Source organism: Paenibacillus sp. B2(2019) (assembly GCF_008370385.1).
Lineage (GTDB): Bacteria > Bacillota > Bacilli > Paenibacillales > Paenibacillaceae > Paenibacillus_AQ.
Map to the genome: position 1 here is coordinate 115343 of NZ_VTZR01000032.1, position 86136 is coordinate 201478.

The window sequence follows — 86136 nt, forward strand, 5'->3', positions numbered from 1 at the left end:
GAGATGCCGTAGATTATGAGAAGGATAATATCCGTGGCTCGATAAATATATCGATCGGGCGGTTAGCCTATGTCTGGCAACATTGTCTATCTACTGACGATTCGGTTCTAATCCTTGCTGATAGTTACTATAAAAGAAACAAAGCTGCGAGAATTCTGTATAAGCAGGGCTTTCGAAAGTTATATGCAGTAAATGGTGATTTTTTAGGAAGTAAAAGAACACTCTCCGACATTTCGGTGAAAGGTTGTTGTGAAGGATAATGGATTTAAGCTCATTAATGTCCCGTCTCGGATTTGGTAAAAGCGCAAGTGTAAGTGTAAGAACGCTAAAGGTGTCAGAGTTTCGGAGAGAAATGGAGCAATCCAAAAATAGGCTGCTGATCGATGTCCGCGAACCGGATGAATACAAGAGTGGATTTATTCCGGGGGCGAAAAACATCCCGCTGTCTCAGTTGGAAAAGCGGCTCGGTGAAATCCCTAAGGATCGGGATGTGTTGCTCTACTGCCGCAGCGGTATGCGAAGCAAAAGTGCAGCGCGGATTCTGAGTAAGCAGGGGTATACTCGGCTTGCACATTTGCAGGGCGGGGTAAGTAGCTGGAATGGGAAGTTGAGTCGACGGTAACTGAACTAATTCCGCTGAACAAACTCTAACAGAGCTAACTCCAACAGAGCTAACTAAAGCTGGCCTTGCTTTAACGAAACGTACTTAAACCAACTAGCATTTTTGATGGATTAGTTATATTTGGCAGGATCTAGCATTGAATGTAGAGTGTTTATTGACAGCATCAGAAAGCGAACACTATACTTTTGAGTAATAGGACGAAGCACGTCCCGTACCCATATTGGGTGCGGGATTTTTTTATGCCAAGAAGGAGGGTGACGTATGGGATTTACGGAGGAGCATCGTAAGTGGGTAGAGGATCATATTAGTCGAAGAACGGAGAACGGCGGGGGAGATTGGAACGTGGACATGGCCATGGTGAGCGGATGTTTTTGGAGAAGGTATGGTGGCCTATGATGGGGCATTTCAATGACCTTCATCCTGAATATGAAGTGTTGGATTGGCGTAGCAAGCCCTACTTTGTTGATTTTGTGTGGAAGCCTGGCCAGGTTAAGTTTGCGTTTGAAGTTAAAGGCTACGGCCCACATGTGCAAAATACAGACCGAACGCGCTACAGGCAGGAGCTGAATCGAGAGACCTATCTGCAAATCGCGGGTTATCGGGTCGTGGCGATTCCTTATGATGATCTGGATGCGAGTCCTGATCTTACGATTACTTTGTTAAGACCATTGCTGATGCCTTACCTCGCTGTGAAGATGGAGGAGCAGGGGGAGTTTAGCCGACTGGAGCGTGATATTTTGCGGATTGCGGTTCGCACGAATGAGTGCATTCGACCGGTTGATTTGGTGAGGGAGCTTGGGATTGATAAGCGTACGGCTCGAAAAGGACTGAGTGCTCTCAGCGAAAAAGGAAAGTTTTCCCCCATAGTTTCTCAGGAGAGCGGTAGAGTCTGCAAATATGAATATATCCATTCCTTAAAGGATATTCAGTTATGGTAAGGCAATTAAAATACCCCGGATCCCACCCAAAAGGCTGGAATTGAGCAAAAGAGGGGTAGAAATACCCCAGATGCGACCCAAAAGGCTGGAATTGAGCAAAAGAGGGGTAAAAATACCTCAGATCCGACCCAAAAGGCTAGAAGTGAGCAAAAGAGGGGTAAAAATACCCCAGATCAGCCTCTCCAATCCACCTCGCCCCGTTATCATCCGCATCTCACTTCACCAAGGGAGACGGGCGAGCGAAGCACCCGATAAATCTCTAATTTTGACCTGATTTTCACTTAGATTGTTAAGGTGTTACTTATCGAGCTAATCTTCTATGATTATGTTGATAGACCAGATTTGTGTTAGACACAGACAACTACCTCGAGAACATATGAAACCGCTATCAACTTGAATCGAAGGAGCGATTATGATGGAAACAGTGACATCTAAATATCCATTTCAACAGATTGATTTACCCTTAAATGACCGAGTGCAGGATTTGATCTCCAGATTAACGCTTGATGAAAAAGTAAGCCTGATCCCTCAGTATCAAGCGGCCATAGAGCGTTTGGGCGTTGGAGCCTATAAGCATGGTACAGAAGCGGCGCACGGAATTTCCTGGCTTGGAAAAGCGACCTCTTTTCCTCAGCCAAGCGGACTGGCTTGTACTTGGAACCCAGAGCTAATGAAGGAAATCGGCTCGGCCATTGGAGATGAAGCAAGAGCATTTTACAAAAAGAATCCAACGGTGAATGGCCTGACGTTATGGGCACCAACGGTGGATATGGAGCGTGACCCACGTTGGGGTAGAACGGAAGAAGCCTACGGTGAAGATCCAGAGTTAACTGGACAACTCAGCACATCACTTGTGCAAGGAATCCAAGGTGATCACCCGGTCTATTTGAAAGCGGTCGCAACGCTTAAACACTTCCTAGGGAACAACAACGAGATCGAACGCGGAAACTGTTCCGCCAGCATCGATCCGAGAAATATGCGTGAGTATTATCTGGAAGCATTCAAGCCTGCTTTTCAAGAAGGTGGCGCGCAGTCTATGATGACCGCCTATAACTCGGTGAATGGCGTGCCTGTTATTCTTCATCCGGCAGTGATGGATGTTGTCAAAGGCGAATGGGACATGGACGGTTTTATCGTCAGTGATGCTGGTGATTTATTTGGGATTGTGAAGGATCATAAGTATTATGAATCTTTTGCACAGTCGATGGCGGAATCTATCAAAAACGGAATTGACAGCGTAACAGAAGAAACTGAAGAGACGATCAAGGTTCTTCATGAAGCACTAGACCAAGGCCTACTATCAGAGCAAGATCTGGATCGTGCACTAACTAACACATTTAGAGTTCGTTTCCGTCTGGGAGAGTTTGACCCCGCTGAAGGTAATCCATACGCAGCAATCGACGATTCCGTAATTCTTAGCAAAAAACATGCCGCACTTTCCTTGGAAGCTGCCAAACAATCCATTGTGCTGCTGAAGAATGATCAGGCAACATTGCCACTGAGCAAGACTGAATTAAACAAAGTGGCGATTATTGGTCCACTTGGCGATGAAGCTTTCAGAGACTGGTATTCCGGCACATTACCTTATGGAGTGACCCCGCTGCAGGGTGTTAGTAAGAAACTGCCTGGTAAACACGTTACTTTTGAGAGCGGCGCAGATCAAATCATTCTTACCTCAGCTGCAAACGGCCATGCCATCGGAATTACGGGGGAGGACGGAAGACTGGCTGTACAACATGACATAGCAGAGCACGGAGAATTGTTCCAACATACCGCTTGGGGCTGGACTAGCAATACTCTGAAGGCGACAAGTCGTGGACAGTATGTAACTTTAAGCGAAGCGGAGACACTTACAGCATCTGCTGATGAAATCTACGGCTGGTTTGTAAAAGAATCCCTGAACATCGTCCCGGAAGCTGAGGGTAAAGTCTCTTTGCGGACTTGGAATGACAAATTGATCTCTGTGAATGCTGAGGATGGCACGCTGCAGGTTGCTGATCAGGTCGCAAGTGCGGACGCTCGTCTTTTCAAAAAGAACATCGTTACAAACGGACTGGATGCTGCGGTAGAAGCTGCCAAAGCAGCTGAGGTAGCAGTGGTTTTTGTCGGTAATCATCCACTTCTTAACGGAAAAGAAGAAATCGACAGACCTGATATTGTACTTCCGGAAGAGCAGGAACGTTTGGTCAAAGCAGTCTATGAAGCGAATCCGAATACAGTGGTAGTTATTGTCGGCAGTTATCCGATTTCATCCACTTGGATTGACGAGAATATCCCGGCAGTATTGTATACATCCCACAGTGGACAAGAGCTTGGCAATGCGGTTGCAGAAGTGTTGTTCGGAGATTACAGTCCTTCTGGCAAGCTGAATATGACTTGGTTCCGTTCTGTGGAGCAGCTGCCTGAGCTGATGGATTATGATATTATCAAAGGTAAAAGAACCTATATGTACTTTGACGGTAAGCCATTGTATCCTTTTGGTCACGGCCTAAGTTATGCTGAAGTGAATTACAAGAATCTAAATTTGAGCACAAAGGAACTGCAGCAAGACGATACGCTTAACATTTCCGTTCAAGTGGATAATACTGGAGCAGTCGATGGGGACGAGGTTGTTCAGTTATATGTGCAAGCTTTGAATTCCCGGGTCAAACGTCCGATTAAACAGTTGAAGGGTTTTGAAAAAGTGAGCATCGTCGCAGGTCAATCGCATACAGTAGAGTTTGTTCTACCAGTCTCCGAGCTGGCATTCTGGGATGTCACACGTGAGCAATATTGCGTCGAAAATGGAGAATACACGATTCTGATCGGCCGTTCTTCTGCTGATATTAAATTATCTTCAGTAGTAACGGTGAAAGGGGACATCATTCCTTCCCGTAATTTATATAACAACACCAAAGCAGAGAACTATGATGACTACGAAGGCGTATATCTGGACGAATGCAAAGCAGGCGGGGCTTCGGTACATCCGGTAAAAGAGGGCGCTTGGATCGCTTTTAATGACGTATTGTTCGATCATGGAGCAGTAGCAATTGAAGCTCTGGTCTCCTCTGCAAAAGGTGGCAGCATTGAGATCAGAACAGGAAGCGCAGCTGGGAAAATGGTTGGAACCGTGACCGTCCCTTCTGGTGGAGTTCTGCAACAGTGGAGCACATTGAAAGGCGAAGTATCCGTGGAGACGGGTACTAGCGATGTTTATGTAGTTTTTAACGGTGAGGTGCTTCTCAGCCGGTTTCAATTTAATCAATAATAGAGATGACCTTTGATTATGGGATGGAGTGTGCTATATGGAGTGTTTGGGATGTCGGATTGCTAACGGAATTGAACCTAACGTAAAAGTAGTATATGAGAATGAATTTATTACTTGTGTGCTAGATATCGCTCCGTTTAACGAAGGACATCTCCTGATCCTTCCTAAAAAGCATTACTGGGATCTCGAAGACATCGACTCAGAGACTTCCTATGCGATAATGGACGCATCAAAGAAGCTGTCAATCGTCTTGAAGGATCTATTCAAACCAGATGGCATAAGCATATGCCAAAATGGCGGAAAGTTTAACGATTTGACCCACTACCATATGCACCTCATCCCTAGGTACGAAGGAGACGGATTTGTTTGGAGTGAACCACTACACCCGCACGGTGCTGAGAATTTTTTAAGTCACACGCAAGCAAAGATTATTGGTGTTTTAAAAAAGTAAAAATTATAAAAAGGGCATTCCTGAAGCAATATCAGGGATGCCCTTTTCCTTTTGTTATAGAGTAACGCTCTAATCACATCCGCCACCGCCACCAGCATCTCCGCCACCGAAATCTCCCCCGCTGCTGTGCCCGCTATCCCCGCCCCAGCTATGACCGCTGTCATGTCCAGAATGGTGATGGGAGTCACTCCCGTGATGGTGTTGATGGTGATGTTGGTGATTAGAATGATTCGGGTTATTTGTATCCAGCAGATCTGGATGGCTAGCTGCCATAAAAGACATGCTGGCGGCGTCATCTCGTCTATTTCTTTCAAATCGGTTGCTGTTCGAGCTTGAACCATTACGAACTACGGACTGTACGATTATAAATACAATAACACCAATAAACAGTATCCCAAAGACCATTATCGATCGCCCTCCCAGTTGTTCATTATAAGCTGTATTCTCTTAAATTGTACCATAATATTGAATAAATGGATTTAAGGAAATGAAATCTACGCTTATCTTTAATCTCTCTTCATAATATTGCTATGAGTTTGTCTTTTTTATTTAGAAAAGGTTGATTTTATCACCCTGATTTGCTACCATACGATGTAACTTAATAGTTATTGTTTTCTAGGGTTCCGCAGCTGGTGCACAGCTGGTCTGGTCCGAGGGAAAACGCACGAACAGCATCGTTCGTGTCTACACGGAGGGATAAAAGCCCGGGAGGTATCGTTATAAATGACGATGACCTTCCGGGCTTATTTGTTTGTTTCGTGGGCAATTATAAAGTTAGTGAATTGAAGGAGGGCTTGGAATGAAGAACAATTCAGAGTGGTTAAAGGTAGTTGGGGCAGCTGTTTTCGAGGTCATGTGGGTCATCGGCTTAAAACATGCCTCCACGATGTGGGAGTGGCTGATAACTGTGGTAGCTATAATAATAAGCTTCTATGTGATGATTTCAGCGAGTACCAAATTGCCGGTCGGCACGGTATATTCCGTGTTTGTTGGTCTAGGAACTGCAGGTACAGTAGTTGCGGACATGGTTTTATTCGGAGAACCGTTCAAGTTAATGAAGCTGGTTCTAGTGGTTATTTTGCTGGCAGGCGTTATAGGATTGAAAATGGTGACCAAAGAAGCCGAAGTAAAGGGGGAGTCTTAAATGGCATGGGTATTTCTGGTCGTTGCTGGTTTGTTTGAAATGTTTGGAGTAGCTATGATTAATAGGTTGAATAAACACCGGAATTTCCTGTCGTTCGCGCTGCTCTTTCTTGGTTTTGGAGCAAGCTTTCTGTTCCTGTCTTTAGCTATGAAGAGTCTGCCGATGGGAACAGCTTATGCTGTATGGACGGGGATAGGCGCATCCGGCGGAGCGATTCTGGGGATGATATTGTATGGAGAGGCCAAAGACTGGCGCCGGATCGTCTGTATTATTATGATTCTGGGGGCCGCTGTGGGACTAAAGCTGATAGCTTAGTTAGGTATTCATTCTTTACTTTTTCTCTTCAAAAGAGAGATTAGTTATAAATTGGACACGATTCAGATGTTTAGAAAGGTTCTTATAGGTCGTATAAAGTAAGTATACAATACTTCAATAAGGGGATTTTTAATATGACTAAGGATTCAATCGAACATTTGGCTGAAATCGCAAGAATGAACCAATCTAACCGCATGCTGCTTCCAGATGGAACGTCACTTCCCAGAATTGGGCAGGGAACTTGGAATATGGGTGACGACAATTCCAGTAGGGAGGAAGAGATTGCTGCCCTGCGATTAGGCGTGGAGCTAGGCATGGATTTAATAGATACGGCTGAGATGTATGGGGACGGACGCTCGGAGCTTTTAGTAGGTGAGGCTATTCAAGGTATTCGGGATCAAGTTTTCTTGGTGTCAAAAGTCTATCCACATAATGCCGGGAATGAGCACCTTATCCGCAGCTGTGAAGAAAGCTTGAAACGCTTGAATACGGATCATCTGGATCTTTATTTGCTGCATTGGCGGGGAGATATTCCACTAGAAGAGACTGTTGTAGGTATGGAGAAACTAGTCTCTCAAGGAAAAATAGCAAGATGGGGTGTATCCAATTTCGATGTCGACGATATGAAAGAACTGCTTGGTATTGCTGGGGGAACTCATTGTGCAACCAATCAGATTCTATATCATTTAGGGTCCAGAGGAATTGAAACTGAACTGCTGCCATGGCAGAGAAGTCACAAGATCCCGGTAATGGCTTACTCACCGCTTGCTCAAGCTGGTTCACTCCGAAAAGGAGTAATCGAGAGTGAAGTCGTTCAGGAAATCGCCAGTGCACATCAGGCAACTCCGCTTCAGATTATGTTAGCTTGGACGATGCGTGAAGAGGATGTTATTTCTATCCCAAAAGCTTCTTCTCGTAAGCACGTCATTGAGAATGCTGCTGCAGGCTTGATTACGCTAAGTAACGATGAAATTTGGAAGCTGGACGAAGCTTTCCCAATACCTTCTTGGAAAGTACCGCTAGATATGATTTAAATCAGTTCTATTCACATAAAGAGAAGCCCTCAATCACTGTAAAAGTGTTTGAGGGCTTCTTCTGTCATTTCTTGTGCGATTAGCTGTTCTCAATAATTGTCTGTAGTGTAGTCCGGTCAAGGCCTTCTACCAGTTTGATCAGAAGCTCTTTAGCAGCATCGTAGTCATCACTGTGAATCACTGATGAAGCTGTGTGTATGTAGCGGGAGCATATTCCGATTACTGCGGAAGGAACGCCAATTCCACTAACATGAACCTGACCTGCATCTGTTCCGCCTTGGGATACAAAATACTGATATTTGATCCGGTGGGTATCCGCTGTATCTTGTACATATTCAATCAGACCGCGATGTGTAACCATCGTAGGATCAAAAATACGCAAGAGAGCTCCTTTGCCCAGATGGCCAAATGCCTGACTGTCACCAGTCATATCGGCAGCAGCGCTCGCGTCCAGACCGAAGAAGATGTCTGGTGACAGGAGATTAGCCGCAGTACGCGCACCCCGAAGACCTACTTCCTCTTGTACAGTGGCACCAGCGAAAACGGTATTCGGCAGCTTTTTACCGTGCAATGCTTTAACTAGTTCAATGGCGAGACCTACGCCGTAACGGTTGTCCCAAGCTTTCGCCAAGATTTTTTTGGGATTAGCAAGGGGAGTAAAAGGACAAATCGGCAGAACTTGTTGGCCTGGTCTAACGCCAAAGCTTTCTGCTTCTTCACGGCTGTCTGCACCGATATCAATATACATTTTGCTGATTTCGCCAGTCTTACCACGTTCTTCGTTGCTTAGCAAATGAATAGGCGTACTGCCAACAACTCCGGTCAGCGTTCCTTTAGGTGTAATGATATGTAGGCGCTGGGATGCAACAGCAGAGGCAAGCCAGCCGCCAAGTGGTTGAAAACGGATCATACCGGTGTTAGTAATTCCAGTTACCATGAAACCTACTTCGTCAAAATGCCCAGCGACCATAATCTTTGGCCCGTTCTCTTCGCCGCGCAGTACGCCGAACAAACTACCGAGACGATCCTGTACGAACTCTTCAGTATAAGGAGTCATAGCATCCTTGACGTAAGCGCGGAGTTCGCGCTCAAATCCTGGGGCTGAGGGAAATTCGGTAAGTGTTTTGAACATGTCCAATGTTTCTTGATTCATATGAATTCACTCCTTTATTAAAATATAAGAACTCATTTATACATCATTCTTATATTTCTACGAGAAACGGATGTTAACCATAATGGACCACATCGTTATTTCTTCCTGCAACCTAGTATGAACATTCTGGGCTCACTTGTCCATGACAAGAGACAATGAACACCGGGCACGAGCTCCACGAATACTATGCATTAGAGGCTTTAGTGGCAGGAGCCTTAGAAAGGATGCGAAGATGAATGAGGGTAGCGGGCAGCGTACCCCCAAGAAGGGTGCAGGGAGGATTATCAAGTAGGAGCCTACAAGGAAACGGAACGCGCAGACGATACTGGCGCCACAATCCAAGGGAAAGAGAAGCAGTACTTATTTTTGTGCTCTTTTTATTGCTGATTGTTGTGTTACTGTATTTTTCCTGAACTGGAGGGACATAACGAAGCGGAGGATGGCAAACAATAAGGAAAACTTCTAAGCGAAGAACAACTTAAGGGGCTTAAAAGTGAGTACTATGATGCTTGTCAGCCCCCTTCGCCTAACTTTCAGGAGGTGCCTCAATGCCGGCGAAAACTAAGAAATCGGGTGTCAAGCTGAAGCTTGACACCCTGACTCCACAAGATTACGAGAAATTGTCCAAGCCCTTTGTTCCTGCCAGGCCCGTATTCAAAAACTGCATACGAGCGTTTATTGCTGGCGGCATAATCTGTGTTATTGGACAAGGTGTTCAGGAGGCTTTTATGGCAATTTTCGATATGAGCTCCAAGGAAGCCGCCAGTCCGACAGTCGCGGTGATGATCCTACTCTCTGTAATTCTGACCAGCTTTGGCGTGTACGACAAAATGGCTCAATGGGCTGGTGCAGGAACTGCAGTCCCAGTGACCGGGTTCGCAAACAGTATGTGCTCTGCAGCTCTAGAGCACCGCGCTGAGGGCCTTGTACTTGGTGTAGGCGGCAATATGTTTAAGCTTGCAGGTTCGGTTATCGTATTTGGTGCCGTAGCTGCTTTCATTATTGGTATCGTCTATCTCTTTTTGGGCGTAGACGGGGGTGCACATACATGAAACAGCTTGGTAGTCAGACCTGGGAGTTCACGAACCGTCCCGTTATTTTGGGTTCTTCCGCTGTAGTAGGGCCAGAAGAGGGAGAAGGTCCTTTAGCTTCAGACTTTGATTTTATATTTGATTCGCTGGAAATGGACGAGAAGACATGGGAGAAGGCTGAGCGTGCTCTTTTCGAGAAAGCCTCCCTGCTGGCTCTGATTAATGCAAATATCGATAAAGAAAAGCTGGAGTTTTTTGTCGGCGGAGATTTGATGAACCAGATTATCAGCAGCTCCTTCGCGGCAAGAAAATTAGGTGTGCCTTATCTCGGAGTATTTGGTGCTTGCTCTACTTCTATGGAGAGCCTTGCGATTGCCTCAATGATCGTTGATTCTGGAGGCGGTAAGTATGCGCTAGCGGGAACATCAAGTCATAACTGTACGGTGGAGAAGCAGTTTCGTTATCCAACGGAATATGGTTCGCAGAAACCCCCAACGGCGCAATATACAGTTACAGGTTCGGGTTGTGCTGTAGTGGGTCAGAATGACGGTTCGGGTAACTATCCAGTCGTGGTTTCGGCCACGCTTGGACGTATTATGGATCTTGGTTTGACAGATCCTTTTAATATGGGGACGGCTATGGCACCTGCGGCGGCGGATACCATTACTGCGCATTTTCGGGATACAGGTCTATCGCCCGGGCACTATGATTTAATTGTTACCGGCGACCTGGCATCCGTAGGGTTACCTATAGCCAAGACCCTATTGGCTAAAGAAGGAATTCCTATGGAGCAAACAACCTTTGACGATTGTGGTTTGCTTATCTACGACTTGGAGAAACAGAAATATGTGATCGCTGGAGGAAGCGGCTGCGGGTGCTCAGCGGTTGTAACCTATGGTCATATCCTTAAGCGGTTAAAAAAAGGTGAACTTAAACGGGTGCTTATAGTGGCAACGGGCGCACTTTTATCACCTTTGTCTTATCAGCAGGGAGAGAGTATTCCATGTGTTGCTCATGCCGTAGCCATAGAGAGCGGAGGTGAAGCATAATGATGATTTACTTATGGGCTTTTCTGATTGGAGGAGCCATTTGCGTTATAGGACAGCTGATGTTCGATGTATTGAAGCTGACACCTGCACATACGATGAGTACCTTAGTTGTAGCCGGAGCGATTGCTGATGCTTTTGGTATCTACGACCCACTTGTGAAATTTGCGGGTGCTGGGGCAACCATTCCGATCACAAGCTTTGGGAACTCCTTGGTTCATGGGGCATTAACGGAGCTGGAGCGGGATGGCTGGATCGGTGTAGTTACGGGTATTTTTGATATTACAAGTGCGGGCATCTCGTCAGCTATTGTGTTCTCCTTTTTGGCAGCTTTAGTTGTACGGCCGAAGGGGTAAAGTTGATGCTACATGAAAAGGTTGTCGTCAGAAAAAGACGGCAATCTTTTTTTGTTATTTTTGAATTGTAGGATGTTTCATCTTATGGTTTTTTTTGTATTATCACTTCGTGATCTTCAACAATGTACTTTGGGTCCTCTAATCATGTAAAATATAAATAATACTGCTTATTCTGGCTAGGAGGATTATATATGCCCGTACGTCAAGAATCGATGCACACCATGAATGCTGTACGCACTAATTTGGAATCCTGCATACTTGGAAAATCATTTGAAATACAATTATTGTTAACCGCTCTGCTTGCTGGTGGTCATGTATTGATCGAGGATGTACCGGGAACAGGAAAAACCCAGCTAATACGCGCACTTTCAAGATCAATGTCCGGTGAATATCGCAGGATTCAGTGTAATCCAGATATACTTCCGAGTGATATTACAGGTGTATCTGTCTATCATCCTAGGGATGAGATGTTTCATTTCCGGCCTGGTCCGGTGATGACGAATATTTTGCTAGCCGATGAAATTAACCGTGCCACTACGAAGACACAATCCGCACTTCTGGAAGTGATGGAGGAACGAAACGTTACCGTAGATGGAGAGACGTATCCACTTCCTCATCCTTTCATGTTATGCGCTACCCAGAATCCGATAGACTTTGAGGGAACCTATACACTGCCTGAAGCCCAATTAGATCGATTCATGCTGAGAATTAGCCTCGGATATCCTGATGCAGCGACGGAGAAAAATTTATTGCTTAGCCATCAGGAAGGCCAACCGGTGGACAGGCTTTCGCCAGTAACAAGCATGGAACAAATTGCAGGGATTCAGGAAGAAATTCGCGACATCTTCATGAGTGATCCTGTGCTGAATTACTTGTTAGATATTGTGCGGCAGACAAGAGAACATCCACTTGTAATGCTGGGTGCAAGTCCACGTGCCTCACTATCCTTTATGATGGCTTGTAAAGCTTATGCCTTTTTGCAAGGACGAGATTACGTTCTGCCTGATGACGTGAAGATCCTTACTCCATTTGCCTTGGGTCATCGGATATTGCTGCGTCCAGAGTCGCGCCTAGATAATATTAGCGTAGAATCTTTGCTTCAAAAGCTTCTGCAGAGCATTCATGTGCCTGTTACGATGAGGCAATGATATGAGACGTTATTTGTCGTCGGTTGCAGCCATCATTCAGCCCTCTAAGCTTGCAAGCATCCTTGTAATTTGGAGTATTACACTCTTATATGTACTTTTTCAGGGCGGGAAAACAGCATTTATGTTGTTTATCATGGTCTCTGTACTTATTGCATATTTGATTGCTGGAGGTTTAGGAGGCGTTCGGCGAGCGAAGGGCACTCGCAGTCTTTATTCTGAACAAGACAAGGGAGATTTGCTCTCTGCCGGAGGGCATCTTCGTGTAAAACTAAAGGTTACAATCCCCGGGATTTTGCCCTTGCCTTACGTTGTTGTAAGGGAAGTTCTTAAGAGGCATAATGGAGAATCGTGGGTATTTGAAGAAAGTGTGATCCCAAGCCTCAGAGGCATTGGGGAACTAAAGTTTCAGACACCAGCCTTAGAGCGTGGAACATACACATTCGCTAATACGGATATTATCAGCCAAGATATATTTGGGCTTGTCGAGCATAAGGGAACATTTTTATCGGAAGGACAATTTCAGGTTTTGCCTCGTGCGATCTACGTTCCGCGCTGGCAGTTATATGAGAGAAAATCTCGGCTATCTGGACCGCAGACATCCGTTGTTCAATCTCGGCGTGAAACCACACAGATTAATGGCGTCCGTGACTATGTATATGGTGATCGCTTGACGCGAATTCACTGGAACGCTACTGCTAAGACAGGCTCTTGGAAATCCAAAGAATTTGAGCATGAGTCGATTCCCAAAACCATTATAGTCCTTGATGGAAGCACATCAGCTTATATGAATACGAATCAATTCGAACTAGCAGTTTCGGTGACGGCATCATTACTCGGCTTCGGCATTCGGGAGAGAATTGGAATTGGACTGTGTTGTTTGGATAAGACGACGAAGGTGTTCGCACCAGTTGAAGGTGCTGCTGAGCGTCAGAAGATGATTCAATATTTAATCGATCTAAACGCTGAGGGACGCGGTCCGCTTATCTCCCGATTGGAAAAAGGATACCGTATGTTTCCTAAAGGCTCTTACTTCGTGTTAATCAGTCCACAGCGTGGACAGCCTGTACTTGATGCACTACGCTGGGCTGACAGCAGAGGAATGACTGCTTCTCACATTCATGTGCGAAATTCGGCAGAGATAAATAGTGGTAACGATTGGATAGACGTCCTTAGGACTCGCGGAATAACCGGTTATGGTATTAGCTCGCTTCAAGAGCTTCCCTCAGTGTTAGGAGGGGAAGGATGATATGAGAACCTGGTGGAATCAGCTAAAATTCTCTTGGCACCGTTCCGTCGGCCTATTTTGGCTATTGATTATTGCACAGCAGTGGATTTCTTATACGGAACCCATCTGGTTAAATCAAACCACTGCTTCTGTATGGGCTGCCCTATTAACGATCACCGTCATTGAGATTTTTATCCCTGTTAAAGTTCAATTCAGACTGATTATGGAAGCAGTAGCTATTATCTATATCGTTTATCGCATCATTTCTAATTACGGAATTTATGTTCCTGATCCATGGGCCACAACCCTTCTTGATAAGCTCCAGGATATTAGTGTGTATATGGTGCCGTATATCTGGTTTGCTCTTGGTGCCTCTGCCTTGCTGTTGCTATCGTCTTGGTGGGTATCCTCGAAGAAGCGTATTTTATGGTTTATAGGAATGAACATTGTAGCACTGGCAGCTCTTGATTCCTTTACATCTATTGTATTGTGGCAGGAAGTGGCTTGGACGGTATTTGCGGGTATGGGATGGCTTGTCAGCCAGCACCTGAGAAGTTTTCAGCTACATTATCCGCGTGGATGGGTACATTTGCTGGAATATCCCTCGAAAATAGTCATGAATATCGCAATCGTCTTCTCTCTGGTTATTTTAATCGGTGTGAATATGCCGGATGTAAGGCCTACTTTGACGGATCCTTATACAGCGTGGCAAGAGTGGAATGGAATTGGGAAATCTTCTGGTAAGAGCACAACTGGAACAACGAATTCCAATACGGGCTCAGGTTCCTCTGTTAACAATACTTCGTCTGGCTATAGTCTGAATGATGACAACCTGGGCGGGGGCTTTAACTTCGATTATACCCCGGTGATGACAGTGGTTTCAGATTTGCGTGTTTATATGCGAGGAGAAACACGCAGAATCTATTCTGGAAGTGGATGGTCGGATAAGGATCGATTGAAGCGAGGACCTATAGAAGAGGTGGAGACGGGGAAATCCTTGGAGCAAAGTGTGGCTTCTAAGGTCACTACCCGCACACTGAAACAGACGGTTAAAGTGCTTAACAATAATGAATTTCCGGTGTTATTCGGTGCTTATTCTGTAACTTCGGTGGATTCATTAAATGGTGAGGCAGCCGGGAAAGGTCTTTTCTGGAGAGACCGTGATAGTGAGCTTCTATGGGATATGGATAAGAAGAAACTAGACTATCCTTCGACCTTCGAGCTGACTTCTGAAGTTCCCGTCATTCCTGTTCAGGAATTGACAGCAAAGACCTATGAGGAGCTATACAAAGGTAATGATCTGGAGGAAAGCTTCCTTCAGCTGCCTGATGACTTCCCTCAACGGGTTAAAGATCTGGCCGAGGAAATTACCGCCCAAGGAAGAACACCGTATGAAAAAACAGCACTTTTGCAACAATACTTACAACAAACCTTTCCATATACCAACAAGCCGGATATAACACGTGTTTCAAGTGAGGATTTTGTAGATGGATTTTTGTTCGAGCTGAAGGAAGGTTACTGTGATTATTATTCTACGGCACTAGTCACTATGGCACGTTCCCTAAACATCCCTGCAAGATGGGTTAAGGGTTATGCACCTGGAGAACAGCCAGAAATGCCTATGAATCTGGCGCAGCAGGTGGGTGCGGCAAATAATAATTACACGATTACCAATGCAGATGCCCATTCCTGGGCTGAGGTCTATTTTGGTGAGTATGGTTGGATTCCTGTTGAAGCTACACCGGGGTTTAATGCTCCTCTCCTGACTAAGAATGAGCAAATACCTGAGACAGACCCGGAAGATCAAGATGAAATGGCAGAACCAACACCTGCACCTGTGACTAATGCACAAGCAGATCAAGGCTTCCATGTGGGTTTATGGGTAATTTTGGCGGCAGTGGTTGTATTATTATCCTGGACTATTTTTAAAGTTTGGCATATTCGCTTTAAGCTTCGCTTCTTCGTTCAACAGATGCGAATGGGCCGACCTTTAACGCCTGATCAGAAAGTTGTGGCTGAAACTGAGCGTTGGGTAAGGTATTTGCTTCGTAAGGGAATGATGAAGGAAGAGCATGAAACATTGCGTGAAGCCGTAGTCCGCTGGAGTCAGGAACGACCTGCTGTGGCCAATCATCTTTCTTCACTGCTAACGATGTTTGAACAAGCGAAGTATAGCCCTGATGTTATTGAAGACAAAGACTGGCAGAGCGTGTATACTGAAGCTTTGCGGCTGCGGAGAACGATAAGATCCAAGAAATAGCGTTTATGCAGTAAATCATTGCTATAGATTTATTTGCGTAGCGCATGGAGTATGTTATAGTTTTTTGTATGAAATCGAGGTGAACGTATTGTTTGAAATGTTAGTTCCCAAACTCCGGGTGAATACGGTATTCGATATTTCTCTAGAAGAGCTGTATCGACAGGGATACCGTGGAATCATTACGGATCTGGATAACACACTGGTCGGTGCCAAAGCGCCTGTGGCTACTCCGGAGCTGTTGTTATGGTTTGAGAAGGTGAAGGAAGTGGGCTTTAAGCTCATCATCGTATCCAATAACAACATGGAACGGGTGTCACGCTTTGCTACACCGCTTAATATTGAATTTGTGCATCAGGCTCGTAAACCGAGTAATGCTCCTTTTCTCAAAGCGATGAAGCAGATGGAGTTGCCACCGGAGCAGACGATTGTGGTGGGAGACCAAATGCTTACAGATGTATACGGCGGCAATCGGCTTGGCCTGTATACCGTATTGGTGCTGCCAATCTCCGTTAAGGATGAAGGGTTCGGCACAAGATTTAATCGTCGGGTAGAGCGAGTTGCTCTGACACGGCTTCGTAAAAAAGGATTGTGGCACGAGGAGGAAAAATAGTAATGAACGAACAAAGTGAAACACAGCGTACTGAGAAGTGTAGCGGTTGTGGTATCAAGCTTCAGACGGAGCATAAGGATCAACCAGGATACCTTCCGGAAGTCGCACTAGATCGGGACCCTGTGATTTGCCAACGCTGTTTCCGGATTAAGAATTATAACGAGGCTTCATCTGTTTCTGTGAACCAGGATGAATTTCTTCGCTTGCTGAGTGGAGTAGGGGAGAAGAATGCACTTGTTATTCATATTGTTGACATTTTCGATTTTGAAGGCAGTTTGATTTCCGGCCTTCAGCGGTTTGTCGGTAATAACCCAGTTATTCTTGCAGTGAATAAATGTGATCTGCTGCCTAAGGTTACGAACTGGAATAAACTGCGTAACTGGATGCAACAACGCTGTAAAGAAGAAGGATTGCGGACAGCTGAAATCGTACTTTGTAGTGCGAAACGTAATCAAGGCTTTGACCGTTTACTGGAAGCAGTAACAGAACTGCGTGGTCAACGTGATGTTTATGTAGTGGGTGCTACGAATGTAGGGAAATCCACGCTTATCAACCGTTTGATTTCGGACTATAGTGATTTGGAGCAGGAGTTAACCACCTCGCGTTACCCTGGTACAACACTCGATACGGTCAAAATTCCACTAGATGATGGCCACTATATTATAGATACGCCAGGGATCGTGTATCCATGGCGTTATAGTGAACTAGTTGAGCGTCAGGATCTGGATGCAGTTATGCCGGCCAATCCGTTGAAGCCTGCTGTCTATCAGTTGAATGAAGGACAGACGCTATTCTTTGGTGGACTGGGACGTTTTGATTTCGTGCAAGGTCCGCATCAATCGTTCACTTGCTTTATTAGTGGTATTTTAAAAATCCATCGCACCAAACTGGAACGTGCAGATTCCCTTTATGCGGACCATCGTGGTGAAATGTTGTCTCCTCCAGGAAGTGACCGGATGGACAAGCTGCCACCATGGCAACGGCATGAGTTCCGAATTAATAAAGGCAGTCGGAGCGATCTATATATTTCAGGTTTGGGCTGGATTAAGGTCAACGGGACAGAAGGCGCAGTCGTGGCTATCCACATTCCGCGTGGTGTGAAGGTGCTTACCCGCCCTTCGATGATCTAACGGGAGGCTATTACAGTGTCTTGGATAACTGCAACCGAGGGCTACAATACCGGGAATATTTTACTGGGCGTAATGGGAGATCCTATTATACAATCCAAATCTCCTATTATGCATGAAGCAGCACTGCAAGCACTGGGAATTCCGGGTGCTTACGTGCCGCTTCATATTCTTCCAGAGAATCTGGAGGATGCGGTGCAAGCGATTCGCACGCTTGGATTCCGTGGGGTAAATGTGACGATTCCGCATAAGGTTGCGGTGATGGCTTATGTGGATCTATTAGATGAAAGTGCGGTAGCCGTTGGTGCAGTCAATACGATTGTTAATAATAACGGGATACTCACCGGATATAATACGGATGGAATCGGTTATGTACGTTCGCTTAAAGCGGAAGCCATTTCTGATTTGTCAGGTACGAAGATTATGGTGATTGGAGCCGGTGGAGCAGCTAGAGGAATTGTTGCCGCACTGCTTCAGGAGAAGCCTTCTTCTATCCTTATCGCTAATCGCAGTGTTGATAAGGCACAGGACTTAGCTGCAGAGTGCCAGAGCAAAGGGAATGTGGTCGGGATTAGCATGAACGAAGTAGCGGAAATGCTAGATGGCGTTGATGTACTGATCAATACAACCTCCGTAGGAATGTATCCTCATATGGATGAGACACCTATAGATCCTGAACTCCTTCGTGCAGGGATGGTCGTAAGTGATCTGATTTATAATCCACTGCGCACGCGTCTATTGTTAGAAGGACTTGAACGAGGCTGTAAGATTCATGGAGGCCTCGGGATGTTTGTCTATCAGGGGGCTTATGCATTGGAGTATTGGACAGGGCAGCCTGCTCCTACGGAAATCATGCGACAGACCATACTCCATTGTCTGGGTGGAAAAGAGTAAGAAATGGATTCATCAATTTAGGGTAATAATATATGTTAATTAAGGAGTTATTCATTTATGTTAACTGGTAAACAAACACGGTATCTTCGTTCATTGGCGCATCACCTCGATCCTATTTTTCAAGTGGGCAAAGGTGGAGTAAACGATCACCTCGTACGCCACATTGAAGAAGCTATTGAGAAGCGTGAACTTATGAAGATTAGTATACTGAGCAACAATATTGAGAATCCCAAGGAAATCGGTGCTCAACTTGCCGAACAGTCGGGCTCTGAGCTTGTACAAGTGATCGGAAAGACCATTGTCTTGTACAAAGAATCGCGTGATAACAAAACCATTGAGCTGCCCCGCTAATACCTGAAAGCATACTACCAAGGAGGTCGTCCTCTTGAAAGTTGGAATTATGGGAGGTACCTTTGATCCTCTTCATATTGGTCATATGATGGCAGCGGAAGCAGCTAGAGAAACTTATGGACTTCAAGAAGTATGGTTTATGCCTTCACATATTCCGCCTCATAAACATGAGGCAGGGGTATCTGGAGCAGATCGGCTGGCAATGGTGCAGGAAGCGATACACAATCATGAAGCTTTTCGCACATTAGATTGGGAAGTTGTCAGAGGTGGCGTTTCCTATACGTATGAGACCATAAGACGGCTGCAAGAGGCGTATCCGCATTTCGATCTTTATTTCATCATCGGAGCGGATATGGTCCAGTATTTACCGAAATGGAACGAGATTGAAGAGCTTGTGCAGCGGCTTACATTTATCGGCGTAGGTCGTCCGGGAACACCTCTTGATCTAGACGCATTGCCAACTTATATAGCAGAAAAGGTACTATTAGCAGATATGCCTCTGGTTGATATTTCGTCAACGATGTTAAGAGAACGGGCTGCAACTGGAAAATCCATTCGTTATATGGTACCTGAGGCAGTGTTCGATTATGTTCAAAGGAGTGGATTGTATGGCATACAGCCGCGAAGCTCTGATTGAGGCGGTCTCGACACAAATGCCTGCTAAGCGCTGGAAGCATACACTGGGTGTCATGGAGTCATCCATTCAACTAGCGGAGCAATATGGCGCTGATCCTGAGCGTGCGGAGACAGCGGCAATTCTGCATGATGTGGCCAAGTATTGGCCTGTGGAGAGAATGAAGGAGATTATCGAGCAGAATCATCTGAACTTGAATCTTCTGAAGCATGACAAGCAGCTGTGGCATTCAGAAGTAGGTGCCTTTGTAGCAGAGCAAGATTATGGGATCACAGATCCGGATATTCTTAATGCGATCCGTTTTCATACCTCAGGTCGTGAAGACATGAGTTTACTTGAGAAAATCGTCTGTCTCGCCGACTATATCGAGCCTGGCCGCGATTTTCCAGGGGTTGATAAGATACGTAAGCTGGCAAAAGTAAGTTTGGAAGAAGGACTAGTCGCTGGATTTGATTCTACGATTAGTTTGTTACTGGAAAAACGCCGAGTGATCTTTCCGTTAACGGTACTGGCGCGTAATGATTTAGTTAGAATATTGGAGGATAAAATATGAGTGTACAACCAAGCAAGCTGTTAGAATTGGCCCTTAAGGCTGTGGAAGATAAAAAAGCAATGAACGTAGTGGCATTAGATCTGCGTACTGTTTCACCGATTAGTGATTACTTTGTTGTATGTCACGGTAATTCAGATACCCAAGTTCAGTCCATCGCTACCGAAGTCCGCAAAGTGGTTCATGAAGCAGGCGGCACGATCAAGGGGATCGAAGGAATGGATTCAGCACGCTGGGTGCTGATGGATCTTGGAGATGTTATTGTTCATATTTTCCACCGCGATGAACGTGAATACTACAATATTGAGCGTCTGTGGTCGGATGCGAAGGTAGTGGAGACTGTATGAGCCTGATTGCAGGAACTACAGTTACACTTAATGTAGTAAGAGAGGTATCCCCATACGGATTTTTCCTGAATGCAGGAGATCAGGATGTTATGCTGCATTATACTGAGCTTACCGAGAAGGTTAAGACAGGCGATAAAGTTGAAGTCTTTATCTTCTTCGATACCGAGGATCGTCTAGCAGCAACGATGAAGAAACCGTTTCTGACATTGGGCGAAATGGCCTTATTGGAAGTGGCTGATATCCATCCGCGTCTAGGTTGCTTCTTGGAAATGGGTCTCGGACGGCAGCTGCTGCTGCCCATTCGTGAGCTTCCAGAACTTCCAGAGCTGCGCCCTCAGATCGGCGACTATGTGTATGCGATTATGGAGCATGATAAACAGGGGCGTCTTCGTGCTAAATTAGCTGGAGAACAGGAACTAGCTCCGCTAGCTCTTCCTGCGCCTGAATCCTGGATGGGACAGACTGTGACAGCCCGGGTGTACAAACCGCTGCAGATGGGGACTTTTGTTCTTGTAGATGCTGGGGTTTTAGGCTTTGGTATTATCGGTATGGTCCATTCCTCTGAACGGAGTCGTCTACTACGTCTTGGAGAGCAGTTTGAAGCACGTGTCTCCCATATCCGCGAGGATGGACGTGTTAACCTTTCTATGGGTCTCCGTAAAGAAGTAGGCATGGATGTAGACTCTGCCACGATTTTGGAATTCTTGCATGCCCGTCCGGGTGGAGCGATGCCTTATTCGGATGCTACACCACCGGATATTATCAAGCAGCGTTTCGGAATTAGCAAATCAGCCTTTAAGCGTGCGCTTGGAAAGCTGATGAAGGAAGGCCATATTACCCAAAAAGAGAATTGGACGTATCTTGCTCCTAAGGAAGAGGAAGGTTCAACCGAGGGAAATGAAGAAACAACCGAATAATTAAAAAAATAAGAGACTTTGTGGGGACGCCTAGAGCGTTTAGGCTTGATGGGTCAATAATAGAATCATATTAAATGTTGTAATAGAAAGCGGTGTACTAGTGTCTTCCTATGGGAAATTTGCTTATGTATACGATGAGCTCATGGCAGATATGCCGTATCCTGATTGGATCTCCTTTGCTGAAACCGCATGGAGCAAATACGGTAAGCCTGTAACCGTGGCTGAGCTTGGCTGCGGCACCGGGAGTATCACTATTCCTTTGGCGGGTTCAGGGTATCATATGACCGGAATCGATCTATCTTCAGATATGCTCTCAGTGGCACAGCGCAAAATGGAAGAGCATCCCCAGGGACGGCGTTTCTTGCGCGAAGGTAGTGTTCGTTGGATTAGACAAAACATGAAGGAATGGGAGCTTCCAGAGCTTGTGGATTCTGTGATTTCTTTCTGTGATTGTCTGAATTATGTGCTGGAAGAAGACGATATCAGAGCTGTCTTTGCTAGTACCTTTGCAGGACTAAAGCAAGGCGGCACCTTTTTGTTCGATGTACATCATCCAAACACACTGATCCGTTATGAAGAAGAGCAGCCCTTTATTCTGGACGAACCATCGGTGTCTTATATTTGGACTTGTGAGATGGATGTTCCTCGCCGCGAAATAGAACATCATCTGTCCATTTTCGCTCGCGAAGAGGGACGGAGTGATGTATATCGCCGTTTCGAAGAGACACATATTCAGCGTGCCTACGATCCCCAGTGGATGAAGGATGAACTGCTTAAGGCTGGATTTAGTGATGTGAAGACTTACGCCGATTTCGAGTGGATAGAGGCGGATGATGATGCGGAACGTTTATTTTATATTGCTATAAAATAAATATTCAACATACTAAGAGGGGCTGTCCCAAAAGCTATGAAAATAGCTGGTGAGACAGCCCTTCTTTTTATGAGTTCGGTGTGGTTCCTGCTATTGAAAACGAGAGGCTAAAAATAAGCAAATAACGTCATCTGAGTCCGTATGCTTCATAGAATGTTGGATTCATGATTCATGATTCGTGTATGAAGAAGTAGCTGCAATTGCGCCAATATGTATATCAAAAAAACCGGGTAGTGTTTATGCCACCCGGCATCTTCCAATCCTTACCGATGCTCAAACAGATCAATGGCACCCAATACGACATGAGCCAGACCAAATCCAAGTACGCCTGTTGCTGCCATCTTATACTTGCTTCCAAGAAAAGCGGCGCTAGAAGCGGTTACGACGGTTCCAAGAACAGCGGGAATTAGACCTTCACGCATTCGAAACACTCCTTCTCGGTGGTTTGGGAGACAAGGTTATTATGAGTCAAACTCAAAAAAATATACAAAGAAAAAGAAGACCTTAGACCAGTTATTGCTGGTTCTAAGGTCTTTTTGTTTAGGGAATGTTTTATTCTGATAAGGTAACGGCAGTACGAGAAGCACCAATTTCAACTTCATGAACATCATATAGTACACGCGCCAGTAAGTCCTGGCTATAGTTGCCGAAATGTTTGCCGTAAATGGTGAGCCCGCGTTTGTTTACAGACTTGTCCGTTACGGCTATCCGGAAAGTAAGCTCGCTCTTGTAATCAAGCTGAATATCATCCAGGGTCACGTCAGAAATCCGGCAACCGTCAATAAAGCTACCTTCATTATTAATACGGATCAGTTTGAGCATACCATATTGGTTTAAATGTGGAGGCCACCAGTCTGGATTAAACGTTCCACGCGTGTCTCCGAAATCTCCAGGACTAGTCCAGTAGCCGATTTCAATTCCATTTAAGTAGAAATAAAGATCGGAGGGATAGTTATCGTTAGATCCAGGGGCCTCAGAGCCAATCTCCATCGAGAATTGGATTTCGCGGAACGTTTGATTAGCTTTAAGATAGTTCGGAATTCTATACTCGAGAAAGCCTTCAGCCATCCAAATGATCTCGGATTCAATCCGCTGAGGATCAGCGAAATAACGGGGTTCGTCGAAGTCGCCGATAATGCTGTCTTTGGTAGCAAGTCCGCAGGTCGGAACAGCCTGATAGTTGCTATAATGTCCTACTTGGATTTCTACTTCGTAGAGATTATCAACATCCTTGCTGCGAAGATCAACAATAAGCTTATCCTTATTTAAATAGCAGACCTTCTGAATACCGTGTTTACCCACAGATGTGTTTATCTCGATGAGACCGCTTTCTTCTAACTTTTTAATATGCATCGTGATTGCGCCATTGCTGAGGTTCAGCTTCTTGGCAATTTCATTCAGATTCAGTGCTTGATTGGTAGCTAAAAGTTCGAGTATGAGGATTCTGATTTCAGAACTAAGCGCCTTGAATATTTCAAGACCACTCATTAAATCTTTAATATAGATCATTTTATCAATACCTTCTTCCAAATGGTCATAAATGAATACTGTTTTATGAAATTATAAACTAATATAGCATATAAATAAAGCATCCTTCCTTATTTTGTAGAATGATAAAAATAAGGGGGTTTTTTTCCTTTTTTTGCATTTAATCTAATTTAATTTAAAAATTAATGAAACTAATTCACAATATAAGATGGTTTTACAACGAAATCAGGTTATTTTCACTATTTATTTTATAAAAGTATTAAAAGGTTTAAATAAAAATATTTACAAGTCTTTTTGTCTATGCTATTTTTAAACTGAAAGTCTTAGAAAAGGACGTGAAAATCATTATGTTAGCTGCAACGCCCCCGATGGGCTGGAATAGCTGGGACTGTTACGGAGCTAGTGTTAATGAAGAAGAGGTAAGAGGCAACGCCGAATATATGGCTGCTCATTTGAAGGGATTTGGCTGGGAATATGTTGTTGTGGATATTCAGTGGTATGAGCCTGGAGCGAACTCTTCGCAATATCGTAACTTTGTACCGCTGGTCATGGACGAGTATTCCAGACTTCAACCGGCAGAAAATCGTTTTCCTTCCGCAAAGGGAGGCAAAGGTTTTGCCCCACTCGCTGAATATGTGCATGGATTAGGGTTGAAATTCGGCATCCATATTATGCGTGGAATCCCTCGACAGGCCGTTCATGCGGCAAGTTCCATTCTAGGATCTGAGCAAACTGCACGTGATATCGCACATCCCAATTCTATATGTCCGTGGAATACAGATATGTATGGAGTAGATGCTTCTAAAGAAGGCAGTCAGGCTTACTATGATTCTCTCTTCCAGCTATATGCCAGTTGGGGTGTAGATTATGTGAAGGTGGATGATATTGCCGCTTCACGTATTTATGGATACCACAAAGACGAAGTTGCCATGATCCGTAAGGCTATCGACCGCTGTGGTCGTGAAATGGTGCTTAGTCTTTCACCTGGACCTGCTCCGGTAGAAGAGGCTGAACACTTAGCTGAACATGCTAACCTGTGGAGAATGACCGACGATTATTGGGATCATTGGCATTTGCTGCGTGGAATGTTCGAGCGCTGCGAAAAATGGGCTCCTTACGTTCAGCCTGGACATTGGCCAGACTGCGATATGCTGCCGCTAGGTCATCTTGGGATTCGTTCCGTTGATGGCGGGGGAGACCGATTTACAAGGTTTACTCCTGACGAACAGGTTACCATGATGACGCTCTGGACTATTTTCCGTTCGCCTTTAATGTTCGGGGGAGAGCTTAGAGACAATGATGAGTGGACATTATCTTTGTTAACCAATAGGGAAGTGCTTCATCTGCATCATTTTGGTAAGGGTGGTAGACAAGTAGAGCGGAACGAAGAGTATGCGACCTGGACTTCTGAGGACGAACAAGGTAACCACTATGTAGCGTTGTTTAATCTCAGTGACAAAGAGTCGACACTCCAGGTATCGTTCCAAAAGCTAAATGTTTCAGTTCCAAAAACGATACGTAATCTGTGGCAAAGCCACGACCTGGAAGTTACTAATGAAGGGGTTACGCAGGTTCTTCCACCGCATGGTTCTGCATTGTTAAAGCTTTTTTAGAGGAGAGAGATTATGGATACGAGTAGAGCGTACAACAACCCATTGGTGGAGCAACGTGCTGATCCATGGGTATATAAACATACGGATGGATATTACTATTTCACAGCTTCTGTTCCAGAATACGACCGGATCGAAGTAAGAAGATCGACAACCATCGAAGGATTAACTACTGCAGAACCAGTTGTAGCTTGGCGCAAGTATGAGACGGGGCCGCTTAGTGCTAACATTTGGGCGCCGGAAATTCATTACATAGACGGAAAATGGTACATTTACTTTGCCGCAGCACGGACTACGGAGACGACGGATGGTTTGTTCGATCACCGTATGTTTGCGCTCGAGAATGCATCTGCTAATCCCTTAGAAGGAACATGGGTAGAAAAAGGTCAAGTGAAGACCGCTTGGGAATCGTTCGCTTTGGATGCGACAACGTTTCAGCATAAAGGAAAACTGTACTATGTATGGGCTCAGAAGGACCTGAATATTGAGGGTAATTCTAATCTGTATATTTCTGAAATGAGCAATCCGTGGACACTTACAGGTCCTCAGACTATGATTGCTACTCCTGAGCATGATTGGGAAATTATTGGATACAAAGTAAACGAAGGCGCAGCAGTACTGAAACGAAATGGTCGTATCTTTATCAGCTTTTCGGCGAGTGCTACAGACTTCAATTATTGCATGGGACTATTAGTAGCGGATGAAGACAGCGAACTTCTGGAGGCAGCTTCATGGACTAAACTACCAAATCCTGTATTCCAAACAAATGAAGAAAATGGACAATTCGGTCCAGGCCATAATAGCTTTACGGTCAATGAAAATGGGGAAGATGTGCTCATCTACCACTGCCGCAATTATAAAGAAATTACTGGCGATCCTCTTTATGATCCAAACCGCCATACTCGTGCTCAGGTCTTCCATTGGAATGAAGATGGCACGCCGAATTTTGGAATTCCTGTTAAGGATGCGCAATAAAAATAATCCGTTTTGCAAAAAAAAGAGGGTTACCCATTAGCCACGTAAATGGCCGCTGGGTAACTCTCTTTTTCATATGTTACGTGTTGCTGCTTAAGGTATATATTGTTGCACGATGGAAGTGATTACGCCGTCCTGAATCGTAAGGTGATAAGGGAACTGGCTTAGATCGAAAATATCCGTTTTATTAAATTGATCGATAAATTGCTGTAAGGTAACGGCTTCGTTCCACTGAATGTCTAAGTCCTCAATGTTACCAGTGTGATCAAAGATCTGCATGGTGACTTTTGCGTTATCCGCGATCGGATAGGTTGTCAGTGTATCAACATCATTAACAACATAATATCCGTCTGGAGCTCCGCCAATTTCTGCTGCACCTTCTGGGTCTCTCTCAGCAAAGATTCGGTCAGCATCAGCACCCTGATACCAGTTTATTTCATCGGCTGTAATGGAAAGCTTGCCATTCTCGGATTGAATAGTATGGATATATACCGTCTGTTGCTGAGTCTTGCCACTATCTTGCGCATCTACTCGTGTTCCAACGGTACTAGCAGTAGTAATTAGGGAAAGAAACAATAGAACAACAACCGGTAACACATACGCTGACTTTTTCTTAAACATTAGAAATCTCCCCCTTGAGATATGTAAAAAGGTTGTATATATCTTATTACCCGCTACGTTTTTTCCTAAACGGGCTATATACTTCTATTACGTTAAACGAGCAGGTTTTGTTGCAATTTTTTTAAAATATTTCTGAAAAACGATACCGGTCATGAATCCGCTAAAAATGATAGTAAAAGTTTGTCTCCTCGGGCATATTAAAATGTCAAAACATACAGATTAGGGGGAGCAACGAATGGGTGGAATACTACGGATTTATAGGAACGACTGGCGCAACGTATTTAAGGTTCCTGTGGCCGTGTTCCTGATCGCTGCTTTGGTGGTGTTACCTTCTGTGTATGATTGGTTTAATGTTGCGGCGGTGTGGGATCCCTACAGTAATACCTCTGGCATTAAGATTGCTGTAACCAGTTTGGATGAAGGGACCACTGTGAAGGATAAGAGCTTCAATATCGGCAATGATGTCATGGAAAGTCTTCGGAATAATAAAAGCTTAGGCTGGACCTTCGTAGATGCAGAAGCTGCGCACAACGGTGTGAAGCGTGGAGATTATTATGCGAGTATTGTTATCCCTGCTGATTTCTCCAAAAGAATGACAGGAATCCTCGAAGGCAGGATCGTGAAACCAGAGATTGAATATACCGTCAATGAGAAGATAAATGCGATTGCTCCTAAAATCACAGATAAAGGTGCTTCTTCAATTACAACACAGATCAGTGAGAATTTTACGGAAACCATTAGCGAAACCGTATTTACGGCTTTAAAGCAAATTGATTCAAAATTCCAATCTGAATTGCCTATTATACGCAAGGTTGAAAAAGGGTTGTTTAAGTTAGAGGCAAGTCTCCCCGAGATTGAAACGGCAGGCCAACATGTATTGAAAATTGAGGAGCAATGGCCGCAAATTCATGCATCGGCAACGCGCATCTCTAAGCTGGAGAATAAGCTGCCTGAGGTGGAAAAGGCGGGATTGGCTTTAGAAAAAATAGCTGAACATTGGCCTCAAATTGCCAATGTTGCAGATCATTTAGGGGAGCTGCAGGATAAGCTACCCAAAATTGAACAAGCAGCACAGCTAATCGTTCAACTTGATAATCATTTTGGTGAAGTTGAACAAATCATGGACAAGGCGTCGGAAGGTCTTGCGGAAGCAAATAAAGTTGTTAACACTGCTCTAACTGCGCTACCTAAGGCCGACAAAATTGTAACTGCTGGAAATGATTTTGTTCTAGAGCTTCAACAGTTCTTAGAGAAGAGTAATGCTGCATTTGAAGCGGTACCTGCCGCCCTCAAACAAAATATATACCTGCTGCAAAATACGGAGAACGCAGTAGTTCAGCTTGCTGAACTGCTGCAGGGAGAAGATATTGACCTGCAAGCGGTACGCGAGCAACTTGAGTCAGTTTCCGCTCAGCTGGTGTCGGGAAGTAACGTGATGGATCATACGCTTTCTTTGTTATCGGCACTGAATACATTCTCACCAGGAACAGTAACTAATGCTGAGATTGGCACCTTGAAGGCTGTAAACAATGCCTTGAGCAGACAGACTTCTTTGGTAAACTCACTGGCGACGGATCTACAAAATGAGGGTCAGCCTGATCCGAGTAATGTTAAGCAATTGGGTCTTAAATCTGGCGAAGGAAACGTAGCCATTTCGAAGCTTATTTCCGAATATGAAGCGGCAACTATCCCTGCTATAAAAAATACATTAGAGCAAATATCCACTGCTGCTGAGACTACAGCCACTGCCCTGGAACAAGTTCCGGATCGTCTATCGGCGCTGGGTACCCTTCTTGAGGAGACTATGGCAGCGATTGAGTTCGGACAATCAAGCTTGGCTAGTCTACAGCAAGACTTACCAGCTATTCGTGAAGCGGTACATACAGCAGCTAGCGGTGTCGCAGATAAGACACAGAGCTTTGGTACTTTTGTTCGTGATACACTTCCGCTAATTCAGAGCAGCTTGCCTGTTGCAGGAGAAAAAATACAACAAGCTGCAAATTTCGTCCGTCAGGATCTGCCGGCTGTCGAGGAACGGGTGCACCAGATTTCTGATCTGATACGTACAGGTCTCCCCCGTGCGGATAAGGGAGTAGCGGTCGCAGCGGATATGGTGCGAAATGATCTTCCGATACTGGAAGATTCGATTCGTAAAGCGGCAGCTACCATCCGTCAGATCAAAGATGAGGTGGATCTGGGTGAGATTGCTGAGCTGCTCGGAGGGGATATTAAGAGCAAAAGTGATTTTTTAGCCAATCCGGTAGTATTAAAAGAGAATAAGTTATATCCTATTCCGAATTATGGTTCGGCTATGACTCCTTTTTATGTTGTACTTTCCTTATGGGTAGGTGGCACACTCCTAATCTCACTTCTCCGTACGGGAGTGGACACTGAGGGAATTGTGTACAAGCGGTATCAATTGTATTTTGGACGTTTGCTGACGTTTCTTACGGTTGGGATTCTGCAAGCGTTGGTGGCTGTACTTGGTAATATCTTTATACTGAAATGTTATGTGGTGGACAAGGTGTGGTTTGTCCTTTTTGCAGTATTAATTAGTATCGTATTCGTGACGATTGTATTTACGCTTGTCTCGGTATTCGGCAATGTTGGGAAGGGGATAGCAATCGTATTCATGGTGCTTCAATTCTCAAGCTCTGGCGGTACGTTTCCAATCAGTACAACAGGCCATTTCTTTCAAATGTTGAATCCGTTTATGCCATTTACTTATGCGATTAGTTTGATGCGGGAGGCGGTAGGGGGGATTCTGCCGGAAGTGGCGATTCGCGATTGTCTTTATTTGATCCTATTCGGTGTAATAGCACTCTTACTGGCGCTAACGCTCAAAAAGCCGCTGGAGCGTTATATCGAAAAGGCGGCTGAACAAGCCGAAGAATCCAAATTGATCTCTTAAGAAAAAAGAGGTTGTACCTAAGCCAATTGCTGTGGCTTTTGGTACAACCTCTTTTAGATTATCTCGCTGGAGCGAAATCGGCTACTGGCTTTAGAATCTCTTCAATTCTCTCCAAAGTATCTAGAGATAGAACGGCATCAACAGCTTTGGCGTTCTCTTCCACCTGTGCTGGCTTACTGGCCCCAATAATTGCAGAACTTACACCAGGTTGCCGTAGGGTCCAAGCTAACGCTAGTTGCGACAGCTTCAAATCAAGACTGCTAGCTAGTTCATCCAGCTGTCCGACAACAGTCAGTACATCATCGCGGAAGTAGCTACGAATGACGCCATTTACCGAATCATCAGCTGCGCGTGTTCCTGCCGGAGGCTGTTGTCCAGGTTTGTATTTACCTGTCAGAATACCTTGGGCGAGTGGGGAAAAGACCACTTGTCCGAGACCCTCACGCTGAGATACCTCAAGTACCTCATCTTCAATGTAACGTTCGAACATGTTATAGATAGGCTGATTGGAAATAAGCGGACGCAGATTTAGTCTGCGTGAAATGCCGGTGGCGTCAGAAATTTGAGCTGCGCTCCATTCGCTCACTGCCGAATACAGAATTTTACCTTGTGCAGTTAGGTCGTCCAGCGCTCGTAAAGTTTCCTCCACAGGCGTCTCTCTGTCAAAGCGATGACAAAAATAAACATCAATATAATCGGTTCCTAAACGGCGAAGGCTAGCTTCGCATTGCTCCATGATGTGCTTACGTGACAAACCGCGATTATTCACATCATCCCCCATGGGGAAGAATACCTTTGTACTCAGCACATAAGATGATCTTTCATAGGCGCGAAGAGCAGCGCCCATTGCTTTTTCGCCTTCACCACGGTTATAAGCATTAGCTGTATCAAAGAAATTGATACCGCATTCAAAAGCTTTGCTGATGCAGGCGTCTGCTGCCTTTTGCTCTGCTGCTGTTCCATATGTAAGCCAGCTGCCTAAGCCGATTTCACTGACTTTTAGTCCTGAATTGCCTAGTCTTCTGTATTTCATTATTTTCTTCCCTCCTTGAGTTGTATATGTTAACTTTACTTGTATCCTATGAAACATTCAACTTGAATGTTTCATGTAAAAGACGAGATCAAGGAGATGAATCGTAGTAATGACTATTCCAACTTCTAAAGCTAAAAAAGTGATTTTGTTTCAGGGTGATTCTATTACGGATGGAAACCGTGGTCGTGATGAAGATCCCAATCATATTCTAGGACATAGCTATGCATATATCATTGGCGGCAAGCTAGGCAACGAACGGGCTGAGCAGAATCTCGTGTTCTATAACCGTGGAATTAGTGGGGATCGGATCTCCGATTTATATGCACGCTGGAATGAGGATGCGATTTACCTTCAGCCGAATATCATCAGTATTTTAATTGGTGTTAATGATCTTTGGAGAACAATGAAAGGGGAACCAAGTGGTATAACGGACCGTTTTGAACGTGCGTACCGTCATGTGCTTGAAGAAACTGGGGAAGTACTTCCGCAAACGAAGCTGGTCTTGTGTGAGCCTTTTATTCTAAATACCGGAGCTCCGGCAGAACAATGGGACGAATGGAAAGAGCGGATTACTCATTATCAGGGTGTTGTTAAGCAGCTTGCAGAGGAATTTAATGCTGTGTTTGTTCCTTTACAGGAAGCATTTGATGCAGGTACTCGTAGAATAGATGCAGCCTACTGGCTGTGGGACGGCGTTCACCCGACAGCGGCTGGGCATGATCTGATTGCTGGCGAGTGGCTGAAGATCGTAGAGAAAAGTGGTCTTTTAAACGACTAGTGAAATAAAGATTCCCCCTTATCTTTATTTATGCACCTACTGATTACTCAGCGGGTGCATAGATAAGAGATATATGATAGTTATTCAGAAACTCGATCCATTCCTCAGAAGGCTTCTCGTCTGTAACGATATAATCCACTCGATCGAAACTAAATAATTTAATGAACGCAGTCCTATCGAACTTAGAGTGATCTGCGAGCAAAACTACTTTATTCGCCTGCTGTTGCATCAGAATCTTTAGTTCACTTTCTTCTTCATTCGAATCGCTGAGCCCACCAGTCATAGACAACGCTTTACAGCTGAATATGGCTACGTCCACATTATATTTTTGAATAGTCTGTGAGGCGGTATGTCCAACGAAGGAGCTAGTCTCGGGGCCTAGTATTCCACCAGTAGAAATTAGCTTTTGCCCAGAATGTTGAAATTCGGATAATACAACCAAAGAATTCGTAATAATCGTCAGATTGTTTTTCTCCTCTATAATTCTCCGTAAAGCCTCAAAAACTGTTGAACTCGTATCCGTCACCAAACTATCCCCATCATTAATTAATTGGAGAACATGATCAGCTATCGTACGTTTGGCCTCTATATTTACCTGATGTCTACTCACATAGGGAGGATCCTCATTCGTGTGGGCATTAAGGATTGCACCGCCATAATTTTTCTTGGCAAGTCCTTCCTTGTCCAGTTTATCCAGATCCCGCCGAATGGTCTCTTCCGAGACATTGAATTTTTGCGCCAGCTGAGCGACATGGACTTTCTTTTGTCTATACAGCTCATTAATGATTAGATCCCGCCGTTCAAATGCTTTCATCCGTTCACTCACCTCTATCATCATCTACTTCCTAGTTTACTACATTGTTGTATAAATCAAAGAATTAACCTCATATTCACATAATACCACAGTATAATAATATTAGTACCACATAAAACCACATTATTTATCTATAAATATGTTGTTTTATGTTGACTAAAGCGTTTCCATATTTTATGATGAAGGAGAAATAGGTCCATTACCGATGATACTAAGATGATTTTGAGGAGGAACAGCAGTGATAGAAAACTATCCGAAAATTGGCATCCGCCCGACCATTGATGGCAGAAGAAGAGGGGTTCGCGAATCGTTAGAAGCTCAAACCATGGGTATGGCTCAGCGGGTAGCTAAGTTTATTGAAGAGAACTTATTTTATCCGGATGGCCGCCCCGTAGAGTGCATCATTGCCGATTCTACGATTGGTGGTGTTAAAGAAGCTGCTGCTGCGGCTCAAAAATTTGCTGGGGCTAATGTTGGCGTATCGATTACTGTGACCCCTTGCTGGTGTTATGGTTCTGAAACGATGGATATGGATGCCTCGATCCCACATGCGGTTTGGGGATTTAACGGAACGGAACGCCCAGGTGCGGTATATCTAGCTGCTGTTCTCTCTGCTTATGCACAAAAAGGAATTCCGGCGTTTGGTATCTATGGTGAGGATGTTCAGGAGTCTAGCAGTGAGGAGATTCCAGCGGATGTGCAGACTAAATTGCTGCAGTTCGCCAAAGCTGGGTTGGCTGTCGCTCAAATGAGAGGGAAATCCTACTTATCAATGGGTTCTGTTTCGATGGGGATTGCTGGATCGATTGTGAATGAACAGTTCTTCCAAGAGTATCTGGGAATGCGTAATGAATATATAGATATGTCAGAATATGTACGCCGCTTTGAAGAGGAGATTTATGATAAAGAGGAATATAAGCGAGCACTCGCGTGGACCAAAGAAAACTGCCAAGTTGGTGCCGATAATAATCCGAAGCATCTGCAAATAAGTGATGATGAGAAAGAGAAGCAGTGGGAGACTTGTGTGAAAATGACATTGATCGCCCGTGATCTGATGATCGGCAATCCTGTTCTCGCTGAGCTGGGCTTTGAGGAAGAGGCCAACGGTCATAATGCGATTGTGGGTGGCTTCCAAGGGCAGCGCCAATGGACGGATCATTTTCCTAATGGGGATTTCATGGAGACGATACTGAACTCCTCTTTTGACTGGAATGGCAAACGTACACCTTATATCGTAGCGACAGAGAATGATAGCCTGAACGGAGTAACGATGCTGTTCAATTATTTGCTTACGAATACTGCACAAATTTTTGCGGATGTCCGAACCTTTTGGAGTCCAGATGCAGTTAAGCGAGTAACGGGTCATCAATTGGAAGGTGAGGCAGCACACGGAATACTTCACTTGATCAACTCTGGTTCGGCAGCTCTTGATGGGACGGGTGAGCAGACGAAAGACGGTAAACCTGCGATTAAGCCTTTTTGGGAAATTTCGGAGGATGAGGTAGAAGCTTGTTTGAGCCATACCCAATTCCGCCCGGCTTCTCAAGAATATTTCCGTGGGGGCGGCTTCTCTACGGATTATTTAACCAAAGGCGGGATGCCAGTTACTATGGCACGTATGAACTTGGTTAAAGGGCTTGGACCTGTTCTTCAGCTTGTAGAGGGTCACACAGTAGAGCTGCCTGAAGATGTTCACCATACATTGGATCAAAGAACAGATCCGACTTGGCCAACGACCTGGTTTGCGCCTAAGTTAACCAATAGTGGTTCTTTCCAATCGGTGTATGATGTCATGAATAATTGGGGCGCAAATCATGGGGCCATTAGTTATGGGCATATTGGGGCAGATTTGATTACGCTGGCGTCTATCCTACGCATTCCAGTAAGCATGCATAATGTTGAGGAATCACGTATTTTTAGACCTCGGGTATGGTCGTTATTTGGTACCGAAGATCTGGAGGGAGCAGATTACAGAGCATGTCAGAACTTTGGACCCCTCTACTAAAATCTTCCCGTGAAGCAGGTGTGGTGAACAATGGGTGATACGATTAAGCTCCTAGCCATAGATCTCGGCGCCAGTTCAGGAAGAGTTATGCTGGGGATATATGATGGCGATAAGCTGCAAATGGAAGAAATTCATCGGTTTGAGAATACGCCTGTACAGGTCAACGGGCATTTATATTGGGATACCCTAAGGCTCTTCCATGAAATGAAGCAAGGGGTTCAAAAAGCCTTTAGGCAACATGGAGAACTGACGTCCTTAAGTGTGGATACATGGGGAGTCGACTATGGGTTTATTGATAAAAGAGGAATGATGCTCTATTCCCCCCATCATTACAGGGATCGGAGGATGGAGGCTCACCTTCTTAAATTGGAAGCGTTACTGTCACCGGCAGAGCAATTCCGTATGACCGGTCTTCAGCCAAGTGTCATTAATACACTTTATCAGCTGTTCTCTGATTTTCAGGATAATGATTCTCTTATGGAGACCGCGGATACGATTTTAATGATGCCAGATCTATTTCATTACCTGTTTTCTGGTATAAAAGCAGCAGAAAGCACGATCTGGAGTACAAGCGGCTTAGTGGATGCTGTAACGGGAGAGCTCTCCTCTGAATTATTTAACAGACTTGGGATTCCGAGTAGTCTAGTTCCACAACAGGTTCATGCGGGAACAGTTATTGGATCTATCCTGCCGATTATTCAAGAGGAGCTTAATATAGGCCCGATGAAAGTGATAGCCGGCGCTTCACATGACACGGCTTCAGCAGTAGCTTCAATCCCTTATATTCGTAAGGATGAAGCAGCATTTTTAAGCTGTGGTACGTGGTCGTTGGTTGGTATGGAGACGCCTGAGCCGGTCATTTCAGAGAAAAGCTATGAATATGGTTTCACAAATGAACGTTGCTACGGTAATTCTAATCGTTTGCTAAAAAACACAACGGGACTATGGATTCTACAGGAGCTCCAGAGGAATTGGGCGAAAGCAGGAGAGAATTTTAGTCAAAGTGAAATGGTTGAATTAGCCCAAACGATTAATGGGGCGCCAGCGATCATTGACCCGAATGACCAGCTTTTCAGCACACCTGGTGTGATGATGCAGCGGATTCAGGAATATTGTGAGCGAACGGGGCAACAGTCGCCTAATACGAAAGCTGAGTTTATACGCGTTATCCTTGAGAGCCTTGCGCAATCATACTGTAGAACGATTGAAGAAATGGAAGAGATCACCGGCAAGACAATCACTATCATTCATATGGTTGGCGGTGGGATTCAAAATGAGCTATTATGCCAGCTCACCGCTGATGCTACGGGTAGAGAAGTCGTTGCAGGGCCAGTGGAGGCCAGTGGAATTGGCAATATCATTGTCCAGCTGGCTGCCCTGGGGAAATTGGAAGTTTCTAAGGCGAAAGAGTTCGTGGCACGATCTTTTACCTTTAAGACATACCAGCCTTCTTTGGTGAAAAACTCTAAAAAATAGGATACGAGGAGAGAACTTATGGATAACTTGGAACAAAAACTACGTTCGCAGATTTGTGATATTGGCAGAAATTTGTTTAATAAAGATTTCATTGCCGCCAATGATGGGAATATTTCAGCACGGTTATCAGAGAATGAAATTCTCACTACCCCCAGAGCGGTAAGCAAGGGATATTTAGAGCCACATATGATTGTAAAAGTAAACTTGCAAGGTGAAGTTCTTGAAGCGGCGGAAGGATACAGACCTTCAACGGAAACCAAAATGCATTTGAGAATTTATAATGAGCTACCTGAGATGAATGGTGTGGTTCATGCACATCCCCCGTATGCTACCGCTTTTGCCATTAAAGGTGAGGCGCTCGATAAAATGATGATGCCAGAGTCGGTTATCATGATCGGGGATATTCCTTTGGCGGAATACGGAACACCTTCAACAGAAGAAATCCCGGACTCACTGATGCCTTTCCTTGGCAAAAAAACAGCAGTCCTGCTCGAAAATCACGGAGCACTTACTTGGGGAACGGATGTTATGGAGGCTTATCTGAATATGGAGAGACTCGAATATACAGCCAAGATTACCTTTATTACACGTATGATTGACGGGGAGAGAGAGCTGCCACAGCATCGGATTGATGAGCTGGTTGCTTTGAGATCTTTTTATGGGAAGTAATGAGGTGCTTTGATGTTGAAAAAAATTCCTAAGCTACTATCTCCGGAACTGGTACGTGTGATGATGGAAATGGGTCATGGTGATGAGCTTGTACTGGCAGATGCTAATTATCCCGGACACTCCTTAAACTCAAAAGTACTAAGATATGATGGTATTGGGATACCTGATCTTTTGGATGCAATATTGGAATTGCTGCCCCTAGATCATTATGTTGAACATCAGGTGGCGTTTATGGCTGTGGTTGAGGGAGATCCTACGGTGCCGGTGATCTGGTCCACGTACGAGTCGATAATCGCCAAACATGACGGTGAAGTGACAATTAAATATGAGGAGCGGTTTGATTTCTACAATCGTTCTAAGCAAAGTTATGCTGTTGTAGTCACAGGTGAAGAAGCACTTTATGGAAATATTATTATCAAAAAAGGTGTGATCAAGGCCTGATGATCAGCGATTCTGCTTGCGGTATTGCAGAGGTGAGCATTTCGCGATTTGCTTAAACACCCGCCCAAAGTGGGCGATGCTGTCAAAGCCTGTATTCTCTGCAATGGTAGTGACTTTAGTGTTAGTGCTCTGCAAGAGTCGTTGGGCTTCCTTGATCCGAATGTAGTTTAGATATTCAACAATGGTGAAGCCAGTGGTCTGTTTGAATAAACGGCAAAGATAGGTACTGCTGATGAAAAAAGTTTCGGATAGCTGCTCTAATGTAAGCTTTTCAACATAATGTGCCTGTAAATAATCGATCATTTCGTAGACTTTAAGCTGCTTCTCACTGCTCTCAGGAGCGATGGGCTCGCGGCTTATTTCTTGTACTCTGTTCATTTCAATAAATAACTGGATGAGAAGTGTCTGAATATAAGGGATTTGCTGTGATCGATGCTCCTCTTGTTCTTTTAGCATAGAGAAAAGGATAGATTCGATGGCTCCTTGTTCATGTACTCCGGGACGCAGAAGTAAGCTTTGTGTAGTTAAAAAAGGAATACTTAGGTCGTAGTTCGCCAATGTTTTTTGCAGAAAGTCCTCCTCAAAGTTAATCAATATTCGCTCATGGCGTGCTGAGCCCTTAGAAGTGGTGCGATGGAGTTCATTTTTGTTAATAAATATCAAATCACCTTTGCGTAAGGTATAAATCAGATTGTTGATATAATAGCTGCGCTCACCTGCGAGTAAATAATAAATTTCATATGTATCGTGATAATGGTCGGAATCCATGCTGAATGGGCCGGCTCTTTTGATTTGTTCAATGATAAATGGAGGTTCTAGCTCCTGTTCCATTGTAGATTTGCCCCTTTCAGATAATGAAGCTAATATATGCAAAGTTTTCGCTATTTTTGCTAATAATCGCTTAGATTTGAATGTATTTTATACTATAAACTATAAGAAGAAACGGCATCAAAATCAATAGCGATGGAGTGATCCTTGTGTCGAAGAAGAAATATGTATTCGTAGGTACCGGTGGCCGAGCGGAGTTCTTCTATGGTGAGATAACTACGAATTATCGTGAAACTTCAGAAATTGTAGGCTTTTGCGATGTGAATGGGGCAAGAATGGATTATGCGAATCGATTACTGAAAGGGAAATATCAGTATCATGCGGTTTCTACTTATAAAGCTCATGAGTTTGATCGTTTGATTGAAGAGACTAAGCCGGATGTAGTTATCGTTACGAGTATTGACCGCACACATCACCATTATATTATCCGGGCGATGGAGCTTGGCTGTGATGTGATTTCGGAGAAACCAATGACTGTAGATGAAGAGAAATGTCAGGAAATTCTTGAAGCGATTGAGCGGACGGGGAAAAAACTGCGTGTTACGTTCAATTACCGCTACGCCCCGCACAATACCAAAATCCGTGAATTGATCATGGATGGGGCGATTGGAGAGGTGTTATCCGTCAATTTTGAGTGGCTGCTAAATACACAGCATGGGGCGGATTACTTCCGCAGATGGCATCGGGATAAACGGAACAGCGGAGGGCTGTTAGTTCATAAATCAACACATCATTTCGATTTGATGAATTTCTGGTTGGGCTCTCGTCCGGATACGATCTATGCCATGGGAGATTTAAGGTTCTATGGCAGAGAGAATGCGGAGAAGCGCGGGGTGACGGAGTTTTATCAGCGTGCCCATGGGAGTAGTGCAGCGGAAAATGATCCCTTTGCACTTCATCTAAAAGACAACGAGCAGCTTAAGCAGATGTATCTGGATGCCGAGCATGAGGATGGGTACCTGCGAGATCAAAGTGTATTCGGTGATAATATCAGTATTGAGGATACGATGGCAGTCATGGTCAAATACAAAAACAAGACGATTATGAACTATTCACTTAATGCTTATTTGCCTTGGGAAGGCTTCATTGTAGTATTTAATGGGACGAAGGGGCGGATGGAAGTTAAGGTTGTTGAACAGTCCTATGTAAACGCCGGGGGGAAGAAAGAAGATGAAGGGGCACTAAAGGACAAGCAAATCACTGTATTCCCTCATTTTGCGCCGCCTTATGAAGTTGAAATTGAAGAAGGCGTTGGGGGACATGGGGGTGGAGATCCGGTCATGCTCCGTGATATTTTTGAACGACCTGTGGAGGATCGGTTTAATCGTGCAGCTTCCCATGTGGATGGGGCGTTGTCTATTATGACCGGGATTGCGGCTAATCGTTCGATCGCTACTGGACTTCCGGTGAAGGTGGATCAGTTAATCAAATGGTAGAAGGAAAAAGCTCAAAACCAAAAATAGTAGTAGCCTGTTTGTGAATAAACCGCTGCGGAGTGGAGGGTTCTTACGATCGCTGTTAAAGCCCAATTTCTGAATAGTAGAAAGATTAGCAGTTGAAATGGGTCTTTAAAGGCGAACACTGGCGTTTCTCCAGAATCCCTCCACCCCTCCGCTCTGTCTTCACGTCAATTTACTACTATTTTTAGATTGAGCTAAAAAAGTAAAAATAAAAGGCTGCCTCCAAAGTCATTGTAGATGACTAAGAGACAGCCTTATTTATTTTGACACTAGTATTTATTGTTTGACGACGTTAAAGCCGTCTTTTTGCAATTGAGTCACAATGCCATCATCACCCAGCATGTGTAGTGCACCAACAACGACAAGATAAGTCGCTTTTTTATCACTATTCAAATACTCTTTTACATGCTTCACCATGTTGGCATTCCGATCCGAAACGAGACCCTTATAGTATTCTGGCTCCTTAGCGACCGCTTGTGTCATAGCTACGAGTGATTGTTCATCCCCCTGCATCCACATTTGGGATAATGCATCCAGCGAAGCCGTTGCTGCAGCATTGTCCGTTTGCTTGAGGCTATCGAGTGTATCAAGGAGAAGCTTTTCTTGCAATCCATCTGAGAATTGATTGAACATGTTCAGCTGCAATTGCATATTTTCCAATTCAATGATAGGTTTATTCAATTTGCCTGCCTTCTGTGTGAAATATAGGTCGATACCTGTATCCGGTGTATAATCTGTTGTTTGCATTTGTAGGCTTGAGATACCTTGAGTAACGACCCATGGCTTATAGGAATCGAATGCATTTCCTGCAAGACCATTCGCTTTCAGAAGCGCAACAACTTTGTTATAGGTATCAGCGGATACGTGATCCTTGAGCTTGGTCCCATCTGTATAAGAACCTTTCTCCGTAAGGAACTTTTGCATCTCCGTTTGATCAACCTTGGTTAAGTCAACTTCGACCCCGAGATATTGAGACGCTTCAAAAGCAGCTTCAATTTCCGGGCGTAGCGGGTACATTTTGTCGTTTGCCACATGGATAGAGCCAAGAAGATAGACGGTATTACCGTTGTTCTCTACTTTCCATAAGAATCCGGTGCTACCTGCAGCCTCGTTATTAGCTACAAAGGTGATGGTGCGCTGCGCCGCACTCCATTCTACCTTATAGCCGATCGTTTCACCGATAAAGCGGACAGGAACATAGGTGACATTGTTGATGGTTTTAGGAGCCACCTCTAGTTTTTTCTTCTCCCCGTTTACCGTTGCTGTGGTGCTGCCGATAGTCAGTGAGAGGGCTAGTCCATTTTTGGTCCCCGTTACGGTTTGGGTCTTTTTATTCCAATTCATATTTACATTAAGCTTCTCTAGGAGTGGACGCATAGGAACCAAGGTAGTTCCTTTTTCTACAATAGGGTTAGAATTGCCTAACTTTACTTCTGTTCCATCAATCCACACACCGACAGGCTTTTCAGCCGCATGGGCAGTGGTAAAGACAGACATAACCATGAAAATGGATAAAAATAATGCACCTAGCTTTTTCATTAATAGGACACTCCGTTTCTAAAAAAAATGAAAGTTGTAAGTCACTTTCTGATTTTAACGTATTTTTCCATAAATAGTTATACGTTTTGTTACTATATTGATTTGATGCCTATGATTGGAAAGCAAACCTATATCACTTTACTTCGTACAAAAGTCAAAATAATGCACATCAAAGCAAAAATCGCCCCTATTAGATCCTGTTGACTCTCCTTATCATGAAACATAAGAAACGAAGAGCCCGAAGGGAGCAAGGAACTTATGTGGAGCAATGCGATTGAAGATGCGATAGAGAAGGTACGTAAGAATATAGACCGATTCGGGGGCAGATTCCCTCATGTGAGCATGAATGGAACTTACCAGCTCAATAACAATGACGACTGGACCAATGGATTCTGGAGCGGCATGTTGTGGTTGTGCTATGAATATACGCAGGATGACAGCTTTCGTATCGCGGCATCTCATACCGTAGAGGATTTCCGCCGCCGTTTCGCGGCAAAGACGGTGCTTGATCATCACGACATCGGATTTTTGTATTCGTTATCCTCCAAGGCCCAGTGGATTATAGATAAAGACGAATCCGCGCGTCAGTTGACACTGCAGGCGGCAGACTTATTACTGAAGCGCTGGCGCACAGGCGGCGGTTATATTCAGGCTTGGGGACCTGTGGGAGATGCCCAGGAAGGTGGGCGCATCATTATTGATTGTCTGTTGAATCTCCCTCTTCTGTATTGGGCGGAACAACAGACCGGTGATTCCCTATATCGGCAGGTGGCGGTCATGCAGGCGGATAAAACGAAACGTTATCTGGTGCGGGGAGATGACAGCTCCTACCATACGTTTTTCTTCGACCAGAAGACCGGAGAGCCGATTGGCGGCGCTACACACCAGGGTTATACTAACGGATCGACTTGGACACGCGGGCAAGCCTGGGGCGTCTACGGTTTTGCATTATCTTACCGCTATACTAAGGATCTGTTGTATTTGGAAACATCCAAGCGGATGGCCCGCTATTTTCTGGAGCATTTGCCACAGGATCATGTCGCTTACTGGGACTTTAATGCTCCAGTGTCTGCGGATACGTACCGGGATAGCTCGGCCTCTGCAATTGTTGCGGCTGGACTACAGGAACTGCTGGAGCTAATGGAGGAGGAAGATCCCGAACGGGCTTATTTTCAGCAGGGGTTAATACAGTCGATGACTTCACTTGTGCAGAACTATTCCACGATCGGTGAAGACGTGGAGGGGCTGCTGAAACACGGCTCTTACCATGTACGCGGCGGTCTGTCTCCGGATGATTTCATGATCTGGGGAGATTATTTCTACCTCGAAGCGTTGCTGCGGCTGCAAAAAGGCACCAGGGGGTACTGGTATGAACGCTGATGTCCGATCAACCTCTCCCTATGCTGTCTTTACGCTACTCGACCTTGAGTTACCTGCTCTAGCGCCCGTGAAGGATGCGCTCAGCCAAGCACGGCAGGATGATGCGCTGACTGAATTGCATCGGTATTTGACTAGTCGGAGCACGCCGGGCTGGCGGGCAGAGGACAGTCGGAAACAGCAGCATATCGATTATATACAGCAATATTGCGCAGATGAGCTGGAAGTCGTAATGAAGACGGCGGATGAAGTTATGGAGCAGACGTTTCTTTTTCGGTTTCCCTGGGATATGGAGCGCAGCCGCATTCCGGTTTCCTTTGAGGAAGAAATTGACTGGCGTTATATTCCGGATAAGGATGTAGAATGGGCTTATATGCTGAATCGCCACCGCTACTGGGTGGCATTAGGACAAGCGTATGCGATAACAGGTAATGAGGAGTATGCGAGAACATTTTGCTGTCAGCTTGAAGATTGGATGGACCGTAATCCTGTTCCAGACATGCCTACGAATGATACGTTGACTTGGCGCACAATTGAAGCGGGTCTTCGCTGTGCGAACTGGATCAAAGCGCTATCCTATATACAGGATAGTCCGCTGCTCACACCGACGCTTCTGGCGAAAGTGATGATATCCCTTCATGAACACAGCGAATATTTAGCTTTATCGTTTACGGGCTGGAAGAATATCAGCAATTGGGGCGTTCTGGAGACTTGTGGCTTATTCCAAACCGCGCTCTACTTCCCTGAGTTCACTAGGGCTAAGATTTGGCGACGGCTCGGTGAGGAGAGATTAGTGGAGACGGCTAGAATCCAGGTCATGGCGGATGGTATCCATTGGGAGCAATCGCCCACCTATCACCATGAGGTTCTGGTATGTTTTCTCGACTGCATCCGCTTGGCTCACATGAATGGACTGGAGCTACAGGATGAACTTCAGCAAAAAGTTCATCAAATGGCCGTCGCTTCCTTGTATTGGGCCAAACCGAATCATCGGCAGCCGATGCTCGGGGATAGCGATGACAGCGATGTCCGTTCGATTTTGACTTATGCAGGTTGGTTGTTCCAGGATTCTGTGCTCCGCTTTGGCGGATATGATCATATGGAGTATGATAATGCCTGGTTGTTCGGAATGAATGGAGTTGAAGGCTACGAGCAGCTGATTGCGGAGGAACCGCCTTACTTGTCGCGCTCTTTCACACATTCCGGTCATTATATGATGCGAACGGGTTGGGACGAGCAGGACTTGTACCTATATTTCCACTGCGGACCGCTTGGTGGTGGACATGGTCACGCGGATTTGCTACATTTCGATCTGTATGCTTTTGGGCGGGATATGCTTACCGATCTGGGCAGATACAACTATAGTGATCACACACCACTCAGAAAAGCGTTAAAAGAAAGCGCTGCCCATAATACGACTACTGTTGACGGAATTGGATTCACTGAAATCACGGATACATGGTCCTTCTCCCAAATTGCGAAGCCGACAGGCAGCAAATGGATCAGCAATCCGGACTTTGATTATGTTGAGGGCAGCCATGATGGCTACCGTCATTTGGATGATCCGGTACACCTGCTAAGGAGGATCATATTCATCAAGCCTTATTACTGGCTTCTGGTCGACAGCTTTAGCTGCCGTCAGGAGCATACGTTTTCCCAGCATTTTCATTTTGCACCCGGAGCGGTTCAGATGGAAGACGAGACATTCATTTGCCGTACAAAAAATGAGCAGGAAGCCAATCTTTGCATCATTCCCGTTAATGTTAAAGGACTTCAGGGCAAGATTGATGACGGGGTAATCTCCCGCGAATACAATCTGCTGGAACCCAATCAACATGCCGTTTACTCCCGAACGGGAAAAGGAACGGTATCGATGATGCAGATGCTGTACCCGCAGCCTTCCGGTGAGCCGTTCTGTCCACTGGTTGAACAGGTGCCGATTTACCGCCATACGGGTGAACCTGTGGATGCTGTGCAGGCGGAGGCATGCCGCATCAGCTTCCCTGAAAGGAATGAGGAGCATATTATCGTGATCAGCCACGAGGTTCCATCCAGTCACTTGGATTCCTATGTAGTGGAAGGTATACAAATATTTGGTGAAGTAGTGCTTATTGTTTTCGCAAACGGTCAAAAGAAAGTCACGGTAATCAGATAATGCATGTATACTGGATAACGGGCTGATAGAATAAAAGAAAAGAGCATGAGAGAGGCGCGGAGAAAACATGTTCAAATTCACTTACTATAGACGTATCCAGGTTTCATTTCTTTTGCTGATTTTTATTCCGCTGATTGCAGTATCGATCATCTCCTTTGTGCTTATTCGGGATACGATGGTAGAAAAGCTGCAGCTCAGCAACGATAACTTTCTGAACGTTATGATTGACGAACTAAACAAGACCATTGATGATGTGACATTTGCATCGCATTTTATTGTAAACGATACCAATTTTCGCGCCAATCTGAAGGTCTTTGCAGATACCGAGCGATTGAACACCTATCAGGATTACGTACATTTTACGCAAATTCAGGATGTGTTTTCGCTCATCAACTCTAAGCCGCTAAATAATAACATTCGCATGTATTTGGTCAACCGGAAACACTTTGTGATCTCGTCTGGGACTGAGAATTTATCCGTGATTAATGCCAACATGGACAAGCTGATGGGACGTGTCAATATTCACGAACCGGAGACCTTGCAATGGCTTGGGATGGCCGACAGCGGTTCCGGTAAAAGCAGTAGCTACTATATTGCCAGAGTAATCTATGATAGTCGGGAGAAACAGCAGGTGTCCGTGCTTCTCATCTCGATTCCCGATGCCTATTTCAACAAATTGCTCGGGCCGGTCGAGTTTGGCAAGCTGGCGTTGTTTGATTCCAGAGGAGGTCTGATCGCCGGGAACTCAGAGCTAGCCCCAGAAGGCAAGGAAGCTAGAGGGAGCGTGCGTACGGCCAGAGCCATCGATAAATCCAATTGGGAGCTGGTCTATGAAGCTTCAGAGAAAGAATGGTCGGGCCAGATTTCGCGAACTTTTTATAGTGGTATTGGTTTAGTGCTTCTCTTGTTTATTGTCTTTTCGGCTACTTCCATGCTGATTGCCAAAAGATTGCATAGTCCGATCATGAAGCTGCAGCGCGTTGTGCGCCAGTTCGGGATGGGGAATCTTGATGTCAGGCTGGAGGTCAAGGGCAAGGATGAAATCGCTGAGCTGGGGCAGACATTGAATACTATGCTGGATCAACTGCAAGGATTGATTCACGACATCGAGCTGGAGCAAGAACAGAAGCGAGTGATGGAACTTGAGGCGCTTTTTATGCAGATTCGTCCCCACTTTTTGATCAACACGTTGAATTCGATCAAATGTAGCCTTATTTTGGCTAAAGATAAGCTGCACAGCGGGATCATTGATTCGCTAATGAGTCTTCTCCGTGCCTATCTGAAGGTCAATGAACCGGCTAGCTTACGGGAAGAATGCAGACTGCTTGGTCATTATATCGACATCATGAAGATCCGCAACGAAATCCCTCTTGAACTGGAGGTCGATCTGGAAGCGGATACAGAGAAGCTCATCGTTCCTAAACTTATTCTGCAGCCTCTCGTAGAGAATGCTATCGTTCACGGTCTAGTAGACCACCCGGCACCGCGTATTGTCGTCCGTGCGCGAACGATCCCTGATGGGATTATGATTGAAGTCGAAGACAATGGCTGCGGAGCAGGGGCAGAAATTCTGGCAGGACTGAACCGCAGATTGCTCTACAAGGACGATGAACAGGATGAAACTTATCAAAGGGTCGGTTTAATTAACGTGGTTCAAAGGCTGAGGCTGACCTATGGTCAGGATACCCGCTTATCGCTGCATAATTTGCCGCAAGGTGGGGTGTCCGTTTCTCTGTATTTGCCGCAAGGCAATCATCAGGTTAATCTGTCGGAGAGAGAGAGGGATATTGATGTATAAAGTGATGCTCATAGATGATGATGTTCCTATGCTCAAGGTGCTTCAGCAGATGATTGACTGGGAAGCACATAGCTTGCAGATTGTCGGCAGCACCTATTCCAGTGCCAAGGCGTTATTAATGTTTGAGGAAGTGCAGCCCGACATCGTGATTACAGATATTGGCTTGCCGCAAAAGAACGGGATTGAGCTGGCCGATTACTTTACCCGGATGAAGCCGGAGGTCAGAATTATTTTCCTGACCTGTCATGAGGATTTCCATTATGCTCAGCAAGCGGTAAAGCTGAAGGTGGATGACTATTTAATCAAGGACCAGCTTACGGACGAGCAACTGGAGAAAAGCCTTGCCAAGTCTGTACGCTTGCTTAAATCGAAGATCGGATTAATCAAGCATGGGGAGACGGGTTACAACAGCCAGTTATTCCGGCAGAATCTGCTGCAAAGGGTGATTGGCGGCGCCCCGCCCGAAACCACGCTAGCCTATGCGGCGCAAATCGGCATATCCTGGACGTACCCGTGGTTCATGCTGGGCACGGTCAGCATTCACTTTTCCAGTTTCGAGAAGAGGTACAAGCAGAGCGAGTATCCACTTATTTTATATGCCATCTACAATATAGCCCTAGAGCTGTCCGAAGCGTGTGAGGGGATTACGCCTTTTTTGGAACAGAAGAATATTGTGATTCTGTATAATTACCGTGTGAATCTGGCGCAGAATGCCAGTCTTTATTTTCATGATTATTTACAGCGATTGTGTTCCGAGTGCTCCCATCTCCTTAAGATTCAACCGGGCATCATCGCAGTCACTGAGAAAATAGAGCTGCAGGCGATTGGACAGATTCATCGGCAAATTGTCCAGGACAGGTGCGAGTTCTATGCGAGTGCGGAATACACAGTTCTGGATACTCTGCAAATCGCTACCCCTCGCTTCCAGCCTGCTCCTCAAGGATTTCTGGATAGTTATATCCCGCAGATGGAACGGGCCGTGATTAAAAATGATCTTGAAGCCATCCGTGGCACTCTTCAGGAAATCGCTAGGACTGCAAAAGTTATGGCTATCCATCCGGGCGATTTCGTCCGGGATTTATCCTTTATGCTCCGCGGTATCGAGCTGATGTTTACTAGCCTAACATTCGATGAGGATCTGTTCGTCTATCTCGTGCAAACCCGCACACTGGAGGATACGATGGAACTGGTGGAAAGAAAGCTTGTGCAGATTACAGGCAACAAACAGCAGGTGGCGGGAACTCCCCCGCAGGAGCCCAAGCTGCAGCTTATCCAGCAATTTATCGATCAGCATCTTGGCGATAACATCACTTCAATCGATATGGCACGTTATCTCTTTCTGGACCCGAGCTATTTCTCGCGTTATTTCAAACGCATGACAGGTCTGACTTTTACGGACTATGTACATCAGCACAAGATGAAGGTTGCGACCAAAATGCTGAAAATCTCCAGCCAAAACCTGGAATCGCTGGCCGTTGGTCTGGGATATTCGGACAGAACCTATTTTTCAAAAGTATTTAAAAAATATGTGGGAACTACGCCGAGCGAATATAAATCCAAACACTCAGTACGCTGAGAAGTGCAAATCTCAACCTACCGAATAAACCCGCCGCCCATCTTGGGCGGTTTTTTTGTTGTCGAAAGACAAAGGTCAAAATCTTGCACATCTCGGGTCATAATCACTCCTTCATGCGGGAGGCGGATATATTACTATAATGACAAATCAAATTGTCGAGGTGATACAACGTGGAGGCTGCAAAACAACCTGTGCCAAAAATTCTGCAGGAGAAGCGGAAGTTCTGGACTCCGCAACGGAAAGAGGCTTTGACCGGGTGGCTGTTTCTAGCTCCGGAAATTGTCGGAATGCTTTTTCTTAATGTATTTGCACTTGGATTCTCACTTTATTTAAGCTTCTCGAAATGGGATCTATTGTCGGGGGTTCAAGGGATCGAGTTTATCGGATTGGATAACTATATCAAAATGTTCCATGATCCGAGCATCATTCAAGCTTTGAAGAACAATGCTATTTATATGATTATGACCGTGCCGATACCGATTGCGATTGCTTTGGTGCTGGCGGCATTGATTCAAAATAGTGTATTTCTTAAAAATTATTTCAAAGTTGCCTTCTTTATCCCTTATATTTCTTCGATTATTGCAATTGCCGCTGTATGGAGCGCATTGTTCCATCCATCCCTTGGACCGATCAATCAGTTCTTGATGGAGCTTGGAATTTCCAGCCCTCCAAAATGGCTGGTGGATCCAAAGACCTCGCTGTTATCGATTGCCATTATCAGTTCTTGGGCGAGTCTGGGTTACACCATTATTATCTATATGGCCGGCTTGACGAATATTTCCGATGAAATCTACGAAGCCGCCGAAATAGATGGAGCTAGCGCACTGAAGAAATTCTTTGCCATCACGGTTCCGATGCTGCGTCCAACCACGTTCTTCTTGCTTATAACCATGCTGATTGGCTCGTTTAAGGTGTTCGACATCATCGCGTTTTTGACCGAAGGTGGCCCGAACAATTCTTCTACCGTGCTTGTGTTCAGGATCTATGAGGAAGGGTTCAAATACTACAACATGGGCTATGCTTCTGCAATTTCCTGGCTGCTATTCGCCGTCATAGGCTTGATCACCGCAGCTACTTGGAAAATGAGAAATGAAGAATAAAGGGGGGAGATTAACATGCAAATGATTAGAAAAAATATGTCCAGAGTGATCACTACCTGCATCATGGGGGCTTTGTCCATTGTATTTCTTATTCCTCTGATCTGGATGATTTCCGCAGCCTTTAAATATGAGAAAGATGTTATGCGCTTCCCGATCCAATGGATTCCCGAGAAGATCAATGTAGCGTATAATTTCAAGATGGTTTGGATGGGACGAGTACCTTTTTCTCATTTCTATTTAAATTCCTTTAAAGTTGCGATTATTACAACCTTAATTACACTTATCATTTCATCTATGTCGGCGTACGCCTTGACCAAAATCAAGTTCAAAGGACGAAATATGGTGTTTCTGGCGCTGCTGTCATTCATGATTATACCTGACCAGGCCACACTGATTCCGCGCTTTCTGCTGATTCGCTGGTTCGGTCTTTATGATACTCATGCTGCAATTATTTTAATGAGTATGTTCTCCATCTACTTCACGTTCCTGCTGCGGCAATTTATGATTGGTGTCAGCGACGAATACATTGAAGCGGCGCGAATTGACGGTGCAGGCCATTTACGGATATTCTGGTCTATCATTATTCCGCTCTGCAAGCCGGTGCTCGCTACGGTGGCGATCATCAAATTTATCTGGACCTGGAATGATTACCAGAATCCGCTGATCTTCTTACTAAATAAGAATTTGTACACTATCCCACTCGGTATGACACTGTTCCGGGACGATTATTCGAACAACTATGCGATTATGATGACGGCAGCTGTTTCGGCGATCATCCCGCTCGTCATCGTGTTCATTGCCCTGCAAAAGCAAGTCATTAACGGAATCTCCCTTGGCGGCGTAAAGGGCTGACCTGCGGGTGTACGATAGATAGTAAAAGTCAAAAATGTGATCCTACAACAGCAAAATTGTGCACTTGGCCAGTAAAGCGGATGCCTATAATAAGAAATGAAAAAGGCACTATACTTAAAATTCAGTGCGGGGGGAAGTAAAATGAAAACAAAGAGCAAGAAAAGATTATCCGTTGTACTGGGCTCCATGCTGGCGGTTTCCTTAACGCTAAGCGCCTGTGGAAATTCCGGAAACTCGGAAAAGAATGGGAATGCTGAAGCTGGTACGAATGCCGGGAACACCAAGGTGGACAAGCAAGTCGCCATCAAGTATTACAACTGGGATAATGAAGCCCAGTCGGCTGGTACCGATGCTATGCTGCAGGAATTTATGGATCAGAACCCAGGCATCAAGGTAGAGCATGTGACACTCGTTCCCGGTGATTCTGTGGAGATGCTGAAGAAACTCGACTTCCTGATATCTTCCGGCGAAGCGATTGATGTTGTTCAGGTGCCAAGCTTGGGAGGCGTGCTTGAACGGGCGACTCGGGGAGCACTTGCCCCGCTGAATGAATTCTATGAGAAAGATAACCTCGTTCCTGAGGATGAATATTATGTGAATGCTAAGGTCGACAACAACTATTATGGGTTGCAATATACGAAGAGCAGCAACTACGTGATGCTGAACAAAGATGCACTGGATGAAGCGGGTCTGTCTGTACCTACTTTTGGCTGGACATGGGATGACTACCGCGACTATGCCAAAAAACTGACCAAAGGCGAAGGCGTGGACAAACGTTACGGCACTTATTTCCACACCTGGGAATTGTACATGAACGCTCCAGCTCAAACGATGATGAAAGACCCGTTCGTATATGATGACGGGACGACAATCTTCGCGGATCCGACATATAAGTATTTCTTCCAGCTGCGTAAAGATATGGAGTCTGCTGATAAATCTGCGAAATCTTATGCAGACGCTCTTGCCGCTAAGCTTAACTATCGTACCGAATTCTTCAATGAAGAAGCCGCTATGATCTTGGCTGGCAACTGGACGATTGCTGATCCAGGTAACACCGAGCAGTATCCGCATGAATTCAAGACAGCCTTTGCTCCGGTACCGGTGCCTCCTGCAGGATCGGAACCGAAAGACTATGAAGGCAAATACTTCACCAGCGGCAACATGCTGGCGATGGGCGCAACTTCAAAGAACAAAGAGGCTTCCTTCAAATTGATGAGATTTATGTCTACGGCTGTTAGTGATAACAGACTGGAATTCTCCGGATATAAAAAAGCTGACAATGAGACCTTGCTGACTAAATTGGTCGCTGGCAAAGAAGATATGTATGATATGGATTCACTCAAATACACACTTTTCGATAACGAAATTCAATTCCTTGACGGTGCGCAGGTGATGACGACGGCAACGTCCGAATTGACCAAAATTATCGATGACGGCTTCAGCAGATTCATGCTTGGAAATGAATCGATTGATAAGGTGCAGCAATGGATGGTTGGTGAAGCAACGAAAATTATCAACGAAAAAGGTGTCATCAAGTAAATAGGCAATAAGCGAGGTATCCCAAGTTGGGGACGGGGCTTTGGAAGGTCATCAACCGGCTTTCCAAAGCCTTATTTATACATTGGGCTTACACAAATATACGGGAGAGTATACAAATGATGGAAAGCATTTCTTCAAAGAACAAGTCCGAAGAGCAAGCAGCGTTGCCTTCTAGGGAACAGATGGAGTGGCAGGATCTGGAGCTGGGGATGTTCTGCCATTTTGGAATGAACACGTTTTGCGATCAGGAGTGGGGAGAAGGCAGCGATTCACCTACGCTTTTCAACCCGCTTCATCTGGATGCCCGCCAATGGGTTAGTGCAGCTAAAGAAGCTGGATTCCGTTATTTTATACTGACCGCTAAGCATCATGACGGCTTCTGCCTGTGGCCGACTGCAACAAGCACTTATTCTGTTGCCTCCAGCCCATGGAAAGAAGGGCGAGGCGATGTTGTCAGGGAGTGCGCGGAGGCTTGCCGTGAACTTGGACTAGGCTTCGGCATTTATTTGTCTCCATGGGACAGACATGAGCCATGTTATGCGGATCCGCAAGCGTATGATGATTTCTATTGCCTGCAATTGCAGGAGCTACTTACGGGCTATGGCCCACTTACGGAGATTTGGTTCGACGGTGCAGGATCTGAGGGCCGTAATTACGATTGGCGGCGAATTATGGATCTGATCAAACAATATCAGCCAAGTGCTATGGTGTTTAATATGGGGGCACCAACGATTCGCTGGGTTGGCAATGAGGATGGCCTTGCTCCTTATCCATGCTGGAACACTGCGGATTCCGCTCGGGGTAGCATGTTCAGTGAAGCCTCATTGAACTGGCTTCCCGGAACACCGAGCTGGGTGCCTGCGGAATGCGATGTGCCCATCCGTAAAGACCGCTGGTTCTGGCATCCTCAGGAAGAGCATCTGCTGCTGTCTCTGGAGCAGCTAATGGATATCTATTATCGTTCGGTCGGACATGGGGCGACTTTGCTGCTCAATGTGGCCCCTGACAATCGCGGGCTGCTTCCAGAGGCCGATGTGCAGCGACTGCTGGAATTTGGCAAGGAAATAGGGCGTAGATTCGGCAAGGCACTAGCCGTAACGGTAGGCACTGGAGATCTTATTGAGCTGGAATTGCCTGCTGCAGCTACTGTGATTGACCACGCTGAGATAATGGAAGACATCGCTTATGGCGAGAGAGTGAGCGAATATGTGCTGGAAGCATTCAGTGACGGAGCGTGGCTGGAGTTGAAACGTGGCAGCGCGATTGGCCATAAGAAAATCGACGCCTTCCCTCCGGTATGCGCAGAGAAGATACGACTACGGGTGCCAGTGGCTGCCGCAAGCCCTAAGATTAGACGGCTTGCCGTCTACCACTGTGGGGAATCGTTAGAATAAATGCTAAAAAGGAGGTCGTCGATAATGAGCCTACTCACTTGGAACGACGGACACTATTTGCTGGACGGACAGCCTTACCGGATCGTATCGGGAGCCATTCATTATTTTCGGGTTGTGCCTGAATACTGGAAAGACCGGCTGCTGAAATTGAAAGCCTGCGGATTCAATACCGTGGAGACCTATATCGCCTGGAATATGCATGAACCCAAGGAAGGAGAGTTCGTATTTGATGGCATGGCCGATGTGGTCTCTTTTATTGAATTGGCCGGAGAGCTTGGGCTTCATGTTATTGTCAGACCGAGTCCATTCATCTGTGCGGAATGGGAATTCGGTGGTCTGCCGGCCTGGCTGCTGGCTTACAGTGAACTTCAGCTTCGCTGCTGTGATCCTCTTTATTTAAGCAAGGTGGACCGGTATTACGATGAGCTGATTCCTCGGCTGGTTCCGCTGCTGTCCACACATGGCGGGCCGATTCTGGCCGTCCAGGTAGAGAATGAATATGGCAGCTATGGCAATGACAGTAGTTACCTGAGATATATGCGTAATGGACTCCTCAGCAGAGGGGTTGATGTATTGCTCTTTACCTCCGACGGACCAACCGATGAAATGTTGCTCGGCGGAACACTGGAAGATGTGCATGCTACAGTTAATTTTGGCTCCTGTGCAGAGGAATCCTTCCGCAAGTACCGGGAGTACCGATCTGAAGAGCCGCTGATGGTGATGGAATATTGGAACGGCTGGTTCGATCATTGGATGGAGGATCATCATGTGCGCGATGCCGAAGATGTTGCTGGCGTTCTGGATGATATCCTGACACACGGCTCCTCACTCAATATGTACATGTTCCACGGCGGGACCAATTTTGGCTTCTATAATGGGGCGAATCATATCGTCGCCTACGAGCCGACGACTACAAGCTATGATTATGATGCCCCGCTCACGGAATGGGGAGATACGACGGCGAAATTTGAAGCTGTTCGGTCGGTACTGGGCAAACATGGATTTGCACCGACTTGTCCGCTCCCTGAGCCGATTCCGAAGATCTCCTACGGGAAAGTTGCCTTGATGGAAAGAGCGGAACTATTCACAGCCTCCAATCTGGAGAAGTTATCCGAGCCGGTGAACAGTGTGTGTGTGCAGCCGATGGAAAAGCTGGGACAATCCTATGGTTTTATATTGTACAGCACTTATGTGCAGGGACCACGGTCCAGGCAGAAGCTTTACATCGAAGGTGTGCGTGATCGGGCGCAGGTTTTCCTGGATGGACAGGTACTTGGGGTCATTGAACGCTGGAATCCGCAGCCACTTGAACTTTCCATTCCTGCCGGAGGAGCGCAGCTGGATATTCTCGTCGAGAATATGGGTCGGATTAATTATGGGCCGCTCATTCGTGATCCGAAAGGAATTCTGGACGGGGTTCGAATCGATAACCAGCTGCAATATAACTGGACGATCCGTACACTTCCGTTAGAACCGGGAACGCTGGCTTCACTTGAGTACAAGGAGCAGCCGGTGGAGAAGCAAGAAGCTGCGGCACTTTCGGGTTTGCCCGGATTCTACCGGGGCTGCTTTGAGGCGGAGGAAATTGGCGATACTTTTCTACGGTTCGATGGATGGAAAAAAGGGGTTGCCTGGATCAACGGATTTAATCTGGGCCGCTACTGGAACGCAGGACCGCAAAGGGCCCTATATATCCCCGGTCCATTGCTGCGCAAAGGTCGTAATGAACTGGTTCTTTTTGAACTGCACGGCTGTGCGGAGACTTGTGAAATTGAGCTTGTGAATTGCCCTGATCTGGGAAGAACTTCAGCCGTCGACGATGCCGTGCTGAATTTTGTGCAGGAAGATAACTTGTAGACATTTTTAGCTTTGCCGTCATAGAAATCATTCCCCTATCCTCTCAGCCATTAGACACAAGAAACCTGCGTTTTCTTTCATTATTTTACAAAAAAATGAAGACGAGCAGTCAATATAAGAATACCTGAAAGGCACTCCTTCGGGCGTGCCTTTATTTTTCGATGCCACATGGTTTTGTAGTATGATGAGCACAAGGCAGCTACATGGTTGTTCATAGGCTGAGAAGAAAGTGGGTGTCGCTATGTGGTTTTGTATGATCGCGATGGTCGTGATCTTGATCGATCAGGTCTCGAAAATTTGGATTCGGATGAACCTGGATATCGGAGATAGCTTGTTCTTCGGACGATGGGAGATTACACATTATGAGAATAGCGGGATGGCTTTCAGTTTATTCCAAGGTTATGCGTGGTTATTCGGGGTGATCGCCATCTTGTTCGTCATCGGTGTGTTCTATTATCGCAGCATGGGTGCCTGGAAAGGCCGATTGGCGGATATGATCGCTGGTTTCTTGGTCGGCGGTGCGGTTGGCAACGGGATTGATCGACTGGTGTTCGGGCAGGTCACGGATTTTATCATGTCTCGATCGGGGAGAGGCATTCTCAATCTAGCGGATTATGCGATCAACATCGGGATGATCCTGCTCGTCTTAAATATGGCAGTGAGATTCGTGAAAAAGCGGGTCTGTCACGCGCATTGAGGAATTATTCTCTTATCTTTATAGATTCCTTAGAAGTTCCTGTTACGATGTCTCTGCATGGTAAGAGAACGACGTAATAACAGATTTCGAAGGAGGAGAACATTCAACATGCAAGCAACGAAACGATTAACAGGTATCATTTCCCTGGGCCTAGCATTTTCACTATTACTATCGCCAGTGAGCGCCTCGGCGACCGCGCAGAAAATTACGGGGTCGAAGGAGAATATTCAAGAGATTAAATCTTTGACGTCATCGGACTATAAAGATTTAGCGTTTCTGAAGCCGATCTTGAAAGATAAGACGGTCATTAGCCTTGGCGAGAACTTTCACCGTGTCGCAGAATACAGCAGCATGAAGACAAGGTTGATCAAATATTTACACGAAGAGCTGGATTTTGACGTGATTGCATTTGAGTCGGGCCTTGGGGATTCCTTCATGACGTATGATAATGCAGGAACATGGACATCGCAACAAATGATGGAGCGTTCAATTTTTCCCATCTGGCATTCCAAGGAGACTCTGAATTTATTCGATTACATCAAGAAGAAGCAAGGGACGAACGATCCCTTATATCTAGCAGGTTATGACATGCAGTTCACATCAGGGTACTTAACGCAATTTATTGCCGGTTGGATTGCCAAGGTAGACAAGGATCAGGGCGAGAATTATTTCAACTTCGAAATGCAAGCAATGACGGATTTCTATAAGGTGCTCAACCAATATGGCATGGACGATAGTCATCCGGAGGCGAAAGCAGAAATCAAGAAGGTGAAGGATGCGTACGAACCGAAATACAAGGCGTTGATCCAGTTCATCCAAGAGAACAAAGAACAACTTGCAGCCGCCTACCCTGCGAACCCGCGGATGGTGGATATCGCTGTCAAGACGTTGGAGGATCGGGTCAAATTCATCGAGATGGGGATGTACGATACGAAGGAAAGCTATGAATTCCGTGATCGGATCATGGCTGACAACGTGGAGTGGTTAATGAAGGTGATGTATCCCGGCAAAAAAGTGATTTTATGGGCGCATAACGATCATCTGGCGAAGAATACGTCCAAAATCGAAACGAAAGAACAAGGGAAATGGATCAATAGCTTTACAAGCATGGGAGAATTGCTGCATAAGAAGCTAAAGGATAAGGTCTACGTGTTGGGTCTATACATGAACAGCGGTAAGGCGAGCACGATTACGACACAGAAGATCTTCGATATTCAGCCGATGCCGAAGGGGAGTCTGGAACAGCTGATGATGCAGAGCGGTTATAAGATTGCGTTTGCGGATCTATCCAAGCACAAGTCTCCGAACAAAAATAATGCTTGGATGTTCAAACCGATCTATGCAGCCGAGGATGGCATGACGTCCGAGATCATTATGCCGATGTCGATGCGATTCATTCCAAAAGAGCAATATGACGGGATCATCGTCTTCGATAAAGTCAAAGAACCGACAACGAAGCTCTAACTCGGTTATACCTGAAAATTTAATTGTTCCCCTGTCGTGAACACCGTGTGTGCCGCTGCAGGGGGATTTTTGGCGCACAAGAAGGTACAATGAGGGGATAAAGCTGCTAGATTGATAGACGCGAAAGGAAATTCAAGAGATGAGAGAAAAGATATTAATCGCCGATGATGAGCGAGAAATCGTCGGATTTATGCGCGATGCGCTTCAGGATGATGGGTATGAGGTATCAGTGGCTTATGACGGCAAGGAAGTGTTCGATCGACTGGGAGAGACGCCTGACTTAATCATCCTGGATATTATGATGCCGCATCTCGATGGGCTCGAAGTATGCCAAGCGATACGTGACCGGGTCTCGTGTCCGATTCTGTTCTTAAGCGCGCGCTCCAATGAAGCGGATCGGATCCAAGGACTCGCCGTCGGTGGCGATGACTATATCGTGAAGCCTTTTAGCATGCAAGAATTGAAGGCGAGAATAAGAGCGCATCTTCGTCGGGAGCAGCGGAGCCATCTTGATCGTCAACCGAAGCTGCTGCATCATGGCGATCTCACGATGGATCTGGACAGCCATCAGGTATTCTACCAGAACCTCCCGATTCCGCTGACCAGCCGGGAGTTCGAATTGTTCCGGCTTCTCTTCATGCATCCGAATCAAGTATTCTCGCGGGAACAAATCTATGAGAAGATCTGGGGATTCGATGCGGAGGGAGAAGCAGCCACAATCACCGAACATATCAAAAATATCCGGGCGAAGCTGGCGTGCGCAGCACCGGAGAAGACCTTTGTTACAACGGTATGGGGGGTAGGGTACAGATTCGAAAGGAAGTAAAGGCAAGTCGAAAACCGCTGCGCAGACAGTTTATGGGCGCATTTACACTCGTTCTTTTCTATAGCTTCATCGGCTCGATGCTGGTTTGGGGCAGTACGCTTTATGTTTTGATTAATCAAACGGACAAGAGCATTCTACCAGCCAATTATTATGAGCAGCAAATTCCCCAGATTCTAGGTTATGTAGATCAGCAAAAAGACGCCTTATTATCTCCTTCGAAGCAGAATGCGTTGGAACATGTTATTCTGACGAAAGGCATGCAGTATCAAATCGTGAATCTGAAGGGGCAAATCGTCTACGGCTGGAAGGGGCAGACCTTCGTCAACAGCCCGGAGGATGTGCTAAGCAAGCTGAACCGCAGCGAGAAACAGGGCGGGAAATATATCAATTACCACCCGATCCTTGATTCGCAGAAAAAATTAAAGGGGATGCTGGTGCTACGATACAGTTTAAGTGTATCCTCCAACAACCCTGGAAACGGGCTGCTCGTTATGCTTATTTTGTGCAGTTTGATCGCACCGTTCTTCTTCATCGTCTTGTTCTCTTTTATTTTCGCGAGAAAATTGGGTAAACGGCTCGAACCGTCGATCGCACGGATCATCGGGGGAGCTAGACGAATCCAGCAGAATGACCTGAATTTCTCCGTCGCAGGAGCAGGTGGGTCGAAGGAGCTGATCGAGCTCTCCGATGCCTTCGAAGAGATGCGGATCGCGCTGGAGCAATCCTTGAAGTGGGAGTGGAAGCTGGAGCAGGAGAGACGCGACATGATCTCTGCGATTGCCCATGATTTGCGGACGCCGCTGACGATCATTCAAGGTCATGTAGATAATTTAATCGAGAGCGGTGCACGCCGTCCCGAACGGCTGGAGAAGTACTTGTTAACCATTCAGAACAGTACGCAGCGTGCGGACAAAATGCTGACGGAATTGCTGTTCATGAATAAAATCGACACGCCTGATTTTGTCCTCCAGTATACGAGAGCGGATTTACTCGCCTTCTGTGAGCGGAAAAAAGATGAATACGCATTGTTATGCCGTGAGAAGTGGATTGCTTTTGACTTCTCTTATGTGAATAGGCGATGCGACCAAGAACAGCAGTTTCTTGTGGATACATCCCGGTTGGAGCAAGTATTCGATAACGTGATTACCAATAGCTTACGATTTACGCCAGTGGAGGGAAGGATCGAGTGGACGGTCATCGTAGAGGAGACGCAGATTACCTTTGACATGAAGGATACGGGGAAGGGGTTCAGCGCTCTTGATTTGCGGCGGATGTTCGATAAATTCTACACGGGCGATCCGTCTAGATCTCTAGACAAAGGTCATTCCGGGCTTGGATTGTATACAGCACAGTTGCTCATTACAAAGCACGGAGGGCATATCGAAGCAGGAAACCGTGTCGAAGGCGGCGCACAGGTGATCATAACGGTGCCATGTAAAAAAGCCTGAAGAAACTCATCATACGAGTCTTCAGGCTTTTTGCTGCAATAATTCGATAAATTTATGGAACGCGCTTGTCTTGAAATGATCCCGTCGATAGATGAACTGTACGGTCACATGGCGGTAATGATCGGGATGGTACTGCACCGAGCCTTCCGATTCGGAACCAGACAAAGCGGCAAAAACGAAGCTGTATGTTTCTGAAGATGCGTATGTCAATGGAGGATCGAAAGCTGCAGTCGATCCGGGAGGCTCAGCAACTCGAGCTGAAAGCGCAATGATTCTGCACAATCTGCTTGCAATCAAGACTGAAAAATAAGCATTCGTAGCTAGGGCTTTGGGACGGTTCAGTAGAACCATTCCAGAGCCCTTTTGACGTTTACAGAAGTCTCCGGATGACCTCTTAAAATTAAACCGATTGTAATGACGTTTCATTTCACCTTGGTTTGTGAATAATAGGGGATTGAATAGAAAGGAGCATTAGAGATGCAGGCGCATATGGATATTGTTCTTCGTACTGTGGTCGCTATGATCATGCTGCTAGTGATAGCTAAGATATTGGGTAAACAAACGATTTCTAATTTGACGTTTCATGATTTCGTTACAGGCATTATATTGGGATCGCTTGCGTCGAACTTGGCTTTTAATAAAGACCTGAAGTCGTCATATATGATCGTGGCGCTCATTGTTATAACTGCTACGTCTTTTCTACTATCTATCATAGCTATAAAGAGTCGTAAAATGAGAAGCTGGATCTCTGGTTCACCTACGGTACTTATCGAAAACGGGAAAATTCTTGAAGGGAATATGAAAAAGGTAAGGTATTCACTAGACTCCTTGGATCAGGCACTGAGGGAAAAAGAAATTTTTAATTTAGAGGCAGTAGAGTATGCCGTATTAGAAGATAACGGAATGGTATCCGTCTTAAAGAAACAAGAGTATCAATATGTTACTCGAAAAGATTTGAAGCTTCTTTCGGTTCCTCAGAGCTTTCCTGTTGAGTTAATTATGGATGGCGTCCTCATTGAAGAGAATCTTGAGAATAATGGACTGACCAAAGAATGGCTGGAGAATGAATTAAGACGGAAGGGGAAACGGATCTCTGACGTATTTTACGGGGTAAGAGGAACGCAACGGCAGCTCGTTTTTGATTATTATGAAGACGGGATAAACAAACCGATTGATAAAGAATAGATTCATTCATATTGGAGATTGACGGATCGCTGAGGACCGCTCTATAATGTTTGTATAAATATTAATTAGTTAATAAAAATATAAATGTTGAAGGGCGGAGTTTATTCATGGCAGATCGCGCAATCCTTAACACAGACATTCGCAAGGGTACGATAAACAAAAATATTTATGGACACTTCTCTGAGCATCTAGGACGTTGTATTTATGAAGGCATTTGGGTCGGAGAAGATTCACCGATTCCTAACACTAACGGTATTCGTAATGATGTTGTGAAAGCGCTTAAAGAAATACAGATTCCAGTACTTCGCTGGCCGGGTGGATGTTTTGCAGATGAATATCATTGGAAAGATGGTATTGGTGATCGCGAAGCTCGTAAACGTATGATCAATACGCATTGGGGCGGTACGGTTGAGAACAACCATTTTGGAACACATGAATTTATGGAATTATGTGAGATGCTGGAATGTGAACCTTATATCAATGGTAATGTGGGAAGTGGTACGGTTCAAGAGATGTCCGAATGGGTAGAGTATTTAACCTTTGGCGGTGTCTCACCGATGTCTGAGCTTCGCCAGCAGAACGGTCATCAAGAGCCTTGGGCTGTCACTTATTTTGGCGTTGGTAATGAGAATTGGGGCTGCGGCGGGAATATGCGTCCAGAATATTATGCAGATCTTTATCGCCAATATCAGACGTATGTACGTAATTACGGGGACAATCGTATTCATCGGATCGCTTGTGGTCCTAACGTGGACGATTATCACTGGATGGAAGTTCTAATGCGTGAAGCTACACGCTTTATGGACTCGATTACCCTTCATTATTATACGATTCCTGGTCCAGCATGGGAGAATAAAGGGGCAGCAACAGGCTTTGAAACTAGTGAATGGTTTAGCACTTTAGAGAAGGCCCTTCGCATGGATGAGCTGATTACTAAACATGGCGTTATTATGGACAAATATGACCCGGAAAAAAGAGTAGGCCTTATCGTTGACGAATGGGGAACTTGGTATGATGTTGAGCCGGGTACGAATCCAGGATTCCTATATCAACAAAATACAATTCGGGATGCCCTTGTAGCTGGCGTAACCCTGAATATTTTCCATAAACACAGTGACCGGGTACGGATGGCAAATATTGCGCAGACCATTAACGTGCTTCAAGCAGTGATTTTAACCGAAGGAGAAAAAATGCTGCTAACGCCTACCTATCATGTATTCAATATGTTTAAAGTCCATCAGGATGCTGAGTTGTTGGATTTAACAATCGATAGTGGGACTTACAGTTTTGAGGGCAGCGAGATTCCTGAAGTATCTGCTTCAGCTTCCGTAACAGACGCTGGGATCATTCATGTCAGTCTTTGCAACTTGAATCACGCTGCATCAGCTACTGTACCCCTCGAGCTACGTGGCCTTTCCGGGCAGAAGGTTGAAGTGACAGGCACTACGCTCACAGGTAACAAGATAGATGCTCATAATACATTTAGTCAGCCAGATGCTGTCGTACCGCAAGCTTTTACAGCCTTTACACTTGAAGGTGATCTTCTTAATGTAGAGCTGGCTCCAATGTCAGTAACTGTGCTGGAGATTACGCCGAAGGCATAAGGTGGTGTTATCATGTCAACAACATCTGCATGCAAGGGGTGCCGCGACGATTATAAGGTTACCGATGCACAGATAGAGCGAATCTTGTCATCATCCATGTTTAAGACAGAGCTTTGTGTTCCAGATGAGGTTTATGCTGAACGGATTTCTCTTTGCGGGACTTGTCCTAAGCTGCATGAGAGTGTGACTTGCGTAGCTTGTGGATGCATTATTCCTGTTGTAGCTAAGCTTAAGGAACGTGGCTGTCCACTGCCTGGTGGCGGATTATGGGGACCCTTCATTGAACATGAAATAAGGTAAAATAAGAGCCGCATTCGACTCTCCAACGGGAGATGAATGCGGCTTTATTCATGGGTATCTGTGTAGAACAGCTCAACGATTAGATCATCATTATAGTTGCCAAAGCCTTTGCCAAAAAGGGTAATGCCGCCAATATGCTCGGCCTCTTCATCGACGGAAAGCTTGAAAGTCCATTGCTTGTTGCGAATGTTCACTTGATCCAGCGTAACGTCGGACAGTTTCAGGCCGTCCATAAACGTGCCTTTAGATGTAATGCGCAGCTGCTTAAGAAGGCCGTATTGATTCGTGAGTGCTGGCCACCAAGCTGGCGTGTATTTACCACGTCTATCTCCGTAGTCACCCGGACTTGTCCAGAATCCAAGTTGTACTCCGTTCAGTGTGAAAGTGATGTCGGAGGGCCAATTATTATTAATGGAAGGCGCTTCGGAGGCAATCTCCATCGTAATGATTAGCTCCTCGGGCTGTTGACTGGAGAGAAGGAAGTTAGGAATTTTATATTCGATATATCCTTTGCCGAACCAGAGAATACCAGCATTCATACGCTCGAGATCCCAGAAATAACGGGGATCATCAAAGCTGCCAATCACTTGCTCTGTAGTGGCAAGACCGCAGGTAGGCTCGATCATGAAGTCGGAATAATGTCCAACAGGAATCTCCTTGCGGTAACTTTTGCGCTCATTAATTTGTCTGCCTGGAAAGGTGATCTCGGCACTTTCAGCAGCCAGCGTACAGATCTTTTGCAGACCACTTCGTCCAGGTGCCATATGTGTCTGGATAAGTCCTGCAGCTTCTAGCTTACGCACATGCATTGTCATAATGGCGCTGCTCAAATTTACCGCTGCGGCCAATTCCTTGACATTCATTGGGTTCTCGGCAAGCAAGCGCAGCAGGTGCAGACGAACTGAACTGGCTAAAGCTTCGTAGACGGGAAGAGATTCTTCCGACAGGTCAAGTTTCATAGATGGCCTCCAATTTAGTTCAAGACGTATAGTTAATGATTATATTATTTAAATGCTTGTTTTACAATACGAAGGTGAGAAATTTTATGGACGCTCATTCACTTTGATCACATGATTTAAGATAAAAAGAACGGAGCCTGAGGCTCCGCTCTCTTTCCAAATGATGATTCTCTTAATTTACATTTGAGTTATATTCGGTCAGTATTTCGTCTGATTTGAGTGCTCTGCTGTAAATCTTCAGTTCATCAATCATTCCCTTATAAGGTACGTCCCAATAGTTTACGCCAAGAGCGAACACACCATTCTTGTTCTTAAACACATTCGGGAAGCCCTCACCGGAGAATTGCTCAACTCCGTCGAGGTATACCTTCACGGTACCGTTGTTGACCGCAAATGCTACATGCGTCCATTTATTCTCTGGAATCTTCATAGCGGAAACAGCATCATACCATGCCTCGCCAGACCATAGCAGTGTTTTACCTCCGCCGTTCTGTGGAACGAAGCTAATCCAGCTGTTTATCGAAGCAGCACCGAAGAAGGTTGTTGTTGCATCTGTAAGCTGCTCAGGGTTTAACCACATAGATACGGTATAGGTATTGCTGTCAATTAATCCATTAGGTAACCGGATTCCGGAAACACCGTCAAATACTGCTGCTTGATTAGTGATACCGTTACCGTAAGTAATGTTACCTACAGTTGGGGCCTCGATTTTTATTCCCGTAACCTGGCCAGTACCGACCAATTGGAGGGAGTCATCAAGGTTTCCATCAAAAGCATAATAGGCTACTTTTCCATCCGTAACGTTTACCTTATAGTCTGCTGAGACACCACTACCATCAGCCGCAGTGGCTGTAATCACTGCTTCGCCACCTACCGTTAGCGCTGTTACGGTTCCGGTTGTAGCATCAACTGAAATGGCGCTAGGATCACTAGAACTCCAAGTAAGTTTCTTATTTCCTGCATTGGTAGGCAGTACTTTTACTTGAGGGGTAAAGGTATTCCCCACAGCCACATCCATTTCAGCATCATGGAAGGTTATCGTACTTACTTTTACATTACTGTCAGGCTCACCATTTACCAGCAAGTCTACAGCTTCAGCGGAAAGTGCACTTTCGTAGATACGCAGGTTATCAATCAAACCTTTGTAAGGGATATCCCAGTAGTTTACACCCAGTGCGAATACTGCATCTGCGCTGTCAAATACATCCGTAAATCCTTTTCCAGTGTACTTCAATACTCCGTTTACATAGAGCTTCACAGTCCCGGCATCGTAAGTGAAAGCTATATGCGACCATTGGTTAACTGGAATCTGCATGCCTGCTTCTGCATCGTGGAAGGTTTGGCTACCAAACCACATCCGGGTAGTAGCTCCACCGTTTCCATAAGGCAAGAGACTAATCCAATTCGTATCTGTTGTAGCACCAAAGAAGGCTGTAGTGAATTGAGTCAGTTCTTGTGGGTTAAGCCACATGCCTATTGTATAGTTGTTGCCTTTAATCAAACCATTGGGTAGGCGAATACCGGAGCTACCGTCGAATTTAGCTGCAAGACCAACTTCACCTGTCTCATAGGTGATGTTCCCACCAGTATTGTTAATCCGATTGCCGGTAATTGTACCCTTATCAGTACGATCTCCGTTCTCTGAAAGATCTCCTTCAAAATCATACGCTGCCACCAAACCGTCTTCTAGTATATTTCCAGTCAGTTCCATTACAACGATAGTAAAGGTCTTAGTTGCAGTAGACTCACCCAGCGCAATCGTAGCAGTAAGTTCAATCGTTGCGTTTCCGAGTCCTTTTTCAGGACGAACAACTGAACCATCGTTTCCTACTACGGCTTCATTGGAAGACGACCACGTAATGACTGTTCCTCTTACGGCCTCAGTTGGGAGCGTAAGATCTTTGTATACTTTACTTGTGTTGCCCAAGCTTAAACTATCTTTAACATTGGATACAATTTGATCTGTGCTCAGCAGTTCAATTTGGCTGCCCCAGACGGTAACACCCTTATTGGACATGGCTGTGAAAGTCATAACATTGCTCTGACGAGTGGAATCCCATTGTTTTACGAATACACCTTTGTAGAGATTTTGTACAGTAGCTCCGTCTTCTATTTCATTGATGAGCAGGTCGGCGTAATACTCTTCTTTTAGCTCCCAAGAACCGGTTACGGACCCTGTAATGGTTCCATCACCTCGCAGTTCGATAGCTGTTGTGGATTTAATTTTAGCAGAAGTATCTTTCCCGTGATTCACGAACTGATAAGCTCCAATAACATCTTCCTGCATAACAGCTGCGATAGTTTCACCAGTGTAACGATGAGGAGAAGTGAGCGGCCATCCATCTTCGTTGGTGAACATTTGATGCACACGAAGCTCATGTGTTTCACCACGCTGCGGGAAACGAGTGTGGAAGAAGTTGAATATTTTACCCGTCTCTTCATCATAATTCACTGAATTATGGCCTGATGCAACATAGCCGTAAGTTTGGAAGTCTGGGTCACTATTCACGTTCGTGAACATGAAGTTACCAAGAACTTTGTTGCCAATGGCCGAATGGTCATTGCTCGTTGCCAGCACTGCACTTTGTCCGGCAGAATCCACATAAGGACCATCCGGATTCGTTGAACGGAACTGACGCATATTGTAACCACCGTCGGACGCTAGTCCTCCATAAGTTACATATAAGAAGTAGTAATCTGTATTCTTGTCGTAAACGATATACGGACCTTCGCCCGATTTGGTCATACCGCCAGAAATATGGGTACCGAAATACCGGTCGATTAGACGTCCATCAGCGGTCGTTCCGTCTTTACCCGGATATTTAGGCTCGCCGGTAGCTGGATCGATTTCTAGAATAAATATACCGCCTGACCATGATCCATAAGTCATCCACAGCTTGCCGTCTTTATCGTAGAATAACGTCGGGTCAATTGCGTTTGTATACGTTTTGTTCTTATATGAACCGCCTGCGTCAAACCAATCTGGGTTGGCATCTTCTAATGTTCCGTTATCAATAAGCTTTTGAATATTTGTGTTTGTCCATTTTTTGTTAATTTTGCTGTTAGTATCGTAATCTTCTTCCTTGGTGAAGCCGGAATAAATTACGGTATTTCCATAGGCATAAGGACCTTCAATATTTTGCGAAGTGGCAAAGCCAATCGCTGAGCGGATGTAAGTGGAAGAAGCACTATAATACATCATATAAGCGCCAGTGGTCCCGTCCGCATTCTTATAATTCTCATTCCAGAAAACGTCTGGAGCCCATATGGAAAATCCGCCTTTACTGTCAGAATCGTTTTCTCCAGCCCATTTAAAGGATTCTGCCAGATTCGCGGAAAGATCACCAAAGAGTACGTTGCCTGGTGTTGTATAACCATTTGTGAAACGAGTCCAGTTCAGAAGATCATCCGATTTGGCCGCATCGATATGAGACCCGAACACATAATACGTTCCTTTGTCTACAGCCACCGAAGGATCATGTACAGAAACATTGGTGAGTGCTGGTGCCGTTGTTGACGGACCCGGCGTAGCAGTAGGAGTCACTGTAGCTGTAGGAACCGGAGTAGTAGTAGGTGTAGCAACAGCGCCGCCGTCCGATCCACCAGAACCTGAACTACCAGAACCAGACGTTGCCGTAGCTGTCGGAGTAGGTGTTTCAAATTTGATTAGGTTACTGTATTTACTGTCAAAGCTAACCTTCCCGGTGCCTTGGATAGTAATCATATCGTTTATACCAAGGATAAGATTCTTGATTGCTGCACCAGCATCTACACGAAGCTTGGCTAATTGGTTCAATGTAACTTCAGTAATATTGCCTGCAGCTAGATGTAGTGTAGGCACTCCTAACGCTCGTACCTCAGCAGAATCAAAGTTTCCTCTCAGCCTGATGATTGAATCGTTCGGGAGCGTATTCTCTATAACGACCCGGCCGAAGCCTGCTCCCGTCAAAGTAGTATCTTCCTCAAGCATTACACCGGAATGTACACGTACACTTGGTACGGCACTCGTTCCTTTAGTAACGACGCGGAGTTTCCCATTACGCTTATCTACAACCATGTCACCTGCATTAGAGTTACTAAGTACGATACTATTTTCGCCGCCGCCGGATACGAATATTGTTCCTTTAACAGTGACGTTATACAGCGTGATATCACCTTCTGCAATACCTTCGGTAAGGTACAGGTTTCCGGAGATGGTGGAGTTGTTCAACTCAACACCCGGGTTACTAATTACCATATTCTGAGTGGTAATCCCCGTATAACTCCCGCTCTTAGAAGTGATTTCCCCGGCCAACTTCTCAATCATACGCAGTGCTTCCGCTCTTGTTACGGCTTTTGCGCCTTTAAAGCTGCCGTCACTATAACCATTCAAATAACCTTCACCAAATAAAGATAATACAGCTTCTTGGCTCCATGAGGGTAAATCTTCAACATCTTTTGGTGCAGAGGTATTTGCAGAAGAATTGAGCTGGAATAGTCTGTGCAGCATAACCGCGGCTTCTTGACGACTTACTACCTGTGTTGGTCGGAAGGTGCCATCGCTATATCCTGATACATATCCTGCAGCCGAAGCTTTCTGGATATCGCTGTAATAAGCACCTGACTCCAGTGCATCCGTGAAGGCAATTTCTGATTTTTCCTGCAAATTAAAGACCCGATTGATCAATGTGACCCATTCCGCGCGGGTGATCTCTTGATTCGGTTTGTAAATTCCATTTCCATAGCCTGAAATCAAGCCCTTATCCACCCAGGATTGAAAATCTTTCTGTGCCCAGTGGCCCGAATAATCGACAGCCTGTTGTTGCGTGGATGGTGGGATTGTTTTGGAATCGCTTGCAGAAGCTGCTGAAATGAATGGTGCAGGTACTAGCAGCGTGAGTGCAAGAAGTGAAGCGGTTAGCTTACGAGTTGTTTTCCTCAAATTCATGATCCTCCGATTCTATTGATTAGAGATTGCGGCGGTACGAAAAATGTAAAACGCTTACAATAGAACTACTAAAAAAACGTTTTTCACAAATCAAAATGGATTTGTTTTATATTTATACAAACCATATCGTGGAAAACGTTTTATGTTGATCTCATTTTAAGCATGATATTAGCATATAGTCAAATAGAAATTTATGAAACGATGAATCTATTTATATTTTTATTGATAAAAGGGTAGTTGGGTTTGGATAACGTATGAAAAGAAAAGTACTGCGGATTACTACTGGAGTTGTGGAAAGTGAAAGAAGGTGGGAGATGTGGGCGATAAAGAGATGGATAGGGGAAAGTGATAACTGGTTCATATCACAGTACAGATAGGGGGGCTAAGGAAGAATAAATACTAATTAGTTGTTCGCCCCCATGAAAGAACCAACCTTGATACATGTGCGTACTAGAAGATTTTAAAGGTAATACATTTTGAACATGATATCTTGATCATGATTTCCGAATTTTTTTCCGAAAATTGTCGCGCCTCCGACGTGTTTTGCATCTTCCTTCACTTCGATCCGGAAAGTCCATCGGTCACAGGTCGTATCTAAATCCTCAATCGAAACGGAAGACATGGGGTCACCGTCAATGTATGTTCCATTGTGATTAGTAATTCTAATCGTTTTTAGTAATCCATACTGGTTAATATTGTGCGGCCACCACTCAGGTGTGAATTTACCTCTTGCATCAGCAAAATCCCCAGGGCTTGTCCAAGTACCTAATTCCAAGCCGTTCAATGAAAAGGTGATGTCTGAAGGCCATACGTCATTGGCAAATGGAAATTCGGAAGAAAGCTCTAAGCTAATTTCAAATTGCTGTAAGGTTTCATCTTTTTTTAGAAAATTGGCAATGTTGTATTGAACATAACCTTGGGTAAACCATAGAATCTCTGCATCGACTCTTTTAGAATCCATGAAATACTTAGGTTCGTCTACTCTGCCGATAAACTCTTTCTCTGTGGCAAGTCCGCATGTAGGCTTCAGATCATAATCCGTATAATGACCAATCGGCACCGATGTCTCATAAGAGGCAAAAGAATGAAAGATTTTTTTAGGGAAGTTAATCTCAATATGGTCGACTCTAAGAATTGAGATTTTTTGCATTCCGGATTTACCAGGAACTTTTTCTGTTTTTATGATTCCTGCATCTTCTAACTTTTTAATGTGTTTTGTTACGATGGGACTGCTTATTTTAAGTTCTTCTGCCAAATCTTTGATGTTCATCTTATTTTTGGAGAGTAACTGAATGATTTTTATTCGTACTTCACTTGCCAAGGCTTCATAAACAACGAGAGAGGACTTGTCTATTTCCAATTGCATTTTATCCACTTCTTTCAAAGTAATTTCATATACTGTAAAGTTTATTAATCTCTATATAAAGTAACACGAAAGGTAACTGAAGTAAATAATATATCGCTTTCATCTCTTCTTAATGAACTAAAAGGTTAACTAAGTTTTAAAAAAATCTATTAAGTTTATTTAAAAGTTATTGACTACGCTTTCAAAGCGACTGTATACTAAGTTTAAGTTAATCGTTTCCAACAAAGTTAATGTGAATGATTATCTTAACATTACAGCTGCAGGGGGAGAGAGTAATGAAAAAGAAATTTGGAGTAGTATTAGCAACGGTTCTAATGTTAACGACAGTGTTAGCAGGATGTGGTGGTAAAGATGATAGTAAGACGATTACGTTCTGGACACCGCTGACCGGTGATGATGGTGCTTATATGGATCAAATCGTTAAAGAGTACAATGCAACGAATCCAGAGATTAAAGTGAAGCACGTTATTACAGCTGATATGTACACGAAAATTTCTACCGTTTTGGCTTCCAGCAAAGGTGTTCCTGATTTAGCAATTATCCACGCTGACCGTGTTCCTGGGTTTGTTAAGCAAGGTGTCTTAGAACCCATGCAAGATACTGTATTGCCGGCACAACCTGAACTAAAAGCTGAAAATTACTTACCACAAGCTTGGAACACTGGTAACATCGACGGAACACAATACACAGTACCTCTTGATATCCACAGTAACGTAATGTATTACAATAAAGATTTGCTCAAAAAATATAATGCTGAATCTTTCTTGGATGATAACGTTGTTACGATTGATGAAATGCTTTCCTTACAAGGTAAATTGGATGAAGGCGACTATGTAGTTAATGATGCCTTGCTCGGATGGGTTATCCTGGCTCAAATTCAAAACTTGGGCGGAGATATTCAGGTGGACGGCAAACCGGCTGTTAACTCCCCAGTATTTAAACAAGCCTTTGAAGACGTTAAGAAAATTGCTGATGCTGGTTTGATGACTCCATTTGGTGAAGACGGTTACTTGATGTTCCAATCCCAAAACGTACTCTTCTCCACAGACGGAACTTGGAGTTCTACCGCACATGCTGGAGTTGAAGGCTTGAACTTTGGTGTGACTAACATTTATTCTCCAACCGCTGATAAATTCACGAATAGATCTTCTTCTCACTTGTTCGCTATGCTTAAGAATGATAAGAGAACAGATGAAAAAGAAGTAGGGATTGCTAACTTCTTAGAATATGTGCGTACAAACTCAATGGAATGGGCAAAAGCTGGTCAAAACGTCGCAAGTAACGTAGTTAACCAAAGTCCGGAATACCAAAACTACATGCAATCCTTCTTTACTTCTAATGAAAAAGAAATTGAATCCCTTTACATTTACACATATGAGTACTACCCATACATTGCAGAAGCTGTAGATACTTATTGCGCAGATATCGTTCGCGGTAACGTTGATCTAGATGAGACCTTGGCAACCATGCAGAAGTTTGTAGAAGATAAGATCGCAGAAAGCAGCAGTGCAGCGAAATAAAGCGAAATAGAATAGATTGTACGAAGTAATGTGCCGTACATTGGTGCATTACTTTGTGCAAAAGGAGAAATGAAATCCTATGAAAAAGAAAATAAACTGGGCACCTGCCTTCTTTGTAGGTCCGCACGTCATTTTGTTTGCTGTCTTCATTTTATTGCCAACGATTTATGGGATTTATGCTTCATTTACAAAGTGGAATTTAATGAGTGACCCGGTATGGGTAGGCTTTGATAACTATAAGGCCATTCTATTTGATGGCAAATCAACGTTTCATACTCAATTTTTCAGAGGTCTGAAAAATACTTTGATCTTTGTGGGTCTCTCTGTTCCATTATTAATAGTTATCCCATTAATGGTTGCTGTTGCACTAGAACATAAAAAAGTTAAAATGAAGAGCTTAATTCAATCTATTCTCTATATTCCGGGCTTGATTTCGATTTCTGCGGCTGCACTAATCTGGCTTTTGATCTTTAATAAGCAATTAGGGATTACTGGTAATCTATTCGGATCACAAATTGCTTGGCCTGCAAATCAGCCGTATGCGTGGATTATCATCATTGTAATCACACTATGGGGCGGTATTGGGGGCAACATGATTATTTATCGTGCTTCCTTAAGTGGCGTTGCGCAAGAATTATATGAATCGGCCGAGCTTGATGGTGCGGGTTCAATTAAAAGATTCACAAGTATCACCTTGCCATCTATTCGTTTTCCATTAATCTATACCTTTGTTATGACAACTGCTGGTGCCTTCAATGTATTCGGCCAACCGTTAATGATGACCGATGGCGGGCCTCGACAAAGTACACACGTACTCATGATGTATATTCGTCAATTAGCTTTCGGAAACGGTGAATCCATTGCAGGGATGGCATCGGCGATGGCAGTGTTATTGGGATTAGTAATCTTGGTGATCTCAGCGCTGCAATATTATGTAATGAACCGAAATGCTACATAAGGTTCTCGGGAACTATTTGATTAACAAGGAAATGGAAAAGGTAGGTGTACTAAAATGTCAAATCAGGCGGTAAATGGCCTAGATAATCGTCCAGTTGTAAATAGAACAGGCAAAGTAAAAGGATCATCCAATGTTAGCATTTCAAAATATGTATCATATGCTTTTTTGCTTATCCTTTGTGTGATTTGGATTATTCCAGTAATCTTCGGGATTTCCACGTCTTTTAGATCACAAACGGAAGTGGTTTCTTCAGGCTTTAGACTATTTCCTGAAACATGGGTCTTTGAGAACTATGTTACGATTCTGAACAATACTTCTACAGCCCCAATTCTACGTTGGCTAGGCAATTCATTGTTTATCGCTACAACCCACACAATCCTGGTGGTTATTGTGATTTCGATTACAGGCTTTGGTTATACCCGTATTAACTTTAAAGGAAGAGACACACTGTTCTTTACTTTGCTAGGGATCTCCTTTTTCCCGGGTGTAGTTAACTTAATTCCTTCTTATAAAATTATCGATTCCTTGGGCTGGGTAAACACTTCTTGGGCAATGATCATTCCCGGTCTTGCGGGTATGGGGAATATCTTCTTGGTCAGACAGTTTATGAACGGTATCCCAAAAGAACTAGATGAGTCTGCAAAAGTTGATGGTGCAAGTGACTTTAGAATTTTCGCGCAAATTATATTGCCGTTAGTTAAGCCGATTCTGATTGTTTGCGGATTGTTCTCCTTTACGGGATCTTGGAATGACTTCCTCTGGCCGGTTATCGTGTACACAGATGTAGACAAAATGCCAGTCACAGCTGGGTTGCTCTTGTTACAAGATATCTACGGAAACTATCGTATGATCGGGCAATTAATGGGGTCGGCAATCTTGGCGATCGTTCCAACTCTGCTGTTATTTATATTTGCTCAAAAATACTTCGTTCAATCTATTAACTTGAATTCAGGTATTAAAGGGTAGATCAAATGAACATAGCTTAAATACACCTTGCCTTCTTATAAGGAAGGGTGTGTTTTGGTGACCCATAAAATTAAAAATAAAGAGAGATATAGGAGTTGTCATCATGAGAGAATTCAATGCGAAAAATCCGCTTATTGAGCAAAGGGCAGATCCATGGATCTATAAACATACTGATGGTTATTATTATTTCATAGCTTCGGTTCCGGAGTTTGATAGAATCGAGCTTCGTCGTTCTGAATCCATTCAGGGATTAGCTGAGGCTGAGGGTAAGACCATTTGGGTTAAGCATGAAACAGGCTTAATGAGTGCCAATATTTGGGCGCCCGAGATTCATTATATTGATGGAAAATGGTACGTGTATTTTGCAGCAGCACATACTTCCGATACGAAAGATGGCTTATTTGATCATCGTATGTTTGCCATAGAAAACTCATCCGTAAATCCATTAGAAGGTGAGTGGGTGGAAAAGGGTCAAATCAAAACGAAATGGGAATCCTTTGCCCTGGATGCAACCACTTTTGAACACAGAGGGGTTAGATACTACGTATGGGCACAAAAGGATCCCGATATCCCTGGTAATTCTAATATGTATATCTCTGAAATGGAAAACCCTTGGACGTTAAAAGGAGAGCAGGTGTGCATCACCACGCCTGAATATGATTGGGAAAAAATCGGCTTCCTGGTGAATGAGGGTGCGGCAGTTCTTAAGCGAAATGGACGTATTTTCATGACTTTCTCGGCAAGTGCAACAGATCATAACTACTGTATGGGGTTGTTAACCGCTGATGAGGATAGTGATTTAATGGATCCGAAATCATGGGTCAAAACACCAGAACCTGTGTTTACAACTTCTGAAGAAAACGGTCAATATGGACCGGGACATAATAGCTTTACAGTCTCAGATGATGGCACACAGGATATCCTAGTGTTCCATGCTAGAAGCTATAAGGAAATTGTGGGAGACCCGTTATATGATCCTAATCGGCACGCGCGTGTGCAAGTGATCCAGTGGAATGAAGATGGAACGCCAAACTTTGGTGTCCCTAGACCGGATACGAAATCTTAAAATAATGCTTCTCTAGTGTGAAGCTTATTATATTCTTCTATATGAAAGAGGGACGCTCCAGTAGCCACATGCTATTGGAGCGTCCCTTAATCTTATAATGGAAGATCCCGTCGTCTGAACAGTTCGATCCCTATGGCAAAAGCGAGAATACCGATCAACAGTAACCAACTAGAAACCTGAATAATCTCCACGTTTCCTTGAACGATTTTACCAGGCTGATAGAAGGAGAACAAGGTCAGGTAACGTAACCCCTCCAGTTTATCGCTTATTTTGCCGAGCAGATCCAGAGTGAAGAATCCGAAGGTGATAGCGCCGGAAATTCCAAGCGCTTTTTTCTCATCATTACAAACCGAAGATACAAGGAAAGTGAGTCCCCCCACGGCAAAAAACAATAAAAACGCTACGCTATTCAGCTGAGCGAATCGGCCGCTATTAAATTCATATTCACTGCCGAGGAACCATGCTTTACCTAATAATCCGGCGAGTGTGGTTACGCCCATAATCAGGAGCAATGCTGTTGTGAGTACAAGCGCCTGCGTGGTAGCTACTTTTCTCCGCGTAGTTGGTGCTATCAGAAGATAAGCCATAGAGCCACGATCCACAAGTCGAGCCATGAGCTGCGTCGACATTTGTACACACACAATGGATAGAATCAGTACCAGAATAAGTCCATAATATTCTCCTGAGATAAAAGCCTCAGCACTGGTGAATCCGCTGTTTAATCCAAAGGCTTTACCTACACCTTCCGGCATAGCTTTAATGAGGTCATCAATGGCTTGTGTGCTTCCGGCGATCCCTGGATATAGCCAGATCATAAACAGAATATAGAAGGCAGAACCGAAGGCGTAATTCATTATGCCTTTGAGGTTCACCCTCATCATTTCTTTATAGAGTGGAAGATTCATTGCACGGCCCCCTCACGGTCATAATAGTCCATGAAAATGTCCTCTAGATTCTGCGTGAACACATCCATACTGCGGATATTATATTTCCCGGTCTCCTGAATGAATCGATCGTAATTACCCTGAACGGCAATACGGACCATATTCCCTTCACGAGCTTCCACCTGCAGGCCGGAGGCGGCGAATTGTTCTGCATCTTCGCGACTCGCGAAAACAACCTCAAACAGCTTCCGCTGCATCGATTGTAATTCGTGGATATTTTTTACAGTGACGATACGTCCGTCTTTAATGATTGCAGCTCGGTCACAGGTGCGCTCAATTTCTTGAAAGCTGTGAGAGGACATTAGAAATGTGGTTCCGGCTGCTTTTTCCTCCAATACGAGATCTATAAATACCTTTTGCATAAGCGGGTCGAGTCCCGAGGTTGGTTCATCCAGAATAATAACTTCAGGATTGTGCATGAAAGCTGCGACAATACCGACTTTTTGCTTCATTCCCTTTGACATTTTGCGGATCGGAGTTGAGGCATCAAATTGCAGTCGTTCAATGAGGCGGTCACGTTTGGTAGTGTTCTTCATCCCTTGCATGCCAGACATGAATTTAAGGAAAGAAATGCCTGTCATCCCGTCAAAAAAATTGATTTCACCGGGTAGATAGCCGATATGCTTCTGGACTGTACCCTGTGCTTTCCATACATCAAGTTCATGGATGCTCGCATTACCTTTGTCCGGCTTCATAAATCCCATGATATGTCTTATGGTCGTAGATTTACCCGCGCCATTAGGCCCCAGAAACCCAAATACCTCACCTTTATTTACGGTAAACGTAACATCTTCGATTCCCTTGCCATTCGAAAATCGTTTGGTTAAGCCTTCAACTACAAGCATGCCGCCACCCCCGCTGCAAAATAATGAACTATTACTAATTGGATATTTCATATGTTATATTATTCCTAGTGAATAGTGAAGTCAATCGAATTATGAAATAATTGATAATAAATATTTCATTAAATTTAAATAAGCGTATTATATAATGAAGTTAAGGGTGGATAGCATGAATGGATTTGAGAAAAGAGCCGCTCAAATAAAACTCAAAATTATGAAGACTACGATGGAGATGCTCAAGAGCTGTGAGCCCAAACGTCTCCGGATCGCAGACATTGCGAAAGAAGCAGGCGTCTCACAGGTGACGATTTATAATTATTTTGGCAGCAAGGAAGCACTATTTGGTGAGGCCTTTAAGGATTTTATAGAGAAGGCCATTCGCGAATTTGAAGATTACATTCATGGAGAGCATTCTCTAAAAGAGATTATTGAATACATTATGACGATGGAGAGAGAAACCTACAGTTCATTGTCTCCTACGACTGTGAAGGAGCTTATGATTGAGGATCAGGAAATGTTTCATTATATTGAAGAACGTTACACAAATGACGTTTTACCATTGATGGTCAAGATGGTGGAGGATGGCAAAGCACGAGGAGAAATTTCAAATAAAGTGTCCACCAAAGGGATACTTTCATTTATGGGAATGTATATGCGAAGTTCGGGGGAAATGCTAGATGAAGCCAGCAAACAAGAAGACATAGATGCCTTCCTGGAGGAAGCCATCCATCTCTTCTTTTATGGGATTTGCGGGCGGGAACAGGAGTAGCGTGAGCTTTGCAATCTGTTCCCTCTAATTCATCATGGAAAGAGCGGATTCCCTGTCATCCCTACCCACAGCTCGGATTGTTCAAGATGGGCTGCAAGCTGAAGCAGTAAATCTTCCCGGCCTTTAGCAGCCATTACCTGTACCCCCAACGGTAGACCCTCTTGCGACATATGGACGGGAACGCTCATAGCTGGCTGACCCGTCAAATTGGCGAGCTGGGTGAACGGTGTGTAGGTTAGGCTTGGTTTAAACATAGCGTAAATCATTCGCTCTTGTTCCTCTTTCGGCAACTCATGTACATGCAGCAGTTTTTCGATTTCAGCAGAGCTATGCGTTAACTCGCCAATCTTAGGAGCTGAATCCGCATTTGTTGGTGTGATATACAGATCGTAGCGGTTAAGCAGACCTGCCATTTGAGCGGCTGCAATATCCCATTCATCCAGACTATGCACAAATTCTGCCGCAGAGACTTTTCTTCCGGCTTCCCCAAGGACCCAAGTAACGATATCAACTTCACTGGAAGTAATGGAACGTCCCATCATTTTTTCCAGCGATACGAACATCGCTGCCACTTCGCCAGTATTCATCGTATAGTAATTCTCCATCAGCCTAACACCATTTACTGGACTTAGCTTTTCTTCAACTTCATACCCCTCAGCTTCGAGCCATTTTACAGTTTTGAGCACAGCAATGACTGCTTCATTCGTTACAGGAGTGCCTACTGGAGAAGCTGTTGTGAACGCTATGCGTAGTTTTCGCTGTGTTGGCTTGAATAGATCGTCTAAGTAGACGCCCGGATATAGAGGTGTTTGAAAAGCAGCCTCTGGCTGCACAACCTGTAGTAGATCCAGCATCGCAGCACTATCGCGTACGGACCTTGTCAATGCAAAGTCAATAGAAGCGCCTTGCCATTGACGACCGACACCTGGTCCAACTGGAGTACGTCCACGGGTGGGCTTCAGTCCGAACAAGCCGGTGAACGAGGCAGGGATACGGATCGAGCCGCCACCATCACTAGCACCCGCTGCCGGAACAATACCAGAAGCTACCGCCGCAGCTGCACCACCACTTGAACCGCCGGGGGAATATTCGGGATTCCACGGATTACGTGCCGGGCCATGAAGGACGTTCTCGGTAATGTTTTTGAGGCCGAATTCTGGTGTATTCGTATGTCCAAGCGGAATGAATCCGCCGTTTCTGATTCGTGCTACGTAGTTTGAGTCACGTCTGGCAATATTGTCTTTCATAAGCAAAGCACCCGAAGTAAGAGGTTCTCCAGCGATAGCTTGGGAGATATCCTTGAGCAGAAAAGGAACGCCAGCAAACGGGCGAGTGCTATCATGAACAGGCATATCGTCAGCTTCCTTAAGAGCAGCTTCTCTACGAGTACGTACAACCGCATTAAGAACTGGATTAACTTCATCGAGCCGAGCGAAAGCGGCTTCGACAAGCTCACGAGGGGAGACTTCACGTGCTTTGACAAGCGAAGCAAGCCCTAGAGCGTCATATGTAGAATAAGAAAAGGACATTATAGATAACCTCTTTCGAATAGGCGTGAATTGCCTGTATTTTATATATAACAATGTATCATTTATCGTCAGTAAAGGACGACCAAGCCCTTTCTTCTGATCCCATTATACATCTCGATAGTAATGATTTGAAAATGGATATCTGACATCTATCAATTCTTTTTTAAGCCCGATTAGGCTATACTTAGTGTTAAATGGATCTTATGGGGTGTACTGATGAACGAAGATAAATATCAGAATGTTGATGGACTAATGGAAGCTTTCCAGCAATTTTCCAGGATGAATTGGCGTAAAACTACAGTCTGGGGATTGAAGCCAAGTGAGGTTCGGATGTTGGTTTCTTTAAAGCTCGGCAAGGAACGGGAAGGGAAGAAGGGCCAGACCGTATCAGATATCAGCAAGTTTCTTAAAGTCACTTCTCCTACGGTTACACAGATGGTCAATAGTCTGATTGCACAGGGATATGTAGTGCGTTCTGCCGATGCCCAGGATCGCCGAATCAGTGAGATCACGCTTACGGAAAAAGGAGAGCATTTGGCCGAAATGGCCGTGACGAAATCCCGAAATACCTTTAAAGGCATGATTGATTATATGGGTAGAGAAAAGACAGATTCGTTAATGGAGCTGTTAAACGAAGTCTACGATTATTTCGAAGAATTGAACGATCAACCAACCGAATCCTAATCTCCTTCACATAAAAAAGAGATGCCGCACAGCCAAAGCTGTTTACGGACATCTCTAATGTATATTTATTTGTGATTAATGTGCAGCAGGTACTGACTTTTCAAGGTTTTTGCCTTCGCTTTTTCCCTCTGCAGTTACCTCTGTTTTTTTCTCACCACTTCGCAACGGAATCTCTTTAAGGAACAGGACAAGCAATGCTGCAATGACTAACAGTGCCGTGCCGCTTAAGAATACAACTGTCAGGGAATCGCTTAGTGCGTTTCGTAGCATCTCAATCAATTGATTGAAGAGCGGCTGGATTTGCTCTGGCAGCGTTGTGTGCAGTTCCTTCAGCTTAGGCTGATCTAGCAGCATTTGCGGATTCATAAATGCGGAAAGTTGTTTAGCGGATTCAGGGTCAAGTTTGGTTAAATCTGGACCTTTGCCAGAGGACACTGCTGCCTCTAGTTTATTCGTTAATGAAGTGTTCATGATGGTACCCATAATAGCGATACCGATGGTTCCACCTAAATTACGGAACAAAGTATTTGTAGCAGTAGCAACTCCTAGCATGGAGGGAGCTACAGCATTTTGCACGGTTAAGGTAAATACAGGCATCGATAGTCCTAAACCAATCCCGAAGACAATCATGCTGACTACGGCCATCGCAATGTTGCTCATAAAGGCCATTATGATCATGGCTACAACCATAAATGGCATACCCATCAGGGCATAACGCTTGTATTTACCTGATTTGGAGATCCATCTTCCCACAAGCGTACTAAGTACAATCATTGCTAATGACATCGGCATATTAATGAATCCGGAGTTGGTCGGGGAGACACCTTCTACACCTTGGACAAAGAATGGCAGATAGATCATTGCGCCCATCATACCAGCATTCATCAGGAAGCCGACAACCATGGAGATGGTTACGATGGAATTCTTAAATAAGGATAATGGCAATACTGGACTTTTAGCTTTTCGTTCAATCAGAATTAAAATAATAACTCCGAGAATAGATGCCCCGAACAAGCTGAGAATCTCTGGGGAACCCCATTCATATTTTGTACCCGCCCATGAAAAGCCGAGCAAGAGTGCAACAATGGTAAGGGAAAGGAAAATAGAGCCTAAGTAGTCAATGGATTCTGAAGTGGAGCGTGCAGTTTTAGGGAACATTTTCCAAATCATAAAGAAAGCCACGATACCGAAAGGCAAGAAGATCCAGAAGATCCATTTCCAAGCCATGTGATCCACCATGAAGCCCCCAAGGGTAGGACCAATTACACTAGAGAATCCAAATATGGCCATCATAATTCCAGTCCACTTGGCTCTCTCTCTAGGAGCGAACAAATCACCTACAGCGGTTACGGTAGCCGACATTAGAATCCCGCCGCCAAGACCTTGAATCCCGCGATAAGTGATCATTTGGAAAATATTTGTCGACAATCCGGACAGGAAAGCGCCTATAATAAAAATAACGATCCCCGCTAAGAGGAATGGCTTTCTTCCATAGATATCGGATAATTTGCCGACAAGTACGGTAGCGATTGTAGAGGTGAGCATATAGATGGTAATTACCCAAGTATAATGTTCAATGCCTCCTAACATCGCAATAATTCGGGGCATTGCAGTACCCACAATGGTCTGGTTGATTGCTGCGAAAAACATAGCCGCCATTAAAGCAATCATAATTGTAACTTTTTTCTTTTGCGTAAGATGCTCCAGAGCTGTTCCTCTCCTTTAACTTCTATATATTGTAGTTTGGGAATTCACGTCTTAATAATTAGGTAGCCAAACTATCATTTATGTATAATACACAAATTCATCATTTAGCACAACTGTTTAATTATTTAATTTTTATGGAAACAGAATGTGATTTGGACTTGATTTTTTGGAAATAGGTAAGTAATCTAATTAGATTGAGTTAAATTGGAGGTGCCCTATGGATACTCAAAATAGTCAAGAGCAAAAGCTAATTATAGCCTTTGAAAATATTAAACGTTTGACCTCTCGTCCGTCCTCAAAGGAAGTGATTTCGTATAGAGAATTTATGATGATGTATGTCATAAACAATTTAATGAAGCGAAAGAAGCATTCAGACGAAGTCGAAGAGCAGCGGGGAGTCATGATTTCTAGATTAAGCGACTTGCTCCAAATTAGCAGGCCTACTGCGACACAAATGGTTAACAGTTTGGAGGAGAAGGGTTACGTGGTGCGAACAACGTCCGATACCGATCGGCGGGTTGTATATATTGGTCTGACGAATAAAGGGGAGCAGATTTATGATTCCCAGATGGCTACTTTTTCAGGTATTTTAAGTGAAGTTACGGAAAAGGTGGGTAAGAAAGAGATAGACCAGTTGATTTTTCTGTGTGATCGTTTTCAAGAAGCGGTGCATGAAGTCAGAAGCCGCCAGCTTTTTACTCAATCCGATGAAGATCCGCTCGTTATGGATTCCGTATAGCGACCATTACAAAAAAAAGATATTTCGGTGCCTCTGCCCGGAACGTCTTTTTTTAATTATAAGAAAGTATAAGTTTCGCGATATACTTTATCCTTATAATTCTCGCATAAACGCTCACCGTCCTTTAAAGGACGCCGAAGGCGTTTTAGCTTGCAGCATCCAGAGCAAGGAGGAATTACAATCAGAATATTAGCGATTAGCGACATTCACGGAAGCTATTCCGAATTCAACGCATTATTAAAAAAAATAAACTATCGGCCATCCGAGGACAAGCTCATCCTGATGGGGGATTATGTGGATAGAGGTCTCAATAGTAAAGGAATTGTGGATCAAGTTATGGCCCTAAAGCGGGAATGGGGCGTTACTGTTCTAAAAGGCAATCATGATAAAATGGCCTATGACGCGCTCACCAGCGAGGATGATAAACTGGATACGCATTGGCTAAACAACGGTGGTTTGTATACATTGATGAGCTATTGTGAGGCGGATTCTGATTTTTTTAAAGCGGATTTTGGCTGGCATGATTATATGCTGCTGAAAGAAGAAATTAGACAGAAATACAAACATCATTTGGACTTTCTAAGTTCATTGCCACTTTATCATGAGACGGAAGACCATATCTTTGTCCACGCGGGCATTAATCCATTAATAGAGGATTGGAAGCAGCAGGATCCATATGATTTTATCTGGATCAGAGAGCCATTTTATACGAATCCTGTAGTTAGCACTGACAAAACGGTTATTTTCGGTCATACCTCGACGATGGATCTACATGATTCGGAAGACATCTGGTTTAGTCCGCTGGGCGATAAGATTGGTGTGGATGGTGGATGTGCCTATGGTCAACGTCTGAACTGTTTGGAGATTTCCGGTGGGGCATACATCACACATTTTGTTCGGAATGGGGAGAAGCCTTGAGCTGTCTCTCTTTTTTTAAAATATTAGAAAGTATAACGCTGAAGGCGTTTATGCTTGTTCATGAAAATGTAGAATAGCACTGTATTTAACGCCAACTATGTATAAAATAAAGAATAGGGGGTGTAATAGATGAATGCAAACAACAAATATCATATCCTCATGCAAGGGACTATCAGCAACAATGTGAGCGAAACCTGCAAGGAGTTTGGCATATCCCGGACGATCTATTATCAGTGGTGTAAAGCTTACCAAGAGCAGGGGATGGATGGACTGGCAGAGAAGGAACGAAAGCCGGTAATGCCTAATAAAGTGGATAAGCGAACGGAAAGATTGATCTTACAATACGTTGCCAAATTCCCTGAAGATGGACCCAAGCGAATCTTTTACGAACTGCAGGATGAGGGTGTGAACATAGGGGAGTCAGGTATTTATAATGTGCTGCGTCGAAATGGACTTAGTAAGAGAATACAACGGGAGGCTTACGCCAAAGAAGTTAAAGCAAAGAAGCGGGACGGCACGCAAGCGGCTAACAGCAGAGGGTGTAAAGAGAAACCCAAACCTCTGGACTATAGGATGAAAAATCCGGAAAATGCTCATCCCGGGTATATGTGCCAACAGAGTATTAGCTATATGGGAGTGTTCCCAAGGGTAGGAAAGGTATATCAATACGTGGTCTACGATGCCTATTCCAGATTAGGCTTAGTTAAGCTATATAATCGGAAGTCCGCCATTCTTTTTATCGATTTTATGGATTTGAAGGTCATCCCATTGATGAAGACCTTAGAATTCCAAATTGATAATCTGGTTACGAACAAGAGTCGTGAATTTACTACGAACTGGGATAGAGGTAAACATAAATACAGCGATTTTTTACATAAGAACAACATAAATCAAGTAGCTATTACTGCAGATCAGACAGTAGTATTTCAGCCCTTACAGCAATTTGCAGCAGTGTTGACGAAAGAATTCTATCAGCAGGCTTGGTTGGATGATACGATTGATTCCTTTGAGACTTTAGAAAAGCGCTTACACGAATATTTGAGGATCTATAACTTCAGCAGGGTGATCACAGACGGACCTAATCAAGGTAAAATACCATCGGATGTCGCACTTGAGTATGCAGGTCAGCGGGAGACCTTGCCATTATGGTTATTTACAAGGAGATAACAGATGATGACTAATATGAAGTATGAAGACAGGATAGGGATCATCGGTGCAGGGATTTCTGGGGTTACAGCTGCTTACCAGCTCGCGAAAAAAGGATATAAACATATCACTCTCCTTGAAAAGTCAGACCGGGTAGGTGGCAAGTGCCACTCCATCGAATACAAAGGGAAATCCTATGAAATGGGAACCCTAATCGGCTTGCCAACTTATAAACATACGATAGAACTCATGAGAGAGTTTGATCTTATGGACAAGGGTCCACTCTTGGAACGGGGATTTTTTGATACAAATGGGCGAAAAACTACTCAGATTCCTATGGACCAAATTCAGGTGTTTACCCAAGAATTCAAACGGTTGCCAGATATTTTGAAACGTTATAAGTCACTACAAGAACCGGGTTTTCTACAGTTACCGGCAGATCTATGTCAGCCCTTTTCAGATTGGTGTACGGAGAATGAGCTATCTGTAATTGGGCAGGTGTATATGCATTACTTCAATACTTTTGGTTTTGGGAGTATTCAGGATGTGCCGGCCGCCTATGTATTGAAATTTCTTACTTATGATAATTTATTGTCCTTTATTGAGATCACTCACATGATAACCTGGCCTAAGGGAGTCACTGAACTCATTAGAAGAATGGCCGACCAAGTAGAGGATCTGCGTCTGACTTGTGAAGTGCTACATATGGAGCAAGAGGGAAATGGTCAGGTTCGGGTGGAAACAAACCAGGATATCTTTTATTTTGACAAGGTTATTTATACTGCTTCCTTAGAGCATCTGGGCGATATGATTCACTTATCTTCGGTAGACAGAGCATTGTTTGAGTGTATAATCTATGAACGGTTTCGGGTATATGCCTACAGAGTGAAGGGGTTGCCGGAGCTTTCTGGATATATCCCCTGCAATATGAATCCTGAACGCAAGGGACATATGATGGCATGGTATTACAGGTGGGCAGATATGGGAACAACGGATCTAGTTACGGTTTATGTAGCGGAGAATGATGAGATGACAGATCTCGAGATGAGGGAAAAGGTAGAAAATAAACTTCGCGAACTTGGCGGCGAGAATATCCGTCTGTATATGATGAAGCGCTGGAAGCAGTTCCCCCATGTAGATTCTAATGTGATCCGTGAAGGCTTTTATGAACGGCTTGATCAGATGCAGGGAAGAGATAAGATCTATTATGCAGGAGAAATCATGAATTTTCCTACACTGGAGAACTGTATCGTATATTCGAAATACTTAGTTGAAAGATTTTTTTAAAAATGCGTGAGTAGTAAGCCTTGTCCACAAAGAAATTTGTCGGCAAGGTTTTTTTATATTGCATCAAGTATATATTTTGGGCCTCCGACAAAGTACCTGAGTAAGCATTAAAGCAAAACTCCACTTTGTGGGGGATATTTTACGTTCGAGTTAGGTTTACAGTCTGTAGTTCTGTAGACATAGTTTCTAATAGATTCCCTTACTTGGGGTAGGACCTTGGATGAATTCCAGTCCTATTGATGTGTAAACTCAACTCGAAATGAGACTATGAAAACCTTGATAAATCAACGTTTTGAGCGGTTTGATCGTTCGGAGGAGGATGGGATATATTGGACTCAAGACATAGCTTATATACAAAATATGCGAATGCTTACGAAGCTAGTTTTGCACGAAGACAATCAGTGATGTTTATGCTCACAAAACTTTTAGGAGGAATGCATTATGTTTTTATTCGAATCGATTCCTTGGTACTCTGCTCTAATGTGGTTAGTGGTACTTGCAGGATTAATGATTTTCAACGAAATAGCTCGAAGAAGCAAGTGGTTCTCAATCATTCTGTTTATCGTTGTCCCTATTGTTCTTACCATAGCGGTCTGGCCGAATACGGCAGGCGAAGGCTCCAGTACTGGAACATGGTTTCACTGGGTAAAAGTATATTCTGCCTTGGCAGGATGTATAGGGTTTATGGCTATCCGTTATGTTAAAGGATGGGACAAAAATAAATATATATTAATGTTCCCAGCTATTATCCTTGCAGTTAACATTCTTGAAGCAGTTATCCGTGATTTCCAAGTGTACAGCTTGCAAGGCATGGTGGATGGCGTAATGATGGTAGGTGGTCCTTGGAACATTATGAACGGGATCGCAGGTATTCTGAACATTATTACGATTTCTGGTTGGATGGGTATTGTTATTAGTAAAGACAAGAGTAAGGATATGTTGTGGCCGGACCAGCTGTGGTTCTGGATCATTGCTTATGACATTTGGAACTTTGCCTATGTATATAACGCAGTTTCTGACCATTCCTTCTATGCAGGTGCAGCACTTCTGATCTCTTGTACAATTCCAGCATTCTTCTTCAAAAAAGGAGCATGGCTACAGCACCGTGCACAAACCTTGGCGATTTGGATGATGTTTACAATGTCGTTCCCGGCGTTTGTTGGCGATTCAAAGTTCTCCGTACAATCTTCTCACAGCGAAACGGCGCTTTGGGTTGTGAGTGCGTTATCTTTAGCAGCTAATATTGCAGTGTTTGTCTATCACTTCTATAAAATTACCAAACATAAACGCAATCCGCTTAAAGTGGAAGTGTATACAGATTTAGCGGCTTATAAGACGATTGCCGAGAGTGCAAAATAATAGAAGGCTTAATAGTTTCTTTAAGAATCCGCGCCTAGCGCGGTTTTTTTTATGGAATAGAATTTATAAAATTTCGAGATTGCGGAGAAATGTGAAACGAATTTATAGGATGGCCTATATTCAACTGGTGGCCATGGGGAGCTCTGTTTTTAATTAAGCACACGCCTTTGGGATGTATAACGGCCCGAGCGGACCTTATATCCTTCGAAATGCATGTTTTAGTCGAGCTTACGGACAAATGTATGCGAAAAACTGAACACAATGTGCTGATGGTAACGTAAACGAGCCAAATGTATGCGAAAAACCAAACACAATGTGCCGACGGTAACGTAAGCGAGTCAAATGTATGCGGAAAACCA

77 protein-coding genes and 1 riboswitch (1 of these 78 running past the window's edge) are annotated in these 86136 nt (G+C 44.6%); of the genes, 60 read left to right on the forward strand and 17 right to left on the reverse strand.

The window, feature by feature from the left end:
* From PAENI_RS30655 to PAENI_RS30675, 6 genes are all read left to right on the forward strand, one after another.
* Positions 1 to 260, forward strand: partial view of a rhodanese-like domain-containing protein gene (locus tag PAENI_RS30655; protein WP_223179045.1) — the 3' portion only. 154 nt of this gene lie to the left of the window's left edge; the window shows 260 of its 414 coding nt (coding positions 155-414); the start codon falls outside the window, past its left edge; it ends in the stop codon at positions 258 to 260.
* Positions 260 to 622, forward strand: a complete 363-nt coding sequence (locus tag PAENI_RS30660; protein WP_149647869.1) for a rhodanese-like domain-containing protein — start codon at positions 260 to 262, stop codon at positions 620 to 622. Before PAENI_RS30655 ends, PAENI_RS30660 begins: the two co-directional genes overlap by 1 nt.
* 261 nt (positions 623 to 883) lie before the next feature.
* The gene (locus PAENI_RS32890) at positions 884 to 1018 is read left to right on the forward strand and encodes a hypothetical protein (RefSeq protein ID WP_262495791.1); all 135 of its coding nucleotides are present in this window, start codon (positions 884 to 886) and stop codon (positions 1016 to 1018) included.
* Positions 988 to 1560, forward strand: a complete 573-nt coding sequence (locus PAENI_RS30665; RefSeq protein WP_262495792.1) for a hypothetical protein — start codon at positions 988 to 990, stop codon at positions 1558 to 1560. The genes PAENI_RS32890 and PAENI_RS30665 overlap by 31 nt, the downstream gene beginning before the upstream one ends.
* Positions 1561 to 1975: 415 nt before the next feature.
* A complete protein-coding gene (locus PAENI_RS30670) occupies positions 1976 to 4807 on the forward strand; it encodes a glycoside hydrolase family 3 protein (RefSeq protein WP_149647910.1) in 2832 nt (943 codons plus the stop codon).
* Positions 4808 to 4844: 37 nt separating this feature from the next.
* Positions 4845 to 5258, forward strand: coding sequence for an HIT family protein (locus PAENI_RS30675; RefSeq protein WP_149647870.1), 414 nt, complete (start codon positions 4845 to 4847; stop codon positions 5256 to 5258).
* Positions 5259 to 5327: 69 nt separating this feature from the next.
* Here the strand turns inward: PAENI_RS30675 and PAENI_RS30680 are convergent, their stop codons facing one another.
* Positions 5328 to 5663, reverse strand: coding sequence for a hypothetical protein (locus tag PAENI_RS30680; RefSeq protein ID WP_149647871.1), 336 nt, complete (start codon positions 5661 to 5663; stop codon positions 5328 to 5330).
* A gap of 199 nt (positions 5664 to 5862) precedes the next feature.
* A riboswitch (guanidine-I (ykkC/yxkD leader) is annotated at positions 5863 to 5971 on the forward strand.
* 86 nt (positions 5972 to 6057) lie between these two features.
* On the opposite strand from PAENI_RS30680, the gene PAENI_RS30685 reads away from it, so the two are divergent.
* The 3 genes from PAENI_RS30685 (at position 6058) to PAENI_RS30695 (ending at position 7751) form a co-directional block, all read left to right on the forward strand.
* The gene (locus PAENI_RS30685; protein WP_042125357.1) at positions 6058 to 6402 is read left to right on the forward strand and encodes a DMT family transporter; all 345 of its coding nucleotides are present in this window, start codon (positions 6058 to 6060) and stop codon (positions 6400 to 6402) included.
* The gene (locus PAENI_RS30690) at positions 6403 to 6717 is read left to right on the forward strand and encodes a DMT family transporter (RefSeq protein WP_042125359.1); all 315 of its coding nucleotides are present in this window, start codon (positions 6403 to 6405) and stop codon (positions 6715 to 6717) included. It abuts the gene before it with no gap.
* Between the two features lie 134 nt (positions 6718 to 6851).
* Entirely contained in the window at positions 6852 to 7751 is a 900-nt protein-coding gene (locus PAENI_RS30695) for an aldo/keto reductase (RefSeq protein WP_410477500.1), read from the forward strand.
* 79 nt (positions 7752 to 7830) lie between these two features.
* Here the strand turns inward: PAENI_RS30695 and PAENI_RS30700 are convergent, their stop codons facing one another.
* The gene (locus tag PAENI_RS30700; RefSeq protein WP_042185952.1) at positions 7831 to 8904 is read right to left on the reverse strand and encodes a M42 family metallopeptidase; all 1074 of its coding nucleotides are present in this window, start codon (positions 8902 to 8904) and stop codon (positions 7831 to 7833) included.
* 548 nt (positions 8905 to 9452) lie between these two features.
* Here PAENI_RS30700 and spoVAC point away from each other — a divergent pair.
* From spoVAC to PAENI_RS30775, 15 genes are all read left to right on the forward strand, one after another.
* The gene (spoVAC, locus tag PAENI_RS30705) at positions 9453 to 9956 is read left to right on the forward strand and encodes a stage V sporulation protein AC (RefSeq protein ID WP_076284320.1); all 504 of its coding nucleotides are present in this window, start codon (positions 9453 to 9455) and stop codon (positions 9954 to 9956) included.
* A complete protein-coding gene (gene spoVAD, locus PAENI_RS30710; RefSeq protein ID WP_076284319.1) occupies positions 9953 to 10984 on the forward strand; it encodes a stage V sporulation protein AD in 1032 nt (343 codons plus the stop codon). The genes spoVAC and spoVAD overlap by 4 nt, the downstream gene beginning before the upstream one ends.
* A 2-nt stretch (positions 10985 to 10986) precedes the next feature.
* The gene (gene spoVAE / locus PAENI_RS30715) at positions 10987 to 11337 is read left to right on the forward strand and encodes a stage V sporulation protein AE (protein ID WP_036675923.1); all 351 of its coding nucleotides are present in this window, start codon (positions 10987 to 10989) and stop codon (positions 11335 to 11337) included.
* A gap of 191 nt (positions 11338 to 11528) precedes the next feature.
* The gene (locus tag PAENI_RS30720) at positions 11529 to 12485 is read left to right on the forward strand and encodes an AAA family ATPase (protein WP_076284318.1); all 957 of its coding nucleotides are present in this window, start codon (positions 11529 to 11531) and stop codon (positions 12483 to 12485) included.
* Between the two features lies 1 nt (position 12486).
* On the forward strand, positions 12487 to 13731 hold the full coding sequence (locus PAENI_RS30725) for a DUF58 domain-containing protein (RefSeq protein WP_149647872.1): 1245 nt from the start codon (positions 12487 to 12489) through the stop codon (positions 13729 to 13731).
* A gap of 1 nt (position 13732) precedes the next feature.
* Complete coding sequence (locus PAENI_RS30730) at positions 13733 to 15970, forward strand: DUF4129 domain-containing transglutaminase family protein (protein ID WP_149647873.1); 2238 nt, start codon at positions 13733 to 13735, stop codon at positions 15968 to 15970.
* Between the two features lie 88 nt (positions 15971 to 16058).
* Positions 16059 to 16580, forward strand: a complete 522-nt coding sequence (locus PAENI_RS30735; RefSeq protein WP_042193454.1) for a YqeG family HAD IIIA-type phosphatase — start codon at positions 16059 to 16061, stop codon at positions 16578 to 16580.
* 2 nt (positions 16581 to 16582) lie between these two features.
* Positions 16583 to 17710: a ribosome biogenesis GTPase YqeH gene (gene yqeH / locus PAENI_RS30740; RefSeq protein WP_149647874.1), complete on the forward strand. Its 1128-nt coding sequence runs from the start codon at positions 16583 to 16585 to the stop codon at positions 17708 to 17710.
* Between the two features lie 15 nt (positions 17711 to 17725).
* Complete coding sequence (gene aroE / locus PAENI_RS30745; RefSeq protein ID WP_262495793.1) at positions 17726 to 18601, forward strand: shikimate dehydrogenase; 876 nt, start codon at positions 17726 to 17728, stop codon at positions 18599 to 18601.
* 57 nt (positions 18602 to 18658) lie between these two features.
* Entirely contained in the window at positions 18659 to 18952 is a 294-nt protein-coding gene (yhbY, locus tag PAENI_RS30750) for a ribosome assembly RNA-binding protein YhbY (protein ID WP_076284314.1), read from the forward strand.
* Positions 18953 to 18986: 34 nt separating this feature from the next.
* Entirely contained in the window at positions 18987 to 19589 is a 603-nt protein-coding gene (locus PAENI_RS30755; protein WP_042185968.1) for a nicotinate-nucleotide adenylyltransferase, read from the forward strand.
* Positions 19561 to 20139 (forward strand): bis(5'-nucleosyl)-tetraphosphatase (symmetrical) YqeK, encoded by a 579-nt coding sequence (gene yqeK, locus PAENI_RS30760; protein ID WP_042185970.1) that lies wholly within the window; start codon positions 19561 to 19563, stop codon positions 20137 to 20139. The genes PAENI_RS30755 and yqeK overlap by 29 nt, the downstream gene beginning before the upstream one ends.
* Positions 20136 to 20483, forward strand: coding sequence for a ribosome silencing factor (gene rsfS, locus PAENI_RS30765; protein WP_149647875.1), 348 nt, complete (start codon positions 20136 to 20138; stop codon positions 20481 to 20483). The genes yqeK and rsfS overlap by 4 nt, the downstream gene beginning before the upstream one ends.
* Positions 20480 to 21400: a CvfB family protein gene (locus tag PAENI_RS30770; RefSeq protein WP_042185974.1), complete on the forward strand. Its 921-nt coding sequence runs from the start codon at positions 20480 to 20482 to the stop codon at positions 21398 to 21400. The genes rsfS and PAENI_RS30770 overlap by 4 nt, the downstream gene beginning before the upstream one ends.
* Before the next feature lie 100 nt (positions 21401 to 21500).
* Positions 21501 to 22271 (forward strand): class I SAM-dependent DNA methyltransferase, encoded by a 771-nt coding sequence (locus tag PAENI_RS30775; RefSeq protein WP_042185976.1) that lies wholly within the window; start codon positions 21501 to 21503, stop codon positions 22269 to 22271.
* 263 nt (positions 22272 to 22534) lie between these two features.
* Here the strand turns inward: PAENI_RS30775 and PAENI_RS30780 are convergent, their stop codons facing one another.
* Complete coding sequence (locus tag PAENI_RS30780; protein ID WP_036675694.1) at positions 22535 to 22693, reverse strand: hypothetical protein; 159 nt, start codon at positions 22691 to 22693, stop codon at positions 22535 to 22537.
* Positions 22694 to 22823: 130 nt separating this feature from the next.
* The gene (locus PAENI_RS30785; RefSeq protein WP_149647876.1) at positions 22824 to 23780 is read right to left on the reverse strand and encodes an ArsR/SmtB family transcription factor; all 957 of its coding nucleotides are present in this window, start codon (positions 23778 to 23780) and stop codon (positions 22824 to 22826) included.
* A 326-nt stretch (positions 23781 to 24106) separates the two neighbouring features.
* On the opposite strand from PAENI_RS30785, the gene PAENI_RS30790 reads away from it, so the two are divergent.
* Together PAENI_RS30790 and PAENI_RS30795 are read left to right on the forward strand one after the other, a co-directional pair.
* On the forward strand, positions 24107 to 25372 hold the full coding sequence (locus tag PAENI_RS30790) for a glycoside hydrolase family 27 protein (RefSeq protein WP_410477503.1): 1266 nt from the start codon (positions 24107 to 24109) through the stop codon (positions 25370 to 25372).
* Positions 25373 to 25384: 12 nt separating this feature from the next.
* Positions 25385 to 26344 (forward strand): glycoside hydrolase family 43 protein, encoded by a 960-nt coding sequence (locus tag PAENI_RS30795; RefSeq protein WP_149647878.1) that lies wholly within the window; start codon positions 25385 to 25387, stop codon positions 26342 to 26344.
* A 93-nt stretch (positions 26345 to 26437) separates the two neighbouring features.
* On the opposite strand, the gene PAENI_RS30800 is transcribed toward PAENI_RS30795, so the two are convergent.
* Entirely contained in the window at positions 26438 to 26965 is a 528-nt protein-coding gene (locus tag PAENI_RS30800) for a hypothetical protein (protein WP_149647879.1), read from the reverse strand.
* A gap of 235 nt (positions 26966 to 27200) precedes the next feature.
* On the opposite strand from PAENI_RS30800, the gene PAENI_RS30805 reads away from it, so the two are divergent.
* Positions 27201 to 29876: a YhgE/Pip domain-containing protein gene (locus PAENI_RS30805; RefSeq protein ID WP_149647880.1), complete on the forward strand. Its 2676-nt coding sequence runs from the start codon at positions 27201 to 27203 to the stop codon at positions 29874 to 29876.
* A gap of 58 nt (positions 29877 to 29934) precedes the next feature.
* Here PAENI_RS30805 and PAENI_RS30810 read toward each other — a convergent pair whose 3' ends face one another.
* On the reverse strand, positions 29935 to 30909 hold the full coding sequence (locus PAENI_RS30810) for an aldo/keto reductase family protein (RefSeq protein ID WP_149647881.1): 975 nt from the start codon (positions 30907 to 30909) through the stop codon (positions 29935 to 29937).
* Positions 30910 to 31018: 109 nt separating this feature from the next.
* Between PAENI_RS30810 and PAENI_RS30815 the strand changes: the two genes are divergently transcribed.
* A complete protein-coding gene (locus PAENI_RS30815; protein ID WP_076284308.1) occupies positions 31019 to 31687 on the forward strand; it encodes an SGNH/GDSL hydrolase family protein in 669 nt (222 codons plus the stop codon).
* Positions 31688 to 31730: 43 nt separating this feature from the next.
* Here PAENI_RS30815 and PAENI_RS30820 read toward each other — a convergent pair whose 3' ends face one another.
* A complete protein-coding gene (locus tag PAENI_RS30820; protein WP_042193458.1) occupies positions 31731 to 32501 on the reverse strand; it encodes a DeoR/GlpR family DNA-binding transcription regulator in 771 nt (256 codons plus the stop codon).
* A gap of 238 nt (positions 32502 to 32739) precedes the next feature.
* Here PAENI_RS30820 and PAENI_RS30825 point away from each other — a divergent pair, with 238 nt between their 5' ends.
* From PAENI_RS30825 to PAENI_RS30840, 4 genes are read left to right on the forward strand one after another with little or no spacing between them, the layout of a single operon-like run.
* The gene (locus tag PAENI_RS30825) at positions 32740 to 34506 is read left to right on the forward strand and encodes an L-fucose isomerase (RefSeq protein ID WP_149647882.1); all 1767 of its coding nucleotides are present in this window, start codon (positions 32740 to 32742) and stop codon (positions 34504 to 34506) included.
* A 30-nt stretch (positions 34507 to 34536) separates the two neighbouring features.
* Entirely contained in the window at positions 34537 to 35982 is a 1446-nt protein-coding gene (locus PAENI_RS30830) for a rhamnulokinase (RefSeq protein WP_149647883.1), read from the forward strand.
* 18 nt (positions 35983 to 36000) lie between these two features.
* Positions 36001 to 36651 carry a class II aldolase/adducin family protein gene (locus tag PAENI_RS30835; RefSeq protein WP_076298138.1) on the forward strand — a complete coding sequence of 217 codons (651 nt, stop codon included), beginning with the start codon at positions 36001 to 36003 and terminating at the stop codon, positions 36649 to 36651.
* Between the two features lie 12 nt (positions 36652 to 36663).
* Positions 36664 to 37092, forward strand: a complete 429-nt coding sequence (locus PAENI_RS30840) for an RbsD/FucU family protein (RefSeq protein ID WP_149647884.1) — start codon at positions 36664 to 36666, stop codon at positions 37090 to 37092.
* Between the two features lie 3 nt (positions 37093 to 37095).
* On the opposite strand, the gene PAENI_RS30845 is transcribed toward PAENI_RS30840, so the two are convergent.
* Positions 37096 to 37923 (reverse strand): helix-turn-helix transcriptional regulator, encoded by an 828-nt coding sequence (locus tag PAENI_RS30845; protein ID WP_149647885.1) that lies wholly within the window; start codon positions 37921 to 37923, stop codon positions 37096 to 37098.
* Positions 37924 to 38069: 146 nt separating this feature from the next.
* Here PAENI_RS30845 and PAENI_RS30850 point away from each other — a divergent pair, with 146 nt between their 5' ends.
* On the forward strand, positions 38070 to 39356 hold the full coding sequence (locus tag PAENI_RS30850) for a Gfo/Idh/MocA family protein (RefSeq protein ID WP_149647886.1): 1287 nt from the start codon (positions 38070 to 38072) through the stop codon (positions 39354 to 39356).
* A gap of 300 nt (positions 39357 to 39656) precedes the next feature.
* Here PAENI_RS30850 and PAENI_RS30855 read toward each other — a convergent pair whose 3' ends face one another.
* Positions 39657 to 40919, reverse strand: a complete 1263-nt coding sequence (locus PAENI_RS30855) for a TraB/GumN family protein (protein ID WP_149647887.1) — start codon at positions 40917 to 40919, stop codon at positions 39657 to 39659.
* Positions 40920 to 41177: 258 nt separating this feature from the next.
* Here PAENI_RS30855 and PAENI_RS30860 point away from each other — a divergent pair, with 258 nt between their 5' ends.
* The 13 genes from PAENI_RS30860 (at position 41178) to PAENI_RS30920 (ending at position 59002) form a co-directional block, all read left to right on the forward strand.
* Positions 41178 to 42299: a glycoside hydrolase family 88 protein gene (locus PAENI_RS30860; protein ID WP_149647888.1), complete on the forward strand. Its 1122-nt coding sequence runs from the start codon at positions 41178 to 41180 to the stop codon at positions 42297 to 42299.
* Positions 42289 to 44451 (forward strand): alginate lyase family protein, encoded by a 2163-nt coding sequence (locus tag PAENI_RS30865; protein ID WP_149647889.1) that lies wholly within the window; start codon positions 42289 to 42291, stop codon positions 44449 to 44451. The genes PAENI_RS30860 and PAENI_RS30865 overlap by 11 nt, the downstream gene beginning before the upstream one ends.
* A 67-nt stretch (positions 44452 to 44518) precedes the next feature.
* Entirely contained in the window at positions 44519 to 46249 is a 1731-nt protein-coding gene (locus PAENI_RS30870) for a sensor histidine kinase (protein WP_149647890.1), read from the forward strand.
* Entirely contained in the window at positions 46242 to 47825 is a 1584-nt protein-coding gene (locus tag PAENI_RS30875) for a response regulator transcription factor (RefSeq protein ID WP_149647891.1), read from the forward strand. Before PAENI_RS30870 ends, PAENI_RS30875 begins: the two co-directional genes overlap by 8 nt.
* Before the next feature lie 170 nt (positions 47826 to 47995).
* Complete coding sequence (locus PAENI_RS30880) at positions 47996 to 48925, forward strand: carbohydrate ABC transporter permease (protein ID WP_042125419.1); 930 nt, start codon at positions 47996 to 47998, stop codon at positions 48923 to 48925.
* Between the two features lie 15 nt (positions 48926 to 48940).
* Positions 48941 to 49777: a carbohydrate ABC transporter permease gene (locus PAENI_RS30885; protein WP_149647892.1), complete on the forward strand. Its 837-nt coding sequence runs from the start codon at positions 48941 to 48943 to the stop codon at positions 49775 to 49777.
* Between the two features lie 141 nt (positions 49778 to 49918).
* Positions 49919 to 51316 (forward strand): ABC transporter substrate-binding protein, encoded by a 1398-nt coding sequence (locus tag PAENI_RS30890; RefSeq protein WP_149647893.1) that lies wholly within the window; start codon positions 49919 to 49921, stop codon positions 51314 to 51316.
* Between the two features lie 116 nt (positions 51317 to 51432).
* Positions 51433 to 52710, forward strand: coding sequence for an alpha-L-fucosidase (locus tag PAENI_RS30895; protein WP_262495794.1), 1278 nt, complete (start codon positions 51433 to 51435; stop codon positions 52708 to 52710).
* 24 nt (positions 52711 to 52734) lie between these two features.
* Entirely contained in the window at positions 52735 to 54567 is a 1833-nt protein-coding gene (locus PAENI_RS30900) for a glycoside hydrolase family 35 protein (protein WP_149647894.1), read from the forward strand.
* Positions 54568 to 54820: 253 nt separating this feature from the next.
* The gene (gene lspA, locus PAENI_RS30905) at positions 54821 to 55264 is read left to right on the forward strand and encodes a signal peptidase II (RefSeq protein ID WP_262495795.1); all 444 of its coding nucleotides are present in this window, start codon (positions 54821 to 54823) and stop codon (positions 55262 to 55264) included.
* Positions 55265 to 55372: 108 nt separating this feature from the next.
* A complete protein-coding gene (locus PAENI_RS30910; protein ID WP_149647896.1) occupies positions 55373 to 56728 on the forward strand; it encodes an erythromycin esterase family protein in 1356 nt (451 codons plus the stop codon).
* A 139-nt stretch (positions 56729 to 56867) separates the two neighbouring features.
* Positions 56868 to 57554: a response regulator transcription factor gene (locus PAENI_RS30915; protein ID WP_149647897.1), complete on the forward strand. Its 687-nt coding sequence runs from the start codon at positions 56868 to 56870 to the stop codon at positions 57552 to 57554.
* A complete protein-coding gene (locus tag PAENI_RS30920) occupies positions 57521 to 59002 on the forward strand; it encodes a sensor histidine kinase (protein ID WP_262495796.1) in 1482 nt (493 codons plus the stop codon). The genes PAENI_RS30915 and PAENI_RS30920 overlap by 34 nt, the downstream gene beginning before the upstream one ends.
* A gap of 21 nt (positions 59003 to 59023) precedes the next feature.
* On the opposite strand, the gene PAENI_RS32135 is transcribed toward PAENI_RS30920, so the two are convergent.
* Positions 59024 to 59428, reverse strand: a complete 405-nt coding sequence (locus PAENI_RS32135; protein WP_188114762.1) for a type 2 periplasmic-binding domain-containing protein — start codon at positions 59426 to 59428, stop codon at positions 59024 to 59026.
* 51 nt (positions 59429 to 59479) lie between these two features.
* Between PAENI_RS32135 and PAENI_RS30930 the strand changes: the two genes are divergently transcribed.
* From PAENI_RS30930 to PAENI_RS30940, 3 genes are all read left to right on the forward strand, one after another.
* A complete protein-coding gene (locus PAENI_RS30930) occupies positions 59480 to 60187 on the forward strand; it encodes a DUF421 domain-containing protein (RefSeq protein ID WP_149647898.1) in 708 nt (235 codons plus the stop codon).
* 107 nt (positions 60188 to 60294) lie between these two features.
* A complete protein-coding gene (locus tag PAENI_RS30935) occupies positions 60295 to 61791 on the forward strand; it encodes an alpha-N-arabinofuranosidase (RefSeq protein ID WP_149647899.1) in 1497 nt (498 codons plus the stop codon).
* 12 nt (positions 61792 to 61803) lie between these two features.
* Positions 61804 to 62091, forward strand: a complete 288-nt coding sequence (locus PAENI_RS30940) for a hypothetical protein (protein WP_042186032.1) — start codon at positions 61804 to 61806, stop codon at positions 62089 to 62091.
* A 44-nt stretch (positions 62092 to 62135) separates the two neighbouring features.
* On the opposite strand, the gene PAENI_RS30945 is transcribed toward PAENI_RS30940, so the two are convergent.
* The 3 genes from PAENI_RS30945 to PAENI_RS30970 all read right to left on the reverse strand — a co-directional run bounded on the left by PAENI_RS30945 (position 62136) and on the right by PAENI_RS30970 (position 69343).
* Positions 62136 to 63050 (reverse strand): ArsR/SmtB family transcription factor, encoded by a 915-nt coding sequence (locus PAENI_RS30945; protein ID WP_042186033.1) that lies wholly within the window; start codon positions 63048 to 63050, stop codon positions 62136 to 62138.
* A gap of 172 nt (positions 63051 to 63222) precedes the next feature.
* The gene (locus tag PAENI_RS32895; RefSeq protein ID WP_262495797.1) at positions 63223 to 67971 is read right to left on the reverse strand and encodes a LamG-like jellyroll fold domain-containing protein; all 4749 of its coding nucleotides are present in this window, start codon (positions 67969 to 67971) and stop codon (positions 63223 to 63225) included.
* A gap of 466 nt (positions 67972 to 68437) precedes the next feature.
* Positions 68438 to 69343, reverse strand: a complete 906-nt coding sequence (locus PAENI_RS30970; protein WP_042186035.1) for an ArsR/SmtB family transcription factor — start codon at positions 69341 to 69343, stop codon at positions 68438 to 68440.
* A gap of 275 nt (positions 69344 to 69618) precedes the next feature.
* Between PAENI_RS30970 and PAENI_RS30975 the strand changes: the two genes are divergently transcribed.
* From PAENI_RS30975 to PAENI_RS30990, 4 genes are all read left to right on the forward strand, one after another.
* Positions 69619 to 70863 carry an extracellular solute-binding protein gene (locus tag PAENI_RS30975; RefSeq protein ID WP_042186037.1) on the forward strand — a complete coding sequence of 415 codons (1245 nt, stop codon included), beginning with the start codon at positions 69619 to 69621 and terminating at the stop codon, positions 70861 to 70863.
* A gap of 79 nt (positions 70864 to 70942) precedes the next feature.
* Positions 70943 to 71821, forward strand: coding sequence for a carbohydrate ABC transporter permease (locus PAENI_RS30980; protein WP_042186039.1), 879 nt, complete (start codon positions 70943 to 70945; stop codon positions 71819 to 71821).
* A gap of 54 nt (positions 71822 to 71875) precedes the next feature.
* A complete protein-coding gene (locus PAENI_RS30985) occupies positions 71876 to 72787 on the forward strand; it encodes a carbohydrate ABC transporter permease (protein WP_042186041.1) in 912 nt (303 codons plus the stop codon).
* 103 nt (positions 72788 to 72890) lie between these two features.
* On the forward strand, positions 72891 to 73853 hold the full coding sequence (locus tag PAENI_RS30990; protein ID WP_149647900.1) for a glycoside hydrolase family 43 protein: 963 nt from the start codon (positions 72891 to 72893) through the stop codon (positions 73851 to 73853).
* Positions 73854 to 73945: 92 nt separating this feature from the next.
* Here PAENI_RS30990 and PAENI_RS30995 read toward each other — a convergent pair whose 3' ends face one another.
* On the reverse strand, positions 73946 to 74758 hold the full coding sequence (locus PAENI_RS30995) for an ABC transporter permease subunit (RefSeq protein WP_149647901.1): 813 nt from the start codon (positions 74756 to 74758) through the stop codon (positions 73946 to 73948).
* A complete protein-coding gene (locus PAENI_RS31000; protein ID WP_149647916.1) occupies positions 74755 to 75642 on the reverse strand; it encodes an ABC transporter ATP-binding protein in 888 nt (295 codons plus the stop codon). The genes PAENI_RS30995 and PAENI_RS31000 overlap by 4 nt, the downstream gene beginning before the upstream one ends.
* A gap of 166 nt (positions 75643 to 75808) precedes the next feature.
* Here PAENI_RS31000 and PAENI_RS31005 point away from each other — a divergent pair, with 166 nt between their 5' ends.
* A complete protein-coding gene (locus tag PAENI_RS31005) occupies positions 75809 to 76408 on the forward strand; it encodes a TetR/AcrR family transcriptional regulator (RefSeq protein WP_149647902.1) in 600 nt (199 codons plus the stop codon).
* A gap of 32 nt (positions 76409 to 76440) precedes the next feature.
* On the opposite strand, the gene PAENI_RS31010 is transcribed toward PAENI_RS31005, so the two are convergent.
* Positions 76441 to 77937 (reverse strand): amidase, encoded by a 1497-nt coding sequence (locus PAENI_RS31010; RefSeq protein WP_076284279.1) that lies wholly within the window; start codon positions 77935 to 77937, stop codon positions 76441 to 76443.
* Between the two features lie 216 nt (positions 77938 to 78153).
* Between PAENI_RS31010 and PAENI_RS31015 the strand changes: the two genes are divergently transcribed.
* A complete protein-coding gene (locus PAENI_RS31015) occupies positions 78154 to 78621 on the forward strand; it encodes a MarR family winged helix-turn-helix transcriptional regulator (protein ID WP_149647903.1) in 468 nt (155 codons plus the stop codon).
* A gap of 75 nt (positions 78622 to 78696) precedes the next feature.
* On the opposite strand, the gene PAENI_RS31020 is transcribed toward PAENI_RS31015, so the two are convergent.
* Complete coding sequence (locus tag PAENI_RS31020; RefSeq protein WP_149647904.1) at positions 78697 to 80328, reverse strand: MDR family MFS transporter; 1632 nt, start codon at positions 80326 to 80328, stop codon at positions 78697 to 78699.
* A gap of 217 nt (positions 80329 to 80545) precedes the next feature.
* Here PAENI_RS31020 and PAENI_RS31025 point away from each other — a divergent pair, with 217 nt between their 5' ends.
* The 5 genes from PAENI_RS31025 (at position 80546) to PAENI_RS31045 (ending at position 85777) form a co-directional block, all read left to right on the forward strand.
* A complete protein-coding gene (locus tag PAENI_RS31025; protein WP_149647905.1) occupies positions 80546 to 81067 on the forward strand; it encodes a MarR family winged helix-turn-helix transcriptional regulator in 522 nt (173 codons plus the stop codon).
* Positions 81068 to 81217: 150 nt separating this feature from the next.
* Positions 81218 to 81985 (forward strand): metallophosphoesterase family protein, encoded by a 768-nt coding sequence (locus tag PAENI_RS31030; RefSeq protein WP_262495799.1) that lies wholly within the window; start codon positions 81218 to 81220, stop codon positions 81983 to 81985.
* Positions 81986 to 82114: 129 nt separating this feature from the next.
* A complete protein-coding gene (locus PAENI_RS31035; RefSeq protein WP_149647906.1) occupies positions 82115 to 83152 on the forward strand; it encodes a helix-turn-helix domain-containing protein in 1038 nt (345 codons plus the stop codon).
* Positions 83153 to 83155: 3 nt separating this feature from the next.
* Positions 83156 to 84418, forward strand: coding sequence for an FAD-dependent oxidoreductase (locus PAENI_RS31040; protein WP_149647907.1), 1263 nt, complete (start codon positions 83156 to 83158; stop codon positions 84416 to 84418).
* A 441-nt stretch (positions 84419 to 84859) separates the two neighbouring features.
* A complete protein-coding gene (locus PAENI_RS31045) occupies positions 84860 to 85777 on the forward strand; it encodes a DUF5692 family protein (RefSeq protein ID WP_042186069.1) in 918 nt (305 codons plus the stop codon).
* The last annotated feature ends 359 nt before the right edge of the window (positions 85778 to 86136 follow it).

Coding starts and splice junctions, on each gene's coding strand:
- PAENI_RS30660 (WP_149647869.1), top strand. CDS start 260: ATGGATTTAAGCTCATTAATGTCCCGTCTCGGATTTGGTAAAAGCGCA.
- PAENI_RS32890 (WP_262495791.1), top strand. CDS start 884: ATGGGATTTACGGAGGAGCATCGTAAGTGGGTAGAGGATCATATTAGT.
- PAENI_RS30665 (WP_262495792.1), top strand. CDS start 988: ATGTTTTTGGAGAAGGTATGGTGGCCTATGATGGGGCATTTCAATGAC.
- PAENI_RS30670 (WP_149647910.1), top strand. CDS start 1,976: ATGGAAACAGTGACATCTAAATATCCATTTCAACAGATTGATTTACCC.
- PAENI_RS30675 (WP_149647870.1), top strand. CDS start 4,845: ATGGAGTGTTTGGGATGTCGGATTGCTAACGGAATTGAACCTAACGTA.
- PAENI_RS30680 (WP_149647871.1), bottom strand. CDS start 5,663: ATGGTCTTTGGGATACTGTTTATTGGTGTTATTGTATTTATAATCGTA.
- PAENI_RS30685 (WP_042125357.1), top strand. CDS start 6,058: ATGAAGAACAATTCAGAGTGGTTAAAGGTAGTTGGGGCAGCTGTTTTC.
- PAENI_RS30690 (WP_042125359.1), top strand. CDS start 6,403: ATGGCATGGGTATTTCTGGTCGTTGCTGGTTTGTTTGAAATGTTTGGA.
- PAENI_RS30695 (WP_410477500.1), top strand. CDS start 6,852: ATGACTAAGGATTCAATCGAACATTTGGCTGAAATCGCAAGAATGAAC.
- PAENI_RS30700 (WP_042185952.1), bottom strand. CDS start 8,904: ATGAATCAAGAAACATTGGACATGTTCAAAACACTTACCGAATTTCCC.
- spoVAC (WP_076284320.1), top strand. CDS start 9,453: ATGCCGGCGAAAACTAAGAAATCGGGTGTCAAGCTGAAGCTTGACACC.
- spoVAD (WP_076284319.1), top strand. CDS start 9,953: ATGAAACAGCTTGGTAGTCAGACCTGGGAGTTCACGAACCGTCCCGTT.
- spoVAE (WP_036675923.1), top strand. CDS start 10,987: ATGATTTACTTATGGGCTTTTCTGATTGGAGGAGCCATTTGCGTTATA.
- PAENI_RS30720 (WP_076284318.1), top strand. CDS start 11,529: ATGCCCGTACGTCAAGAATCGATGCACACCATGAATGCTGTACGCACT.
- PAENI_RS30725 (WP_149647872.1), top strand. CDS start 12,487: ATGAGACGTTATTTGTCGTCGGTTGCAGCCATCATTCAGCCCTCTAAG.
- PAENI_RS30730 (WP_149647873.1), top strand. CDS start 13,733: ATGAGAACCTGGTGGAATCAGCTAAAATTCTCTTGGCACCGTTCCGTC.
- yqeH (WP_149647874.1), top strand. CDS start 16,583: ATGAACGAACAAAGTGAAACACAGCGTACTGAGAAGTGTAGCGGTTGT.
- yhbY (WP_076284314.1), top strand. CDS start 18,659: ATGTTAACTGGTAAACAAACACGGTATCTTCGTTCATTGGCGCATCAC.
- yqeK (WP_042185970.1), top strand. CDS start 19,561: ATGGCATACAGCCGCGAAGCTCTGATTGAGGCGGTCTCGACACAAATG.
- rsfS (WP_149647875.1), top strand. CDS start 20,136: ATGAGTGTACAACCAAGCAAGCTGTTAGAATTGGCCCTTAAGGCTGTG.
- PAENI_RS30770 (WP_042185974.1), top strand. CDS start 20,480: ATGAGCCTGATTGCAGGAACTACAGTTACACTTAATGTAGTAAGAGAG.
- PAENI_RS30780 (WP_036675694.1), bottom strand. CDS start 22,693: ATGCGTGAAGGTCTAATTCCCGCTGTTCTTGGAACCGTCGTAACCGCT.
- PAENI_RS30785 (WP_149647876.1), bottom strand. CDS start 23,780: ATGATCTATATTAAAGATTTAATGAGTGGTCTTGAAATATTCAAGGCG.
- PAENI_RS30790 (WP_410477503.1), top strand. CDS start 24,107: ATGTTAGCTGCAACGCCCCCGATGGGCTGGAATAGCTGGGACTGTTAC.
- PAENI_RS30795 (WP_149647878.1), top strand. CDS start 25,385: ATGGATACGAGTAGAGCGTACAACAACCCATTGGTGGAGCAACGTGCT.
- PAENI_RS30800 (WP_149647879.1), bottom strand. CDS start 26,965: ATGTTTAAGAAAAAGTCAGCGTATGTGTTACCGGTTGTTGTTCTATTG.
- PAENI_RS30805 (WP_149647880.1), top strand. CDS start 27,201: ATGGGTGGAATACTACGGATTTATAGGAACGACTGGCGCAACGTATTT.
- PAENI_RS30810 (WP_149647881.1), bottom strand. CDS start 30,909: ATGAAATACAGAAGACTAGGCAATTCAGGACTAAAAGTCAGTGAAATC.
- PAENI_RS30815 (WP_076284308.1), top strand. CDS start 31,019: ATGACTATTCCAACTTCTAAAGCTAAAAAAGTGATTTTGTTTCAGGGT.
- PAENI_RS30820 (WP_042193458.1), bottom strand. CDS start 32,501: ATGAAAGCATTTGAACGGCGGGATCTAATCATTAATGAGCTGTATAGA.
- PAENI_RS30830 (WP_149647883.1), top strand. CDS start 34,537: ATGGGTGATACGATTAAGCTCCTAGCCATAGATCTCGGCGCCAGTTCA.
- PAENI_RS30835 (WP_076298138.1), top strand. CDS start 36,001: ATGGATAACTTGGAACAAAAACTACGTTCGCAGATTTGTGATATTGGC.
- PAENI_RS30840 (WP_149647884.1), top strand. CDS start 36,664: ATGTTGAAAAAAATTCCTAAGCTACTATCTCCGGAACTGGTACGTGTG.
- PAENI_RS30845 (WP_149647885.1), bottom strand. CDS start 37,923: ATGGAACAGGAGCTAGAACCTCCATTTATCATTGAACAAATCAAAAGA.
- PAENI_RS30855 (WP_149647887.1), bottom strand. CDS start 40,919: ATGAAAAAGCTAGGTGCATTATTTTTATCCATTTTCATGGTTATGTCT.
- PAENI_RS30860 (WP_149647888.1), top strand. CDS start 41,178: ATGTGGAGCAATGCGATTGAAGATGCGATAGAGAAGGTACGTAAGAAT.
- PAENI_RS30865 (WP_149647889.1), top strand. CDS start 42,289: ATGAACGCTGATGTCCGATCAACCTCTCCCTATGCTGTCTTTACGCTA.
- PAENI_RS30870 (WP_149647890.1), top strand. CDS start 44,519: ATGTTCAAATTCACTTACTATAGACGTATCCAGGTTTCATTTCTTTTG.
- PAENI_RS30875 (WP_149647891.1), top strand. CDS start 46,242: ATGTATAAAGTGATGCTCATAGATGATGATGTTCCTATGCTCAAGGTG.
- PAENI_RS30885 (WP_149647892.1), top strand. CDS start 48,941: ATGCAAATGATTAGAAAAAATATGTCCAGAGTGATCACTACCTGCATC.
- PAENI_RS30890 (WP_149647893.1), top strand. CDS start 49,919: ATGAAAACAAAGAGCAAGAAAAGATTATCCGTTGTACTGGGCTCCATG.
- PAENI_RS30895 (WP_262495794.1), top strand. CDS start 51,433: ATGATGGAAAGCATTTCTTCAAAGAACAAGTCCGAAGAGCAAGCAGCG.
- PAENI_RS30900 (WP_149647894.1), top strand. CDS start 52,735: ATGAGCCTACTCACTTGGAACGACGGACACTATTTGCTGGACGGACAG.
- lspA (WP_262495795.1), top strand. CDS start 54,821: ATGATCGCGATGGTCGTGATCTTGATCGATCAGGTCTCGAAAATTTGG.
- PAENI_RS30910 (WP_149647896.1), top strand. CDS start 55,373: ATGCAAGCAACGAAACGATTAACAGGTATCATTTCCCTGGGCCTAGCA.
- PAENI_RS30915 (WP_149647897.1), top strand. CDS start 56,868: ATGAGAGAAAAGATATTAATCGCCGATGATGAGCGAGAAATCGTCGGA.
- PAENI_RS30920 (WP_262495796.1), top strand. CDS start 57,521: ATGGGGGGTAGGGTACAGATTCGAAAGGAAGTAAAGGCAAGTCGAAAA.
- PAENI_RS32135 (WP_188114762.1), bottom strand. CDS start 59,428: ATGAAACGTCATTACAATCGGTTTAATTTTAAGAGGTCATCCGGAGAC.
- PAENI_RS30930 (WP_149647898.1), top strand. CDS start 59,480: ATGCAGGCGCATATGGATATTGTTCTTCGTACTGTGGTCGCTATGATC.
- PAENI_RS30935 (WP_149647899.1), top strand. CDS start 60,295: ATGGCAGATCGCGCAATCCTTAACACAGACATTCGCAAGGGTACGATA.
- PAENI_RS30940 (WP_042186032.1), top strand. CDS start 61,804: ATGTCAACAACATCTGCATGCAAGGGGTGCCGCGACGATTATAAGGTT.
- PAENI_RS30945 (WP_042186033.1), bottom strand. CDS start 63,050: ATGAAACTTGACCTGTCGGAAGAATCTCTTCCCGTCTACGAAGCTTTA.
- PAENI_RS30970 (WP_042186035.1), bottom strand. CDS start 69,343: ATGCAATTGGAAATAGACAAGTCCTCTCTCGTTGTTTATGAAGCCTTG.
- PAENI_RS30975 (WP_042186037.1), top strand. CDS start 69,619: ATGAAAAAGAAATTTGGAGTAGTATTAGCAACGGTTCTAATGTTAACG.
- PAENI_RS30980 (WP_042186039.1), top strand. CDS start 70,943: ATGAAAAAGAAAATAAACTGGGCACCTGCCTTCTTTGTAGGTCCGCAC.
- PAENI_RS30985 (WP_042186041.1), top strand. CDS start 71,876: ATGTCAAATCAGGCGGTAAATGGCCTAGATAATCGTCCAGTTGTAAAT.
- PAENI_RS30990 (WP_149647900.1), top strand. CDS start 72,891: ATGAGAGAATTCAATGCGAAAAATCCGCTTATTGAGCAAAGGGCAGAT.
- PAENI_RS30995 (WP_149647901.1), bottom strand. CDS start 74,758: ATGAATCTTCCACTCTATAAAGAAATGATGAGGGTGAACCTCAAAGGC.
- PAENI_RS31000 (WP_149647916.1), bottom strand. CDS start 75,642: ATGCTTGTAGTTGAAGGCTTAACCAAACGATTTTCGAATGGCAAGGGA.
- PAENI_RS31005 (WP_149647902.1), top strand. CDS start 75,809: ATGAATGGATTTGAGAAAAGAGCCGCTCAAATAAAACTCAAAATTATG.
- PAENI_RS31010 (WP_076284279.1), bottom strand. CDS start 77,937: ATGTCCTTTTCTTATTCTACATATGACGCTCTAGGGCTTGCTTCGCTT.
- PAENI_RS31015 (WP_149647903.1), top strand. CDS start 78,154: ATGAACGAAGATAAATATCAGAATGTTGATGGACTAATGGAAGCTTTC.
- PAENI_RS31025 (WP_149647905.1), top strand. CDS start 80,546: ATGGATACTCAAAATAGTCAAGAGCAAAAGCTAATTATAGCCTTTGAA.
- PAENI_RS31035 (WP_149647906.1), top strand. CDS start 82,115: ATGAATGCAAACAACAAATATCATATCCTCATGCAAGGGACTATCAGC.
- PAENI_RS31040 (WP_149647907.1), top strand. CDS start 83,156: ATGATGACTAATATGAAGTATGAAGACAGGATAGGGATCATCGGTGCA.
- PAENI_RS31045 (WP_042186069.1), top strand. CDS start 84,860: ATGTTTTTATTCGAATCGATTCCTTGGTACTCTGCTCTAATGTGGTTA.